This is a genomic window from Franconibacter pulveris (genome assembly GCF_056780215.1).
Genome location: NZ_CM165555.1, coordinates 3,819,392 through 3,933,043, shown reverse-complemented (window position 1 = coordinate 3,933,043; position 113,652 = coordinate 3,819,392). Strand labels below are relative to the sequence as shown.

Sequence of the window (113,652 nt, the reverse complement as noted above, 5' to 3'; positions counted from 1 at the left end):
AGCCAGCACGGGGATAAGCCCCTGCGCCTGCGGCGCGAAATCCAGAAAGGCCTCATCGACAATCAGCGTGATGCCGCGCTCACCGCAACGCTTCGCAATCGCCTTGATTAGCGCCTCATCGGGCAACAGGCCGGTGGGGTTGTTGGGCGTGCAGAGAAACAGGCAGTCGAGGTCGGGCGTCAGCGCCTCAAAAAACGCTTCGTCAATTTGCCAGCCGTTCGCTTCCGTTAGCGAATAATCGATAATGTCGCAGCCCACTTTTTCCAGGGCGCGGCGATATTCAGCAAACCCCGGCGTCACCAGCAGCGCCCGGCGAGGCGCAAGCCAGGCCGCGAGCGCGAAAATCAGCTCCGTCTCGCCGTTGCCCGCCAGCACCCAGGAGAGAGGGATGCGGTGGTGAGCCGCCAGCCGCGCATGCAGCGCCTGGTACTCCACGTCCGGGTAGCGCTCCGCCAGCGCGAGGTTATCGATAATCGCCTGTCGCAGCGAGCCGGGCATGCCGAGCGGGTTGATATTGGCGCTGAAGTCGAGCAGCTCCGCTTCGTCAACGCCGTAAAGCGCCGCCGCCTCGCGGGTGTTGCCGCCGTGCTGGCTGGAAAGTAAGGCCATAATGCGTTCCGGTAAGGGGTTTTCGTCAGTGTAGCCTTACGGGAGCGGCGCGGAAAAGTGGCTTAATTGGCGGGATGAACTACCCTCCATGCAGGGACTGCCTCTGGCGCACTGAACGGGAGAACGTATGCTTGTGCTGTGGAATACGGTTATCGTCATCACGACATTTTGCCTGATGGAGATAGTGGCGACGCTTGCCCATAAATACATTATGCACGGCTGGGGATGGGGCTGGCACCGTTCGCACCACGAGCCGCGCCACGGCTGGTTTGAGGTTAACGATCTCTACGCGGTGGTGTTCGCGCTGCTCGCCATTGTGCTGATCGCGCTGGGAACGGCGGGCTGGTGGCCGCTGCAATGGCTTGGCGCAGGCATGACGCTCTACGGGCTTTTCTATTTCCTCGTGCATGACGGCCTGGTGCACCGCCGCTGGCCGTTTAACTACATTCCGCGCCGCGGCTACCTTAAGCGGCTTTACCAGGCGCACCGGCTGCACCACGCGGTGAATGGCAAAGAGGGGTGCGTCTCCTTCGGTTTTCTCTACGCGGCGAAGCCGGAAGCGTTGCAGGCGGAGCTGCGCCGCCGTCACGGACGCAAACCTAACGCGGACGCCGCCAGAGCCCGGCGGGACGGGAAGCCTGTCGCGCAGAGCGAGAGCCGAGCGCAAGACCTGCCGCCGAAATCAGCAGAGTGAGTTTTCTGGCTTTGCTGGTGCCCTGCCGCCGGTCCCAGGCCCGCGGCCCTGCTTCCACTACGTTCACGCCAATTTCCCGGTACACGCTGCGGGCGGTGGCGATGGCCCACGCCGAGCGCAGCGGCAGCGCGCCCAGGCCCGCTTTCGCCGAGCGGTAATAAGGCTCCGCTTGCTCCACCAGACGGCGGGCAATCAAGGCAAGCCGTTCGCGATTCTCTGGCGCGGCGTAATTCTGCTGCGTCAGCCCGGCGTCGTGCAGCCAGCGGGCGGGAAGGTAGCAGCGCCCGTTCCTGGCGTCCTCCACAATATCGCGCGCGATGTTGGTAAGCTGGAACGCCAGCCCCAGGTCGCAGGCCTGGTCCAGCGCCGCCTCGTCGCGCACGCCCATTACCCGCGCCATCATCAGCCCCACCACGCCCGCCACGTGGTAGCAGTAGCGCAGCGTGTCTTCAATCGTCTCGTAACGCTCGCCGCGCACGTCCATGGCGAAGCCTTCGATGTGGTCCAGCGCCTGCCGCTCGGGAATGGCGTGGGCAAGCGCCACCTCCTGAAAGGCGGCGAAGGCCGGGTCGCTCATCCGCTCGCCCCGGTAAGCGCGATGGGTCAGGCGCTGAAGCTCCGCCAGGCGCTGTTCAATGCTCGTTTCTGCGACGGCGCCTGAGGCGAACCCCAGCGTCTGGTCGTCTATCACGTCATCGCAGTGGCGGCACCAGGTGTAGAGCATCAGCACGCTGCGGCGGGTTTCGGCGTCGAACAGCTTCGCCGCCGTGTTAAAGCTTTTTGAGCCTGCGGCCATGGTCTGGGTGGCGTGGTTTAACAGCGGTTGATTCATTTCGCCAGCGCCTCCAGCATGAGCCCCGCCGTGGCTTTCGCCGAGCCGATCACCCCAGGCACGCCCGCGCCCGGATGGGTGCCTGCGCCAACGAGGTAAAGGTTGGCGAAGTGCGCGTCGCGGTTGTGCGGGCGAAACCAGGCGCTCTGCGTCAGCAGCGGCTCGATGGAAAAGGCGGAGCCTACATGGGCGTCGAGCTGGTCGCGAAAATCAAACGGCGTAAAGATGCGGTGCGTCACCAGCTGGTCGCGCAGGCCTGGCATGTAGCGCTGCTCCAGGTAATCGAAAATACGCTCGCGCAGGCGCGGGCCTTCCACCGCCCAGTCGATGTCGGCGCAGCCCAGATGCGGCACCGGCGCCAGCACGTAGTAGCTGCCGCAGCCGGGCGGCGCGAGAGACGGGTCGGTTACGCAGGGCGCGTGCAGATAAAGCGAGAAATCATCGGCCAGCCGGTCGCTGTTAAAAATGTCATGAATCAGCGCTTTATAACGTGGGCCGAAACAGACGGTGTGGTGCGCAAGCTGGGTATGCTGTTTATTGAGGCCGAAATAGAGCACGAACAGCGAGTTGCTCATCCGCTTGCGCTTAAGCTTGTTGGCGCGCTGCGCCCCGGCGGGGTGGTGGCCGAGCAGCTTCTGGTAGGTATTGATAACGTCGGCGTTAGACGCGACGGCTGAAGCCGGGAAGGTGCGGCCATCTTCCAGCGTCACGCCGGTTACGCGCGAACCGGCGGCCTCGATGCGTTTTACCTTCGCGTTCAGCGCCAGCTCGCCGCCGAGATCTTCAAACAGCCGCACCAGCCCCTGCACCAGCGCGCCGGTGCCGCCGCGGGCGAACCAGACGCCCCATTCCCGCTCCAGCGCGTGGATAAGCGTGTAGATGGAAGAGGTGGCGAAGGGGTTGCCGCCCACCAGCAGCGAATGAAACGAGAACGCCTGGCGTAAATAGTCATCCTCGATAAACCTCGACACCACGCCGTACACGCTGCGCCAGGCCTGAAGCCGCGCTAACTGCGGGCCCGCTTTCAGCATGTCGCGAAACGAGAGAAACGGCACCGTGCCAAGCTTCAGGTAGCCCTCTTTAAACACCGCCTGCGAATAGGCGAGAAACTGGCGGTAACCTTCCACATCCTTTGGGTTAAAGCGCGTAATCTGCGCCTCAAGCTTCTGCTGGTCGTTGTCGTAATCCAGCACCTTGCCCGACTCCCAGCAGAGGCGATAAAACGGCGTGACCGGCAGCAGTTCAACATAATCGGCCATCTTTTTGCCCGCCAGGGTGAAGAGCTCTTCTATCGCGCTCGGGTCGGTGATGACCGTCGGGCCGGCGTCGAATTTGAATCCCTGGTCTTCGTAGACATAGGCGCGTCCGCCGGGCTTGTCGCGCTGCTCCAGCAGCAGCGTGGGGATGCCCGCTGCCTGCAGCCGGATGGCTAACGCCAGGCCGCCAAAACCGGCGCCTATCACAATTGTCTTTTCCATTATCGTCCTCATCGTCCTCGTTGCCGCAGCGGTTGTTTAAGTATCGCCAGCAGCGCCTCGCCGACGGGCACCGGCGGCTTGCCGCTGAGAAGGCGCGCCATATCGGCGGGCGTAAGCCGCCCGGCGTAGAAGCGGGCGATAAGCCCGTCGCTCAGGCCATAAAAGCGCGCCATCACCCGCCAGCGCTGCTCAGGTCGCCCGGCGAGAAACAGCATGCGGTTAAGCAGGCGAAAGAAGCGTTGCCGCCGCCACTGTTTCTGCGCGTGGCGGGCGATAAGCGTGTAAAGCGAGGGGTGCGAAAAATCGGTTTGCCAGGCGAGCAGGTCGGCAAGCTGCGCCGACTGCGGCAATGAATAGCCGGTGGTGGCGTGAAACAGCCCGGCGCGCAGGCCGCTGCAGGGCTGGCCCGCTTTGCTGCGCCAGAAAGCGCGGGGGTTTCCGGCAAGCGTAATGGGCAGGCAGCCGCGCTCCTCCCGTTGCAGGCTCTCCAGCCGCCAGCCCTGGGCGGCGGCATAGGCGTGAATATTGGCCCGCGCCTGCGCCTGGTTTATCTCCGGGTGGTTGGTGTAGTACGTGTCTTCAATCAACAGCGTGTCAGGCGAAAGCGGCAGGGTATAGACGAAGCGATAACCCTGCTGCTGGTCAACCGTGGCGTCCATCAAAATGGGGCGCTCAAGGCTGTGAGGTGCTGAGAGCCGCCACTGCTGGCCGATAAACGCCTGGTAGCCGCACGCGATATGCTCATTCAGCAGCGGGCCGCGGCCGTCGATGACCGCGCGGGCGGTGAGCCGCTCGCCGTTATCCAGCGCCACTTCGCCGGGCGCCACGTGCATAACCGATACGTTGCAGCGCAGCGCCGCGTTAAGCTTCTGGCGGAGCTGATGGGCGAAATGGTCGGAAGTGATAGTCAGGTAGGCGCCCGGCAGCGTGCGCTCACGGTCAGGAAAGCGCACGTCGTAACCCTGCCAGCGGTACGCCACCAGCGGCGAGAGCCAGGCGAGCTGCTCCGGCGTGAGGTCCTGTTCGTGGAAAGACCAGGTGTGGTTGCCGCCCGCCTGCGGCCCGGCTTCGAGCAGCAAGACCTTGAGGTGCGGCTGGCGCTGGTGAAGACGCCAGGCGATAAGCCCGTTCGCCAGCCCCGCGCCCACCAGAATCACATCCCATTGCGGCTTCATAGCGTCTCCTTCGTACCGCCCAGCGCCGCTTCGGTGAGCGTGGCGGCAAGCGTCACGCCGCCTGCGCGCTTCAGATCCTCGCGAACCTCGGCGAGCCGCTGACGGTAGCGCGGCTCCGTCAGCACCTTTTGCAGCTGGCGGGCAAGCGTGTCGCGGGGGGCGAAGCGGGAAACGCGCTCGCCAATGCCGCTGTAGACGACCCGCGCCGCCACGCCGGGCTGATCGAAGGCTATCGGCAGCGCGAGGATCGGTGTATTGCCCGCCACCGCATCCAGCACGGTATTAAAGCCGCCATGGGTGATAACGGCCTGCGCCTCGCGAATGATGGCGGGCTGATCGGCGAAATCGACCACCTGGCTTGCGCCGAGCGCGCGCAGCTTCTCCTCCTGGGCGGCGGTCAGCCCGCCGCAGTGGGCTATCACCAGTTCTGCGCCAAGCCGCCGACAGGCGCGGGTTATCTTTTTAAACAGCCCGAAACGGTGGCCCTGAAGCGTACCCAGCGAGGCGAAGACTAGCGGCGCGGCGGCGCGGCGCGCCTCTGAAGGTTCGCTCGCGGCGGGCGGGCGCAGCGGCCCAACGGCGTGAAAACAGGCCGGCAACCGCTGTCGGGGAAAATCGAGCGACGGCAGCGTCTGGCTGATTTGCGCCCGGGGCGAAAGCCACTCATGCAGCCCGCGCCGCGGCGCAAGGCCCAGCTCTTCGGCATGGCGCGCCAGCACCGCATTCTGGCGGCGCATCATCCAGTCGTGGATGCGTTCGCTCGCCTGATAGGTGCGGCGCGCCCGCTCGCTGGCGGCATAATCAAAAGGCATTACCGGTAGCGGCAGCCCCGGCTCGCGATTTACCGGCAGGGCGCAGGCGACCGAGACAAACGGCAGCCCGGCGGCCTCCGCCGCCAGCGCGCCCGCCGGCTCCATCTGGTCGACAATCAGTCCGTCCACCTCCAGCGTTTTTAGCGCGTCGGGCAGCTCCCGGCAGAGCATATCGGTAATGCCCGCCAGGTTGTTGATAAGGCGAAAGAGCGAGAGGCCGTTCGGCCGCGCCAGCAGGCGCAGCGATCGCGGCAGGCTGCCGGGGCCGTGCGTATGTTCGCCCACGGCGTAAAAGGCGAGACGCGGGTCGCCCAGCAGGGGGCGCGCTTCGCTCTGATGAATAAAGGTGATGCGATGGCCACGCTCCACAAGCGCGACGGCCAGCGCCTCCAGCGCCTTCACGTGGCTGTAAAAGGGCGGGGCGATAACGGCGTAATGGCTCATGCGTCCCGCGATACCGCAATCAGCGGCGCGGCGCGCAGCGCCACCAGGTCCGCGCTGCCGGTACAAAAGCAGGTTACCCGCAGCTGTTCAATCAGCACCTCGAAATGGTCGATAACGGCTTGCGCCGAAGTGTTGGCGCTGCCGAGCACCGCCGCCGCCTGGCCCACCAGATGGGCGCCGAGACGCAGCGCCTTAGCGGCCTCGATGCCGTTGGTAATACCGCCGGAGGCGATAAGCGGGGTATCGGGCAGCGCGTCGTGCAGGTCGCGCAGCGCCTGCGCAGTGGGAATGCCCCAGTCGGCAAACGCCATGGCGATGGCCCGCTGGCGCGGGGTGGCGGCGCGTTCGCCCTCCACCGCAGCCCAGCTGGTGCCGCCTGCGCCCGCAACGTCCAGCATCGCGACGCCCGCATCGACCAGCTGTTTGGCGACCGGCAGCGAAAGCCCGGCGCCGACCTCTTTCACCACCACCGGCACGCCAAGCGCGTCGACCGTCTGGCGAATGGCCGCCAGCACCCCGCGCCAGTCGCGGTCGCCGCCGTTTTGCAGGGCTTCCTGAAGCGGGTTGAGGTGAATAATCAGCGCGTCCGCTTCAATCATCTCCACCGCCCGACGCGCGTAAGCCACGCCGCCGGGGCCTGCGATTTGCGCTGCCCCGAGGTTCGCCAGCAGCGGGATATCCGGCGCGACGCGGCGCAGCTCGCCCGTCAGGCCAAAATCGTTCTGCGCTTCCAGCGCCACGCGCTGCGAGCCAACGCCCATCGCCAGCCCCAGCGTTTGCGCCGCCTGGGCCAGATGCTGGTTGATATGCTGCGCCCGCTGCGCGCCGCCGGTCATGGAGCTAATCAGCACCGGCGCCTTCAGCGTTTTGCCAAACAGCATGGTTTCAAGATTAACGCTGTCGAGATCGAGTTCCGGCAGGGCGCAGTGTTCAAAGCGCCAGCGTTCCAGGCCGGTGGTCGCTTTGTTGGTCGCCCGCAAAGGGTCAAGAACGATATCCAGATGATCGTTCTTGCGTTGGATGAGTTCTTCCTTCATGACTGCTCCGGTAGGGTTACGTCGTTATTATCATGACTGAGCGGCATAGTTTACCGCTGGCAGAGCGGAGGAGCCGTCATAAAGGCAGGGTGAACCGCCAGCTGCTGGTTGAACCAGCTGTGCATAAACTGCTGGGTCGCCGCGCCATGGCTGCAAACAAACGCCAGATGCTCGTCGGCGCGGCGCAGGTGTTCGCGCAGGCGCTGGTGCACGCGGTCGTTGCCAAGCACGGAGACCAGCGTGGATTTCCCTGCATCTTTGTTCATGTCCTTACCGGTGGTGGCGAGGCCGTCGATAAGGTCGTCAAGCAACTGAAACGCCTGGCCGAAATCAAGCGCGAAGCTGCGAAGGCGGTTGCGCGCCGCGACGGAGGCGTTGGCGGCGATGGCCGCTAACTGCAACGAGGCGCTGAACAGCACGCCGGTTTTGAGATCGTTAGTGGTGTGAATCGCCTCGGTGCTGCGCGGCTCACAGCCTTCACGCAGGTCCTGATACTGCCCTTTCACCAGCCCCTGAGTGCCGACGGCTGCGGAAAGTTCGCTCACCGCCTGGGCGCGTCCGGCGTCTGACAATCCTTCTGCCGACGAGACCACGCCGAACGCCTTGCTGAGCAGCGCGACTGCGGCGAGGATTGCCACGTTCTCGCCAAATTTGCGGTGAATAGTCGGGCGACCGCGGCGCATCGCGGCGTTATCCATACAGGGGATATCGTCAAGCGTCAGCGAGGCGGCGTGGATCATCTCTACGGCGCAGGCGAGGTCGAGCAGGCCGGGATGGGCGGGCGCGCAGCCTAAATCGCGCGCCGCCAGCAGCATCAGAAGAGGGCGGATGCGTTTGCCTGGCGCAAGCGTCGCGTCGCGCATCGCTTGCGTCACCAGATCGTTTTCTTCCGTCTGCGGCAGCAGCGAATCCAGACGGTTTTCAATAGTTTTGCGCATACTCTGCAGTTCGCAGTCATGGCGTAAGGCTTCGTCGGGGGTGCCTGTCATCGTCGCGGCTCCTGAACTGAGGCATGGCTGTGGTTATGTCCATAAACGTAGTCGCAAGCTTGTACAATTTCCATTTTCCTGGATAACTTTACTGCCCGAAGCCGCTGAACTTTAATGAGAAAGTGCCAGCTAATGTGGGGGTATCAGCCTCTGTCCGTTTGCGCAAAAGCTTTTTCTGGCAGGTGAGAACGTTACAACGCCGGGCGGCGTGGCCGCAGCGAGGACTGGCGGACAATTAATTCGCCTTCCACTTTCATGATTTTATCCAGCAGCGGTTGCCGTCGGGTCAGGGTTAACAGGGTGGTGAGCGCCATTTTTCCCATCTCCCGATAAGATAAATCCACCGTGCTGAGTTCCGGAATTAATTCTGGCGACAGGCTCTGGTTATTGTAGCCAATCACGGCAATATCATGCGGAATGCGCAATCCCTTTGAGAGGATCGCCTGATAACAGCCCAGGGCAATATAATCGCTGCTGCAGAAAATGGCTTCCGGCGGCGGTGAAAAAGCGAGTAAATCCAGCGTCTTTTGATAAGCGGATTTTGGCGAAGGGCCGGTCGCCTGAATATAGCGATCGTCCGGAAAAATATCGTGGTTAATTAACGCCTGACGGTAGCCGTAAATACGATCGTTAGCCGTTTGATCTTCCCCGGTAAGAATAGCGATGCGTTGATAACCCTGCTGGAGCAAATGGCGGGTGGCTTTATAGGCGCCGATTTTATCGGCGGGTAAAATACAGGGAAGATCGGGACGCTCCGGGCAATAGCCGTTCAGCAACACCACGGGAATAGAGAGATTGGCGAACAAGGGCGGCAGCAGCGCGGTGAAGCAGGAGGCGAATATCAGCCCCTGATAGCCGCCGTGGCGGATTTCCTCTTCCAGCGCCGCACAGTGCGCCGGCTCGTTTTTCATATCAAAAATAGCCAGTAGCTTGTTGTGCTGCCACGCCGCCTGCTGGGCGGAGTAGATGGCTTCGCTGAACGGTTCGCTGTTAATTAATCCGTTAAAGATAAACGCGATTTTGTCTATGGCGCTGACGCGGGCCAACGCTTTATGCACGTAACCCATTTCCCGGGCGATGCGCGCAACTTTCTCCCGTGTCGCTTCCGAAAGCTTTACGCTCTGCGAACCGTTTAAAATAAGGGAAACGGTAGATTGCGACACGCCGGAGCGGGCCGCAATATGGCGCATAGTGACTTTAGTTTTTTGACTCATAGTTTACGGGCGGCGACAAAAATGCATCTTTTTAATAGTAGCACCCGCTTATTACGCCTGTTTTTAAAATAGCTTCGCTATTAACCGCTTACGGTTATTTTACTGCGCCCCGGTGAAGCAGTTTCGGGACGCTTAATTTATTGAAATAACGTGCTTTAATTCAGCGCAAAAATAATGTGCTGTGGATCTGGTTTATTTACAGGAGTGCTGGTAATTTATCCAGTAGCTAATATATTAGCTAATAAGGTCTTTCTTCAGGAGGCCGGCATCATGCGTAAGTGGTCTGTAGAAAAAGCGTGGAACTGGCATGCGCAACAGGGATGGCTGCGCGGGTTCAACTACCTACCGCGCACGGCGGTGAACTGGACGGAAATGTGGCAGCGGGAGACGTTCGACCCGGCCTGTATCGCCCAGGAACTGCAGTGGGCCAAAGCCATCGGCTTCAACAGTTTGCGCACCAATCTGCCTTTCATTGTCTGGGAGCACGATCGCGACGGTCTTATCGATCGCATCGGGCAGTTCCTTGAAATTTGTCACCAGAACGACATCCGCGTGATGCTGACGCTGATGGACGACTGCGGTTTTTCCGGCGAACATCCCTTCCTCGGCCAGCAAAAGCTGCCGGTGCCCGGCGTGCACAACAGCCAGGCGGCGGCAAGCCCGGGGCGCAACATCGTGATGCAGCCTGCGCTGTGGGGGCTGGTTGAGCGCTATATCAAAGATATCGTCGGCCATTTCGGCCAGCACAAGACGCTTATCGTCTGGGACCTTTATAACGAGCCCACCAACCGCATGATCTTCACGCCGTCCGGGCAGACCACCTTCGACCCGGCGCTGGAGCGGCGCAGCCATCGCCTGATGGTGCTGGCGTTCCGCTGGGCGCGCGAGATGAAGCCGCAGCAGCCGTTAACCGTCGGCGCCTGGCATATCGCCGCGGGCCAGGACCCGGCGCTGCCGGTCTATTCGCACCCGACGGACCAGCGCGCGCTGGCGCTCTCGGACGTTATTTCGTTCCACGCCTACGTGCCGCTGGCGCAGCTTCATCAGGCCATTACTTACCTGCGGCAGTTTAAGCGCCCCTTGCTCTGTACCGAATGGATGGCGCGCCATGCGGCCTCGGTGATGCACGAACAGCTGCCGCTGTTTAAAGCGCAGGGCATCGGCTGCTGGCAGTGGGGGCTGGTAAAAGGGCGCACCCAGACCTGGCTGCCCTGGCCTGGCCTTGCTACCGTCGACGCCAGCGCGCCGCCCCGCTGGTTCCACGACCTGCTGGACGAAACCGGCGCGGCCTTTGATGAAACGGAAACGGCGCTGATTAAACAGCTGGCGGCTGAGGGCGGCTAAACGGACGCTTCGCCGCCCCGTCGTTAACGCCGTAATAGCGGGCGCCGTTAAAGCGCTCTGCGCTATGCCGTGATTCTCTGGCTCAGAAAATAAAAAGGCATCGCTGCAGGGAAAGGCGCTAAGGGAAATAATGACGGCGCGATATTAATAAGAGAGTGAACAGACACGGCGGTTTTTTTAGCGCTTAAAGCTCCTGCGGACAAATATAAAAAGGCGGCGAGGTTATATTCCTTGCGTTGCTTTCTGTTACAGGAGTTTTTAATGCGCTTCATGCATATGCGTATTGCAAGGCCGGTCGCCAACCCGGAAGCGGCCTTTCAGTGCTATTCTCGCGGGCTGGGCTTTGAGCGCCTTGGGGAATTTACCGACCATGATGGCTTTAGCGGCATTATGATGGGGCATGCCGCGCTGCCATGGCATATTGAATTAACCACCTGCCTGCGCCACCCCGTTAAACCCACGCCTACAGAAGAAGATTTACTGGTGTTCTATTACCCGGAGAGGGCCGCGTGGCAGCGCGTATGTAAACAACTCGAAGAGACCGGTTTTACGCCGGTCGCCTCCTTCAATCCATACTGGGATAAAAACGGGAAAACTTTTGTCGACCCTGACGGATACCGTCTCGTGATTCAGAACCAGCGCTGGCCGCAGGAATAGCCTGATTTTTATTTCCTTATTCCATCACCTTAGGTAGAAAGTGAGCAGAAGGGCGTTATCGTGTTGATGCCTGAAACAGCTCCATTCAGGGAAAATGGAAAGGACTGCAATGAATAAAGATAATTTAATCACCTTGTTCCGGTATAAACGTTGGGCGGACGCTGAAACGCTGGCGGCGATGAGCCGGGTTGATGAAAGTTACAAAGAAAAACGGCATTTAATGCTCAGGCTGATGAACCATATCTACGTGGTCGACAGAATTTTTACCGCCAACCTTTCTGGTCAGGCTCATGGTTATACTGCGCTGAACACGCCGGAAACGCCTGACTGCGCTACGCTGAAAGCGGCTATGGCGGCGGCAACGGCGGGGTTTATTGAATATATTACAGCCCTGCCCGAAACAGCACTGATGGATACCGTCCGCTTTCGTTTTGTTGATGGCGGCGCAGGCGAGATGAAAATTATCGACATGCTGAATCATGTGCTTTTCCACGGCACTTATCACCGCGGCGCCGTAGGCTGGCTGCTTTCAGAAGCGAAGCAAACGCCGCCGAAAGATGTAATGACGGTTTTCCTGAGAGATCACAACTAAACTTTTCCGCCTCTGCGGGGGCTTAAAAGTAAATCAACGGCTGGCTGCGCTTTTCAAAACGCGGCCCGGCCAGCAGGATAAATGTTCCTGAGAAAGATAATAAACGGGTTAGCTACGCCATGAGCAAAACGCAACTTCGGTTACTCTATTTTATTACCGTGATTATTTATGTTGTTCTTATTCCCTGGCTGATGTTTCATTTCATCCCGCCTGTTTACCTGGTGCTGCTGGGTTTTCTGGTCAGCTTTGGTCAGACGTTCGATCTAATGCTTTCGCTGCTGGTTTTTATGGCGCTCTTTTCCGCGGCGCTCGCGTGCCTGACGGTTTATATGTTTAAGCAATGGTATGCCGCTTCGCGCCCTGAGAAATAGGCGCTGGCGTCTTATCAATGCCTTTCGCCAGCCGCCCGCGACAACGAAATGCGGGCCTGTGATTAATTACTCGTAGCGGCTTTGTGCGCTGACGCGGCTATTTCGTTACACAGAGTTTTACCTGAAGAAGGGCATTGAGAGATAGCCAGCTCTTCCACGTTGAATAAATCATCTGTATCAAGCGTGGTGTTTATATGGCTTAACATCCAGTTTTTTAACAGAGGGTTTTTCGCAATGATTCTCTCAAGCTCAGGTAATGCCTCCCATTTATCTGCGAGTAATCGAATAACCGCCTCAGAACTCCCTTCCGCAATGGCCCCATCATCACACTGACGGTAATGAGTAAAATAATCGCTAACTGCCTGCCATGTGGTCAGATGGTCTACGGTGACATCTGCCGCTTCTGCGTCTTCAGGTGAGCATTCCGCTGCTGCTGCGCGAGAACCTGGCAGGGGGCCTCACCGGGGCGCAGCGGCAAGCGCTGACCGCGCCGCAGTTCTGGCACGCGGAAGGGCAGGCAAACTGAAGCGGTTTATAAAAAGCAGACAGCCCGCCAGAGGCGGGCTTAATCGTTCAGATGCGCCGACCATGCTTCGGCGCGTTTTATGGCCGCGTTATTGAAAATGGGCTGTTCATAGTTATCGGTAATATCCCGCACCCGATAAATCTTCCAGACGTTATCCTCAAGACGCAGATAAACACGCAGCTGCATGCGCTGGTTATTTTCAATGCCGAGCCAGACATCCATTACTTTGCCGCCCATAAAATCGGTCGCCGCGCCGGTTTTCAGGCGCGATATCCACTCAGGCGCATAGTCCTGCGTATAAGAGAAATAATCGGCGCCGAGAATTTCCTGCTCGTGAAGCGCGCTTATTTTATCCAGCCGCGACAGCGTTTCGGCTGAGACATAGTTCCTGTAAAGGGCATCTTCGCTGAGGGACTTACCCTCCTCTGGCGCAGAAATACGCGAAAGATGCTGTTGATAAAAAGTGGCAACCCGGCTCTGCACGTCGTTTTTGCCTGCGCTACACGCCGCCAGCATAAAAGCCAGCGCCAGCATCATTATTCTCATCATGGCATCCTGTAAATAACATGGGACGGTTTTGCCTGCCGGTAACCGGGGCCGCCCCACATGTCGCGCTGGCGGAAATCGGAGTACCACGTTGAGCCGTCGAACAGGGCGATATGCCCTGCAGGGTTGCCGCCAGGCCTGGGCTGTATCACCACGATATCACCCGTCTGCGGCGTCTCGCCAGGCTTAAGGGGGCGAAAGCCCGCGTGAATAAGTACCGGCCCATAATCTTTAGCAAAGTGGGTTATCGGCAATTCAATGCCGCCTGCCCGAATCGCCAGCCGCACATAGGTTGCACAAATGCCGTGAGAGGACGCCCTGGCATTGTGACGGGCATAAGCTGCCGCAGCAAATTTATTCCAGCCCATTTTTCTCATTCCTTTTTTAATAAAAGGGGCGTGTTGAAGAGAGTGAATAATAAGTGTGGGGAGAGGCGGTCTGGTTAGGCTAAAAATGTCATTAATAATATGTATTGTGCGGGTGAATTATATCTGTTTTTAAAATTGGAAGTTGCTGTAACGGTAAGGCGTTATGACGATCAGTATTATTGCAATGTCGTGTAACGGGTTGGCTTTATAGGGAGTCTGAAAGTTGTGGCGGGTGGTGGCTCTCAGCGGTTATTTGTATTATAAAAGTTTGGATTTAATTATTTGGCATATGATAAAGGTTCCATAATCTTATCCGGGAGAGCAGATGAAAAATAAATTCAGGCTGTTAATGTAGCTTATATACCTTTCGGGATTGCTGTTTTTATTTTTGTTTTCCGGGAATAAATACGCATGGATGGCTGAAATCGATCCGTCTGTATCCCTCGATTCGATACAAGATAACTCCGATAATAATATGTTTGCCTTTTTAATCTTATGCGCCTTAATCGGTGTTCAGGTTTTAGTATTTGTCATTGAAAAAGGAACGCGCAAGGTAATCCCGGCACTGATAGCCCTTTTTACTGTCCTTGTTTACGCATTGCTGAATTGATGCGTTTCAAATAATGAAAGAGATGAGGTTTTCAGTTAAAAGAAAATATTGAACTATCACCTGAGTCTTCCGGTATTCATGCCATGCCTCAGCTACACTTTTTTGCTTTTTTAAAGCGCGCAGCACAGCAATATGCAAAATGCCGTTACTTACCCGCATGGCAGGAGCCAGCAACAACTTGTCATCTCGGTTGAAGCAAACCGTGTCCGCTCTTATCTGATGGCAGCTTTCAATTATGGTTGAAGGCAGACAACGACCCGGCAAACCACCAGCAGAATGTTATGTTTGGGCTCCTGATGAACCCAGTCAGTGTCATTCCTAAACAGTCAGCAGTAGAAAAACCGGGTACAAACTGGCTGAAATTAGATGAGTTGCTGCAATTAATGGGGAATTTTCCCAAAGCCCCAAAAGTGGGTTTGTTGATCAGCCAATTGCTTAATTTATGTGTCTACACAGGCGGTCAGAGGCCACATGAGCTAGTTTCCAGCCGTTGGGATGCGATTAACTGAGAAGGGAAGACGTTATTGATAGTGGTGGATGTGTCGAAAAATAAAAGGGACCATCTGGTACCTTTGACTGAGTCAGCCATTGGGATACTCGAAAAGTTGAAAGCTGAGAATCTTAACCAGAGCCCCTACATTTTCCCGCAGCGTATCAAACCTGAGCAGCATCTACGCACAGACAGTTTCGCCCAAGCCATCATCTATTATCGGGAACACTTTGCGTTGAACCCGTCTTTTATCGCTCGTGATATTCGTCGTACCTGTAAGTCCCTGATGGGGGAAGCGGGTATCGCTAAAGACCTGCGTGACCGTATTCAGAACCATGCTCTACAGGACGTAAGTTCTAAGCATTATGGTCGTTACGATTACCTGGTTGAAAAGCGTAAGGTACTCGAAAGCTGGGAGTCGCGTGTGAACAAGCACCAGCAACAGCAAGAAAAAAACGGAGTCAATCTATTTCGTCAGATATGCAAGATACTTAAATCGGAACTCTGGATTTACTGGCGAGACCGACGGTTTTCGCCATTTTTCGGTTGCGTTTAAGTTGTCGCTCAATTTACTTTCTACTAACAGGTCTTTGTTTCTTAAGATCAATATGGCCTTTTAAGCCAATGCCAGCTAACGTAAAAATGCCTTGGATAATGAGCCCTATATTTTTCTCGGTAAAGAACACTGCTTTCTTCTCTGGTTCGCGCTCAGTACTTGCTTCCACTTTCCTGGTTTGCTCCCATAGAGCGTTAAGTTCTTCCAACCTTATTTGTCTACACCGATGCCTGCTTTTGGGGAGTGAGGAATCACGGGAGAAGATGACCAGTTTCGAAGAAACCGGGTACAAGAATAACAATATATCCTCACCTGACAGGTTGTTCTCCTCAATGAACTTGCAGGTATTCCTATCGATCTGCTTTAAGTTTCTTTGGGTGGGGCTGATAATATTTGTAAACATAAGGATTGATCCGCCATTGTGTTTCATATTGATGCTCTATAAATCAAAGCATGTTATGCCTGATGGGGTATAATCCTGCCACTTTTTTATGCCATTTTTTCGGGTATTACTCATGTCTAACACTAACTTCTCTCAAACGGCTGCGTTTATCTGGTCGGTTGCCGATCTGCTGCGCGGTGACTTCAAGCAATCTCAGTACGGGCGCGTGATCCTGCCCTTTACGCTGCTGCGCCGTCTTGAGTGTGTGTTGGCAGAAACCAAAGACGCGGTTGTGGCGAAATATGATGAATTAAGAACCAGCCCGCTGCCGGAAGATGCCAAAGAGAAGTTTCTGCTGTGCGCCAGCGGGCTTTCCTTCTTCAATACCTCGAAGATGGATCTGGGCAAGATGGGGCAGAACGACATCAAAGCCAACCTGGAAAGTTACGTACAGGCGTTTTCCCCGGACGCGCGTGAAATCTTCGAACACTTCAAATTCAGTGAGTTTGTCAGCCTGCTGGAAGATGCCAACCTACTGTTCAAAGTGGTGAAGAAATTTGCCACCACTGATTTGAGCCCGAAAGCGATTTCAAACTACGAAATGGGCCTGGTGTTTGAAGAACTTATCCGTCGTTTTGCGGAAAGCTCTAACGAGACCGCCGGTGAGCACTTCACCCCACGTGATATCGTGCGTTTAACCACTTCGCTGGTGTTTATAGAAGATGATGAAGCCCTGACCCAGGACGGTATCATACGCACCATTTACGACCCGACGGCCGGAACCGGCGGCTTCCTCTCTGCGGGCATGGAATATGTGCATGAGCTGAACCCTAACGCGGTGATGCGCGCTTTTGGTCAGGAGCTGAACCCGGAGTCCTACGCCATTTGTAAAGCCGACATGCTGATCAAAGGTCAGGATGTCAGCCGCATCAAGCTTGGCAACACCCTCTCTAACGACCAGCTTCCCGCCGATCACTTCGATTACATGCTGTCTAACCCGCCGTTTGGCGTGGACTGGAAAAAGATTGAGGGCGAGATTAACAACGAGCACACGCAGAAAGGCTTTAACGGTCGCTTTGGCCCGGGCCTGCCGCGTGTTTCCGACGGCTCGCTGCTGTTCCTGATGCACCTGCTCAGCAAAATGCGCGATAACCACAATGTGGATGGTTCTGTAAGCAACGGCGGGCGGATCGGGATTATCCTTAACGGTTCCCCACTGTTTACCGGTGGGGCGGGCAGCGGTGAAAGCGAAATCCGTCGCTACATTCTGGAAGCTGATTTACTGGAAGGCATCGTCGCGCTGCCAACGGACATGTTCTACAACACCGGCATTGCCACCTACGTCTGGATCCTCTCCAACAAGAAAGCGCCTGAGCGTAAAGGCAAAGTACAGCTGATTGATGGCACCAACCTGTGCGGCAAAATGCGTAAATCGCTGGGTTCCAAGCGTAACCTGATGGGCGATGACGACATCAAACTGATCACCCAGACCTTCGGTGATTTTAAGGTGGTGGATGCCACAACCCTGGAAGAACTGGGTCTGGAAAAAGCCGCCGAGCAAAAATCCAGCCGTGGCCGTCAGCCTGCCACTGCCAAAACCGAAGCGCCGAAAACCTTCGCCAGCAAAATCTTTAACAGCACCGACTTTGGCTATCGCCGCCTGACCATTGAACGTCCTCTGCGTTTATCCGCTCAGGTGACTGATGAGGCGATTGCCACTTTACGCTTTGCGCCGAAGCCGTTTAATGCGCCAATGGAACGCCTGTATGAAGAGTTCGCGTCCCAGTGGCAGGCGGATAACTACGGTGATTTCTCCGGGCTGGAAGCCGAAGCACGCGCCATCATCAAAGCCGAATTTGCCGAGCTGAAAGAGAAGCAGCTTAAAGACCTGCTCGACAGCAAACTGTGGCTGGCGCAGCGTGAGTTAATGGATAAAGCACAGCAGATTCAGACAGCTCTGGGTACGCAGGCAGGTGGCAAAACGCTGGCGAGCAATGATTTCAATCAGTTCCAGCTGACCCTGAAAGGGGCCATCAAAACGGCTGGCGTAAAGCTGGATGCGAAAGAGAACAAGCAGTTTATCGATGCCATCACCACCAAAAACCCGGATGCCGAACCGGTGGTGAAGAAGGTGCTGAAAGAAGCCGCTCAGCCGCTGTACGGTGCGTTTGAATACAAAGGCAAAGTGGTGGAGTTTGAGCAGGACGGCGAGCTGCGTGATAACGAGAACGTGCCGCTGAACCCGGCGGTATCCACCAGCGACCTGATTGAAAACTACTTCAAAGCTGAAGTGCTGCCACTGGTAGCTGATTCTTGGATTAATGCTGAAAAGCAAGATAATAAAGATAATAATGTAGGAATAGTTGGTTATGAGATCAACTTTCATTCCTGTTTCCAACGAAAACACTACAGAGATAAACTTCTTCAAGGAAAATCGGTTCGTTTAAAAGAAATAGTAAAAATAAACAATTCTGGGTCTTATGTATTGGATCAATTAACTGGAAGGATAAATGAATTTTCTTCCTTAAGTGAAAAGGGAATTGCTCTGAATCCAATTCGCTTTGATTTACACAATGAAACTCTCATTCCTGAGTTTTATAATATATTTTTACAACAGGAAGAAGGTGTGGACTGGCTTAAAAATAATTTCAAATCACCTTCCATATATTCAAGAAGTATATCATCAATGTCAGCATGGTTAAATGCGAAGTTCTTGCTTCCAACCGTAGGTAATCAGTCAGGGTTAATAGAGCTTTGGAATGAGTGTGAGGCAGTATTAGCTCGAGTCTCGTTACTTAAAAAATCTGTTTTTTCAAATTTTATCTCAGCACAAGAACAATTACTACCATATCAAAGAGTTGCGCATAGATATGAACAAGAATTCTCAGCAATGCTGCCTACTCCTTTAGCCATCCTGTGGGAGTTAGCAGAGTCAAAATTTAATAATAGAGAACGATGTGAGTCTCTTATAAAATTTTTTGAATATATTGGCTTGTATTTTGTTTCATTTGTTTTTGGGCATAAAAAACCGTCAAGAGAATACTTTTGTAAAAAGAAAAAAGACTTGCCAGATATTACAATGGCTTTTAGTCATAATAGAATTAACGACTATAAGAATCTATTTGATTTAAGTGATGGTAATGTCAGTTTGATATGTAGTGACGAAATTGTAAAGATTCTCCGTGAAGCCACTGAGCTAAGAAATGATATTTCTCATAGAGGATTACCCTCTGCCGCAGCTGTAAGTTCAACAAAAGAGGTTGTTGAGAATTTGGTTAATCGTATGCAACTTGAATGTCGAGAGTTTTTTGAATTAACCACTCTTATAAAACCAATTCAAGCAAAATTCGATGGAAGTGGATTTTTGAATGAAGTTGAGGTTCTTAAAGGGTTAGGGATTAATCCGAGTAAAACTACGCAATTCAAGACTTCTGAGCCTATGATATCCGGAGAGCTATATCTTGCACATGGTGATTTAGCAGTCAATGAAAATATAAGTGTAACCAAAATGTTTCCGTTAATGGTCATGAGAGAAATTTTACCCGAAAGTGATATAATGGGTTTTTACTTCTATAGTGACATTTTTGACGATAATATTCGTTTTGTTTGTCCTTATCCTAACGTGACAACTTACACATTTCTCGAAAAAAATATTATTACAGATAGCCTAGGGTGAATCATTTAAAATAATTATTCTTGTATAAATTCTTGGATGTCTGGGTATCCGCTGTAGTGCGTTTTGACGCCTGCAGCTAACAAGCTTATGATCCAGCTAAATTTCTTTTCCGCATAAGGGACAGGTATGGGTAACAGAATGTGGATGATTCGCGGCGATGGCGGCAAACTCTATGACGATTTTCGCGATAAAAAAATCGTAGGTATTGGTTGGTCGCAACTGGCTCCTTTGGTCAAACCCGGCCTGTCCCGACCCCAGTTACTCGCCTTATACCAGAAAGTAGATCCCTTAATGAAGCTGGGAAGTGCCCGTTCGGGCGCATCACAGGTCTGGCGTTTTGTTAATGAAATCCAAAGGGGTGATTGGGTTATTACCTATTCGCCAGCCAATCGTACTTATCTGTTAGGCAAAGTTACTTCCGACTTCCAATATCATCCAGAATGGGTGGAGGAGGGGATGGGGATTGCTCGGCAGGTTAAATGGAATACTGAAGAAATCGACCGCGATCGTTTGTCTGTTACGACCAAAAATACACTGGGCTCTACGCTGACAGTTTTCCAGCTTCCAGAGTATGCATTAGTAGAGCTTTTACAGGATAAGAAACCGACAGTAGACGTTATTACTCAGAATCCAGTTCGAATGGATGAGGATGAAGTTATTTCAGATCCGCTTCGTGATATGGAAATGCTTGCGTTTGAGGGGATTAAAGATCGTATCAACTCACTCGACTGGGATGAGATGCAGGACCTTGTTGCCGGCGTCTTACGCAGTATGGGATATAAAACTCAGGTGTCTCCCGCTGGAGCCGATCGGGGTAAAGACATTATCGCTTCACCTGATGGATTTGGCTTTGAAAATCCGCGTATTATCGTTGAGGTAAAACACCGCAGAGAACAGATGGGAAGTCAGCAAATCCGTAGCTTTATTGGCGGCCGTCATAAAGACGATCGTGGGCTTTATGTCAGTACTGGTGGCTTCACTAAGGATGCTCGATATGAAGCCGATCGTTCGACGATACCGCTGACGCTTTGGACGCTGGATGACCTTGTCAGAGCGCTTATCGAAAACTATGAGCAAGTCGATATTGATACTAAACTGCTGGTGCCTCTCAAGAAAACCTATATCCCCGCCAAAACTTAGTTTCGACAGCAGTTAAGATGCATGATTAAGTCGCCTAAGGGCGGCTTTTTTATCTGGCATTTAGCGTTTATTAGTCTCATTGAATGTAGATGGACATTAACCTGACACATCCACCGCTCTCCCCAACTGTTTTTTCACTCGCAGTATTCATTTCTTTGTCCTGTATCGTTTGCGATAGACCTCTTAGCAGGTATCATTTTGCGCAATGCATTCCAAAACTGAATTCTTGCCTCTGCATATTTGCAGTACGGCTGTGATCTCCCCGAGGGCTTCATGACTAACACTAACTTTTCTCAAACGGCTGCGTTTATCTGGTCGGTTGCCGATCTGCTGCGCGGTGACTTCAAACAGTCTCAGTACGGGCGCGTGATCCTGCCCTTTACGCTGCTGCGTCGTCTTGAGTGTGTGCTGGCGGAGACCAAAGATGCGGTGGTGGCGAAATATGATGAATTAAAAACCAGCACACTGCCGGAAGATGCCAAAGAGAAGTTTCTGCTGCGCGCCAGCGGGCTTTCCTTCTTCAATACCTCGAAGATGGACCTTGGCAAGATGGGGCAGAACGACATCAAAGCCAACCTCGAAAGCTACGTACAGGCGTTTTCCCCGGACGCGCGTGAAATCTTCGAACACTTCAAATTCAGTGAGTTTGTCGGCCTGCTGGAAGATGCCAACCTGCTGTACAAAGTCGTTAAGAAATTTGCCACCACCGATCTCAGCCCGAAAGCGATTTCAAACTACGAAATGGGCCTGGTGTTTGAAGAACTTATCCGCCGTTTCGCGGAAAGCTCCAACGAGACCGCCGGTGAGCACTTTACCCCACGCGATATCGTGCGTCTGACCACCTCACTGGTATTTATGGAAGATGATGAAGCGTTGACGCAGGACGGTATCATCCGCACCATTTATGACCCGACGGCCGGGACCGGCGGTTTCCTCTCTTCAGGCATGGAATATGTGCACGAGCTGAACCCGAAAGCGGTGATGCGCGCCTTCGGCCAGGAGCTGAACCCGGAGTCCTACGCCATTTGTAAAGCGGATATGCTGATCAAAGGGCAGGATGTCAGCCGCATCAAGCTTGGCAACACGCTCTCTAACGACCAGCTTCCCGCCGATCACTTCGATTACATGCTGTCGAACCCGCCGTTTGGCGTGGACTGGAAAAAGATCGAGGGTGAGATTAACAACGAGCACACGCAGAAAGGCTTTAACGGTCGATTTGGCCCGGGCCTGCCGCGTGTTTCCGACGGCTCGCTGCTGTTCCTGATGCACCTCATCAGCAAAATGCGGGACGTACAAAATACAGATGGTTCGCAGATTCAGGGCGGGCGAATCGGCATTATCCTTAACGGCTCTCCGCTGTTTACCGGTGGCGCTGGCAGCGGCGAAAGCGAAATCCGTCGCTACATTCTGGAAGCCGATTTGCTGGAAGGCATCGTCGCGCTGCCAACCGATATGTTTTACAACACCGGCATCGCCACCTATATCTGGGTCCTCTCCAACAAGAAAGCGTTTGAGCGTAAAGGCAAAGTACAGCTGATTGATGGCACCAACCTGTGCGGCAAAATGCGCAAATCACTGGGTTCCAAGCGTAACCTGATGGGCGATGACGACATCAAGCTGATCACCCAGACCTTCGGTGATTTTAAGGTGGTGGATGCCACAACTCTGGAAGAGCTTGGTCTGGAAAAAGCCGCTGAGCAAAAATCCAGTCGTGGCCGTCAGCCTGCCACCGCAAAAACCGAAGCGCCGAAAACCTTCGCCAGCAAAATCTTTAACATCACCGATTTTGGTTATCGCCGTCTGACCATTGAGCGCCCGCTGCGTTTATCCGCTCAGGTGACGGATGAGGCGATTGCGACGCTGCGCTTTGCGCCGAAGCCGTTTAACGCGCCGATGGAACGTCTTTATGAAGAGTTCGCATCCCAGTGGCAGGAGGATAGCTACGGTGATTTCTCCGAACTGGAGGCAGAAGCGCGCGCCATCATCAAAGCCGAATTTGCCGAGCTGAAAGAGAAGCAGATTAAAGACCTGCTCGACAGCAAACTGTGGCTGGCGCAGCGTGAGTTAATGGAAAAAGCGCAGCAGATTCAGATGGCTCTGGGGATGCAGACGGGTGGGAAAACGCAGGTTAGCAATGACTTTAACCAGTTCCAGTTGACCCTGAAAGGGGCCATCAAAACCGCTGGCGTGAAGCTGGATGCGAAAGAGAACAAGCAGTTTATCGATGCCATCATCACTAAAAACCCAGATGCCGAGCCGGTGGTGAAGAAGGTACTGAAAGAAACCGCTCAGCCGCTATACGGCGCATTTGAATACAAAGGCAAGGTGGTGGAGTTTGAGCAGGACGGCGAGCTGCGCGATAACGAAAACGTGCCGCTGAACCCGGCGGTGTCTACCAGCGACCTGATTGAAAACTATTTCGAGTCTGAAGTTCTGCCGCACGTGAATGACGCGTGGATCAACGCCGATAAGCGCGACGCGAAAGATAATGAGGTGGGGATTGTCGGTTATGAGATTCCATTTAACCGCCATTTCTATGTCTATCAGCCACCGCGTCCGTTAGAAGAGATTGATGCCGATCTGGATGCGGTCAGCGCCGAGATTATGAAGCTGCTGCAGGAGGTACATTCCTGATGGCTAAGTATAAGGCGTATCCGGAGTATAAGGAATCTGGGGTTGAGTGGTTGAAGGCGATTCCTGAGCACTGGAAAATTAGTAAACTTCGTTACCAATTTGTTTTTGGTAAAGGGCTCACAATCACGAAAGAGCATCTTCAGGATGAAGGCATTCCGTGTGTGAATTATGGGGAAGTACACTCGAAATATGGTTTCGAAGTTGATCCAGAAATTCACACTTTAAAGTGTGTTAGTGATAAATATCTCAAAGATAACTCTAACTCATTATTGGCTAAAGGTGATATTGTTTTTGCTGATACGTCAGAAGATATAGATGGATCCGGGAATTTTACGCAATTAGTGAGTGATACAGTGACGTTTGCTGGATACCACACAATTATTGCACGACCATTTGAAAGGGAGAATAGCCGATTCTATGCTTATCTCTTGGATTGCAAAGAGTTAAGATCGCAAGTACGGCATGCAGTTAAAGGGGTCAAAGTATTTAGTATCACTCAAGCAATATTACGAAATCTTTCAATATGGCTTCCATCAAAAGATGAACAAGCGCAAATTGCTGCATTCCTCGATCACGAGACCGCAAAAATCGACAACCTGATCGAGAAGCAACAGCAACTGATTGAACTGTTGAAAGAAAAACGTCAGGCAGTGATTAGCCATGCCGTCACCAAAGGGCTAAACCCTGATGTGCCGATGAAAGATTCTGGTGTTGAGTGGTTGGGGGGAGTGCCCAGCCATTGGCAAGCACTACCGACTAAACGTCTTTTCAGACTTGTTGCAGAACCAGCTGAAATAAATAACGACTACGAGCTTTTATCAGTTTATACAGCTATCGGTGTTGCCCCTAGAAAAGATTTGGAACCGAAAGGTAATAAAGCATCAACTACTGATGGATATTGGAAGGTTAGACAGGGTGATATTATCGTTAATAAATTGCTTGCCTGGATGGGAGCTGTGGGCTTTTCTAATTACGATGGGGTGACTAGCCCTGCATATGATATTTTAAGAAAAGTGAAAGACATAAACCCCAAGTTCTATCATTACCTCTTCAGATTAGAGTTGACACAGCGAGAATTCAAACGATGGTCTAGGGGCATTATGGAAATGAGACTTCGTCTGTATTTTGAAGAGTTAGGAAGGATCATCATGCCTGTACCGTCCAGACAAGAGCAGGATGTGATTGTTGAAGAGATTGAAAAAATAGAACACCAATATTCTCAACTTGAAAATATTGCTTCTCATCAAATTGATCTTCTCCAGGAACGCCGCACCGCCCTGATCTCCGCCGTCGTCACCGGAAAAATTGACGTCCGCGACTGGGTTGCCCCGGACACGCGGGATGTTGAGGAGCCACAGGAGGCCACCGCATGAGCATGGACAGCACCAAAGAGCTGATTTTCCAGAATAACATAATCGCTCAAATGGAAGCAAAAGGCTGGGTTCGTGGCAAAACGGACGGCTACGATCGCGAACGTGCGCTTTACACGCACGATGCGCTGAACTTTGTGCAAACCACGCAGCCGCAGGAGTGGGAGAAGTTTGCCAAAATTTACCCTACCGATACCGAGCGTCATTTCCTCGATGCGCTGGTGGCGCAGTTAAAAAAAGCGGATATCAACGCAACCGATATGCTTTCACGCACTTATGGCACGCTTGGCGTATTGCGTCATGGTATCAAAAGCCATAATGCGCGTTTTTCCCTGTGCCAGTTTAAGCCGGAACATAACCTCAATCCGGAAACCCTTGCGCGCTACAAACAGAATATCTGCCGCATCGTGCCGGAGCTGGTTTACAGCCCTCATGCGTCGAATGCCGCATTTGAAGAAACGGGCGCTAAGGCGAAGAAATGGCGTATCGACCTGGTGCTGTTTGTTAACGGCTTGCCGGTCGCCACGCTGGAGCTAAAGTCTGAGTTTAAGCAGACGGTCAACAGCGCCATCAATCAATACAAGAAAACGCGCCTGCCGAAAGACCCTGCGACTAACAAGCCGGAGCCGTTGCTGACCTTCAAGCGCGGCGCGCTGGTGCACTTTGCCGTCAGCCAGTATGAAGTATTTATGGCGACCAAACTTGATGGCGATAAAACCTTCTTCCTGCCGTTTAACAAAGGGACTCATGACGGCGGTGCGGGGAACGACATCCCGGAAGATGCCAACGACTACGCGACTAGCTACCTGTGGAATGAGGTGCTGCTGCCGGACAATCTGCTGAAAATTCTGGCGAGCTTCGTGCATCTGCAAATCGTCGAAAAAGAAAACGCCATTGGCCTGAAGTACAAAAGCGAGAGCCTGATTTTCCCACGCTATCACCAGTGGGACGTGGTGAACAAACTGATCACCGCCGCCACGGTAGAAGGCACCGGCAATAAATACTTGATTCAGCACAGTGCGGGGTCGGGTAAATCGAACTCTATCGCCTGGACGGCCCATCAGCTTTCCCGCCTGTACGATGAAAATGGCGAGAAGCAGTTCCACTCGGTGATTGTGGTGACGGACCGCACCGTGCTTGACGATCAGCTGCAGGACACCATCTACCAGTTTGAACACCAGGATGGCGTGGTCGGGCGCATCAATAACAAAGAAGGCGACGGTTCTAAATCGGAGAAGCTGGCCAGCGCGCTGGAAAACTCTCAGCCGATTATCATCGTCACCATTCAGACCTTCCCGTTCGTTCTGAAAGCGATTGAAAATAGCGTCAGCCTCAAGCAGCGTAAATACGCGGTGATTGCCGATGAAGCGCACTCCTCGCAGAGCGGTTCTACGGCGCGTCAGCTGAAAGAAGTGCTGATGACCGAAGAGGCAGATGACGATGTGGAGATGTCTTCAGAAGATATTCTGGATGCCACCATCGCCGCGCGTAAAGGCAGCAGCAACCTCAACTATTACGCCTTTACCGCCACGCCGAAGGCGAAAACGCTGGAGCTGTTTGGCCGTCGTCCTAATCCGAAGGAACCCGCATCGAAAACGAACAAACCGGAAGCGTTCCACGTTTACTCCATGCGTCAGGCCATTGAAGAGGGCTTTATTCTCGATGTGCTGAAGAACTACACCAACTACAAGGTGGCGTACAAGCTGCTGCAAAAGCTGGACGATCCTGACCGGGAAGTGGACAGCAAGAAAGCGAAGATCAAACTGAACCAGTGGGTCTCGCTGCACGATCATAACGTGTCGCAGAAGGTGAAGGTGATTGTTGAGCACTTCCGCAAGCATGTGATGCATTTACTGGCTGGCCAGGCCAAAGCGATGGTGGTGACCAGTTCGCGTAAAGCGGCGGTGCGCTACAAGCTGGCGTTCGATAAATACATCGCCGAGCAAAAGTACGACAAGATAAGCGCAATGGTGGCATTCTCCGGGGAAGTGGAATTCCATGAAGATGACCACAACAGCCTTGCGCTGCTTCACCAGAAGTTCACCGAAATCAATATGAACCCAGGCCTGAAAGGCCGGGATATGCGCAAAGCGTTTGATACCGACGACTATCAGGTGATGCTGGTGGCGAACAAATTCCAGACCGGGTTTGACCAGCCCAAGCTGTGCGCCATGTATGTGGATAAAAAATTGGGGGGCGTGGAGTGTGTACAGACACTGTCGCGCCTGAACCGTACCTATCCAGGAAAAGCGCAGTCCGGAACCTTTGTGCTCGATTTTTACAACGAACCCGACGAGATTTTGGGTGCTTTCCAGCCGTACTACCAGACAGCGGAACTGACGGATGTCAGTGACCCGCAACTCGTCTTTGAACTGTTTGAAAAGCTGCGTACCAGCGGCATCTTCCTGTGGAACGAAGTAGAGCAGTTCTGCGATGCGTTCTTCAGCAAAAACAAATCCAATGCGGCGATCAGCAATATTTGCAAGCCCGCGGTACAGCGCTGGAAACAACGTTACACTTCAGCGATTGATGCCTATGTGCTGGCCAAAGAGATGTTTGAACGCACCAAGAAGACCGGCGATGTTGTGCTGATTACTAATGCGGAAAACACTTTCAAAGAGTGCGAGAAAGAAAAAAGTAAGCTGGATATCTTCAAGAAAGATCTCGGCAGCTTTGTTCGTTTTTACGAGTTTATGTCGCAAATCGTCGATTACGACGACAAAAACCTGGAAAAGCTGAGCCTGTTTGCTCGCCATCTGCGTCCGTTGCTGCATGAACAGCGTATCGAAGAAGACGAGATTGATTTAAGCAACGTGGAGATGAGCCATTACCGTCTGTCGAAGCTCCATGAACAGCATCTGAAGCTACAAGAAGATGCTGAAGACTACAAAATAAAACCGGGTAATGATGTCGGTACGGCAAAGCCGAAGGACAAGAAAGAAGAGTTTCTGTCGAATATCCTGGCTCGCCTTAACGACCTGTTCGTGACCGATAATCTGACCGATAAAGACATGATCAATTACGCCTTCGCGGTGCGCGACAAGCTGTCAGAAAACCAGGCGGTGATGACCCAGATTGCTAACAATACGCGCGAACAGGCGATGCTGGGTGATTTCCCGAAAGCCATTGATGATGCCGTTATGGACAGCAATGACGCCCAGCAAGAGATGATGATGCAATACCTTTCTAACCCTGAATTGGCGAAAGGCTTTGCCCGCGTGGTGTTTGATATGTTGAAAGGGGCATAACAAGCTATAAAGGTGCCATGAGGTTACTAACTTCATGGCTTTTTTTATCCGTATTGTTACGTTTAACTTTACCAGGAGAAACTGATGGATACAGTGGAAGAGATAAACGGTACCTATTATTTTGATGGTCTTTCAAACCTGTCAGCACAGGCGTTGCTACGCTTTTCCTCGGTAACAACAGTATTGATGTACCAGGTAAACCCAGAACGGCAACACGGGGTACATCGCGCGCTTCAATCCTCTTCCGTAAGCATCTCTCGTATACTTTTAAAAAACGCATACTCCCTACTTTGACTTGTAAGTCTTTTACCATGCGCGGGCTTAAAATTTTCTGTGTTAATAATTTGGGCGCTTTTGTTGGTCGGGCAGTATCTGTATTTGGCTGGGTTATCCTTGCTAATGATGTTGCTCAAATTAGTTTCAGGATTGTTCACCAGTATAATCTGCTCGTATGTCCGGAGGATAAAACAGGGTTAACAACATCATGGATAATGAGGTCAGGCGGTTCATTAAGGATGATTTGCCTTTAGTCACGACGCTGTTCAGAAAGGTTGAAATTAATGATAGTGCTACGCTGCAAGAATTTTTTGAGGCTGATGATGTAGCTGAAATGACAGAGAAATTCTTCAGCCACTTTGATGTTGAGCCAGCCCGTTTTTCTTTAAGTAATTACTATCCCTGGAAAACGAGATCTTTCCCCTCTCGTAAGCCGCAAAGTAAAGATCAAAAACCGTTGACCATAGCGATGTATATCGAGTCTGCACGCGTCGGGAAATGGTTGTTTGATTAGTCCAACCGGCGAAGCTAAGCGAACATCCACCCAATGGCTAATGGCATCTCTGAGCGTCTGGCGCCATTTTGCTGCCAATTAAATCTGAGCCAACAAAAAAGCCACCCTTGCGAGGTGGCTTAATTACATGATTTTACAGCTAAAATTTGGTGGCCCCTGTTGGGTTTGAACCAACGACCAAGCGATTATGAGTCGCCTGCTCTAACCACTGAGCTAAGGGGCCGTGGCGCTGGATTATAAAGGAAGTGGCGATGCCAATCCAGCCTAAGCGGTAACGGGTGCTGTTTTTCTAAGCAACCTGCTTGCCAGGCTTTATACTTTAGGAATCCGTAAGTTATCAGGGCAGGAATATGATTACCGATCTCATCGCGCCAGGGCTGCGCGTGGTTTTTTGTGGAATTAACCCCGGCAAGTCGTCGGCGCACACCGGATATCACTTCGCCCATCCGGGCAACCGCTTCTGGAAGGTTATCCATCAGGCCGGGTTTACCGAACGGCAACTCAAGCCCGAAGAAGAGCATGAGCTGCTGGATACCCGTTGCGGCATTACCATGCTGGTTGAGCGCCCCACGGTGCAGGCAAGCGAGGTGGCAAAGCAGGAGTTGCACGAGGGCGGGCGTTTGCTTGTAAAAAAGATAGAGCAGTACCAGCCGCAGGCGCTGGCGGTGCTGGGCAAAAAAGCGTTTGAGCAGGCGTTCAGCCAGCGCGGCGTGAAGTGGGGAAAGCAGGCTATAACCATTGGCGAAACGGAAGTATGGGTGCTGCCGAACCCTAGCGGGTTAAACCGCGCTTCGCTGGACAAGCTGGTGGAGTCTTATCGCGAGCTGGACGAGGCGCTGGCCATGCGCGGACGATAGTAGAGGACGAAGGCGCTACGCTTTTTGTTCTGCTAAACCATGTCTCCTTCACCCCGACCTTCTCCCGAAGGGAGAGAGGGGAAAACGTCAGGGAAGGTTGTTTATGACGGCAGGCGTCGCTTAGCTGACCCGTCCTGCAACGTGGATATCGTATGAAGCAGCAATGGCGGGCAGCGCTTCGCTGACCCGTCCTGCGACGTGAGTACCCTATGAAGCCAGTCATAGCAGGCAGCGCTTTGCTGACGCGTTCTGCAGAAGTGATAAGCGATAACCGCCACGCATCCCTTAAAAAAAACCGCCTGCTAAGAGGCGGTTTTTTATGTTAGTCAGCGAGGCTGGCTGTGGCCTGGTCGACCAGCATCTGGCCGAGCGAGGTCTCAATCTTGTAGCACAGCGTCTGCATACGAGACTGGTAAGCGCTCATCACGATATCGTTGATGCGCGGGTTCAAATCCTCTTTCACTGAGAGAAACTTGCTGGTTTTCGCAGTCAGTGTCGCCATCTCGCCCGCGTAGCGGTTGTAGGTGCGCGGCCCGTAGGCCCGCAGGGCTTCAAGCTCCTTGCGGCAGGTCTCCTGCGCCATCAGGCCATTATTATCCGGCTCGGTGCGGGCAGGCGGCGCTGGCGGCTGCGGCGCTATCGCGGCAGGCTGAGCAGGCGCGGGCGTAACCAGAGAAGTGGGTTTCTGAGATTTATTTACGCAGCCTGCCAGAACGACGCAAAGCGTCACGAGCATCATTTTTTTCATTCGTATGGGGTCCCTTGCTGTGTTAAAAAACACACGAAGCCGGTTCGATTGGCTCAAACAGAGGGAAATTACATTATGAAACATAAGTCTGACAAATGATTTTTGCTTAAGTAATTAACGCGCTCACATAAGAAATGAACGTAAAGGGCAGGGCGGAGGAAAAGCAGGAATAAAAAAGCCCTCGCGAGGAGGGCTTAATCAGAGAGACGATTAATCGTCAAGGAAGCTGCGCAGCACTTCAGAGCGGCTCGGGTGACGCAGCTTGCGCAGCGCCTTCGCTTCGATCTGACGGATACGTTCGCGGGTAACGTCGAACTGTTTACCCACTTCTTCCAGCGTATGGTCGGTGTTCATGTCGATACCGAAACGCATACGCAGCACTTTCGCTTCGCGAGCGGTCAGGCCTGCCAGCACGTCGTGCGTGGCGGCGCGCAGGCTTTCCGTGGTCGCGGAGTCCAGCGGCAGCTCGAGGGTGGTATCCTCGATAAAATCGCCCAGATGCGAATCTTCATCGTCGCCAATCGGCGTTTCCATGGAGATAGGCTCTTTGGCAATTTTCAGCACCTTGCGGATTTTATCTTCCGGCATCAGCATGCGCTCGGCCAGCTCTTCCGGCGTCGGCTCGCGGCCCATCTCCTGCAGCATCTGGCGCGAAATACGGTTGAGCTTGTTGATGGTCTCAATCATATGCACCGGAATACGGATGGTACGCGCCTGGTCGGCGATAGAGCGGGTGATAGCCTGACGGATCCACCAGGTGGCGTAAGTAGAGAACTTATAGCCACGGCGGTATTCAAACTTATCCACCGCTTTCATCAGGCCGATGTTGCCTTCCTGAATCAGGTCGAGGAACTGCAGACCACGGTTGGTGTATTTCTTGGCGATAGAAATCACCAGACGCAGGTTCGCTTCCACCATCTCTTTCTTCGCACGGCGGGCTTTTGCTTCGCCGATAGACATGCGACGGTTGATGTCTTTCACCTGCTCGATGGTCAGGCCGGTCTCTTCTTCGATCTGCTGCAGCTTCTGCAGGCTGCGATGCACATCTTCCGCCACTTCATGGAGCTTCTCAGACCATGGTTTGTTCATGGCGATAGCGGCGTTGAACCAGGTTTCGCTGGTCTCGTTGCCGGTGAAGAGCGTGATGAAGTTCTTCTTCGGCATTTTGCACTGCTCAACGCACAGCTTCATGATGATGCGTTCCTGGGTACGCACGCGGTCCATCATGGCGCGCATATTATTCACCAGGTAATCGAACTGCTTCGGCACCAGACGGAACTGCTTGAACACTTCAGACAGCTTCAGGATCTCTTCCTGAGCGGCGGCATTGCTGCGGCCCTTGGCTTTAATGGTGTCGCGGGTGACCTCGTACTGGGTGCGCAGCTCTACAAACTTCTCGCGCGCCAGTTCCGGGTCGATGCTGTTGTCGTCATCACTGCTGTCATCGTCAGACTCTTCGTCTTCATCCTCGTCGTCGTCCATCTCTTCCTGAGAGAGTTCAGAGCCAACGTGGGTGGCGGTCGGCGCCATGTCTTCTTCCGCGTTCGGATCGACAAAGCCGGTGATGAGGTCGGACAGGCGCGCTTCGCCTGCTTCTACGCGATCGTACTGCTCCAGCAGATAGGTGATCGCTTCCGGGTATTCTGCAACAGAGCACTGTACCTGGTTGATGCCGTCTTCGATGCGTTTAGCGATGTCGATTTCGCCTTCACGCGTCAGAAGTTCAACGGTACCCATTTCGCGCATGTACATGCGCACCGGGTCGGTGGTACGCCCGATTTCAGATTCCACGCTGGAAAGCACCTGCGCGGCGGCTTCGGCAGCATCTTCGTCCGCTGTGTTTTCCGCCAGCATCAGATCGTCGGCGTCCGGGGCCTCTTCCATTACCTGGATGCCCATATCGTTGATCATCTGAATGATGTCTTCGATCTGGTCGGAGTCGACAATATCTTCCGGCAGATGGTCATTGACCTCAGCATAGGTCAGATAGCCTTGCTCCTTACCACGAGTGACAAGAAGCTTCAGCTGTGACTGCGGGTTTTGCTCCATAAGACGGTATCCACACTTATTTCATGAGGGTTGGTGTCGGTAGGCGTTGCCGCCAACAATAGCATTGCGGGCTAATTTCTTTTGTTGCCGCTGCCCGGCATGCGGCTTTCGGGGGTGTCCCGATATATAATCGGCAATTAAGCCGCGGAAATTTATTTTTTAGCGCGTGCTTCAGTTATCACGCGAACTTCTTCACGCTCCGCCGGCGTTAACCCATGGGTACGCGAGCGGGCGATCAATTCCGTTAATCGCAATTCCAGCGCTGAATCGAAAAGATGGTCCAGCGAGTCCGTGAACGTTTTTTCTGCAATATCCTTATCTGCTATATCGTCCCAGGTTGCGAGTTTTTCAAGGGTAGCGGCCTCTTTTGTGCCGCGATAATGCTCAAGCAACTGCCCGGTGGTCAGACCAGGCTGAGAAAGACACGTATTTACCAGCTCGGCGAAAAGCGCGAGGCCGGGTAATTTGCTCTCATCAAGCCCGGCGAGCGACGGCACCAGCGGCGCCAGCTCGGGGTTCTGCACCAGTAACCCTATCAGTATACGCATGGTTGTGCGTTTTAGCGCTGGCGCCGGGCGCGATTGGGCATTATCCGATTGTTTGGGCATCAGCCGCTCAAGCTGGCTGTCATCCAGAATGCCAAGCTTGTTGCCAAGTTCCTGGCGTAGATAAATACGCAACGTTTCGCCTGGCACCTGGCTGATTAACGGCAGCGCCAGCGTGCTGAGCTGCGCGCGGCCGTCCGGCGAGCTTAAGTCCACCTGCGGCAGCAGGCTGTTGAACAGGAAAGTGGAAAGCGGCTGCGCCTGTTCCATTCGTTGTTCAAACGCCGCTTTGCCCTCTTTGCGCACCAGCGTATCCGGGTCTTCGCCCTCGGGCAGAAACATAAAGCGTAGCTGACGGCCGTCGGTCATGTACGGCAGGGCGGTCTCCAGCGCGCGCCATGCGGCGCTGCGGCCCGCACGGTCGCCGTCATAACAGCAGATGACGTTATTGGTCACCCGGAAGAGCATCTGGATATGCTCCGCGGTCGTCGACGTGCCGAGCGAAGCTACCGCGTAGTTAATGCCATACTGGCCCAGCGCGACAACGTCCATATACCCTTCCACCACCAGCAGGCGGGGCGGGTTCTGATTGCTTTGCTGCGCTTCATAAAGGCCATACAGCTGGCGGCCTTTGTGGAAAATCTCGGTTTCCGGAGAGTTCAGATACTTCGGCAGGGCATCGCCCATTACGCGTCCGCCGAAGCCAATCACGCGGCCTCGTTTGTCGCGAATGGGGAACATCACCCGCTCGCGGAAGCGGTCGTAGCTGCGGCCCTGGTCGTTGGTCACCAGCATGCCCGCATCGATTAACGATTTGCGGTTTTCGCTGTTGCCGCCGAAGCGCTTAAGCACGTTATCCCAGCCCGGCGGCGCGTAGCCGATAGCGAAATGGCGGATCACCTCTTCGCTCAACCCGCGCTTTTGCAGATACTGCCTTGCGGGTTCGGCGCCCGGTTGCGCCAGCGCTTGCTGATAAAACGCGCTCAGGCCGTCGAGCAGCTCGTACAGCGTCTGGCGCTGATGGCGTTCAATCTGGCTTGGGCCGTTGCCTGCTTCATAAGGCACTTCGAGGTTGTGCATGGCCGCCAGTTCTTCGACGGTTTCCACGAACTCGAGCTTGTCGTAGTTCATCAGAAAGTCGATGGCGTTGCCGTGCGCGCCGCAGCCGAAGCAGTGATAAAACTGTTTTTCACCGTTTACGGTGAAAGAGGGGGTTTTCTCGTTATGGAAAGGACAGCACGCATGGTAATTCTTGCCCTGTTTTTTGAGCTTCACGCGCGCATCAATCAGGTCGACAATATCGGTGCGAGCCAACAGGTCATTGATAAAGACACGTGGGATTCGTCCAGCCATAAGCCCCGTTTTTTATCAGTCCATAAACGAAAATAAGCCGCGCATTCCTTTCGGAAGCACGGCCTCTACAACTACTACTCGGTCTGTCGCTGAGGGGAGCGTCCCCTCAGGGAATTAGTACAGACGAGTACGGCGTGCGTTTTCGCGAGCCAGTTTCTTCGCGTGACGTTTCACTGCGGAAGCTTTGGCGCGTTTACGTTCGGTAGTCGGTTTTTCATAGAACTCACGACGACGAACTTCCGCCAGAACACCTGCTTTCTCACAGGAACGCTTGAAGCGACGCAGTGCTACGTCGAACGGCTCGTTTTCACGTACTTTAATTACCGGCATGTGCCTCTCACCTTTGATTAATTCGGTTTGCTGCTGGCATCAAAACGCCAGCTTATTTCAAAATGGTGCGGAATTTTACTGCAATTGCTGCTGCTTTGTAAAGCATCAGCAGCGGCAAAACCTGCTTTTTGTGCAGGCGCTTCCAGGGGGCAAGATTATACACGAAGCGCCCGCCTGGGTTGAGCAAAGTTTTACATCGCAGGCGTACCGTCATACACTGCGCGCCATGCGAAAGAGGTAAAAAAAGCCATGCGTGTACTGGGTATTGAGACATCCTGTGATGAAACCGGCATCGCCATTTATGACGATGAGAAAGGGCTGTTAGCCAACCAATTGTATAGTCAGGTGAAACTGCACGCTGACTACGGCGGCGTGGTGCCGGAGCTCGCCTCGCGCGACCACGTGCGCAAAACCGTGCCGTTGATTCAGGCGGCGCTGAAAGAGGCGAATCTCGCGGCGCAGGAGATAGACGCGGTGGCCTACACCGCAGGCCCGGGGCTTGTCGGCGCGCTGCTGGTCGGCGCCACCGTGGGCCGCGCGCTGGCGTTCGCCTGGGATGTGCCGGCGATTCCGGTGCACCATATGGAAGGGCACCTGCTGGCCCCGATGCTGGAAGAGAACCCGCCGGACTTCCCCTTTGTGGCGCTGCTGGTTTCCGGCGGCCATACCCAGCTGATTAGCGTAACCGGCATCGGCGAATATGAACTGCTCGGCGAATCTATCGATGACGCCGCAGGCGAAGCGTTCGACAAAACCGCCAAGCTGCTGGGGCTGGATTACCCCGGCGGCCCGATGCTATCAAAACTGGCGGCGCAGGGCGTGGCGGGTCGTTTTACCTTCCCGCGTCCGATGACCGACCGCCCAGGGCTCGATTTTAGTTTCTCCGGTCTGAAAACCTTTGCCGCCAATACCATTCGCGATAACGGCAATGACGACCAGACTCGTGCTGATATCTCCCGCGCTTTCGAAGACGCCGTGGTAGACACGCTGATGATCAAATGCCGTCGCGCGCTCGATCAAACCGGCTTTAAACGTCTGGTGATGGCAGGCGGCGTGAGCGCTAACCGCACGCTGCGCGCACGCCTGGCGGAGATGATGGAGAAGCGTAAAGGCGAGGTTTTCTATGCGCGTCCCGAATTCTGCACCGACAACGGCGCGATGATAGCCTACGCCGGTATGGTGCGTCTGAAGGCGGGCGGGGCGGCGGGCCTGGGCGTGACCGTGCGCCCGCGCTGGCCGCTGGCGGAGCTGCCGCCTGCGCAGTAACCCGCTGGCAAGCCAATAAAAAAGGAGTGAATCATCACTCCTTTTTTTGCGCCTTCAGCGCGCGCTTTTTGCGAAGCTTTTCCCAGATGCGGGTTTCCTGGCCGCGCCAGAGACGCTGGATATTATCGTGATGGCGCAGAAGAATCAGGCAGGAGAGCATGGAAACCGGGAAAGTGAACTGCGGCTTGAACCACCAGACATAAAAAGGCGCCACCAGCGCGCTGACTATCGCGCCGAGCGACGAATAGCCGCTTAAAAGCACGGTCAGCAGCCAGGTGCCCGCCATCACGCCGGTTAAGTCCCAGCCAATCGGCGCAATCGCGCCAAAGGCGGTGGCGACACCTTTGCCGCCGCGAAAATGAAAGAAAACCGGCCAGATGTGGCCAAGACAGGCGGCAATGGCGATAAGCCCGAGCCAGAACGGCGTCACGCCCAGCGCATAAGCGCCCCAGACTGGCAGCATCCCTTTCAGGACGTCGAAAATCAGTACCGCTGCGGCTGCTCCCTTACCACCAATTCGCAGGACATTGGTCGCTCCGGGATTGCCGGATCCACTGTCGCGAGGGTCTGGCAGACCCGCGATGCGGCAGACCAGAATGGCGCTGGAAATTGAGCCGCAAAGATACGCGAGGAGGATCATTCCAGGCGCGATTGCACTCATGACGCTGTTCCGTTGTGAAAATGTCGTTTTATTTGCTGCATCTGTGGATAATACGCATATTTCGCCGGAAGTGGTATCCGGCTGACCCAAAAACAGGCAGGGCGTGATGGATATTGTATTTATAGAGCAGCTTTCGGTAATTACCACCATTGGCGTGTATGACTGGGAACAGACTATTCAACAAAAGCTGGTGTTCGATATCGAAATCGCCTGGGATAACCGGGCGGCGGCGGGCAGCGATGACGTTAACGACTGCCTGAGCTATGCCGACGTGACGGAAGCCGTTTTGAATCACGTTGAAAATGGCCGCTTCGCGCTGGTCGAGCGCGTGGCTGAAGAGGTGGCGCAGCTCATCCTTACGCGCTTTGGCGCGCCCTGGGTACGTCTTAAAGTCAGCAAGCCAGGCGCGGTGGCGCAGGCGGTTAACGTCGGCGTAATTATTGAGCGTGGCAATAATCCTAAATGACTCATTTGATTTAATAATAATTAAACCAAACGAGAGTATACCGGTCTTACAGCAGGACCTTTTACGGTTGTCGTAGTACGTCAGCCGTTTTTTTATGTCATTTTTGGGGTACGAGGGTTAGTTAATGAGTGATATGCATTCGCTGCTCGTGGCGGCGATACTGGGCGTTGTCGAGGGGTTAACGGAGTTTCTGCCGGTCTCCAGCACCGGTCATATGATTATTGTCGGCCACCTGTTGGGCTTTGAAGGCGAAACGGCGAAAACCTTTGAAGTGGTTATCCAGCTCGGTTCCATTCTGGCTGTGGTGGTGATGTTCTGGCGCCGCCTGTTTGGGCTCATCGGCATTCATTTCGGCCATCCTGCGCACGAAGGCGCTGGCAAAGGGCGTCTCTCTTTGATTCACATTCTGCTCGGCATGGTGCCCGCCGTCGTGCTGGGGCTGGTGTTCCACGACGCCATTAAGTCGCTGTTTAACCCAATAAACGTTATGTATGCGCTGGTTGTGGGCGGTTTGCTGCTGATTGCCGCTGAATGCCTGAAGCCGAAAGAGCCGCGCGCGCTGGGCATCGACGACATGACTTACCGTCAGGCGTTCATGATTGGCTGCTTCCAGTGTCTGGCGCTGTGGCCGGGCTTCTCCCGTTCGGGGGCGACCATTTCTGGCGGCATGCTGATGGGCGTGAGCCGTTACGCGGCTTCCGAGTTCTCGTTCCTGCTGGCGGTGCCGATGATGATGGGCGCCACCGCGCTTGACCTCTACAAGAGCATCGGCTTTCTGACGATGAACGATCTGCCGATGTTCGCGGTGGGCTTCATTACTGCGTTTATCGTGGCGCTGATAGCTATCAAAACTTTCCTGCATATCATCAAGCGCATCTCGTTTATTCCGTTCGCCATCTACCGTTTTATCGTGGCGGGCGCGGTTTACCTCGTCTTTATGTAAGGCGTTAGCCCTCAGCCTGCGGTTGGGGGCAACGTTCCGCTTTCCAGTTCGCCACGGCGCGAATGCGCCGTTTGGTTAACTCTTCGCGAATCTCCACGCCGGTAAAGCCTGCGGCCACCACCTCTTTTGGCGAAACGCTTTTCGCCACTTCCCAGGCTTCGCGCAGCAGACGCCCCTGCGGGTAATCGTTCGCTTCAAAGCCGGTGCGCCCGCGCACGTCCGCTTCGCTGGTAATGGCGATTTGCTCCACGCGCTGCGGCTTGCGCCAGGCGTCGATAGCGTCGAAAAGGTTAACGATGGTGCGCGGCTTAAGGATGGGAAAGGTATGGATAAGGTCATGAAACTCCGCCACCAGCTTTGCGAGATCGCGAATTTCATTCGGCACGCGCAGCCGCTGGCAGACTCGCTCCACCAGCCGTACGCCCGCCGGGCCGTGGCCGTGATGGCGCGGCCAGAGGTGTTTCGGCGTCAGCCCTTTGCCGAGATCATGCAAAAGCGCGGCGAAACGCACGTCTACCGCCGGGCTTAGCATTGCTGCCATCGAGAGCGTCATCAAGGTGTGAATGCCGGTGTCGATCTCCGGGTGCCATTTCTCCGGCGCAGGGACGCCAAACAGCGCGTCCAGCTCCGGGAACAGCACCTTCAACGCGTCGCATTCGCGAAGCACCATGAAGAAGACCTGCGGGTTGCGGCTGGTGAGCGCGTTTTCCGTCTCTTTCCATACGCGCTCCGGCGTCAGGTGCTCCAGCTCGCCGTTGCGCGCCATTTCGCGCATGAGTTCCTGGGTTTGCGGCGCGATGCGGAAATTAAGATGCGCGTAGCGGGCGGCGAAACGGGCGACGCGCAGCACGCGCAGCGGGTCTTCCCCGAAAGCGGGGGAGACATGGCGCAGCAGCCGCTTTTCAAGATCGGCGCGGCCATGGTAAGGGTCGATGTAATCGCCGTTTTCATCCTGGGCGATAGCGTTGATGGTGAGATCGCGGCGCAGCAAATCCTGCTCCAGCGTGACATCCGGCGCCGCATAGCAGGTGAAGCCGGTATAGCCCTGGCCCGATTTACGCTCGGTGCGCGCCAGCGCGTACTCTTCGTGGCTTTGTGGATGCAGAAAGACCGGGAAATCCCGTCCCACCTGTTGATAGCCGTTATCCAGCATCTCCTGCGGCGTGGCGCCGACAATCACCCAATCTCTGTCCTTCACCGGTAAGCCCAACAGGGCGTCCCGCACCGCACCACCCACCAGATAACTCTTCACCCAACATTCTCCAGCTTTGCAATTTGCCGACAGATAATACGTAAGTGTAGAGGAGATGGCGAAAGAAAAGGGCAGCGTAGCGCTGCCCTTGAGGGATCAACTCATCCAGCGGTCTTTGCGCTTGCGGCTTGGGATCATGTGCGGCAGCAGCAGACCCAGCAGCAGCCCCACGCCCAGTACGCCGCCGCCATACATAAACCACTGCATAATAATGGTGCGCTGTTTGTCATCCAGCTGAATATTGGCGGCGTTCACTTTCTTCTGCGCCACAATAAGCTCGTTTTTCAGCTTTTGGTTTTCTTCTTTCAGGCCGTTGATCACGCCGTCGCTCGCCGCCACCTTTTTCTGCATGTCGGCGGTGCGTTGGTTCCACGTCGCATCGATATTGTTAAGCTTCTCGGTCAGCGTATTGACCTGGTTTTCCAGGTCCGGCACCCGGGTGCGCAGGCTGGGTTCCGCTTTTAACTGCGCGAGCGGGATCCACGCGGTGCGGCCGTTGCTGTCGCGCACCTGGCCGTAATTGGTATTGTCATTGCTTTGCAGCAGGGTGACTTCCTCGCCGGCGTTCAGGGTGCCGACCAGGCGATAGTTATCTCCCGGGCCGCTGCGCACCCAGGTATTCAGCTCGTCTGAGACATAACGTTTTTCATCCGCATGGGCCGCGGCGGTAATGCCAAGAGCGAACAAAGAGAAGCAAATGAGGCGTAATTTCTGCATTATCGGGTCATTATTGTCATAAATGTGGAACGATGGTAGTGGCAACAGTCTGACGATGCAAAGCGCAAACCTGAATGAGAATCATCCTGGTCATCCTTCGCGCGCTGCCCCCGTGGCTCAAGGGTTTTGCGACGGCTTATCTGCCTGAAACATGGCAATTTGCCGCAAAATACTATCTACTGACAAATATCAGGCTATTAAGTTCGCTGGAATTTCTTCCGGTGTGACGCAACCAGAAATCAGAGACTATGGCTCAGGAAATCGAACTCAAATTTATCGTCCATCCCGCCCATGTTGATGCGCTGCGCGCGACGCTGGGCGGCCTTAGCGCCGAACACAGCGCGCCTCGCCAGCTTCTTAACATCTATTATGAAACGCCGGATAACCAGCTGCGTCGGCACGGCATGGGCCTGCGCATTCGCGGCGATAATGGCCGCTATGAGATGACGATTAAAGTCGCGGGCCGTACGGTTGGCGGCCTTCATCAGCGTCCAGAGTACAACATCGAGCTGGAAAAGCCCGAGCTCGATCTGGCCCGTTTTCCGGCGGAGATCTGGCCGGAAGGGCTGACCCCGCAGGCGATGCAGGCGGCCGCGCAGCCGCTGTTCAGCACCGATTTTCATCGCGAAAAGTGGGTGGTTACTCACGGCGAAAGCCGTATTGAGCTTGCGCTCGACCAGGGAGAGGTCAAAGCCGATGAGCACCGCGAGCCCATTTGCGAGCTGGAACTGGAGCTGCTCTCCGGCAACCCGGCTGATGTGCTGAAGCTGGCGCGCCAGCTGGTTTCGCAGCCCGGACTGCGTCAGGGCAACCTCAGCAAAGCGGCGCGGGGTTATCACCTGGCCCAGGGCAATCCGGCGCGTGAAATTAAGCCGCTGACGCTGCTTAAGGTGCCGCCGAAAGCCACGGTCGAGCAGGGAATGGAAGCGGCGCTGGAGCTGGCGCTGGACCACTGGCTCTGGCATGAAGAGCTGTGGCTGCGCGGCAATGGAAAAGCGAAATATCAGGTGCAGGAGGCCATTGGCCTGGTGCGCCATACGCTGGCGCTCTTCGGCGCTATCGTGCCAAGAAAAGCGAGCACTCGCTTACGTGACCTGCTGACCCAGTGCGAGGCCTCGCTTGCTTCGGAAGCGTCGGCGGAGACCGTGGCTTACGGCGCTGAACAAAGCACCGCCCGGCTGGCGCTCACCGACTGGCTGGTTTCGCGCGGCTGGCAGCCGTTTCTTGATGAGAAAGCGCGCCAGAAAATGGCGGACTCGTTCAAACGCTTTGCCGACATAAACCTCTCTCGCCACGCCTCAGAGCTGAAAAGCGCCTTTGCGCAACCGCTCGGCGACCGCTATGGCGACCAGCTGCCGCGTCTCGCCCGCGAGCTGCACGCGCTGCGTCTGCTGGCGGGCGTTTATGATGACACCGTCGCGCTTTTCTGGCTGGATAACTGGCAGGGGCTGCGCCACGCCATCGAAACCCGCCAGCGCATTGAAATTGAACATTTCCGCAACGAGGCTATCTCGCAGGCGCCGTTCTGGCTGCACAGCGGGAAAAAATAACCGCAGGGATAATCACCATGACGCCGCTCTCTTCTGTTTTGCAACAGCACTGGCAAACCGTAACGGAGCGGCTTCCCGCCGCCCTCGACGGCGCCGCTTTTAACGACGACATCCGCGCGGTGTTGACCTTCAGCGACTTTGTTCGCGAGGCGGTCAGCGCGCATCCGGAGTGGTTAAGCGAACTTCAGCAGTCGCCGCCGCAGGCGCAGGAGTGGCGGCACTATCCCGCCTGGCTGCAGGACGCTTTACAGGAGGTGAGCGATGAGGCGTCGCTGATGCGCGCGCTGCGTCTGTTTCGTCGTCGCATCATGGCGCGCATCGCCTGGGCGCAGACGCTTTCAACCCTTTCTACCGAAGAGACGCTGCAGCAGCTCAGCCAGCTTGCCGAAACGCTGATCGTCGCGGCGCGGGACTGGCTTTACGCCGCCTGCTGCAAAGAGTGGGGAACGCCGTGCAACGCACAGGGCGTGCCGCAGCCGCTGATGATTCTGGGCATGGGCAAGCTTGGCGGCGGCGAACTTAACTTCTCATCCGATATCGATTTGATCTTCGCCTGGCCGGAAAACGGCGTGACGCAGGGCGGGCGACGCGAGCTGGATAACGCGCAATTCTTCACGCGTCTCGGTCAGCGGCTTATCAAGGTGCTTGACCAGCCCACCCAGGACGGCTTTGTCTACCGGGTGGATATGCGTCTGCGCCCCTTCGGCGACAGCGGTCCGCTGGTGTTGAGCTTCGCCGCGCTGGAAGATTACTACCAGGAGCAGGGGCGTGACTGGGAGCGCTACGCGATGGTGAAAGCCCGCATCATGGGCGATAACGGCGACGCCTGGAGCCAGGAGCTGCGCGCGATGCTGCGCCCGTTCGTGTTCCGTCGCTATATCGACTTCAGCGTGATCCAGTCGCTGCGCAACATGAAAAGCATGATCGCCCGGGAAGTGCGTCGCCGTGGGTTGACCGATAATATCAAGCTCGGCGCGGGCGGCATTCGCGAAACCGAGTTTATCGTGCAGGTGTTTCAGTTGATTCGCGGCGGGCGGGAGCCTGCTTTGCAGTCGCGTTCGCTGCTGCCGACGCTTGCGGCTATCGAACAGCTTCATCTGTTGCCGGAAGGGGATGCCGCGCGGCTGCGTGAATCCTACCTCTTTTTACGCCGGCTCGAGAACCTGCTGCAAAGCATCAATGACGAGCAAACCCAGACGCTGCCCGTCGATGAACTCAACCGCGCCCGGCTCGCCTGGGCGATGGGGGCGGCGGAGTGGCAGAGCATGCACGCGGTGCTGGATGAGCACATGGCGGCGGTGCGGCGCGTCTTTAACGAGCTTATCGGCGACGATGAGCCGGAGGCGGAAGAGGACAAGCTAAACGAAGGCTGGCGTGAATTGTGGCACGACGCGATCGACGCCGACGACGCCACCCCGGTGCTCGGTCATCTTGGCGCAGAGTACCGGGCGCAGGTGCTTTCGCTGCTGACCGATTTTCGCCGTGAAATTGACAAACGCACCATCGGTCCGCGTGGGCGTCAGGTGCTCGACCAGCTAATGCCGCGCCTGCTGAGTGAAGTATGCGCCAGCAATAACGCGGCAGTGCCGCTTTCGCGCCTGACGCCGCTGCTCTCCGGCATCGTCACCCGCACCACTTATCTGGAGCTATTAACCGAGTTTCCCGGCGCGCTGAAGCACCTGATTCGCCTGTGCGCTGCCTCGCCGATGGTAGCGGGCCAGCTGGCGCGTTATCCGCTGCTGCTGGACGAGCTGCTCGACCCGAACACGCTCTATCAGCCGACCGCGATGAACGCCTATCGCGACGAGCTGCGTCAGTACCTGCTGCGCGTGCCGGACGATGATGAAGAGCAACAGCTGGAGGCGCTGCGCCAGTTCAAGCAGGCGCAGCTGCTGCGCGTAGCGGCGGCGGACATCGCCGGTACGCTGCCGGTCATGAAAGTAAGCGATCACTTAACCTGGCTGGCGGAAGCGATTATCGACGCCGTGGTGCAACAAGCCTGGGGGCATATGGTGGCGCGTTACGGCCAGCCGACGCATTTGCGCGAGCGGGAAGGCCGCGGTTTCGCCGTTGTCGGCTATGGCAAGCTCGGCGGCTGGGAGCTTGGCTACAGCTCTGACCTGGATTTAGTTTTCCTGCACGATTGCCCGGTGGAAGTGATGACCGACGGCCCGCGGGAAATCGACGGCCGTCAGTTTTACCTGCGCCTCGCGCAGCGCATCATGCATCTTTTCAGCACCCGCACGTCGTCAGGAATATTGTACGAGGTGGATGCCCGTCTGCGCCCCTCCGGCGCGGCGGGTATGCTGGTGACGACGACCGAGGCCTTTGCGGATTATCAGCAAAACGAAGCCTGGACGTGGGAGCATCAGGCGCTGGTGCGCGCTCGCATCGTCTACGGCGAACCGCAGCTCAAAGCCCGCTTTGACGACATTCGGCATCAGATCCTCTCAACCACGCGGGAAGGCGAAACGTTGCAAACCGAAGTGCGCGAGATGCGTGAAAAAATGCGCTCGCACCTTGGCAATAAGTATCGCGATCGCTTCGATATTAAGGCGGATGAAGGCGGTATTACCGATATTGAATTCATCACGCAGTATCTGGTGCTGCGCTATGCTGCGCAAAAGCCGAAGCTGACGCGCTGGTCTGATAATGTCCGTATTCTTGAGCTGCTGGCGCAAAACGACATTATGGAAGAAGGGGAAGCGAAGGCGTTAACGCACGCTTACGTCCGGCTTCGCGACGAGCTGCATCATCTGGCGCTGCAGGAGTTGCCAGGCCACGTGGAGCGGGAGGCGTTCAGCGCCGAGCGCGAGCAGGTGCGTGAAAGCTGGCGGCGCTGGCTGCTGCCTTAACCGTGCGATTGGGCGTAATTATGCTATCATCGCGCGCAAATTTTGGTGTCTCTCAGGAGAGTCAGGAATGAAAGTAACGCTGCCCGAATTCGAGCGCGCAGGCGTCATGGTGGTGGGCGATGTGATGCTGGACCGCTACTGGTATGGCCCCACCAGCCGCATTTCGCCGGAGGCCCCGGTGCCGGTGGTGAAAGTCGATACTATCGAAGAGCGCCCGGGTGGCGCGGCGAACGTGGCGATGAACATCGCCTCCCTCGGCGCAAACTCCCGCCTTGTGGGCCTCACTGGCATTGACGACGCGGCGCGCGCGCTGAGCCAGACGCTGGCGGGCGTGAACGTCAAATGCGACTTCGTCTCGGTGCCGACGCACCCGACCATTACCAAACTGCGCGTGCTCTCCCGCAACCAGCAGTTAATCCGCCTCGATTTCGAAGAGGGTTTTGAGGGCGTGGACCCGGAGCCGCTGCACGAGCGCATCAACCAGGCGCTGCCGCACATCGGCGCGCTGGTGCTTTCCGATTACGCTAAAGGCGCGCTCGCCAGCGTTCAGCAGATGATTACGCTTGCGCGCAACGCGGGCGTGCCGGTGCTTATCGACCCGAAAGGCACCGAGTTTGAGCGCTATCGCGGCGCCACGCTGCTGACTCCGAACCTCTCCGAGTTTGAGGCGGTGGTGGGCAAATGTAAAAACGAGCAGGAGATTGTTGAGCGCGGCATGAAGCTGATTGCCGACTACGATCTCCGCGCGCTGCTGGTGACCCGCTCCGAACAGGGTATGACGCTGCTGCAGCCGGGCAAAGCGCCGTTCCACCTGCCGACGCAGGCGCAGGAAGTTTATGACGTGACCGGCGCGGGCGACACCGTCATCGGCGTGCTGGCGGCGACGCTTGCCGCCGGCAACACGCTGGAAGAGTCCTGCTATTTCGCCAACGCGGCGGCGGGCGTGGTGGTCGGCAAGCTCGGCACCTCGACCGTTTCGCCCATCGAGCTGGAAAACGCGGTGCGCGGACGTTCAGAAACCGGTTTTGGCGTGATGACCGAGCAGGGGCTGAAAGAGGCGGTCCTGGCGGCGCGCAAGCGCGGCGAGAAAGTGGTGATGACCAATGGCGTGTTCGACATTCTGCACGCAGGCCACGTCTCTTATCTGGCCAACGCGCGCAAGCTGGGCGACCGCCTGATTGTCGCGGTGAACAGCGATGCTTCAACGAAACGCCTGAAAGGCGAAACCCGTCCGGTTAACCCGCTCGAGCAGCGTATGATTGTACTGGGCGCGCTGGAAGCGGTGGACTGGGTAGTCTCGTTTGAAGAGGACACGCCGCAGCGTCTGATAGGCGAAATCCTGCCGGATCTGCTGGTAAAAGGCGGCGACTATAAGCCGGAAGAGATCGCGGGCAGCAAAGAAGTGTGGGCGAACGGCGGCGAAGTGCTGGTGCTCAACTTTGAAGATGGTTGTTCCACCACCAACATCATCAAGAAAATCCAAAAAAACAGCTAAGTTTATCGCAAAAGCCCCTGCCTGAGCGGGGGCCTGAGCGGCGACGGTTAGTCCTGCTTTTCGATATTATCAACAGGCGGAATAGCTGGCGGCGGCGTTACCGGCTCTGCGGTAACGGGCGTTGCGGAAGCAGGCGTAGCGGTTGCGGCGGGAGTCGCGGCAGGCGCGCTGGCGCCGCGGCTTTCCAGCTCGGTCAGGCGCTGCTCCAGGGCGGTCAGCTTTTCACGGGTGCGCAATAGCACCTGCGTCTGCACATCAAATTCCTCACGGCTCACCAGGTCAAGGCGCGACAGCTGGGATTGCAGAACCTGGCGGATCTTCTTCTCGACATCTTCCCCGAACTCGCGGATCCCTTTTGGCATCGATTCATGGACCTGACGGGCGATCTGTTCAATTTTCTTCGGGTCAATCATAGCGGTTTCCCTGATCTTCAACGGTGTGAACTCTAATTGTAATGCCTGATCCGAAGGGGATAAACCGGAAATGTTTGAATCGAATACATTGCCGACAATAATCATTGGCGTTATAGTTAACCCGCTTATTCTCAGGGCGGGGCGAAATTCCCCACCGGCGGTAAATCAGTTTTTCTGTCCATACTATTTCGCGTTGCGGCAAAGCGGCGTGAAAGACGAAGGACAAACTGAAAGCCCGCGAGCGCTTCAGAGTATCTCTGAAGGTCAGCAGATCCGGTGAAATTCCGGGGCCGACGGTTAAAGTCCGGATGGGAGAGAGTAACGATCAAGCGACGGCAATCCGTCCGCTCACGTTATTTTTTTGGCCGCTTTTCGGCACTCCTAAGACCGCCCTGGTTCTGGTAATCCATAATTTTAATGAGGTTTATTTACCATGAATCAGACGCTTCTTTCCTCTTTTGGCACTCCGTTCGAACGCGTGGAAAACGCGCTGGCTGCGCTGCGTGAAGGTCGCGGCGTGATGGTGCTTGACGATGAAGATCGTGAAAATGAAGGCGACATGATTTTCGCCGCCGAAACCATGACCGTTGAACAGATGGCGCTGACCATTCGTCACGGCAGCGGTATCGTCTGCCTTTGCCTGACTGACGAACGCCGCCAGCAGCTCGACCTGCCGATGATGGTGGAAAACAACACCAGCGCTTACGGCACCGGCTTTACGGTGACGATTGAAGCGGCGCGCGGCGTGACGACCGGCGTTTCCGCTGCCGACCGCATCACCACGCTCCGCGCGGCGATTGCCGATGACGCTAAGCCGTCCGACCTCAACCGTCCGGGCCACGTTTTCCCGCTGCGCGCGCAACCGGGCGGCGTACTGACTCGCGGCGGCCACACCGAAGCGACTATCGATCTGGTTACGCTGGCGGGCTTTAAACCAGCGGGCGTACTGTGCGAACTGACTAACGACGACGGCTCGATGGCGCGTGCGCCAGAGTGCATTGAATTCGCGAAGCAGCACAACATGGCTGTCGTCACCATTGAAGATCTGGTGGCTTACCGCCAGGCGCATGCGCGTAAAGCCAGCTAAGGCATAGCGCGAACAGAAAAAAGCCCGGTCAATACCGGGCTTTTTTGTTAGCCGATGCCGCTGGTTTGCAACAGCGTCAGGCTGAACCCCATCACTGACATGCCGCACAGCACGCCATAGCTCGGGTTATTGTGCGGGTCTATCTCTTTGGCGAGCGGCATTAGCTCATCCACCGACAGCGCCACCATAATCCCTGCGACCGCCGCCATGATGGAAGCCATTATGACGGGCGAAACCATCGATCCCAGGATAAGCCACGCCAGCACGCCGCCGACGATTTCCGCAAGACCGGAAACGCCCGCCCAGAGCACCGCTTTGCGTTTAGAGCCCGTTGCGGCGTAAACCGGCCCGGCCACCGCCAACCCTTCGGGAATGTTGTGCAGCGCGACGGCCAGCGCAATGCCGAAGCCCAGCTCCAGGTTATTGCTGGCGGTAACGAACGTCGCCACGCCCTCCGGGAAGTTATGCAGGCTGATGCCAAGCGTCAGCAGCAGGGCGGTGCGCCGCAGGTTCCGCACGCCGTGCGCTTCGCCGTGGCCTTTATCCAGCAAATCCTGCGGGTGCGCGTGCGGCAGCATCCGATCCAGCGCGAAGTAGCCAAGCAGGCCAATAATAAACATGCCATAGCCCAGCACTGGCGACATTCCCTCTTCATGCAGCGCGGCGGGCAGCATTTCCATCAGCGAAATAAGCAGCATAATGCCCGCCGCAAAGCCGAGAGAGAAAGCCAACAGGCGGTTAGACGGCCGCTGGCCGAGCACCCCTAAAAAGGCGCCGATAAACGTGGCGCCGCCCGCCAGCAACGTCAGGATCAGAGGCACAGACATTGAACGCTCCTTATGATAATGATTCTCATTAATGTAAAGGTCCGAGCGATAAAGGTCGAGTAACCGCAGGGGCTTTTACACATTCCTTACATTCAAAATTTCTGATGATGATCATCACGCTTATCTGAGTTCTTCCCGCCAGCAAACAGCGTAAGGTTAACGCAACAAAACGCTCAATCTTGTTAAGGATATCATCATGACTTCCTCCCGCATGCCCGCACTGTTTCTCGGCCACGGCAGCCCCATGAACGTGCTGGAAGACAACCACTATACCCGGACCTGGCGCGCGCTGGGGGAAACGCTGCCGCGTCCGAAGGCGATTGTCGTGGTTTCCGCTCACTGGTATACGCGCGGTACGGGCGTGACGGCGATGGAGCAGCCGCAAACCATCCACGATTTCGGCGGTTTTCCGCAGGCGCTGTATGACACGCATTATCCCGCTCCCGGCTCGCCTGAGCTGGCGCAGCGCGTGGCGGATCTGCTTGCGCCGGTGCCCGTGACGCTCGACCGCGAAGCCTGGGGATTCGACCATGGCTCCTGGGGCGTGCTGATTAAAATGTACCCCGACGCCGACATTCCCATGGTGCAACTGAGTATAGACAGCACCAAACCTCCCGTCTGGCATTACGAGCAGGGGCGTAAGCTTGCGAAACTGCGTGATGAAGGCATTATGCTGGTGGCGAGCGGCAACGTGGTGCATAACCTGCGCACGGCGCGCTGGCATGGCGAAAGCACCCCTTATCCGTGGGCGGAATCATTCAATAACTTTGTTAAACAAAACCTGCGCTGGCGGGGCGAGGCGCAGTCGCACCCGCTGGTAAACTACCTTGAGCATGAAGGCGGCAGCTTATCTAACCCAACGCCGGAGCATTTCCTGCCGCTGCTTTATGTGCTTGGCGCCTGGAATGGCGAAGAGCCGCTAAGCGTGCCGCTGGAAGGGATGGAGATGGGATCGATAAGCATGCTTTCGGTGCAGGTGGGTTAAAAATAACGGCGCATGTTTCGCGCCGTTTTTTTATTCCACAAAGATATGCGGATAGAAGCGGGAGAGATCCTGCGTAATCAACTCGCGATCTTCGCGGATCCCGATGCCCGCCGCCTGGTCGTTAATCAGCCAGCTGCCGATAAGCGTATAGCTTTCGCCAAACTTCGGCAGCGGGTGGAACTGCTGGACGATCATTCCCTCTTCGCCGTAAGGCCCTTCCACTTTAGCGATCGGCTGGCCATTTTCCACGATGGAAACATTAGCGCCTTCGCGAGAGAAAATGGGCTTCATAACATATTTCGCCAGCTCCGGATGATTGTCTTCGGCGAAGTAAGCGGGAAGCAGGTTGGGGTGATCGGGAAACATTTCCCAGAGCATCGGCAACAGCGCCTTGTTAGAGATAATGCTCTTCCATGCGGGCTCCAGCCAGCGCACGCCTGCATCTTCAAGCTTGGTGGAGAACATTTCGCGCAGCATATGCTCCCACGGATAGAGCTTGAACAGATTGCCGATAACCTGATCCTGAAGATCGGTAAACTGACCTTTTTCGCCAAGGCCGATATCTTCAATAAACAGGAACTCGCTTGGCAATTGCGCTTCAGCAGCGCAATCCTGCAGATACTGCACCGTGCCGCGATCTTCTACCGTATCGCGGCAGCAGGCAAAATGCAGCAGGTTAAAGCCATGCTGTTCTTTAAGCTCGGCAAAGCGCGCAATCAGTTTTTCCTGCAGACTGTTGAACTGATCGCTGCCAGCCGGGAGCTTGCCGGCATTGAGCTGATCTTCAAGCCAGATCCACTGAAAAAAAGCGGCTTCATACAAGGAGGTCGGCGTATCGGCGTTGTTTTCCAGCAGCTTTGGTTCACCCACACCGTCCCAGGCGAGATCGAGACGCGAATAGAGCGAAGGCTGCTGCGTGCGCCACGACTGGCGAACAAATTCCCAGGTATGCTTCGGGATACGGAATTTGGCCATCAGCGTATCGCTGGCGACCACTTTTTCCACCACCTGCAAACACATCTGATGCAGCTCTTCGGTTACCGCTTCAAGGCGTTCAACCTGCGCCAGCGTCAGTTTGTAATAAGCCTCTTCACACCAATACGGCTCGCCGTACATGGTGTGAAAGTTAAAACCGTATTCGGTCGCTTTATCGCGCCAGTCCGGGCGCTCGCTGATAGCAATTCTTTCCATTGCGCTTAACCACCCATTGAACGGGAGCCGGTGCCGGTGCCCATGGCGCTGCGCTGCATGGCGCTTTGTTTCGCCACGGTTTCGCCAAATCCGCCGCGCGTGACGGTGGTTGTGGTAGCCGGTTTCGGCGTCATTGCGGTTTTAGGAACCGTTGCGGTGCGGCCCGGCTGCGCGGCGCCGTAGCTCTTGCCGCTGGCGTCAGTGTACTGGCCGTAAGCAGGGCTTGCCGGGTTGCGCGAACTGAAGAGCGGCTGTTGCGCGAAGCCCATGCCGCCGCCCATCAGGCGGCCCATCATGTAGCCTGCCATCAGCGGCATCCAGAAGCTGCCGCTGCTTTGCGCCTGCGCCTGGTTTTCCGTCGAGCCGCTGCCCGCGGCCCCTGCCTGAGCGGGCGTCTGCTGGCACTGGCCTTCGCCAAACTCCGCCACGCAATCTTCGCGGGTGGCGTATTTCGGCGCGGTGCGTTCGGCTTCCTTCAGCGCATTGTTGTAGGCGGCGGTACACTCGGCGCTTTTGCCTGGGTTCGCCTGCGAGCAGTCATCCGCGTTTTGGAACATCTGCACGGTTTCATCGCTTTTCTCGCAACCGGCAAGCATGAAGACCGCCGTGACCGCGAAGGCCACAGGGGTGAGATGACGAGCGTTCCAGCTTTTGCGGAACATGGCGTGATTTATCTGTTTTGTCCGTTTCATTATTTTCTTCCTGGCCCCAAAGATATTGCACAGTTATGGTGCTCAGGATAGTGGATGAGTGGTTGAAATTAAAGCAGAGGGCCGCGAGGGCAGGGGATCTTTACGTTGCCTTACGTAAAGGCGTGATGCGCCAGCGCGCACCACGCCTGAAGCGCGATTACTGACGGAACGGGTTGGCGCCAGAGCTGCGGGATGATGCGGCTGGCTGCACCGAAGCGGCAGGCTGCGCTGCCGGCATCGCGGCATCGTTACCGTTAGCGGCGGCATTAGCGTTAGCCGTGAAGCTATCTACGGCCGCGTCCTGTTGCGGATTCTCCGGCGCTACGCTTTCCGGCGACGTCGGGATTGGCTTGCCAAGCGTCGTGTTCAGCGCAACCAGATCCTGCTCGTTCAGCGTACCGAGCGCAGCTTTAATATTAAGCTGGTTAATCAGGTAGTTATAACGCGCGCTGGAAAGCTGCTGTTTCGCGTTATAGAGCGTGGTGGTGGCATCCAGCACGTCGACGATGGTGCGCGTACCCACAGCGTAACCCGCTTCAGAGGCATCCAGAGAGCTTTGCGCGGAAACCACGGCCTGCTCGTAAGCTCTAATGCTGCTGATGGAGGCGTTGACGTTGTTCCAGGAGGAACGCACGGTCTGGATCACGCTGCGGTGCGCGCTTTCTAACTGCTCGCTGGCGCTCACGAAGTTATACTGCGCTTGCTTGACCTGCGAGGTGACCGAGCCGCCGCTGTAGATAGGCAGATTGAAGCTCAGCCCTACCGAGTTCTGGCCGATATTGCGATCTGCGTAACTTGAGCTGCTGAGGCTATTGCCGCGTGTCGCGCTGCCGCTGTAAGAGGTGTCGGAAATGCTGCTGGAGGCGGTTAAGCCCAGCGTCGGCAGGTGGCCGGTTTCCGCATAGCGAATCTGCTCACGCGCCAAATCCTGGCTCAGACGCGCCTGCAGTAAGGACAGGTTGCGGTTTTCCGCTTCCTTCAGCAGCGCATTGACGTTGTCTGGCTTGTTAGTTTTAAAGCTGTCGATGTTCAGCGATGCGAGCTGCGGATAGTAGTTGCCGCTCACCTGGCGCAGCTGTTCTACTGCGTTATCAAGGTTGTTGCGCGCGGTGACTTCGTTCGCCAGCACGGTGTCGTACTGTGAACGGGCGTTCTGCACGTCGGTGATGGCCACCAGGCCTACGTTAAAGCGCTGGGTGGTCTGATCCAACTGGCGGTAGACCGCCTGTTTTTGCGCTTCCGTGTAAGAAAGGGCGTCAATGGCGCTCAGTACGTTAAAATAGGCGGTAGCGGTATTGAGGATCAGCGTCTGCTGGTCCGTCTGATAAGTGACGTCCTGAACGCCGGCGGTTTTTTCCTGCAGCGTCAGCGCGCGCCATCTCGACATATCGAAAATGGTCTGGGTCAGCTGCAATGAGCCGCTGGTAACATTGGAGTTAACGCCGTCGTTGTCGCGAAAACCGTTATTGTAGGTGTAATCGGCGCCAAGACCTAACTGCGGCAGCAAGGGGCTGCGTGCTTCGTTAATTTTTTCGAATGCGGCGTCACGGTTAGCAGCGGATCGACGTAAATCCGGGTTACTTAAACGTGCCTGCTGATAAACCTGCAACAGGTTCTCTGCCTGGCTCATGGCGCTGAAACCCGTCAGGCTCAGACCGATAAGGATGGGGAGCAGTTTCTTCATTTGCATTCCTTGTTGTGAAGCAAAAATATTGTTAGCGCTGACAGAAGTCGAAAAATGATCGCCGATTCTAACAGAGTCAGCCCGCCGTGCGGCTTGGCGTAACGTGCCATCTGCCTTTAAATTTCATCAATCTATCACATACCCGTACAGGCAGCAGGTAAACTGGCTTGAAATTACCAGATTCGCCACTATAAAGGAGTGGAAAACGTCATGAGTAAACCCACCAAATCAGCCGTTACGTTCGCCAAAAACGATGTAGAAATTATTGCACGAGAAACGCTCTATCGCGGCTTTTTTTCACTTGATCTTTACCGCTTCCGCCATCGCCTTTTCAACGGCGAAATGAGTGGCGAAATTAAACGTGAAATTTTTGAGCGCGGCCATGCCGCAGTCCTGCTACCCTTTGACCCGGTGCGCGACGAGGTGGTGTTGATCGAACAGATCCGCATCGCCGCGTATGATACAAGCGAAACTCCGTGGCTGCTGGAGCTGGTGGCTGGCATGATAGAGCCTGGCGAAAGCGTCGAAGAGGTAGCTCGCCGCGAAGCGGTGGAAGAGGCGGGGCTCTCCGTTGGTCGGTTGAAAAAATTCATGAGTTATCTGGCAAGCCCCGGGGGCACCAGCGAGCGCCTTTCCTTACTGGTAGGCGAAGTGGACGCCACGACCGCGAAAGGGATTCACGGTCTGGCTGATGAAAACGAAGATATTCGGGTTCATGTGGTAAGTCGGGAGCAGGCATACCTTTGGGTTGAAGAGGGGAAAATCGATAACGCAGCCTCGGTCATCGCTTTGCAATGGCTGCAATTACATCATGAAGCATTGAGACAAGAGTGGAACACCTGAAAATGAAGCGCTATACGCCTGACTTTCCTGAAATGATGCGCCTGTGCGAAACCAACTTCGCTCAGTTGCGCCGCCTGCTGCCTCGCAACGACGCGGTGGGCGAAACCGTGAGCTATCAGGTCAATAGCGCGCAATACCGATTAACTATCCTGGAATCTACCCGTTACACTACCCTCGTGGAAATCGAGCAAACGGCGCCGAAGGTAAGCTACTGGAGCCTGCCTTCCATGTCCGTGCGTCTTTATCATGACGCCATGGTGGCGGAAGTGTGTTCAAGCCAGCAGATATTTCGTTTTAAAGCGCGTTATGATTATCCGAATAAAAAGTTGCATCAGCGCGATGAAAAGCATCAAATTAACCAGTTTCTTGCTGACTGGTTGCGCTATTGTTTAGCGCATGGAGCGATGGCGATTCCGGTTTGTTAGCGTCGTGAAACCTAAGGACACCATTTGGAAAGCCTGTTAAACCTTCCTGTTGCTGGTGGGGCCAGCGTCAGGATCTTACAAATAACCGATACCCACCTGTTCGCCGGAAAAGACGAAACGCTGCTCGGCATTAAAACCTGGGAGAGCTATCAGGCGGTACTGGCGGCTATCCATGAACAGCAGCGTCAATGCGACCTTATCGTCGCGACCGGCGACCTGGCGCAGGATCATTCGCCCGAGGCCTATCAGCATTTCGCTTCAGGCATCTCGTCGATTGCTGCGCCCTGCGTCTGGCTACCCGGTAACCACGACTTTCAGCCTGCCATGTATAGCGCGCTGCAGGAAGCGGGGATTTCTCCGGCAAAGCGGGTAATGGTGGGTGAGCAGTGGCAGATAGTGCTGCTTGACACTCAGGTGTTCGGCGTCCCTCATGGTGAACTTAGCGAATATCAACTGGAATGGCTGGAGCGTAAGCTTGGCGAATGCCCCGAGCGCCATACGCTGCTGCTGTTGCATCATCATCCCTTACCCGCAGGCTGCAGCTGGCTCGATCAGCATAGCCTGCGCAATGCGCCTGCGCTTGATGACGTCCTGAGCCGTTTTCCGCGGGTGAAAAACCTGCTGTGCGGCCACATTCACCAGGAGCTGGATCTCGACTGGAACGGTCGCCGTATTTTAGCCACGCCGTCTACCTGCGTGCAGTTTAAGCCGCATTGCGCCAATTTTACGCTTGATACTATCGCGCCCGGCTGGCGCTGGCTGGACCTGCATCCGGACGGCACGTTGACGACGGAAGTCTGCCGTCTGGCGGGCGCGCAGTTTCGCCCCGATATCGCTTCCGAAGGCTACTGATGCCAACGCTTCTCTATTTGCACGGCTTTAATAGCTCGCCGCGCTCCGCCAAGGCCACCAGTCTGCAAGGCTGGCTTAAGCAAGCGCACCCGGAAATCGAGATGATTGTGCCGCAGCTGCCCGCCTACCCGGCAGAAGCGGCGGAGTTGCTTGAGTCGCTGGTCATGGAGCATGGCGGGGATGAGCTTGGCGTTGTCGGTTCTTCTCTTGGCGGTTATTACGCCACCTGGCTTTCGCAATGTTTTATGCTGCCTGCTGTCGTGGTGAATCCGGCGGTGCGTCCTTACGAATTGCTGATAGATTTTCTGGGCGCCAATGAGAACCCCTACACCGGGCAGCAATATGTGCTAGAGTCTCGCCATATTTACGATCTTAAAGTCATGCAGATAGACCCGCTGGAAGCGCCGGATCTTATCTGGTTGCTACAGCAAACAGGCGACGAAGTGCTGGATTATCGCCAGGCGGTGGCCTATTACGCCTCCTGTCGTCAGACTGTGGAGACCGGCGGTAACCACGCTTTTGTAGGCTTCGAAGATTATTTCACCCAGATTATCGATTTTCTCGGGCTGCGCTAAGCCTGAAAGATCGGTACCGTTTTGTTATCTGACGATTAAATCATGACGCAATCCTATAATGCCGATGCCATCGAGGTACTCACCGGGCTTGAGCCGGTTCGCCGCCGTCCGGGGATGTACACCGATACCACCCGTCCCAACCATCTGGGTCAGGAAGTAATTGATAACAGCGTGGATGAAGCGCTGGCGGGACACGCGAAGCGCGTGGACGTTATCCTGCACGCTGACCAGTCGCTCGAGGTGATCGACGACGGGCGCGGCATGCCGGTGGACATCCATCCCGAAGAGGGCGTTCCTGCGGTTGAGCTGATCCTCTGCCGTCTGCACGCCGGCGGTAAATTTTCTAACAAGAACTACCAGTTCTCCGGCGGCCTGCACGGCGTTGGCATCTCGGTGGTAAACGCCCTCTCCACGCGGGTTGAAGTTAACGTGCGCCGCGACGGCCAGGTTTACAACATCGCTTTCGCCAATGGCGAAAAGGTTAAAGAGCTGAGCGTGGTCGGCACCTGCGGCAAGCGCAACACCGGCACCAGCGTCCATTTCTGGCCGGATGAAAAATTCTTCGACAGCCCGCGCTTTTCCGTTTCGCGCCTCACGCATTTGTTGAAAGCGAAGGCGGTGCTCTGCCCGGGCGTAGAAATCACGTTTAAAGACGAAGTGAATAAGACGGAGCAGCGCTGGTGTTATCAGGATGGTCTGAACGACTACCTCACCGAGGCGGTAAACGGCCTGATTACGCTGCCGGAAAAACCGTTTATCGGTAATTTCTCGGGTGATACCGAGGCGGTGGACTGGGCACTGCTGTGGCTGCCGGAAGGCGGCGAACTGCTGACGGAAAGCTACGTTAACCTTATCCCTACTATGCAGGGCGGCACGCATGTGAACGGCCTGCGCCAGGGGTTGCTGGACGCGATGCGCGAGTTTTGCGAATACCGCAATATTTTGCCGCGCGGCGTGAAGCTTTCCGCTGAGGATATCTGGGAGCGCTGCGCCTATGTGCTTTCGGTGAAAATGCAGGATCCGCAGTTCGCCGGACAGACCAAAGAGCGCCTCTCGTCGCGCCAGTGCGCGGCGTTTGTCTCAGGCGTGGTAAAAGACGCTTTCTCGCTGTGGCTGAACCAGAACGTTCAGGCGGCGGAGATGCTGGCGGAGATGGCTATCTCCAGCGCCCAGCGCCGCATGCGCGCAGCCAAAAAAGTGGTGCGTAAAAAGCTCACCAGCGGCCCGGCGCTGCCTGGCAAGCTTGCGGACTGCACCGCGCAGGATCTGGCGCGTACCGAGCTCTTCCTGGTGGAAGGGGACTCGGCAGGCGGCTCCGCCAAGCAGGCGCGCGACCGTGAATATCAGGCGATCATGCCCCTTAAGGGCAAGATCCTCAACACCTGGGAAGTCTCTTCCGATGAGGTGCTGGCGTCGCAGGAGGTGCATGATATCTCTGTGGCTATTGGCATCGATCCGGACAGCGACGATTTGTCCCAGCTGCGCTACGGCAAAATCTGTATTCTCGCGGATGCGGATTCCGACGGTTTGCACATCGCCACGCTGCTTTGCGCGCTGTTTGTGAAACATTTCCGTTCGCTGGTGAAAGGCGGGCATGTTTATGTCGCCATGCCGCCGCTCTACCGTATCGATCTCGGTAAAGAGGTCTATTACGCGCTGGATGAAGAAGAGAAAGCGGGCGTGCTGGAGCAGCTTAAGCGCAAGAAGGGCAAACCGAACGTGCAGCGCTTTAAGGGGCTTGGCGAGATGAACCCGATGCAGCTGCGTGAAACCACGCTTGACCCGAATACCCGCCGCCTCGTGCAACTGACCATCAGCGATGATGACGATGCGCGTACGCTTGCGGTGATGGATATGCTGCTGGCCAAGAAGCGCTCTGAAGATCGTCGCAACTGGTTGCAGGAGAAGGGCGACCTCGCGGATATCGAGGTATAACATTTCCGCCTTTGCCTTACGCAGGCACGCTCGCGGGTAATAAAAAAGGCGATGATTCTCATCGCCTTTCTTTTTTAGCTATAACGCTTATTTCACGCCTTCTTCCAGGATACGGATGTGAGTATCGAGCACATCGCTCTTTACCGCCTCGCTCCAGGCTTTCATGTGAGGCGTCTGCAGGTGCGCCTGCAAATGCTGCACGCTTTCCCATTTTTCCAGCATAACGATGGAATCTGGCGCGCTGGTCTGGAAATCGACCCCAGCGGCATGATCGATAAGCGGCGCATAGCCGTGACAACCTTCTTCCGCCAGCACCGTCGGAATGATTTTCCGAAAGGCGTCCAGCACCGCCTGGCGATGATGCGCGCCAGGACGGGTACGAATTTCTGCAATCACTGTCAGCATGGTTAACTCCTTTTGTAAAACCGCCTTTCAGTTAAGCAAAAATTTTCGCCAGATGCTCGCGATATTCTGCAACATAGCGCGGCACGTCCGGCATTTTAATTACGTCGTTGGCGATAAAGGTCGGCAGGCCGCTCAGGCCGATAAACTCGTTGGCCTTGTGGAACGGCAAGTAAACGCCATCCACGCCTACGCCGTGGAAGAACTGCGCTTCGTCGTTAAAAGCTTCCAGCGGCGCGTTCCAGGTCAGCGAAAGCATATATTTTTTGCCCTGCAGCAGGCCGCCGGAACCATATTTTTTGGACGCGTCGGAACGGGTGCGGCCATCGCTTGCATACAGCGAACCGTGACCTTCGGTAAACACATCATCAATGTACTTTTTAACGGTCCACGGCGCGCCCATCCACCAGCCCGGCATCTGATAAATAATCACATCGGCCCAAAGGTATTTCTGCACTTCCGCTTTCACATCGTAATCGCTGTCGGCGCGGGTGACCTGAACATCGTGTCCGGCGTCGCGCAGAAAGCCTTCCGCGACCTCGGTCAGGGTGTCGTTAAGCTGACCATTGGAATGGGCGAATTTTTTCGCACCGTTGATGATAAGTACGTTGCTCATTATTTATCCTCTAACTATTACGTTTGGCATTAATTTTACCGCACCAGACGATGCGGCAGAATTAGCAAATTGAGCAAAGACTTTTGCCAAATCAGCAATAATTAAAGAAAAAGAGGGGGCTTGCCTGATGAGTTTGTCCAATAAGCAAACCGGTAAAAGCGCTATAATAACGCCAGTCATGCTGACAGCGAGGCCTGTCATGCCAGCCCCTGCCTTACAGGCAGAAAAGCCTGATCGTATATACAATACTGTGACAGTAAGCCCCTGGATAAGGTACTATCGCGAGCAAAGATCTGCCCGGCGGGCAGGCATTGACGCGTGTAAAGCCACACCACGGTCTGAGGAAAAGAATTAATGAGTGATATTACTCACGACGGTGCAGAGCGCCTGGCGCTGCATGAGTTTACCGAAAACGCCTATCTCAACTACTCCATGTACGTCATCATGGACCGCGCGCTGCCGTTTATCGGCGACGGGCTTAAGCCTGTTCAGCGTCGTATTGTCTATGCGATGTCGGAACTGGGGCTGAACGCCAGCGCGAAATTCAAAAAGTCGGCGCGCACCGTGGGCGACGTATTGGGTAAATATCACCCGCATGGCGACAGCGCCTGTTATGAAGCGATGGTGCTGATGGCACAGCCGTTCTCCTATCGCTACCCGCTGGTAGACGGGCAGGGCAACTGGGGCGCGCCGGACGATCCGAAATCCTTTGCGGCGATGCGTTATACCGAATCGCGTTTGTCGAAGTATGCCGAAGTGCTGCTGGGCGAGTTAGGCCAGGGGACGGTGGAGTGGATCCCGAACTTCGACGGTACACTGCAGGAGCCGAAAATGCTGCCGGCGCGCCTGCCGAACATTCTGCTGAACGGCACTACCGGCATTGCGGTGGGCATGGCGACCGACATTCCGCCGCACAACCTGCGTGAAGTGGCGAAAGCGGCCATTAGCCTGATTGAGCACCCGAAGAGCACGCTCGAAAACCTGCTCGACATCGTGCAGGGGCCGGATTACCCGACCGAGGCGGAAATTATCACGCCGCGTGATGAGATTCGTAAGATTTACCAGAGCGGCCGCGGCTCTGTGCGCATGCGCGCCGTGTGGAAGAAAGAAGATGGCGCGGTGGTGATTAGCGCGCTGCCGCACCAGGTTTCCGGCGCGCGCGTGCTGGAGCAAATCGCAAGCCAGATGCGCGCTAAAAAGCTGCCGATGGTAGACGACCTGCGCGATGAGTCCGACCACGAAAACCCGACTCGCCTGGTGATTGTGCCGCGTTCCAACCGTGTGGATATGGAGCAGGTGATGAACCACCTCTTCGCCACCACGGATCTGGAAAAAAGCTACCGCATCAACCTGAACATGATTGGCCTTGACGGTCGTCCGGCGGTGAAAAACCTGCTGGAGATCCTCACCGAATGGCTGGCTTTCCGCCGCGATACGGTGCGCCGTCGTCTTAACTATCGTCTGGAGAAAGTCCTTAAACGCCTGCATATCCTCGAAGGTTTGCTGGTGGCGTTTCTCAATATCGACGAAGTGATTCACATCATTCGCAGCGAAGATGAGCCGAAGCCGGTGCTGGTCAGCCGTTTCGGCATCAGCGAAACGCAGGCGGAAGCGATTCTGGAGCTTAAGCTGCGTCATCTCGCGAAGCTGGAAGAGATGAAAATTCGCGGCGAGCAGAGCGATCTTGAAAAAGAGCGCGACCAGATCCAGGGCATTCTCGCTTCTGAGCGCAAGATGAACACCCTGCTGAAAAAAGAGATCCAGGCGGATGCCGACGCCTACGGCGACGATCGCCGTTCGCCGCTGCACGAGCGCGAAGAGGCGAAGGCGATGAGCGAGCACGATATGCTGCCTTCTGAGCCGGTGACCATCGTGCTTTCGCAGATGGGCTGGGTTCGCAGCGCCAAAGGACACGACATAGACGCGCAGGGGCTTAGCTATAAAGCGGGCGACAGCTGGAAAGCGTCCGCCAAAGGCAAGAGCAACCAGCCCGTTGTGTTCGTTGATTCGACCGGGCGCAGCTATGCGCTTGACCCAATCACGCTGCCTTCCGCACGTGGTCAGGGGGAGCCGGTCACCGGCAAGCTAACGCTGCCGCCGGGTGCTGTCGTCGAACATATGCTGATGGCGCCGGAGGAGCAGAAGCTGCTGATGGCTTCCGATGCGGGCTACGGTTTCGTCTGCACCTTTAACGACCTGATAGCGCGCAACCGCGTAGGTAAAGCGCTTATCACGCTGCCTGAGAACGCCAGCGTGCTGCCGCCGCTGGAGATTACTCATGACGACGATATGCTGCTCGCCATTACTCAGGCGGGACGCATGCTGATGTTCCCGGTAGCGGACCTGCCGCAGCTCTCGAAAGGCAAGGGCAACAAGATTATCTCTATCCCGTCTGCGGACGCGGCGAAGGGCGACGATAAGCTCGCTTATCTCAACATCCTGCCGCCGCAGAGCACCGTGACGCTGCATGTCGGCAAACGTAAGATCAAACTGCGTCCGGAAGAGTTGCAAAAAGTGCATGGCGAGCGCGGACGTCGCGGTACGCTGATGCGCGGCCTGCAGCGCATCGACCGCGTGGAGATTGACTCTCCGGCGCGCCCGACGGTAGGCAGCAGCGAAGAATAAGCCGGACGCGTTAAAAGCGAGCGGGTTAACGCCTGCGTCGTCATAAAAGGTGACGGGCGACAGCGAAGGCCCGGCGCTGACCGGGTTCCTCTCCCCGCCAGGGAGAGGATTCGGGTAAGGGGCTGCGCTTAGCCTGCTCCTGAACTGGCGTTCTCCCGTCAGCGTTGCGTAAACTGTTCCCATCGAACCCATTGTTTGTTAGCGCGTTGCGCATAAAAATAACTGTTTTGGGATCCTCAACATGATGGGCCGACAGCGGCGCCTGATCATGCCCCGAACGATTCGGGTATACTGACCGGCGGCTGCGGCTTCAGAGGTATTTATGCTATTTATTGTTCGTCTGACTATTGTTGTGCTTTATTGCATTGTGGTGTGCATCCTCGGCTCTATCTGGTGCCTTTTCAGTCCACGTAATCCTCGACATGTTGCAACATTCGGTCACCTGTTTGGTCGGCTGGCGCCCGTTTTTGGTCTGAAGGTGGAAACCCGCAAGCCGGAAGGCGCAGAGAAATATGGCAACGCCATTTATATTGGCAACCATCAGAACAACTACGACATGGTGACGGCGTCGAATATTGTTCAGCCTCCCACCGTTACCGTCGGCAAAAAGAGCCTTGTCTGGATCCCCTTCTTCGGCCAGCTTTACTGGCTTACCGGCAATATCCTGATCGATCGCGACAATCGCGCTAAAGCCCATACCACCATCGCCACCGTGGTTTCGCAAATCCGCAAGCGCAATATTTCCGTCTGGATGTTCCCTGAAGGCACGCGCAGCCGCGGCCGCGGACTGCTGCCTTTTAAAACCGGTGCGTTCCACGCCGCTATCGCCGCAGGCGTGCCGATTGTGCCGGTGTGCGTCTCCAACACCAGCAATAAAATTAACCTTAACCGTTGGAATAACGGTCTGGTGATTGTCGAGATGCTGCCGCCCATCGACACCCGCGACTGGGGTAAAGAACAGGTCCGCGACCTGGCCGCGCACTGCCGTCAGGTCATGGAAGCGAAAATTGACGAATTGAATAAAGAAGTCGCCGAGCGCGAAGCCGCGGATAAGCGATAATCCGCACCTGTAGCGGGGCCAGGCGGCCCCTTCCGGCTGGCATATTGCGCCAGTCGTTAGTCCTTATTCATGGAGCAAGTATGTCACTCAGCCGGCGTCAATTTATTCAGGCATCGGGTATGGCCCTCTGCGCAGGCGCGGTGCCGCTAAAGGCCAGCGCGGCGGGTCAGCAGCCGGCGCTGCCTGTGCCTCCGCTGCTGGAATCCCGTCGCGGTCAGCCGCTCTTTTTAACCCTGCAACGCGCGCACTGGTCTTTTGCAACCGGCACCCGCGCGCAAGTATGGGGCTTTAACGGGCGCTATATGGGGCCGACCATTCGCGTCTGGAGCGGCGATGACGTCAAGATGATTTACAGCAACCGCCTGCAGGAAAACGTCGCCATGACGATAAGCGGGCTTCAGGTGCCAGGGCCGCTGATTGGCGGCGCGGCGCGGATGATGAGCCCGAACGCCGACTGGGCGCCGGTGCTGCCCATTCGCCAGTCCGCCGCCACGCTCTGGTATCACGCTGATACGCCAAACCGCAGCGCCCAGCAGGTCTATAACGGACTGGCGGGCATGTGGCTTGTGGAAGACGACGTCAGTAAATCGCTGCCCGTGCCGAACCATTACGGCGTTGACGACTTTCCCGTCATCATTCAGGACAAACGGCTGGATAACTTCGGTTCGCCGGAGTATAGCGAGCCGGGGAGTGGCGGATTTCTTGGCGATACGCTGCTGGTCAACGGCGCGCAAAGTCCTTATGTGGAAGTCTCCCGCGGCTGGGTGCGCCTGCGTCTGCTGAACGCGTCGAACGCCCGTCGCTATCAACTGCAGATGAGCGATGGCCGACCGCTGCACGTGATCGCAGGCGACCAGGGCTTCCTGCCCGCGCCGGTGTCGGTAAAACAGCTTTCGCTGGCGCCAGGCGAGCGGCGAGAAGTGCTGGTGGATATGACGAATGGCGATGAAGTGTCCATTACCTGCGGCGAAGCGGCTTCCATCGTGGATCGCATTCGCGGCTTCTTTGAACCTTCACGCATCCTTATCTCCACGCTGGTGCTGACGCTGCGCCCAACCGGGCTGCTGCCGCTGGTGACCGACAATCTGCCGATGCGCCTGCTGCCGGATGAAATCATCAACGGCAGCCCGGTGAATAACCGCACCATTAACCTGGGCGACGACCCCGGCATCAATGGTCAGCTCTGGGATATGAAGCGTATCGACGCGCAGGCGCAGCAGGGTACCTGGGAGCGCTGGACGGTGCGGGCGGATATGCCGCAGTCTTTCCATATCGAAGGGGTAAGTTTCCTGGTGCGTAACGTTAACGGCGCGGCGCCTTTCCCGGAAGATCGCGGCTGGAAGGACACGGTATGGGTGGATGGACAGGTAGAACTGCTGGTCTGGTTCGGCCAGCCCTCCTGGAGCCACTTCCCGTTCCTCTACCGCAGCCAGACGCTGGAGATGGCCGACCGCGGTTCGGTAGGACAGTTGCTGGTCAACCCGTCGCCTTAACGGCGAACAGAGAAAAGGCCGCTGTGAAGCGGCCTTTTTTGTGCGTAGCGTTTGCCCCTCATCCTAACCCTCTCCCTTCCAGGGAGAGGGTAAAAGATGTTCAAGCTCCGCCAGTAAAGTCAGCAAAACTCTTTCCTGATTATTTAATCGTTCATTATTCCAAAAGCGTAACACCATCCAACCGTGAGCCTGCAACCATGCCGTACGCCTCGCGTTGTATGCCTGATGCTCTGCCTGCTGACCGCCATCCAACTCAACAGCCAGCTTTGCCTGGCAACAGGCAAAATCAAGAATGAAAAGGCCGACGGATGCTGGCGGCGAAATTTATGCGCTGCAAAGCGGCGGTCGCGTAAGAGACGCCATAAGAGGCGTTGCTGCGCAGTTAACTGCCGCCTGAGCTGGCGGGCATGAGTGGGGGCATATCGCATCGCTCCACTCTGCCAGCCGTAAACGGAGCTGTCAGCGCGGAGCGATAAATGTGGAATCTGCCTTCAGAATCTATTCCGCCAGGAACAACTCCAGCAGTGAATTGAGAAACAGCTTGCCGTGGTCGGTTATCTGCCAGCTTTCCGGCGTTTCAATCAGGTATCCCTGCGCTATCGCTTCGTCAATCTGTGGGCGAATCACGCGCTCATCGAGACCGGTGTAACGCGCAAACTCCTCACGCGGCGCGGCTTCCAGTAAACGGAAGCGGTTCATAAAGAACTCAAATGGCTTATCTGTCGCCTCCACCTCATGCTGGCGGTCGAGGTATTTTCCCTGCATATAGCCGCGCGGATGGCGGGTTTTCGCTGTGCGCAGAATACGTCCGTCCGGGAACGTCACCTTGCCATGCGCGCCGCAGCCGATGCCGAGGTAATCGCCAAATCGCCAGTAGTTGAGGTTGTGCTGGCACTGATAACCGGGCTTCGCGTAGGCCGACGTCTCGTATTGCTGATAGCCCGCCTGGGTGAGCAACTGATGGCCTTGCTCGAAGATATCCCACAGCGCGTCATCATCCGGAAGCGTTGGCGGGCGCGAGCCAAACAGGGTGTTAGGCTCAATCGTCAACTGATACCAGGAAAGGTGCGGCGGGTTGAGCGCAATGGCCTGGCGCAAATCGTCCAGCGCCTCGTCCAGCGACTGGTCCGGCAGGCCGTGCATCAGGTCGAGGTTAAAGCTGCGAAGCCCCAGCCCGCTTGCAAGGTTTGCTGCGCGCTTCGCTTCATCCGGCCCGTGAATGCGGCCAAGGCGCTTGAGCTTCGGCTCGCTGAAACTCTGCACGCCGATGGAAATACGGTTCACGCCGGCGCGCTGGTACTCCACAAAGCGGTCGGCTTCCACGGTGCCGGGATTGGCCTCCATGGTAATCTCCGCATCGTCGGCCAGGTTCAGACGCGCGCGTACGCCGTCGAGCAGTTGTTGCATCGCCGGGCCTGAAAGCAGGCTCGGCGTGCCGCCGCCGATAAAAATGGTTTTCACCTCGCGTCCCTGGGCATAAGAGGCGTCGTTATCAAGGTCGGTTAACAGATGCTGGACGTAATCATCGTGCGGCACCTCGCCCTTAAGCGCGTGCGAGTTGAAGTCGCAGTAAGGGCACTTCTGCACGCACCAGGGAATATGAATATAAAGACTTAAGGGTGGCAAATTAGCCATTACGCATTGCTTCCAGTAACAGTTTCAACGCCTGCCCGCGGTGGGAAATGGCGCTTTTTTCTTCCCGCGTCAGCTCCGCCGCGGTTTTGCCCTCGGAAGGGACAAAGAAAATCGGATCGTAGCCAAAGCCGCCTTCACCGGCAGGCTTGCGGGTAATAACGCCTTCCCAGCTGCCGTGGCACACCAGCGGCGTCGGGTCGTCGGCATGACGCATATAAACCAGAACGCAGTGAAATTGCGCCTGACGTTTGCCTTCAGGCACATCTTCAAGCGCCGTCAGCAGCTTTTCCAGGTTTTGTTGATCGGTTGCCTCAACGCCTGCGTAGCGTGCGGAATAGATGCCCGGCGCGCCGCCCAGAATGTCGACCGCAAGCCCGGAGTCATCGGCAATCGCCGGCAGGCCGGTTACCTGCGCCGCGTGGCGCGCTTTCAGGATGGCGTTCTCAATAAAGGTCAGCCCGGTCTCTTCGGCGGACTCAACCCCCAGTTCGGTCTGCGCCACCACCTCTAAGCCAAAGTCTTGCAGCAGCGAGGCCAGCTCGCGCACTTTACCGGCGTTGCCGGTAGCGAGAACAACTTTTTGCATAACGAAATCCTGTGATTAATCGATAATCGCCGCGACTTGCGCCGGGATTTGTTGAGGGTTAATGATTCTGACTTGCTTATGGCGGCCCAGTTCGCCTTTTTCAATGAAAACCTGGCTTTTGGCGACGCGAAACTGCTTTGCCAGAAACTTCAGCAGATGCGCGTTGGCCTGGCCGTCCACCGGCGGGGCGGTAATGGCGACTTTCAGTTCGTCGCCATGCGCGCCCACGATGGCGTCCCGGCTGGCTTTCGGCTGAATATAAAGCCGTAAAACCAGCCCGTCCGCGCTGCGGCTTACTGCGCTCACAGCAAATACCACAGCCCCGGGAAGAGATCCATGCCGAGGTAGTTCAGCAGATAAAGGATAATAATGACGCCCATCGCGGAAAAATCGATACCGCCCATCGCCGGAATAATGCGGCGGATCGGCGCCATCATCGGCTCGGTCATCTGCATCAGCACATACTCAACAGGGCTGCGACCCTGACTCACCCAGCTCATCAGCGAGCGAATGATGATGACCCAGAAGACCAGCGTACCCGCGGATTTCAGCAGCGAGAGCGCGCCTACCAGCAGGTTCATCGGATCCAGCGACAGCACGCCCGCCTGGATAAGCAGCAGCAACGGATATTTCAGCGTCGTCAGAATAAACGCCACCAGCAGCGAAGCGGTGTCTATCGGCCCGAGGGACGGGATGATGCGGCGCAGCGGCCCGATAACCGGCTGCGTTACTTTCACAATAAACTGCGCGAAGGGGTTATAAAAATCGCAGCGCGACCACTGCATCCAGATGCGCAGCAGCAGCACCATTACATACAGCTCAATCAGGGTCTTGACCAGAAAAGTCAACGTCAGCATGGCGTTCCTCAGTAGTTATTGTTCAGTGTGGCGCGTGTAATCCCGCGCGCCAAAAATGGCGGTTCCAATGCGCACCATGGTGCTGCCCGCCGCTATCGCGGCTTCCATGTCGTCGGTCATGCCCAGAGATAGCGTATCGACAGTCGGATAGCGGTTTTTCAGCTCGTTAAATGCTACCGCCATTTGACGTGCGACGGCAAACTGGCGCTCGTAATCGGGTTCCGGCGCGGGAATGGCCATCAGCCCGCGAAGCTGAACGCGCGGCAATTGCGATACCTGCGCCGCCAGCGCATCCAGCTCGCTTAAGGGAATGCCTGATTTGCTTTGTTCATCGCTGATATTTATTTGGATCAGCACATTGAGCGGCGGCAGATTATCGGGACGCTGGTCGCTTAAGCGGCTGGCGATGCGCAGGCGGTCGACGGTATGGCACCAGTCGAAATGCTCCGCCACCAGGCGGCTTTTGTTGGACTGCAGCGGACCGATAAAGTGCCACTGCAACCCTTCCACGCCGCGTTGCCGGAAATGAAGGATCTTCTCCACCCCTTCCTGCACGTAATTTTCCCCAAAGGCGCGCTGCCCGGCGGCGATAGCTTCTGCGAGGGCGCTCGCAGGTTTGGTTTTGCTTACTGCAAGCAAAGTAACTTCTTCTGAAGACCTGCCGCAGCGTTGGGCCGCCGCTGAGATCTTCTGCTGCACTTGCGCTAAGTTGCGCTCTATCTCACTCATGATTTATCGGGAAGCGGTATGGATATGGATGAACTGGTGGCGCTTAGTGTAAAGCATAACGTTTCGGATCTACACCTGTGCAGCGCGTTGCCTGCGCGATGGCGTCGGCGCGGCAGGCTGGAGCCGGTGCCGCACCCGCTGCCTGAACCTGAAACTTTGCTCGGCGAGTGGCTTAATGAAACCCAGCGCAGCGAGCTTGCCTTTAACGGGCAACTTGATTTCGCCGTCTCGCTGCCTGGCGGGGCGCGGCTGCGCGTCAACGCCTTCCGCCAGCAGAACGGGCTTTCGCTCGCGCTGCGTTTGCTGCCGACGCGCTGTCCGCAGCTGTCGGCGCTCGATCCGCCAGCGGCGTTAACCGGGCTGCTGCAGGCGCCGGATGGCCTGATTCTGGTGACCGGGGCGACGGGCAGCGGAAAATCGACCACGCTGGCGGCGATGGTCGACTACCTCAACCAGACGCTGGATGGGCATATCCTTACGCTGGAAGACCCGGTGGAGTTTCAGCACGCCAGCGCGCGTTGCCTGATTCAACAACGGGAGGTGGGCATTCATTGCCGCAGTTTCAGCGACGGTTTGCGCGGCGCGCTGCGGGAAGATCCGGATGTGATTTTACTGGGCGAACTGCGGGACAGCGAAACTATCCGGCTCGCCCTGAGCGCGGCTGAAACGGGCCACCTGGTACTGGCGACGCTGCACACGCGCGGCGCGGCGCAGGCGGTGGAGCGGCTGGTGGATGTCTTCCCGGCGGAGGAGAAAACCTGGGTGCGCAGTCAGCTTGCGGGGAGCCTGCGGGCGGTGCTGGCGCAAAAACTGGCGGAGTCGAGCGATGGTGGGCGGGTGGCGCTGTATGAGCTGCTTATCAACACCACGGCGGTGGCGAACCTTATTCGCGAAGGCAAAAGCCATCAGTTGCCCGGCCAACTGGAAACCGGAAGACAGCAGGGGATGCAGAGCTTCGCGCACAGCCTGGCTTCGCGCATCTGTGAAGGAAGAATCGCCGCCGCGCAGCCGCCGCAGGCGGCGAAGTGGGGATAGTCATCGCACGTTGAGCGAGTAAAGCACGGGCAAAGCGCCAGCGGTGGCGAGTATCTCGAGCTTTACTTCACTGACATGCAGCGGCGCGCTGAGCCGGTGTTCTTGCACAGAATGGCGGTTATCAGTCACCTCCGCCACCAGGATTTCATCTGCCCAGAGCCGGTAATGCGTAACGCAGTGCGGCGTCACCGCGAAATGATGGCCCATTTGCACCGTTTCCATCGCGTTGTCGAAATCGTTGTCAAACACCAGCGTCAGGGTCTGGATAGTGTGCGGTTCGGCCCAACGCCAGAGCACGGCGGGCTGCTTATCTTCAGGCGAGGGCGCCCAGCCGTTGAAGTGCTGTTCCGGGCGAAGCCGACCGTTCAGCAGGTTTTGCGCTTCAAAACAGCGTAGCGGTTCGCTCAGGCGCAGAGCGGGCAGTACGTTATGCGGACGGCGGCGCGGCAGCCAGAAGTCGAACTCCTCCACGCCGAAGTCGCCGTCGGCAATCTGGCGCGCGTGTTTCGCCACGCGGGGGTTCTGGCTGTTGAATACCGTGATGATGCCAGGCGCGTCTGCCGCGCTCAGCGCTATTTCAGTCTCATCATTGCGATCGAAGGCAATAAACAGGTATTCGTCGCGCGGGCTGGAATAATCGAATTGCAGCGTGTAATCGCCCGCTTGCGCTACCGTCAGCGTGCGCTCCGCCAGGACCCTCTCCGGCGTAAAGTTGCCCGCCTTTTCGCTGGTCAGCAGGCTGACGTTCAGGCGTTGCGGGCTTGCGGCGCGCAGGGTAAACGTGAGGGCAGGCAGCGGCCCCGCAGCCTTTAACGGCAGCAGCAGCGCCATGCGCGCCTGCAGCGGCAACCATTCGCCGCTGGCGGGCAGGGCGTGAAGCTGATATTCGCTGGTGGCGGTTACAACCGCGCCGCTCGCCGGGTTGCTAAGCGCCTGGCGCGGAATGTAGCAGCCACTGGCTTGTAAACGCTGTTGCAAAAGCGTGATGCGTTCGCGCTGCGCCAGCTCGCGCGGGGCGAGCCGTTGCTCACGGCAGAGCGCTGCGGCGCGGCCCACCACTTCGCCCAGCAAACCGCAGGTGCACATCACCCGCGCGCTGCCAAAAGCGACATGGGACGCGGAGATAAGCCGTCCGGTTAAAAAGAGGTTCTCCAGCGAACGGCTGTAGAGACAGCGAAAGGGGATAGTATAGGTGCCCTTGCTGTGGAACTGTCGGCAACCGTCGTGCGTGCTGTAGACGCCATCCGCCGGGTGCAGGTCAATGGACCAGCCGCCGTAGCCGACGGCGTCATAATGGTCGCGCTGCTCGATAATATCTTGCTGGCAGAGCAGGTGATCGCCCATAAAACGGCGGCTTTCCCGCTTGCCGGGAATGGCGCCGACCCATTCAATGGTCATCTTTTCCGCCTCGGGAAAGTTGCCGGAGTTTTTGATGTAGTTCCAGACGCCCCAGACGATTTTCCAGAGTTCCCATTTTATGGCTTCGCTGTCGTGCACCGTATCAAGCCGGCCGCCCCATTCCAGCCACCAGAGGTCACAACCGTTGAGGGTGGAGGTCAGGCGGGTATAGCGCGGGATATCGCTTATCTCGCTCAGAGCGAAGGAGGGGGGCGTGAACGCTACCGCTTCCTCTGTGCGTTTGGTGTAGAAATAAATGGAGTGGCCCAGCTTGTGCCCGAAGCTGTCGCCTGGCGCCATCTTCTCGCCAAGCTCATCGGCGGCTTCTGCTCCGATGCGATATTCCGCGCCAGCAAGGTGGCCGAGCACGCCGTCGCCGGTGGCGTCGCAAAACTGCTCCGCCGTGATGTGATAAAAGGTTTCGTTGATAGCGTTGAAGCCTTTAACGCCCGTAATGCGTTTACCCTGCGTGTAAACCTCAAACAGCGCGGTGTTAAGCAGCAGCGTCAGGTTGGGTTCGCGCTGCGCCATATCAAGCAGCACCAGATCGAACATCACCGGATTGCCCTCTTTGTTGCGATAGAGGTTCTCTTCCAGGATTTCACCCATAATGCCGCCTTCTCTCGCCCAGCGGTTATTGTTGCCCATATGCGAGGTGGCGCCGTTGGCCCAGAGCCGCACTTCGCTGGAGGCGTTGCCGCCGAGCACGGGCCTGTCCTGCACCAGGACAACCTGCAACCCCTCGCGCGCCGCCGCCAGGGCCGCGCACAGGCCGGAAAGCCCGCCGCCCGCCACCAGCAGGTCGGCGTGCAACTGCGCCTGCGGAAAAGCGCGGGCATCGCTTTGGTGAAAGATCTGCATAATGTTTGTATCCTTCTTAAAGAGCACGACTCAATTCACGCAACCCAGGGCAGCTATGTCATCACAACCCAATCAAAGTCTGATCGACGGCATCCGTTGCCTGCAGTATCTGGTTTCCAGCGACCGCGCCATTGGCTGTCGCGAGCTGGCGCGCCTGATGAATATCAACACCACCCGCGTTAACCGCCTGCTGATGACCATGGCCTCGATTGGCCTCACCATGCAGGACGAACAGCGCCGCTATCTTCCCGGACCCGGCATCCATGCGCTGGCGGCGCAGGCGATCCGCGGTTCTGCGCTTTTTTCGCAGGCGTTGCCGCAGCTTGAACGCCATGCGCCAAAAGAGATTGTGGTAGCGCTTGGCGTACTGTGGGAAGACCAGGTTATTTACATCTACCACGCCTCCCCAGGTTCGCAGCCGGGTCAGGCGCTGGCCGGGTTTCACATGTTGCCCGCCTGGCAGTCGGTCATCGGCATGTCGCTGTTGGCGTCGGAGAGCGACGACGCACTGGCGCCGCGTTTCACCCCTGAGCAGTGGACGGCGCTTTCCCCTCATCTGACCCAGCAGCGCGAGCAGGGCTATGTGCTGTGGCGTCATGATGATGGCGAAATCTCCATGGCGAAGCCGCTGGGCATGCATAACGCGTCGTTGGCGCTGGCGGGGATGTGGCATATCTCCGAAGCGGAGATTGGCGCGCGCCTTCAGCAGCTCCATGAACTGGCGGCGCTACTGGTTAAACCTGTTTAATCGCCTGATGGTGGCGTACCCGGCATACAGTGACTATCTTGTCTCTTTAATAGAAACACAAAGTTTTTGCCAACACGGCGCCGGGAAATGTGATGTGGCTCGAAGGGAAAGGGCGGGGCGGGCAGCCCCGGCACTATCAGAAACGCGGTCAGGGGTGCTGTTCGAAGTAGCTTTCCAGAATGATGACCGCAGAAGCGGAGTCCACGCTGCCCTTATCCAGCGCGCGAAAGCCACCGCGTGAGAAAAGCCCTGCGCGCGCTTCCACCGTACTGAGGCGCTCGTCGTGCAGCTCCATCGCCACGCCGAAGCGGCCATGCAGCCGGTTAGCGAAGTTACGCGCGCGCGCTGTGAGCGGCTGCTCGGTGCCATCCATATTCAGCGGCAGCCCGACGACCACTTTTTCCGGCTGCCACTCTTTTATCAGGCGTTCGATAAGCGTCCAGTCCGGCGTGCCGTTCTGCGCTTTCAGCGCCGTCAGCGGACGGGCGGTGCCGGTGATGCGCTGGCCTACGGCCACGCCGATGCTGCGGGTGCCAAAGTCAAAGGCAAGTAAGGTGCCGCTCATCAGGCGTGCCCCGCCACGCCGGGCATGGTATGGATATCAATGCCGATAAGCTTCGCAGCCTCGCGCCAGCGGTCGGCAATCGGCGTGCGAAACAGAATATTGAGATCGGCAGGCGCGGTGAGCCAGGCGTTTTCCAGCAGCTCTTGCTCCAGCTGACCCTTCTCCCATGACGAATAGCCCAGCGCCACGATAATGTCGGAAGGTTGCTCAGCGGTGCCCATGGTTTCCAGCACGTCGCGGGAGGTGGTGATAATGGTGTTATCGGAAATCCGGATGCTCGAAGCAAACTTATCCGGCGGAGTATGCAGGATAAAACCGCGATCTTCCGCCAGCGGTCCGCCGAGAAAGACCGGCTTATCCAGGCGAATAGCCGGGTCGCGCGGTTCCGGGTTAATTTTCAGCTTCTGCAAAACCCCTTCGACCTGCAGGTTCTCCAGCGGCTTGTTGATGACGATTCCCATGGCGCCTTCGTCGTTATATTCGCAGATGTAAACCACGGAACGCCGGAAGAGAGGATCCTGCAAGGCCGGCATGGCAATCAGAAAGTGATGCTGTAAATTCATTGTCAAAGGTTCTGTAGTCCTGGTTGAAAAAGCGACAAGGCCAAGTATGGGGGCAAAGTGGCGGACTGTCACCAGGTGGGAGGAAAAGGCGGGCCTGCGCCCGCCGTAAAGATTATTTTGCCAGGCGTTTCTCAATGGCGTCCATCAGCATGCCGGTGATGGAGATGGGGAATTCCGCTTCGATTTCACGCACGCAGGTGGGGCTTGTGACGTTAATCTCCGTCAGACGGTCGCCGATGATATCCAGGCCCACAAAAATCAGCCCTTTCTCTTTCAGCGTCGGCGCTACGCGGCGGGCAATCGCCCAGTCGCTGTCGCTCAGCGGACGCGGTTCGCCACGGCCGCCCGCCGCCAGGTTGCCGCGCGTTTCGCCGCCCTGCGGAATACGCGCCAGGCAGTAAGGCACCGGCTCGCCATCCACCACCAGCACGCGCTTGTCGCCATCTTTAATAGCCGGCAGGTAATTCTGCGCCATGCAGTAGCGGCTGCCGAGCAGCGTCAGGGTTTCTGCAATTACCGAAAGGTTCGGGTCGCCTTCTTTGACGCGGAAAATAGAGGTGCCGCCCATGCCGTCCAGCGGTTTGAGGATGATATCGCCATGCTTTTGCCAGAACGCTTTCAACTGCGCTTTATTGCGGGTCACCAGCGTTTCCGGGGTCAGGTCCGGGAACCAGGCGGTGAACAGCTTTTCGTTGCAGTCGCGCAGGCTCTGCGGCTTGTTGACGATAAGGGTGCCTTTCTCTTCGGCACGCTCAAGAATATAGGTCGCGTAAATGAATTCGGTATCAAACGGCGGGTCTTTGCGCATCAGGATGACGTCGAGGTCGGCGAGTTCGATATCCTGCTCGTTGCCGAATTCATACCACTTGTCGTAGTTCTGTTCCACGCTGACGCGACGGGTGCGGGCGCGCGCTTCGCCGTTAATCAGGTAAAGATCCGCCATCTCCATATAGTGCAGCTCATATCCGCGGCGCTGCGCTTCCAGCAGCATAGCGAAGCTGGTGTCTTTTTTAATGTTGATGGTTGCGATGGGGTCCATCACGATGCCGAGCTTAATCATTCTCTTTCTCCTTTAGCCCAGATCGCCAAAACGCACCTGTAGCGCGGTGATGGCGGTGAGCGCGGTAGTCTCAGTGCGCAGAACGCGAGGTCCCAACAGAATATCAGTAAAATGGTAGCGCGCCGTCATGGCGATTTCATCCGCCGACAGGCCTCCTTCCGGGCCGATCAGCAACCGCACGCGCTCAACCGGCAGCGGCAGCGTGTTGATGCTGTGCGCCGCGCGCGGATGAAGGTTGAGTTTTAAGCCCTCATCCTGCTCGGCGCACCAGGCTTCCAGGTCCATCGCCGGGCGAATCTCCGGCACGCGGTTGCGGCCGCACTGCTCGCAGGCGGCGATAGCGATTTTCTGCCACTGCTGGATTTTTTTATTCAGCCGTTCGGCATCAAGCTTAACGCCGCAGCGCTCAGAAAACAGCGGCGTAATGGTATTCACGCCCAGCTCTATCGATTTCTGGATAGTGAATTCCATTTTTTCGCCGCGCGACATCACCTGGCCCAGATGCAGATGCAGCGGCGACTCGCGGTCCGCCACTTCGCCTTTCAGCACCGTCACCCGCACGCTCTTTTTATAGGCGTGAGTGATTTCAGCATCAAAGACCTGATTGCTGCCGTCGAATAAGTGTAATGCCTGACCCGGCCCCATGCGCAGTACGCGGCCAACATGGTTAGCGGCGTCTTCGCTAAGCGCAAGCTCATGGCCCAGGACAATCGGTTCGGGATGGTAAATGCGGGGAATTCGCATAAGGTTATTATCTGCCAGCAAGGGCGCGCCCGGCTTTCAACGGAGCGCGCGATAAACAATGCTCGCTAGTGTAGGTTAGCGCTTTTGCGCCTGGCAAGCCTGCTGAACATAAGGGTTGTGGTTGCCCTGCACGCGAGCGATGCGCTCGTCGCGGGTACATTCCCACGCCGTCACCGGGTAGAGCTTATTCCAGGCTTCAAACAGCTGCGTCTGCTGGCGTGAAAGGGAAAGTTTGTACTGGTCGCGCATGTAGAAATAGGTGCGGGCGATGGCGCCGCGGGCGCGGGCAGGCGGCTCAGCGGATTTATCTTTGAAATCGACCTTCATTTCACACTGTCCATACTGGCCCTCGCCCCCTTTCCACTGGTTGTAAAGGAAATTTCCACGGTCGCCGTTCACTTCGCCAACCGCAGGTTGCAGGTTGTGCAGGTCGATTTCCATCTGGCGGTAGATCGGGTCTTTATCGCAGTTTTTACGCCCGCCATCCTGCCAGCACTGACGCTGGTGGCCGAACTGCCAGGCTGGCACGACGTGCTCCCACTCGATGCGCGAAGCGCGGTTCTCGTTTTTACGCACTTTGTAGCCGCAAGACGCCAGATCCGGAATGCCCTTTTTCCCCTGCCAGGTAATCTTACAGCCGCAGTAAAAATCACCCGGCGCGTCAGCGTTTACTTTCACGCTGGCAGCCTTGGCCTGAGAAAAACTATGAATGCCTGCGGCGAACGAACCGCCGGAAAGCAGGGCGGCGGTTAGCGCCACCGTAAGGGAAATTTTGCGAGACATCTTCCAACTCCATGTGACAAGTGCTCGCACCGTAGCGAAGGAAAGCGCCAGAAGCAATTCAAAGGCGCCTAAAATTTCCGGTTCAGGATAAAGGCGGGGTTTCCGGGCGCAATTTTTCGCCGCAGCGCACGCAGCGGTACTCTGTTTCACCGCGCAGCACGCGGTTGTGACGCCGTACGGTAAGCTGATGCTGTTGGCAGCTGCAGCGGTAGGGATAGGTGTTGCGGCGAACGGAGTCCAGTTCAAACTGGTGCGTACGGCGCGCCGGCACGCCAAGCACCGCTTCCATCATCCATTTCCACTCTTTGCCGTGCGGCGCGACGCGTCCGAAATGTTTCCAGACCAACAGATGCGCCAGCTCATGCGGCACCACTTCTTCATAAAACGCCTGCTGGTTTTCCAGCAGCAACACCGGGTTGAGGCGAATTTCGTAGCTCTCGAGCCAGGCGGTGCCTGCCGCCGTGCCGCGCTGCTGATAAACGATTTTCGGCTCGGGATAGTTACGCCCAAGATGAAGGTTTGCGCGCTGCAGGTTTTCGCGCAGGCTGCGCATGACGGCCTGTTGAACGGCGATAGGGAGACGTGGGGTTTTCATAACGGCAGAGCATAGAGAATGGCGGGAAGGAGGGCAAGCGGCGGAAATAAGCCTCCCCCCGCGAGGGGAGAGGCCTGAAAGGTTAGTCGTGGGCGCCAATTTCGCGCAGGCGACGGCCTTTCATCAGGTTACGTTCAATATGCTCAAGCGAAACGTGCTTGGTTTCCGGCACCAGCCAGACGGTCAACACGATAAAGAAGAGGTTCAGCGCCGCGTATACCCAGAAGGTGTTGGCGTTGCCCAGCGTGTTGAGCATGGTCAGGAAGGTGGCGCCGACAATCATGTTGGCTATCCAGTTGGTCGCGGTGGAGAGCGTGATGCCGAAATCGCGGCCTTTCAGCGGCTGGATTTCAGAACACAGCACCCAAATCAGCGGACCGGCGCTCATCGCGAAGCCGATAATAAACATCAGCAGCATCGCCACGGCAAAGTACTGCGCCGTCGGGGTGTGAATACCCAGATGCAGCATGGTGCCGAGAATGCCCATGCCGGCCGCCATCACGATAAAGCCCAGGATAAGCGTCGGCTTGCGGCCCCAGCGGTCCACAAGGCCGATAGCGATAAAGGTCGCCAGCACGTTAGTCAGGCCAACAATAACGGTGCCCCACATCTGCTCGTTGGTATTGGAATAGCCCGCCAGTTCAAAAATTTTCGGCGCGTAGTACATGATGACGTTCATGCCGGTGAACTGCTGCATCACCTGAAGCAGCACGCCCAGGAAGACGGCGCGGCGGAAGTTGCTATTCTCCTTGAACAGTGCCCAGCCGCTCTGTTTTACCTTCAGGCTTTCACGGATCTCTTCAAGCTCATTGCGCGCCTCGGCGCTGGAGTCGCGCAGACGCATCAGCACGCGTTCCGCATCATGGAAGCGGCGTTTGGCGGCGAACCAGCGCGGGCTGTCCGGCAGGAAGAAAACGCCAATCAGCAGCAGTACCGCCGGAATGGTGATAACGCCCAGCATCCAGCGCCAGTTGCCGGTATAGCTGAAGGCGGTGTCCGAAAGGTACGCGCCCAGGATCCCGATGGTAATCATCAGCTGATACATGGAGATCATGCTGCCGCGGATTTTTTCCGGCGCAATCTCAGAGAGATAGAGCGGGGCGGTGTAGGAAGCGATACCTACCGCCAGGCCCAGCAGTACGCGGGAAACAATCAGGACTTCTACGTTCGGCGCAAAAGCGGAGCAGAGCGAGCCTGCCACGAACAGCACCGAGCCAATCATCAGACTCTTTTTACGCCCGAGGCTGGATGAGAGCCAGCCGCTGCCCACCGCGCCAACCGCCGCGCCGAACATCATCGAGCTGACCACCCACTCCTGCTGGTGTGAAGTAATCTGGAAATCATCGGCAATAAAGGGCAACGCGCCCGCAATCACGCCAATGTCGAGGCCAAAAAGCAGTCCCGCCAGGGCCGCGAGAAAACAGACAAAGAACGTCATGGCCTTGTTTGAACGCCCCTGTTTTTTATTGTCAGGCATACTGCCCTCCAGTTGGTATTGGTTTTATCGATGTGAATCGTAGGTTAGCGTACCGTAAAAAGATGTGATACGAATCACATGAGTGTAATCGGTTACATGAATGTCAAGCTATGTAATTCGCTAAAACCTTTAATTATCAGTTTATTAGTTTAACAGGCAGCGAAGCGGCCGGATAAATTTCAGAGTAAACCGAAGCGGCATGTAACAGAATGCGTTTTTTTACCATGCCTCAGGAATAATCTGAAAGTTTATGTAGCAGAATCACTATGTAATCGCTTTCAGAACGATACGGAAAGACAAACTGCGAGGAAGTATAGCTGGCGGAAAAGAAAGCGCAGAAAAGGCCGCCAGAAATGCAAAAGGCCAGCAGGAGGCTGGCCTTTACGGGAAATGCGGCGGAGACTTATTTCAGACCGGCAGCGTCACGCAGCAGCTGCGCTTTGTCGGTTTTCTCCCACGGGAAGTTTTCACGACCGAAGTGGCCGTACGCCGCCGTCTCTTTGTAGATCGGGTGCAGCAGATCCAGCATCTGGATCAGGCCGTACGGACGCAGGTCGAAGAACTCGCGCACCAGCAACGTCAGCTGTTCGGTAGAGACTTTCTCGGTGCCGAAGGTTTCCACCATGATAGAGGTCGGCTCCGCCACGCCGATGGCGTAGGAAACCTGAATCTCACAGCGGTCCGCCAGGCCTGCGGCAACGATGTTTTTCGCAACGTAGCGCGCAGCGTAAGCGGCGGAGCGGTCAACTTTCGACGGATCTTTACCGGAGAACGCGCCGCCGCCGTGACGGGCCATGCCGCCGTAGGTATCAACAATGATCTTACGACCGGTCAGGCCGCAGTCGCCCATCGGGCCGCCGATAACAAAACGGCCGGTCGGGTTGATGAAGTATTTGGTGGATTCACTCAGCCATTCAGCAGGCAGAACCGGCTTGATTATTTCTTCCATCACCGCTTCCTGCAGCGCTTTCTGTTCGATCTCTTCCGCGTGCTGAGTGGAAAGCACTACCGCGTCGATGCCGACGATTTTACCGGCGTCGTACTGGAAGGTGACCTGGCTTTTCGCATCCGGGCGCAGCCACGGCAGGGTGCCGTTTTTACGCACTTCAGCCTGACGCTGCACCAGACGGTGCGCGTAAGTGACAGGTGCCGGCATCAGCACGTCGGTTTCGTTGGTGGCGTAGCCAAACATCAGGCCCTGGTCGCCCGCGCCCTGCTCAAGCGGGTCGGTGCGGTCAACGCCCTGGTTGATGTCCGGGGACTGCTTGCCAATCGCGCTCAGCACCGCGCAGGAGTTGGCGTCAAAGCCCATATCGGAATGCACGTAGCCGATTTCACGCACCGTGTTGCGAGTGATCTCTTCGATATCTACCCATGCGCTGGTGGTGATTTCACCGCCAACCAGCACCATGCCGGTTTTGACATACGTTTCACACGCTACGCGCGCTTTTGGATCCTGTTCAAGGATAGCGTCCAGCACGGCATCGGAAATCTGGTCAGCGATTTTATCGGGATGCCCTTCTGATACAGACTCGGACGTAAAAAGGTGTTTTGCCATATTCTCTTTACCCTGGAGTAATTCGGTTAGTTCAGACTGCTGTGTAAAGGCGTCAGTCCAGTGCGATATTCTGAACGGAAAAATGCCCCCGCGTTTAGCGGAACGGGCTGTCTGAATGTTAATCAGTATAGATGGATTAACTTCTGGATGGCTATTCTAGGTGAAATCTTAACCTCATTTCCAGCGATTTTTACGCGCCGGCGCGCAGGGTAAAGAAAGGCAGAGCGGAGATTTCTGATAAGGACAGCAAAGCGGGCATTTTTATTTTGCTTTTTAACCCTGTTGTCGGTATAAAACGGCGCGCGCGGCTTATGCATTCAAGCGCACGATGGTTCCCCTCGTGTCGCCCACTTCCAGCCGGGTTAAGCAGTGATTTTTAAGGCTTTGGCTTGTCGCATACCCTAACGTATGCGTGGAGGTGATACGAAATAATGAACCATTGTTATCCGCTTATTCTGGCACACCGTTCTGGTGCCTTTTCATCCCCTGCATTCTGCATATCTTCTTTGCAAACCTGCCGATGTTCCACCCATCTCGGCGCTTCTCAGGATTCGCGGGCCGGTTACGCCTGGTGATAACTGAACAAGGGCGCTCCTGAACGTTCAGGAGTTTTCTCGTGGTTTCGCCGACCCGTCATACGGAGTTCGGTTACGTGTTTTACAATGATATGGAAAAGAAACCAGTCGCTCAGCCGGGCGATCAGCGCTATCTGCTGGTGAACCCGTCTGTTTATGGGTTGTTATCGCACTGTAACACTGCGATAGTAGTTAACTGTTTTACACTTTTACTAAAACATGAGGTTCGCTATGTCTGACGACATGTCTTCGGTTTCCCCTTCGTCAGCAGGCGAACAGGGTGTACTACGTTCTATGCAGGAGGTGGCAATGAGCTCCCAGGAAGCCAGCAAGATGCTGCGTACTTACAATATTGCCTGGTGGGGCAATAACTATTACGACGTCAACGAGCTGGGCCATATCAGCGTTTGCCCCGATCCGGACGTCCCCGAAGCGCGCGTCGACCTCGCCAAACTGGTGAAGTCCCGTGAAGCTCAGGGCCAGCGCCTGCCTGCGCTGTTCTGCTTCCCGCAGATCCTGCAACACCGTCTGCGCTCTATTAACGCGGCGTTTAAACGCGCCCGCGAGTCTTACGGTTATAACGGCGATTACTTCCTGGTTTATCCCATCAAGGTGAACCAGCATCGCCGCGTTATCGAATCGCTTATCCATTCCGGCGAGCCGCTGGGCCTGGAGGCAGGCTCCAAAGCGGAGCTGATGGCCGTGCTGGCGCACGCCGGGATGACGCGCTCCGTTATCGTCTGCAACGGCTACAAAGACCGTGAATATATCCGCCTGGCGCTCATTGGCGAGAAGATGGGCCATAAGGTCTATCTCGTTATCGAGAAAATGTCGGAAATCAAAATCGTGCTGGAAGAGGCGGAGCGTCTGAACGTGGTGCCGCGCCTCGGCGTGCGTGCGCGTCTGGCTTCCCAGGGCTCCGGCAAATGGCAATCGTCCGGCGGCGAAAAATCGAAATTCGGCCTCGCGGCGACGCAGGTGCTGCAACTGGTGGAGACGCTGCGTGAAGCAGGCCGTCTTGAAAGCCTGCAGCTTCTGCACTTCCATCTGGGTTCGCAGATGGCGAACATTCGCGATATCGCGACCGGCGTGCGCGAGTCGGCGCGTTTTTATGTTGAGCTGCATAAGCTTGGCGTGCAGATCCAGTGCTTCGACGTGGGCGGCGGCCTCGGCGTGGACTACGAGGGCACCCGCTCTCAGTCTGACTGCTCGGTAAACTACGGGCTTAACGAATACGCTAACAACATTATCTGGGCTATCGGCGACGCTTGCGAAGAGAATGGGCTGCCGCACCCGACGGTGATTACCGAGTCGGGCCGTGCGGTCACTGCGCACCATACGGTGCTGGTCTCCAATATCATCGGCGTGGAGCGTAACGAGTTCACCGACCCGACGGCGCCGGCTGAAGACGCGGCGCGCCCGCTGCAAAGCATGTGGGAAACCTGGCAGGAGATGCATGAGCCGGGTACTCGCCGCTCGCTGCGCGAATGGCTGCACGACAGCCAGATGGACCTGCACGACATCCATATCGGCTACTCCTCCGGCACGTTTAGCCTGCAGGAGCGCGCCTGGGCGGAGCAGCTTTACCTGAGCCTGTGTCACGAAGTGCAAAAGCAGCTCGACCCGCAGAACCGCGCGCACCGTCCGATTATCGACGAACTGCAGGAGCGTATGGCGGATAAGATTTACGTCAACTTCTCGCTGTTCCAGTCGATGCCGGATGCGTGGGGCATCGATCAGCTGTTCCCGGTGCTGCCGCTTGAAGGGCTGGACCAGGCGCCAAGTCGCCGCGGCGTGCTGCTGGACATTACCTGCGATTCCGACGGCACTATCGATCACTATGTCGATGGCGACGGCATCGCCTCGACCATGCCGCTGCCGGACTACGATCCGGATAACGCGCCGCCGCTGGGCTTCTTTATGGTGGGCGCCTATCAGGAAATTTTGGGCAACATGCACAACCTGTTCGGCGATACCGAAGCGGTGGACGTCTTTGTCTTCCCGGACGGCAGTGTGGAAGTGGAGCTTTCCGACGAAGGCGACACCGTGGCGGACATGCTGCAATACGTGCAGTTGGATCCGAACACCCTGCTGACGCACTTCCGCGATCAGGTGAAGCAGACCGGGCTTGACGAGGCGCTGCAGCAGCAGTTCCTGGAAGAGTTCGAAGCGGGACTCTACGGCTACACTTATCTGGAAGACGAGTAAGCGTCGTTTCGCTGGAATCACGGGGCAGGGAGGCGTTATTCGCCGCCTGCCCAATCCGCCGGGTTATCCGTCAGCGGAGGCAGAGCGTGAGCGTCACAGGCTTGAACCTGACTGAATTACCAGCGATAATCCGCCGCAATAAGCTGTATACCCATCAATCCCTTCCTCGTCGGGTTTAACGACGCGGAAGGGATTTTTTTTATCTCTTTTTTCACGTAACCAAGAGGTCATGTTCATGAACACCTTAGGCCATCAGTACGACAACTCCCTGGTATCCAACGCCTTTGGTTTTTTGCGTCTGCCGGTAAATTTCCAGCCGTACGACAGCGACGCGGAGTGGGTCATCACCGGCGTGCCGTTTGATATGGCGACTTCCGGCCGTGCGGGCAGCCGCTTCGGACCGGCGGCTATTCGTCAGGTTTCCACTAATCTCGCCTGGGAAGGCAACCGCTTCCCGTGGGATTTCGACATGCGCCAGCGCCTGAACGTGGTGGACTGCGGCGACCTGGTTTACGCCTTCGGCGACGCGCGTGAAATGAGTGAAAATCTGCAGGCGCATGCGGAAAAACTGCTGGCGGCAGGCAAACGCATGCTCTCTTTCGGCGGCGACCATTTTGTTACGCTGCCGCTGCTTCGCGCCCACGCCAAACACTTCGGCAAAATGGCGCTGGTGCATTTTGACGCGCACACCGACACCTACTCTAACGGCTGCGAATTCGACCACGGCACCATGTTCTACACTGCGCCGAACGAAGGGCTGATTGACCCGACCCGTTCCGTACAGATTGGTATCCGCACCGAGTTCGACAAAGACAACGGCTTTACCGTGCTGGACGCGCCGCAGGTTAACGACCGCTCCGTGGCGGACGTTGTGGCGCAGGTTAAGCAGATTGTGGGCGATATGCCGGTCTACCTGACCTTTGATATCGACTGTCTGGATCCGGCGTTCGCACCGGGCACCGGCACGCCGGTGATTGGCGGGTTGACCTCCGATCGCGCGCTTAAGCTGCTGCGCGGCATTCAGGATCTGAACATCGTCGGGATGGACATTGTAGAAGTGGCGCCGGCTTACGATCAGTCTGACATTACCGCGCTTGCCGCGGCGACGCTGGCGCTGGAAATGCTCTACATCCAGGCGGCGAAAAAAGGCGCGTAAAACACGACAAAAAAGCCGGCGTTAACCGGCTTTTTCAACAGGGCGGGGGGCGTTAAGCCACCCCGCCTTTTTATTTGATGCCGTCGGCGGCCATGCGCTCGCGAATATGTTCGGCGCGGGCGGCGGAAGCCGGGTGGTCGTCAAACATCGAGCTCTGGCGACCCGCTTCCTGTTGCGCGAGCTTCTCAAAGCTGGTGGCGAGACCGAGAGGGTTGATGCCGCGCTTACGCAACAGATCGTAGGAGTAATCATCCGCTTCGGACTCCTGGCGCTGCGAGAACTGCGCATTGACCAGCTGTTCGCCCAGCGCGCCAAGCTGCGACTGCGACAGGCTGCCGACGATGCCCCCTGCGGAAGCGGCGGCGGCGCGTACGGCGTTAGTGCTGAGCGCCACCTGCATGCCGCGCTTCACATGGCCCAGCGCGACGTGACCCATTTCATGGCCGATTACCGCTTCCACTTCGTTGTCGGTCATCATATCCATCAGCCCGCTGTAGACGCGGATGCAGCCGTTCGCCATGGCGAAGGCGTTCACATCTTTCTGGATATAGACCTTGTAGTTCACCGGTTGGCCGTTGATGTTGTCGCCAAGCGCCGCGGCGATAGTATTCAGGCGCTGGGCATACTGGCTGCTGGCCGGGGCGATAGTCGCCTTGCTGTCCAGCTCTTTACAGGACTCATCGCTTAATGCTTTTACCTGCGCATCGCTTAACGTGTAAGCCTGAAACGCCTCGGCGCCGGAGGTAAGCAGGCCGTTGGAATCCATGTTCTGACAACCGCTCAGCAGGGCCGCCGCGCCCATCGCGAGCAGGATCGCGCGCATCTTCATGTGTGTGCTTCCGCAAAAGTGAATAAAAAGGGTATAGCCTCGCCAGCGGAGTTTACCGGCATGATGAGCAGTATAAAGAAGTCAGTGCGCAGTGAGCGAGGCCGTAGCGCTTCCTGCGAGCATGATCCAGAGATTTCTTAGGCAACAAAAGGATGCTCCATGTACATGCCCATCCGCTTGGGTTACATTGTTTGCCACTTTTTCCGGGCGTAGCCCATAACGCGTGGTAGTCAAGTCGTTACTAAGGCGTGGCCTTTAACTATCCGATCTGGAGTCAAAATGTCCTCTCGTAAAGAGCTTGCCAATGCTATTCGTGCGCTCAGCATGGACGCAGTACAGAAAGCCAAATCCGGTCATCCGGGTGCCCCGATGGGTATGGCTGACATTGCCGAAGTCCTGTGGCGTGATTTCCTGAACCATAACCCGCAAAACCCGAGCTGGGCCGACCGCGACCGTTTCGTGCTCTCTAACGGCCACGGATCGATGCTGATTTACAGCCTGCTGCACCTCACCGGCTACGACCTGCCGATCGAAGAGCTGAAAAACTTCCGTCAGCTGCATTCCAAAACCCCAGGCCACCCGGAAGTGGGTTACACCGCAGGCGTTGAAACTACCACCGGTCCGCTGGGGCAGGGCATCGCCAACGCCGTAGGCATGGCGATCGCGGAGAAAACGCTGGCGGCGCAATTTAACCGTCCGGGCCACGACATTGTTAACCACTACACCTACGCCTTCCTGGGCGACGGCTGCATGATGGAAGGCATCTCCCACGAAGTGTGCTCGCTGGCGGGCACGCTGGGCCTTGGCAAGCTGGTGGCGTTCTACGACGACAACGGTATTTCCATCGACGGCCACATTGAAGGCTGGTTCACCGATGACACCGCTAAGCGTTTTGAAGCTTACGGCTGGCACGTCGTGCGCGACGTGGATGGTCACGATGCGGACGCCATCAAGCGCGCCATCGAAGAAGCGCGTGCGGTAACGGACAAACCGTCCCTGCTGATGTGCAAAACCATCATCGGCTTCGGCTCGCCGAACAAAGCGGGCACGCACGACTCCCACGGCGCGCCGCTGGGCGACGCGGAAGTGGCGGCGACCCGCGAACAGCTGGGCTGGAAACACGAGCCGTTCGTGATCCCGCAAGAGATCTACGCGCAGTGGGACGCCAAAGAGATGGGCACCGCGAAAGAGCGCGCATGGAACGAGAAGTTCGCCGCTTACGCCAAAGCCTTCCCGCAGGAAGCCGAAGAGTTTACCCGCCGCATGAAAGGCGAAATGCCGGCGGACTTCGCGCAGAAAGCGCAGGATTTCATTGCGAAACTGCAGGCGAACCCGGCGAAAATCGCCAGCCGTAAAGCCTCTCAGAACGCTATCGAAGCGTTTGGCCCGTGGCTGCCGGAGTTCCTCGGCGGCTCAGCGGACCTCGCGCCTTCTAACCTGACGCTGTGGTCTGGTTCCAAAGCGATTAACGAAGACGCTGCAGGCAACTACATTCACTACGGCGTGCGCGAGTTCGGCATGACCGCTATCGCCAACGGCATCGGCCTGCACGGCGGTTTCCTGCCGTACACCTCCACCTTCCTGATGTTTGTGGAATATGCCCGTAATGCGGTGCGCATGGCGGCGCTGATGAAGCAGCGTCACGTGATGGTCTATACCCACGACTCTATCGGTCTGGGCGAAGATGGCCCGACTCACCAGCCGGTTGAACAACTGGCGGCGCTGCGCGTAACGCCGAACATGAGCACATGGCGTCCGTGCGACCAGGTGGAGTCTGCGGTCGCGTGGAAATACGCGGTTGAACGCCACGATGGTCCGACTGCGCTTATCTTCTCTCGCCAGAACCTGGCGCAGCAGGAGCGCAGCGAGCAGCAGCTGGCGGATATCGCCCGCGGCGCTTATGTGCTGAAAGATTGCGACGGACAGCCGCAGCTTATCTTCATCGCAACCGGTTCTGAAGTGGAGCTGGCGGTAGCGGCATGGGAAAAACTGTCTGCCGAAGGCGTGAAGGCGCGCGTGGTTTCTATGCCGTCTACCGACGCGTTCGACAAGCAGGATGCGGCCTACCGCGAAGCGGTGCTGCCGAAAGCGGTTAGCGCGCGCGTGGCTATCGAAGCGGGCATCGCGGACTACTGGTTCAAATATGTCGGCCTGAACGGCGCGGTGGTAGGCATGACTACCTTCGGCGAATCCGCGCCGGCGGAGCAGCTGTTCACCGAGTTCGGCTTCACCGTGGATAACGTGGTAAGCCAGGCGAAATCGCTGCTGTAATCGCATTCGTTAAAGCGAAACCAAACGGGAGGCCAGGCGCCTCCCGTTTTTTATGCGTCTTTTTAGTCGCCCGGGTATTTTTCAAGCAGCGCCTGAGTAAACGGCGTGAGGCTATAGTCTGATATTTCCCACGCGTTATGCTCCAGTAGATCGTCCGCTATCTCCTGTATCACGCTGTTGAGCTCCAGGTTTTCCAGCCACGCCGTCCGGATAGCCGAGACGCCATACATCGCGCCCAGAAGATTGCCTGCAATGGCGCCCGTAGAGTCGGAATCCCCGCTATGATTCACCGCCATCAGCACGCCATGTTCAAACGAGCGGGCCGCCAGCGCGCAATAAACCGCAATGGCCAGCGCCTCTTCCGCTACCCAGCCTTCGCCAAGTTTCGCTATCGCCTCGTGGGACGGCGTTGGCGTCTGGGCTAGCTGTTGCGCAAGCTCAATAGCATGAAGCGTTTCTTCGTGCGCGGGCTGCGTTTTCAATAGCGCAATGGTGCTGTCAGTCGCTGCGTGCAGCGTCTCTCCTTGTGCAAGATGGAAAACCAACGCGGCAAGTACCCCGCCCGTAAGCCAGCCGGTAGGGTGCCCGTGGGTAAGCGCGGCCAGTCTGCACCCCATATCGAAAGCCTGCCGGACGGCGTCCTTCTCCTGATGGCGGGCATAAAACAGCCCTACCGGCGCTACGCGCATTACGCCGCCGCAGCCTTTGCTGTTATTACTGGCGGGTTCGCCAAAGCGTTTCATCTCGCGTAGCGCGCTCAGGCAGGTAACGCCCGGCGCACGGGCGCTGTAGAGGGCTTGTTGCTGGATAAGCCAGCCGGAAAGCGAAAAGCCGTTCAGCAGGCCATGACGATTATGTTCTCCCTGCGTCAGCAGCCAGCGCTGGTAGGCGTGAGCGGTAGTGCCGGTAAAAGCAGGGGCAATGCCGCGCATCGCGCCGCGCACCCAGCCGCGCAGCAACCCTTCCGCAGTGAACAGCGTCATCTGCGTATCGTCGGTTATCTTCCCTTTGCCGCCCCAGGCTGCTTCGTAATCCGTAATACCCTGCGCGCCGAAACGCGCCGTAATCTCCGGGAGGCTCAAAAATTCCACCGGACCGCCTAACGCGTCGCCAACCGCCCCTCCAAGCAGGCATCCGCGAAAACGCAGGCGCAGCGTGTTGAGATCGGGCGAATTTTCGGAAAACGGGGCAGTTAACATGGCGGTTTACCAGGGTAAATCAGGCGGTTTCTTATTGTAAGGCGGCAACGTTTATAACGTAACCTCCCGTTTCTGGTGAAAGCTGTCGCTCTGATGACCAATCCCGGGCGCAGTAATGCTGGGGTAATGGAATTTATTCCATTAAAAATGTGACGCAGGTCAGAACTTAAGGCGCTTTCCCCGGCCGATCGTTCCTTTTATTCCGGCTTTCGATTATTCTGGCTGAACCGTTTCAGTCGATTAAATGTTCGACAAATAATCAAACAGATGCAGTTTGTGACAGGCGAGGATTCCCCTCAGAGGATGGCTGCATTACTCTGTCAGCCAACTCAATCCGGGAATGCTTTGCAGGAGACCTATGACCCTACGCATAGCGATTAATGGTTTCGGTCGTATCGGGCGTAACGTGGTTCGCGCATTATACGAATCAGGGCGTCGGGCTGAAATCACCGTGGTGGCTATCAACGAGCTGGCGGATGCCACGGGCATGGCGCACCTGTTGAAATATGACACCAGCCACGGCCGCTTCGCCTGGGATGTGCGCCAGGAGGCGGAGCTGATGTGGATCGGCAACGACACCATTCGCCTGCTGCATGAGCGCAATATAGAAGCGCTGCCCTGGCGTGAACTGGGCGTAGATATCGTGCTCGATTGCACCGGCGTGTACGGTTCCCGCGCGGATGGCATGGCGCACCTGGAAGCGGGCGCGAAGAAAGTGCTTTTCTCCCATCCCGGCGGCAACGATCTTGACGCAACGGTGGTTTACGGCGTCAACCAGGCGCTGCTCGAAGCGGAGCATCGCATCGTCTCTAACGCCTCCTGCACCACCAACTGCATTATTCCTGTGATAAAGCTGCTCGACGACGCTTTCGGCATTGAGTCCGGCACGGTGACGACAATCCATTCGGCCATGCACGATCAGCAGGTTATCGACGCTTATCACCCCGACTTGCGCCGTACGCGCGCCGCCAGTCAATCGATCATTCCGGTGGACACGCGTCTTGCGGCAGGCATCAGCCGAATTTTCCCTAAATTTCATGACCATTTTGAAGCCATCGCCGTGCGCGTACCGACCATTAACGTGACGGCGATTGACCTGAGCGTCACGGTTCGTCAGCCGGTAAAAGCGTGCGATGTCAACCTGTTGCTGCAAAAAGCGGCACAGGGTGCATTTCATGGTATAGTTGACTATACGGAATTACCGTTGGTCTCAACTGATTTTAACCACGATCCGCACAGTGCCATTGTGGACGGCACGCAGACACGGGTGAGTGGGGCGCACCTCATCAAAACGCTGGTGTGGTGTGATAATGAATGGGGCTTTGCTAACCGGATGCTCGACACCACGTTAGCCATGGCAGCTATTGGTTTCAGGTAAGACGCGATTTGCGTCTGCAAAACTTTAGAATCAACGAGAGGATTCACCATGTCTGTAATTAAGATGACCGATCTGGATCTGGCAGGTAAACGCGTACTGATCCGTGCCGACCTGAACGTACCGGTTAAAGAAGGGAAAGTTACTTCCGACGCGCGTATTCGCGCTTCTCTGCCGACCATCGAACTGGCGCTGAAACAGGGCGCGAAAGTGATGGTAACGTCCCACCTGGGTCGTCCGACCGAAGGCGAATACAACGAAGAATTCTCTCTGCTGCCGGTAGTGAACTACCTTAAAGACAAGCTGAATGCCCCGGTGCGCCTGGCAAAAGATTACCTCGACGGCGTTGAAGTCGCGCAAGGCGAACTGGTTGTTCTGGAAAACGTCCGTTTCAACAAGGGCGAGAAGAAAGACGACGAAACCTTGGCTAAGAAATACGCCGCGCTGTGCGACGTGTTCGTTATGGACGCATTCGGCACCGCGCACCGCGCTCAGGCTTCCACTCACGGCGTAGGCAAATTCGCCGACGTAGCGTGCGCAGGCCCGCTGCTGGCGGAAGAGCTGGACGCGCTGGGTAAAGCGCTGAAAGAGCCGGCTCGTCCGATGGTCGCCATCGTTGGCGGTTCTAAAGTTTCCACCAAGCTGACCGTACTGGATTCCCTGTCCAAAATCGCTGACCAGCTGATCGTCGGCGGCGGTATCGCTAACACCTTCGTTGCCGCTCAGGGCCACAACGTAGGTAAATCCCTGTACGAAGCGGACCTGGTTGATGAAGCCAAACGTCTGCTGGGCACCTGCGATATCCCGGTTCCGACCGACGTTCGCGTTGCGACTGAATTCTCTGAAACCGCGCCGGCTACCCTGAAGTCTGTTTCTGAAATCAAAGATGAAGAGCAGATTCTGGATATGGGCGACGTTTCCGCTGAGAAACTGGCTGAAATCCTGAAAAACGCTAAAACCATTCTGTGGAATGGTCCGGTTGGCGTATTCGAATTCCCGAACTTCCGCAAAGGCACCGAGATCGTCGCTCGCGCTATCGCTGAAAGTGATGCGTTCTCTATCGCAGGCGGCGGCGACACCCTGGCGGCTATCGATATGTTCGGCATCGCGGACAAAATTTCCTACATCTCTACCGGCGGCGGCGCGTTCCTCGAATTCGTGGAAGGTAAAGTACTGCCGGCAGTAGCCATGCTCGAAGAGCGCGCTAAGCAGTAATTGATACGGGCGAGGCTTCCTCGCCCGTTGTTTTCAGCGTGCTTTGACTGTCAGGGCTCGCACTTTTTTCTAACGGCCGAAGATACAGGACTACGTAAATGTCTAAAATTTTTGATTTCGTAAAACCGGGCGTCATCACGGGTGACGACGTACAGAAAGTGTTCCAGGTAGCTAAAGAAAACCACTTCGCGCTGCCAGCGGTAAACTGCGTGGGTACTGACTCCATCAACGCCGTTCTGGAAGCCGCTGCCAAAGTAAAAGCGCCGGTTATCGTTCAGTTCTCTAACGGCGGCGCTGCGTTCATCGCGGGTAAAGGCTTCAAAGGCGAAGGCCAGCAGGCGGCAATCCTGGGCGCTATCTCTGGCGCGCATCACGTGCATCAGATGGCTGAGCACTACGGCGTTCCGGTGATTCTGCATACCGACCACTGCGCGAAGAAACTGCTGCCGTGGATCGACGGCCTGCTGGACGCGGGTGAAAAACACTTCGCCGCTACCGGCAAACCGCTGTTCTCTTCTCACATGATCGACCTGTCTGAAGAGTCCCTGGAAGAGAACATCGAGATCTGTTCCAAGTACCTGGAGCGCATGTCCAAAATGGGCATGACCCTGGAGATCGAACTGGGCTGCACCGGCGGTGAAGAAGATGGCGTGGACAACAGCCATATGGACGCTTCCGCTCTGTACACCCAGCCGGAAGACGTTGATTACGCGTACACCAAACTGAACGCGATCAGCCACCGCTTCACCATCGCGGCCTCCTTCGGCAACGTACACGGCGTTTACAAGCCAGGTAACGTGAAGCTGACCCCGACCATCCTGCGCGACTCTCAGGAATATGTTTCTAAGAAACACAACCTGCCGCACAACAGCCTGAACTTCGTGTTCCACGGCGGTTCCGGCTCTTCCGCTCAGGAAATCAAAGACTCCGTAAGCTACGGCGTTATCAAAATGAACATCGATACCGACACCCAGTGGGCAACCTGGGAAGGTATCCTGAAGTACTACAAAGAGAACGAAGCTTACCTGCAGGGTCAGCTCGGCAACCCGAAAGGGGAAGATCAGCCGAACAAGAAATACTACGACCCGCGTGTTTGGCTGCGCGCAGCGCAGGCCAGCATGGTGACGCGTCTGGAGCAGGCATTCAAAGAACTGAACGCTATTGACGTTCTGTAACAATTGCCTTAACTCTTTCTCAGGCCCGCTTCTGGCGGGCCTTTCTTTTTGTTAAATCAACCTACTGCGCCCGCCGCCCTCTGCCTGCCGCCTGGCGTAATCCCGCCGTTTTGTTTACCCTTAAATCACTTCGCTGCCGTCCTTCAGGCAGTTAATTTTTAACCCGGCCGGGGACACTACGAGGAGTGCCGAATGGAAGATTTAAATGTGGTAGACAGCATCAATAATGCGGGAGGCTGGCTGGTGCGCAACCAGGCGCTGCTGCTGAGCTATGCCGTCAACATTGTGGCGGCGATAGCCATTATTATCGTCGGGATGATTGTGGCTCGCGCCATCTCCAATACCCTTAACCGTGTGATGGTGGCGCGTCATGTGGATGCGACCGTTGCGGACTTCCTCTCCGCGCTGGTGCGCTACGGCATTATTGCCTTTACGCTGATTGCCGCGCTGGGCCGCGTGGGCGTGCAGACTGCTTCTGTCATCGCCGTACTCGGCGCCGCAGGTCTGGCCGTGGGTCTGGCGTTGCAGGGTTCGCTGTCCAACCTGGCGGCCGGGGTGCTGCTGGTCACTTTCCGGCCTTTCCGCGCCGGTGAATATGTCGACCTCGGCGGCATTGCGGGTACGGTGCAACACGTACAGATTTTCTCCACCACGCTTATCACCGCCGACGGTAAGTATGTGGTCGTGCCGAACGGGAAAATCATCGCCGGCAACATTATTAACTATTCCCGTGAACCGGTTCGCCGCAACGAACTGATTATCGGCGTCTCTTACGATGCGGATATCGATCGCGTGCGTCAGATCCTCACCGACATTGTTATGTCGGAAGAACGTATTCTGAAAGACCGTGAAAGAACGGTGCGCATGAACGAACTGGGCGCCTCTTCCATCAACTTTGTTATTCGCGCCTGGAGCAAGAGCAGCGACCTGCAGGAAGTCTACTGGGATATTCTGGAGCGCGCCAAGAAGGCGCTGGACGCGGAAGGCATCAGCATTCCTTATCCGCAGATGGACGTTAATGTGAAGCAGCTTGCTCAGCCTAAGCAGGAGCGGGCGCCTGAGCAGGAGCCGAAACCGTCCGCTATTATTACGGAGCCGACCGCCCAGGAGGCCAAACCGGCCCCGCAGGATAAGCTCTCCGGCGCCCAGTAAAGATTAAGCCAGCGTAACGCTGGCTTTTTTATGACTATCGCTATTAGCTCTACTTATTGGTGATTAAAATTTTGCGTTTGGGCTAATGGGAAAGGCGCATTACACTTGTTTTCCAATTCATGAAATTCAGGGAAAAAGAGTGTTAAGTTATTATTTTCAAGGGCTTGCTTTAGGCGCGGCGATGATATTGCCCCTTGGCCCGCAAAACGCCTTCGTGCTCAACCAGGGCATCCGTCGCCAGTATCATTTGATGATCGCTTCGCTGTGCGCGTTAAGCGATATCGTGCTGATTTGCGCAGGCGTCTTTGGCGGCAGCGCCATCCTGATGCAGTCGCCCTGGTTGCTGGCGCTGGTGACATGGGGCGGCGTGGCGTTCCTGTTGTGGTACGGCTTTGGCGCGCTTAAAACGGCGTTTAGCCGGCACGTTGCGCTGGCGAATGCTCAGGCGATGAATCAAGGCAGGCTGCGGATCATCGCCACGATGCTGGCGGTAACCTGGCTTAACCCTCACGTTTACCTGGATACCTTCGTGGTGCTGGGCAGTCTCGGCGGGCAATTGGCGGAAACGCCGAAGCGGGCTTTCGCGCTGGGCACCATTAGCGCCTCCATCCTCTGGTTCTTCGGCCTGGCGCTGCTGGCGGCCTGGCTTGCGCCGCGTCTTCGCACCGAAAAAGCCCAGCGCATCATCAACGGCATTGTGGGGCTGGTGATGTGGTTCATCGCTTTTCAGCTTGGCCGCGAAGGTGTTGCGCATATAAACGCGCTGCTCTAAACCTTCTCTGATGGACATTTGTTTTAAGAAAGCTAAGCTTGCAGCCAGACGCCCGCACGCGCAGGACGGGCCACTTCAGTGAAACGCAACACGGAGGAGAAACAGTGAAGTTTAAAGTGATGGCGCTGGCGGCTCTGGTCGCACTTAGCACGGCGAATATTCAGGCGAATGAATTGCCGGACGGCCCGCATATCGTGACGTCAGGGACGGCGAGCGTGGATGCGGTTCCGGATATCGCGACGCTGGCTATTGAGGTCAACGTAACGGCAAAAGACGCCGCTTCCGCCAAAAAGCAGGCGGACGATCGCGTTGCGCAATACCTCGGTTTCTTGCAGCAAAACAACGTGGAGAAAAAAGATATCAACTCCGCGAACTTACGCACCCAGCCGGAATATGAGTATCTGAAAGATGGCAAAGCCCAGCTTAAAGGATATCGCGCGGTACGTACCGTCGAGGTGACGCTGCGCCAGCTCGACAAGCTTAACGATCTGCTGGACGGCGCGCTGAAAGCGGGGCTTAACGAAATTCGCTCCGTATCGCTCGGCGTTGCGCATCCGGAAGAGTATAAAGACAAGGCGCGCAAAGCCGCTATCGATGACGCCGTACGCCAGGCGCAGCAGCTGGCCAGCGGCTTTAAGCGTAACCTGGGGCCGGTTTACAGCGTGCGTTATCACGTGTCGAACTACCAGCCGGGCCCGATGGTGCGGATGATGAAAGCCGAAGCCGCCGCGCCGGTGAGCGCTCAGGATACTTACGATCAGCAGACCATTCAGTTTGACGATCAGGTCGACGTGGTGTTTGAACTGCAGCCGGAGCAGGCGCAGCGCGAATCCGCTCCAGCTTCGCTTAATAGCGCGCCGGGGCAGAACGCCGCGCCAGCCGCGAACGGCGCTACCGCGAAGTAAAGAAAAACCCGCCAGCCGGCGGGTTTTTTTATTCCTGTCTTAATACCTTATGACCATATTCCAGCAGCGCGTCGGTGACGTTGCGCATCATGCGGCTTTCCGGCGCAAAGCGGTGCCAGTAAAGCATCCGGCGCTGGCAAAGGCCTGGCGTGAGGTCGATTAGCTCGCCGCTTTGCAGCTCTTTTTCAATCTGCAAATGCGGGATCATGCAGCAGGTGGTGCCCTGGCGGGCGAGCTGTACAAAGGCTTCCGATGAGTTGACGATATGGCATGGCACGCTGCCCGGCGGCAGGTCGAAGTTTTGCTGCAGGAAGGCCTGATGCATATCGTCGAGATGGTCGAACGCCACCGCAGGCGCTTTTAACAGCGAAGCGCGGGTGACGCCGTTGGGAAAGTAGCGTTCGGCAAACGCCTTCGAGGCGACAAACAGGTAGTCGAGCGCGCCGAGCTTATCCACGAGACAGCTTGGCAGCGCCTGCGGCTGGATACTTACCGCGCCCACCACTTCGCCCCGGCGTAAACGCTCCTGCGTGCGGGTTTCATCCTCCACTTGCAGGTTAAGACGAATAGGGGAATCGACCAGTACCGGCGCAAGCGCAGGCAGCAGCCAGGTAGCCAGACTGTCGGCGTTGACCGCCAGCGACAGCAGAAGCGGAGTCGCGCCCGTCTGTTCGTCGCCGAGCCATTCATCCTCCAGCAACTCCACCTGACGCAGCAACGCCAGCAGCTTCTGGCCCTGTTCGGTAGGGCGCGGCGGCACGGTGCGAACCAGCAAAGGCTGGCCAAACATGTTTTCCAGTTGCTTGATGCGTTGCGACACGGCGGACTGGGTGATACACAGCTTTTGCGCGGCGCGCTCAAACCCGCGTTCACGAATGACCGCATCCAGCGCCTGTAGTGTCCTGTAGTCCGGGCGTTTCATCTTTTTGGCATGCTCCTGAATCGTAATGTTTCGCACTATGACATAAATTTTTGCCAGGCACAGGCAGAAACCGCAATCATCGGAGCAGTATGCCTGACGGAAGGAGTCTTTTTCAGCGAGCCTGTTCTATAATGCGCCACAGTTTTCACACACAGGCAAAAGATCATGACGCAGGATGAACTGAAAAAAGCAGTGGGCTGGGCCGCGCTTCAGTATGTGCAGCCGGGAACGATTGTCGGCGTGGGCACCGGCTCCACGGCGGCGCATTTTATCGACGCGCTCGGCACCATCAAAAATCAGATTGATGGCGCGGTATCAAGCTCGGACGCTTCCACCGCCAAACTGAAAAGTCTCGGCATTCACGTTTACGATCTCAACGAGGTGGATTCGCTCGGCATTTATGTCGACGGCGCGGATGAGATAAACGGCCAGATGCAAATGATTAAAGGCGGCGGCGCGGCGCTGACGCGTGAAAAAATCATCGCCTCGGTGGCGGAAAAGTTCATCTGCATCGCCGATGCGTCAAAGCAGGTCGATATCCTCGGCAACTTCCCGCTGCCGGTTGAGGTTATTCCGATGGCGCGAAGCGCAGTAGCCCGTCAGCTGGTGAAGCTGGGCGGCCGTCCGGAATACCGCCAGGGCGTAGTGACCGATAACGGCAACGTCATTCTGGATGTCCACGGCCTTTCCATCATGGAACCCATTGCGCTGGAAAATGCGATTAACGCGATTCCCGGCGTCGTCACCGTGGGGCTTTTTGCTAACCGCGGCGCGGACGTTGCGCTTATCGGCACGTCGGAAGGCGTCAAGACCATCGTGAAATGATCTGACCGGGGCGCCCGCGCGCCCCGCCAGGGTAAAAAAATCTTAACCGCGAAATTTGGTGACATATGTCACATTTGTCGTCTCCGCTTTTCCATTTCTGCCGTCATATTTCTGCCACACAATATTTTCTTCTGCCTTTCAGCGCTGCGTGACTTTTCTTCAGGACGCCGACGCAAACGTTCATATTGCCGGACCCGCAAATTTTGATATGTTGGCAGAAGGCTGACTTATTGCTCAGTACACAATCTGATAAGACAAGACAGGGTCGGGAAATGGCAAAAGTATCACTGGAGAAAGACAAAATTAAATTCTTGCTGGTGGAAGGCGTGCACCAGAAAGCCATCGATAGCCTGCGTGCAGCGGGTTATACCAATATCGAATACCACAAAGGCGCGCTGGACAGCGATGCGCTGAAAGAGTCGATCCGTGACGCTCACTTTATTGGCCTGCGATCCCGTACCCATCTGACCGAAGAGATTTTCGCCGCAGCGGAAAAACTGGTGGCGGTAGGTTGCTTCTGCATCGGCACCAACCAGGTTGACCTGAACGCGGCGGCGAAACGCGGCATTCCGGTCTTTAACGCGCCGTTCTCCAATACCCGTTCCGTAGCGGAACTGGTGATCGGCGAGCTGCTGCTGCTGCTGCGCGGCATTCCGGAAGCGAACGCCAAAGCGCACCGCGGCATCTGGAGCAAACAGGCGGCGGGCTCTTATGAAGCGCGCGGCAAAAAGCTCGGCATCATCGGCTACGGCCACATCGGCACCCAGTTGGGCATCCTGGCGGAAGCGCTGGGCATGCATGTTTATTTCTACGACATAGAAAGCAAACTGCCGCTTGGCAACGCCACGCAGGTTCAGCATCTTTCCGATCTGCTGAACATGAGCGATGTGGTCAGCCTGCACGTGCCGGAAAACGCCTCAACGAAAAATATGATTGGCGCCGAACAGCTCTCGTTGATGAAGCCGGGCGCGCTGCTGATCAACGCCGCGCGCGGCACCGTGGTTGATATCCCGGCGCTCTGTGACGCGCTGTCGCGCAAACACCTCGCGGGCGCGGCGATTGATGTCTTCCCGACGGAGCCTGCCACTAACAGCGATCCGTTCAACTCTCCTCTGTGCGAATTCGATAACGTTATTCTGACGCCGCACATCGGCGGCTCCACGCAAGAAGCGCAGGAGAACATCGGTCTCGAAGTCGCGGGCAAGCTGGTGAAATACTCCGACAATGGTTCGACGCTCTCTGCCGTTAACTTCCCGGAAGTTTCGCTGCCGCTGCACGGCGGCACGGTAAGCCGCCTGCTGCATATTCACGAAAACCGTCCTGGCGTGCTGACCGCTATCAACCAGATCTTCGCCGAGCAGGGCATTAACATTGCCGCGCAGTTCCTGCAAACCACGCCGCAGATGGGTTATGTGGTTATCGACATTGATGCCGAAGAAGATGTGGCGAACAAAGCGCTGCAAAGCATGAAGGCGATTGCAGGCACCATTCGCGCTCGTCTGCTGTACTGATAAAAGAGCCATAAAAAAGCCCGCTTCAGCGGGCTTTTTGTTGGGCGCTTACCACGTCCAGATCTTTTCAGGCGTGACGACGGCGGGCAGCGGGATATCCCATTCTTCAACGGGAAGCGAGGCCACCTGCTGGCAATCATGGGCGTAACCCACCGGCCACAGCTCATGGCTGCGCCAGTTTTGCAATGTACGGTCGTAAAAGCCGCCGCCCATGCCAAGACGTTGCCCCTGAGCGTCAAAAGCCACCAGCGGCGTGACCAGCACATCCAGTTCGCTTAGCGGCAACACGTGGCGGACATCAAGCGGCGGCTCGTAAATTTTCAGACGATTCAGCATCAGTTCGCTGTGTGGGAAGTAGCGCAGAAAAAGCAGATTGCCGGGACTGAAGGGGTGAAGCACAGGCAGGTAAACCTGTTTACCGGCGCGCCAGAGTCCTTCTATCAGCGGGCGGGTATCGAGTTCGCCATCAAAAGAGAGAAATACTGCTACGGTTTTCGCTTCCACCACGGGCGCATAAGCCATCATTCGGGCGGCGGCCTGTTGGGCAAATCGCGTTTGCTGTTCGGGCGTAATAGTACGACGTAACTGACGGATTTCTTTGCGGATTTGCTGTCTGAGTTCGGGAGTAACTGGCCGTTGCGTCATGGTAGTAAAAGTGGGGAATCTCCGAGATGCCGCCGTAGGCTGTAACCCTTGAACCCGCGGTTCAAGGTGAATGCGTCGTCACGGTTTTCAGGCTTCTCGGACGAACCGAGCATGCTCACCAACCGTGGAGCGTCACATTCTGTTTTTTTGAAATATCGGCTCAGGGGACTGGCCCACTTGCGAACATCTCAGAGAAATTTTTTTCTTCACGGTCACTCTACCATAGTAGACCATAAAGCATTATTCAAACTTTGGTCCCGTTCTCTCACTTATGCGACCTTGCTCAAGCAATGCTTGCTCAATGGTCTGCTGGAGCATCCGAATACGCTGTTCCATGCTGGCTGCGTAATCACGGGTTTTGGTCTTTTCCTGAGCCAGCTCATAACAGACGTTCAACGCCGCGATGAAAACCAATTGCTCAGTATTGGTGACTCTAGTGCGAACTTTCAGATCTTGCAACCGTTGATTCAGATCTTCCGCCGCCTGATTTAGTGCATCCCGCTGCTCTGGCGGACAATTCACCCGCAGTGAACGACCAAAAATTTGGATATCGACTGGTTGTGCAGACATTCCACCTTCCTGCTGTTGATTCACCTGCCGTTCGCGCCTTCCGGGGCGGCGAAGGGGCGACACTATAGCTACCCTGATAGGGAGATACAAGCCCTTTTCTGGTATCACCAGGGTCCAGAGTGGTAGCATACCATGAATATCCCCTCAACGACGATGAATGCGCATGTCTATACAGAACCAAATGCCTCGCTACGGCGAGCTCGGCCAGTTGCTTAACCAACAAGGCGTGGGGCTGACCCCTGCGGAAATGCACGGTCTCATCAGCGGAATGCTGTGCGGCGGCAACCAGGACAGCAGCTGGCAGCCGCTGCTGCATGACCTCACTAACGAGGGGTTGGCGTTTGGGCAGCAACTTGCACAGGCGCTGCGCGAGATGCACGCCGCGACCAGCGACAACCTGGAGGATGACGGTTTTCTGTTTCAGCTTTATCTGCCGGAAGGCGACGACGTCAGCGTCTTCGACCGCGCCGACGCGCTGGCGGGCTGGGTGAACCATTTCCTGCTGGGGCTTGGCGTCACGCAGCCTAAGCTTGATAAGGTCGCCGGCGAAACGGGCGAAGCTATCGACGATCTGCGCAACATCGCGCAACTGGGCTACGACGAAGACGAAGACCAGGAAGAGCTGGAGATGTCGCTGGAGGAGATAATCGAATACGTGCGCGTAGCGGCGCTGCTGTGCCATGACACGTTTACGCGCAACGCGCCGACCGCGCCGGAAGTCCGCAAGCCCACGCTACACTAAAATAAAAACGCAGCAGGAGGTGCAATGACACAGGTAGAGTTTCTCCGCCGTCGCCAGGCATTGCTGGCGAAGATGGCGCCCGCCAGCGCCGCGCTGATTTTCGCCGCGCCTGAGACGACGCGCAGCGCTGACAGCGAGTATCCGTATCGCCAGAACAGCGATTTTTGGTATTTCACCGGCTTTAACGAGCCGGAAGCGGTGCTGGTGCTTATCAAAAGCGATGACACCCATAACCACAGCGTGTTGTTTAACCGCGTGCGCGATAAAACCGCTGAAATCTGGTTTGGCCGCCGCCTGGGGCAGGAAGCGGCGCCGGAAAAACTCGCCGTGGACCGCGCGCTGGCGTTTGATGAGATTAACGAGCAACTCTATCAGCTGTTAAATGGCCTCGATGTGGTTTACCACGCCCAGGGACAGTACGACTGGGCTGATAACATCGTGTTCGCCGCGCTGGAGAAACTGCGTCGCGGCTCGCGCCAGAACCTGGCGGCGCCCGCCACGCTTACCGACTGGCGTCCCTGGGTGCATGAAATGCGCCTGTTCAAATCGCCGGAAGAGATAGCAATCCTGCGCCGGGCAGGCGAAATTAGCGCGCTCGCGCATACGCGGGCGATGCAGGTCTGCCGCCCGGGCATGTTTGAATATCAGCTGGAAGGGGAAATTCATCATGAATTTAACCGCCACGGCGCGCGGTTTCCCTCCTACAACACCATCGTCGGCGGCGGCGAGAACGGCTGCATCCTGCACTACACCGAAAACGAAAGCGAACTGCGCGACGGCGATCTGGTGCTTATCGACGCGGGTTGCGAATATCAGGGCTACGCAGGCGATATCACCCGCACCTTCCCGGTGAACGGCAAATTTACCCCTGCCCAGCGCGCCATTTACGACATTGTGCTGGAATCGCTCGACACTTCGCTGCGCCTGTTCCGCCCGGGAACGTCCATTCAGGAAGTGACCGGCGAAGTGGCGCGCATTATGGTCAGCGGGCTGGTGAAGCTGGATATCCTGAAAGGCGAGGTGGATCAGCTGATTGCCGATAACGCCCATCGCGCTTTCTTCATGCATGGCCTGAGCCACTGGCTGGGGCTGGATGTGCATGATGTGGGCCACTACGGTCCGGACCGCTCGCGCACGCTGGAACCTGGCATGGTGCTGACCGTCGAACCAGGGCTTTATATCGCGCCGGACGCCGACGTGCCGCCAGAGTACCGCGGCATCGGCATTCGCATCGAAGATGACATTCTCATTACTGAAAACGGTAATGAGAACCTTACCCACAGCGTCGTGAAATCCGCAGACGATATCGAAGCGCTGATGGCGGCGGCGCGTCAGGCATGAGCGTTATCATCATCGGCGGCGGCATGACCGGCGCGACGCTGGCGCTGGCGCTTTCGCACTTCACCCGCGGCGCGCTGCCGGTGCACCTGGTCGAGGCCAGCGCGCCGGAATCCGCCGCGCATCCGGGGTTTGACGCGCGCGCTATCGCCCTGGCGCACGGCACCTGCCAGCAGCTGGCGCGGTTTGGCGTCTGGCAGGCGATTGCCGATAAAGCGACGCCCATCAGCACTGTGCACGTCAGCGACCGCGGCCATGCGGGCTTTGTAACGCTGGAAGCGAAAGCGTATGACATCGCCGCGCTGGGGCAAGTGGTGGAGTTGCACGATGTCGGGCAGCGGTTGTTCAGCATGCTGCGTAAGGCGCCTGGCGTGCAGCTGCATTGCCCTGACCGTGTGGCAAGCTTCACGCGAAGCGAAGAGGGCGTAAGCGTGCAGCTTGAGAGCGGCGCAACGCTTTCGGGCAGTCTGCTGGTGGCCGCGGACGGTACGCGTTCGCCGCTGGGCGCGCAGTGCGGCATCACCTGGCGCCAGCAGCCTTACCATCAACTGGCGGTTATTGCTAACGTGACCACCTCGCAGCCGCACGACGGTCGCGCCTTTGAGCGTTTTACTGAATATGGTCCGCTCGCGATGCTGCCGATGTCGCAGGGGCGCAGCTCGCTGGTGTGGTGTCATCCGCTGGAAAAAGAGGCGGAAGTCATGGCCTGGGATGACGCCCGTTTTTGCCATGAATTGCAAAAAGCGTTTGGCTGGCGGCTCGGGCGCATTACCCATGCCGGCGCGCGCAGCGCTTATCCGCTCTCGCTTACCCGCTCCTCGCAGGCTATCTCCCATCGCGCCGTGCTGGTCGGCAACGCCGCTCAGACGCTGCATCCCATCGCCGGGCAGGGGTTTAACCTCGGTTTGCGCGATGTGATGACGCTTGCCGAAACGCTTGCCCAGGCGCATGACCGCCAGCAGGATATCGGCGATTATCCCGTGCTGGCGGCTTATCAACACCGCCGTCGACAGGACAGAGCCGCCACCATCGGCGTCACCGATGGGCTGGTGCATGTTTTTGCCAACCGTTGGGCGCCGCTGGTCGTGGGGCGTAATCTGGGCCTGATGGCGATGGAACTATTTACCCCGGCGCGTGATGCGCTGGCGCAACGCACCCTTGGCTGGGTTGCGCGTTAAAGGAGAAGAATGTGCAAAGCGTAGATGTGGCGATTGTAGGCGGCGGCATGGTGGGGCTGGCGGTAGCCTGCGGACTGGAAGGCTGCGGCCTGCGCGTGGCGGTGCTGGAGCATCAGCCGCCGCAGCCCGTGACCGCCGATGCGCCGCCTTCGCTGCGCGTCTCTGCCATCAATGCCGCCAGTGAAAAGTTACTGGAGAAGCTGGGCGTATGGCGCGATATCCTGCAAATGCGTGCCAGCGCCTATCACGGCATGGAAGTGTGGGAGAAAGACAGCTTCGGGCGCATCGCCTTTGACGATAAGGGGTACGGTTATACGCACCTCGGTCATATCATCGAAAACAACGTCATTCATCAGGCGCTGTGGAACAAGGCGCAGCAGGGCAAAGACATTACCCTGATGGCCCCTGCCGAACTGCAGCAGGTGGCGTGGGGCGAGAACGAGGCGTTTCTGACGCTGAAAGACGGCAATATGCTCACCGCAAGGCTGGTGGTGGGCGCCGACGGTGCCAACTCCTGGCTGCGCGATAAAGCGGACATTCCGCTGACGTTCTGGGATTACGAACACTCCGCGCTGGTGGCGACCATCCGCACCGAGGAGCCGCACGGCGCAGTCGCGCGCCAGGCGTTCCATGGCGACGGCATTCTCGCCTTTCTGCCGCTTAGCGATCCGCACCTGTGCTCCATCGTCTGGTCGCTGCCGCCGCTTGAAGCGCAGCGCATGCAGCAGGCCAGTGAAGACGAGTTTAACCGGGCGCTGTGCGTGGCCTTTGATAACCGCCTGGGGCTGACGAAGGTGGAAGGCGAGCGGCAGGTGTTCCCGCTGACCGGCCGTTACGCACGGCAGTTCGCTGCGCACCGCCTGGCGCTGGTGGGCGACGCCGCGCATACCATTCACCCGCTTGCCGGCCAGGGCGTTAACCTTGGTTTTATGGATGCGGCGGAGTTGATAGCCGAATTGCGTCGCCTGTTCGCGCAGGGCAAAGATATCGGTCAGCACCTTTATCTTCGTCGCTACGAGCGTAGCCGCAAGCACAGCGCGGCGGTCATGCTCGCCAGCATGCAGGGCTTTCGCGAACTGTTTGCCGGCAACAATCCGGCGAAAAAGCTGCTGCGCGATGTGGGTTTGAAACTCGCCGATTCGCTCCCCGGCGTTAAACCGCAACTGCTGCGCCAGGCGATGGGTCTCCACGACCTGCCGGATTGGTTACGTTAACTGCGTCACACTTCTCTTTTCACTGGACGAAAAGAGGAGTGTTCACTCATTTGAAATATTCTAATTTCACCGCTTTTTTCGGATTAGTTTTTCTCATCCCGTGTTTTTTCTCTTAAGGCAATTCTTACGCTGATTTGGTTGTTATTACTGGTTAATAACGAAAGGTTCAGCATTTAAATCTGCTTTATCCGCTCTGATCCGTTAGTAAATAGTTAAAAGCGCTGTGGCGCATCTTTCCCATTTTGGTCATAAGCTAATGTGATGACTTAACTCACCTTATGGTTTACGCGCCATTTCGGTGATAACGTCAGGCGAAAGGTAACGTTTGCGTCGACGCCGGGATCGGTGTCGGCGACAGATGGCGGGCGCGGCAGTCAGAGGCCCAAAACCATCACCGACCCGGCAGAAAAACGAGGAAAAGATGGCCCAACAGACCCCTTTGTATGAGCAGCATGTTCAGTGTGGCGCACGTATGGTGGATTTTCACGGCTGGATGATGCCGCTGCACTACGGCTCGCAGATTGATGAGCACCACGCCGTGCGTAACGACGCGGGCATGTTTGATGTCTCGCACATGACCATCGTCGACCTGCGCGGCGAGCGCACCCGGGAATTTTTGCGCTACCTGCTGGCGAACGACGTCGCCAAACTCACTCAGCCTGGCAAGGCGCTTTACACCGCCATGCTTACCGCCTCCGCAGGCGTCATTGACGACCTGATTGTCTATTTCCTCGCTGAAGACTATTTCCGCCTCGTGGTTAACTCCGCCACCCGTGAAAAGGATCTTGCGTGGATTAACGAGCATGCGGAGCCGTTCGCCGTTTCCGTTACGGTGCGCGACGACCTGTCGCTTATCGCGGTGCAGGGCCCGAACGCCCAGCAGAAAGCCGGCGCGCTCTTTAACGAAGCGCAGCGCAAAGCGGTCGCGGGCATGAAACCGTTTTTTGGCGTTCAGGCGGACGAGCTGTTTATCGCCACCACCGGTTATACCGGCGAAGCGGGTTATGAAATCGCCATGCCGAACGAGAACGCCGCAGGCTTCTGGGCGCAGCTGGTGGAAGCGGGCGTAAAACCCTGCGGTCTGGGCGCGCGCGACACGCTGCGTCTGGAAGCGGGCATGAATTTATATGGTCAGGAGATGGACGAGGGCGTATCGCCGCTCGCCGCCAATATGGGTTGGACCATCGCCTGGCAGCCGCAGGAGCGTGACTTCATCGGTCGCGAAGCGCTTGAAGCGCAGCGGGAGCAGGGGACCGAACAACTGGTTGGCCTCGTCATGACCGAAAAAGGCGTATTGCGCGGCGGGCAGCCGGTTCACTTTACCGATGAGCTGGGCCGCGTGCGTGAAGGCGTCATCACCAGCGGTTCTTTCTCCCCAACGCTTGGCTACAGCATCGCGCTGGCGCGCGTGCCTGCGGGGATTGGCGACACCGCTATTGTGCAGATCCGCAACCGCGAAATGCCTGTCCACGTCACTAAACCGATTTTTGTCCGCGCCGGTAAGCCGGTCGCCCAATAAGTTTTGCTATCTGGAGAATAAGCATGAGCAATGTGCCGAATGAACTGAAGTACAGCAAAGAACACGAATGGCTGCGTAAGGAAGCGGATGGCACTTACACCGTCGGCATTACCGAACACGCGCAGGAACTGCTTGGCGACATGGTGTTTGTGGACCTGCCGGAAGTGGGCGCGACCGTGGCGGCGGGCGATGATTGCGCCGTCGCGGAGTCGGTTAAAGCGGCTTCTGACATCTACGCCCCGGTGAGCGGCGAAATCGTTGCGGTGAACGATGCGCTGAGCGACTCCCCGGAGCTGGTGAACAGCGCGCCGTACGGCGAAGGCTGGATCTTTAAGATCAAAGCCAGCGACGAAAACGAAGTAGCGGCGCTGCTGGACGCGGCGGCTTATGACGCGCTGCTGGAAGACGAATAATTTCAGCTCTCCTCGCCTGTATGAGAAGAGAAAGGGGTAAGCGCTGGCTTATCCCGCTCCTTCAGGGAGCGACAAGCACACCCATCGCATTAATTTGCTTCACTGCACGTTTCAGGAAATATCGCCCATGACCCAGACCCTGAGCCAGCTGGAAAACCGCGAAGCCTTTATCGAACGCCACATCGGTCCCTCTGCTTCGCAACAGCAGGAGATGCTGCGCACCGTTGGCGCGGACTCGCTGAATGCGCTGACCGCGCAAATCGTTCCCGCCGACATCCAACTGGCCGCGCCGCCGTTTATCGGCGAAGCCGCCACCGAGTTCGCCGCGCTGGCGGAGCTGAAAGCCATCGCCAGCCGCAACAAGCGTTTTAAAAGCTATATCGGGATGGGCTATACCGCCGTTCATACGCCGCCGGTCATCCTGCGCAATATGCTGGAAAACCCGGGCTGGTACACGGCCTACACCCCTTACCAGCCGGAAGTGTCGCAGGGACGTCTTGAAGCGCTGCTGAACTTCCAGCAGGTGACGCTGGATCTCACCGGGCTTGATATCGCTTCCGCCTCCCTGCTCGACGAAGCGACCGCCGCCGCCGAAGCGATGGCGATGGCTAAGCGCGTCAGCAAGCTTAAAGGCGCGAACCGCTTCTTCGTGGCCCAGGATATTCATCCGCAGACGCTGGACGTGGTGCGCACCCGCGCGGAAACGTTCGGCTTTGAAGTTATCGTCGATGAGCCGGGCAAAGCGCTCGATCATCAGGATATTTTCGGCGTGCTGCTGCAACAGGTGGGCACTACCGGTGAAGTGCATGATTACGGCCCGCTGATTGAAAAACTGAAAGCGCGCAATGTGATTGTGAGCGTGGCGGCGGATTTTATGGCGCTGGTGCTGCTGACGGCGCCGGGCAAGCAGGGCGCGGATATTGTGTTCGGCTCCGCCCAGCGTTTCGGCGTGCCGATGGGATACGGCGGCCCGCACGCGGCGTTCTTCGCGGCGAAAGATGAATTTAAGCGTTCTATGCCAGGCCGCATTATCGGCGTTTCCAAAGACGCGGCGGGCAACACCGCGCTGCGCATGGCGATGCAGACCCGCGAGCAGCATATCCGCCGCGAAAAAGCGAACTCCAACATCTGTACTTCACAGGTGCTGCTTGCCAACATCGCGAGCCTTTACGCCGTTTTCCACGGACCGAAGGGCCTCAAGCGCATCGCCAGCCGCATTCACCGCTTCACCGATATTCTGGCGGCAGGTCTGCAGCATAAAGGGCTGAAGCTGCGTCATAGCGCCTGGTTCGACACGCTGTGCGTGGAAGTGGCCGATAAAGCCGCCGTGCTGGCGCGCGCGCAGGGCGCCGAGGTTAACCTTCGCAGCGACATTCTGAACGCCGTGGGCGTTACGCTTGATGAAACCACCACTCGCGAAGATGTGCTGCGTCTGTTCAGCGTCCTGCTTGGCGACAACCACGGTCTGGATATCGACGCGCTGGATAAAGACGTGGCGCTCGACAGCCGCTCCATCCCGCAGGCGATGCTGCGCGAAGACGACATCCTTACCCATCCGGTCTTTAATCGCTACCACAGCGAAACCGAGATGATGCGCTACATGCATTCGCTCGAGCGTAAAGACCTGGCGCTGAATCAGGCGATGATCCCGCTGGGTTCCTGCACCATGAAGCTGAACGCTGCGGCGGAAATGATCCCCATCACCTGGCCGGAGTTTGCCGAACTGCATCCGTTCTGCCCGGCGGAGCAGGCCGAAGGCTACCATATGATGATTGGCCAGCTTTCCGAGTGGCTGGTGAAGCTGACGGGCTACGACGCGCTGTGCATGCAGCCGAACTCAGGCGCGCAGGGGGAATACGCCGGCCTGCTGGCGATTCGCCATTACCATGAAAGCCGCAACGAAGGCGCACGCGATATTTGTCTTATCCCGAGCTCCGCGCACGGCACCAACCCGGCCTCCGCGCAGATGGCGGGGATGGAGGTGGTGGTCGTGGCTTGCGACAAGCAGGGCAATATCGATCTTGCCGATCTGCGCGAGAAGGCGGAGCAGGCGGGCGATAAACTCTCCTGCATCATGGTCACTTACCCGTCCACGCACGGCGTGTATGAAGAGACTATCCGTGAAGTATGCGAAATCGTTCATCAGTATGGCGGCCAGGTTTATCTCGACGGCGCCAACATGAACGCCCAGGTGGGTATCACCTCGCCGGGCCATATCGGCGCGGACGTTTCCCACCTCAACCTGCATAAAACCTTCTGCATTCCGCACGGCGGCGGCGGGCCGGGCATGGGGCCGATTGGCGTGAAAGCGCACCTGGCGCCGTTCGTGCCGGGCCACAGCGTGGTACAGATTGAAGGAATGCTGACCCGCCAGGGCGCGGTTTCCGCCGCGCCTTTCGGCAGCGCCTCAATCCTGCCTATCAGCTGGATGTATATTCGCATGATGGGGTCTGAAGGGCTGAAGCAGGCAAGCCAGGTGGCTATTCTGAACGCCAACTACATCGCCACGCGCCTGAAATCGGCCTATCCGGTGCTTTATACCGGGCGCGAGGGGCATGTGGCGCACGAGTGTATTCTCGACATCCGTCCGCTAAAAGAAGAGACCGGCATCAGCGAGCTGGATATCGCCAAACGTCTTATCGACTACGGCTTCCACGCGCCGACGATGTCTTTCCCGGTGGCGGGCACGCTGATGGTGGAGCCGACGGAATCAGAAAGCAAAGCCGAGCTGGACCGCTTTATCGACGCGATGCTGGCTATCCGCATGGAGATTGACCGCGTGGCGAAAGGAGAGTGGCCGGCGGAAGATAACCCGCTGGTTAACGCGCCGCACGTTCAGCACGAGCTGGTGGAAGAGTGGACGCATCCCTATAGCCGTGAACGGGCGGCTTTCCCGGCAGGCTTTGGCAACAAGTACTGGCCGACGGTTAAACGTCTGGACGATGTTTACGGCGACCGCAACCTGTTCTGCTCCTGCGTGCCGATGAGCGAATACCAGTAATTCCGGCAAGAGGATGACGAAGGGCGCTGCGGCGCCCTTTTTTATTCAAAAGCGATAAATTCAGCGGGCACCGCGCGGGTCAGCCAGACGCCGTTATCCGCCTGATGAAACGCGTAGCCTTGCTGATGCATATCGCTGGCGTTGATTTTCAGCACAACCGGTTTGCCGTGGCGCACGCCAACGGCGACGGCAGTCGCCTCATCGCCTGAAAGGTGCACGTAATGACGCGAACCGGCCACCAGCCCCTGCTGGCGAATGCTCTCAAGAAAACGGGTGGCGGTGCCGTGGTAAAGTATCCCTGGAGGCGTTTTTTCCTCCCACTGAATAGCTACCTGTTTTGTAGAGTGGCCCTGCACGGCGCGAATGCGTAGTTTGTCTGCAGTTAACGCAAAGCGTTTTTTGTCGTTATCCTGCACCACCGCCTCAATCAGCCCGGGCGTAAGATGCTTGCCCGCTTTAGCGGCGCGCGTTATCAGTTCATCCACTGAGGCCCAGCCTTCGGTATCCAGTTGCAAACCGATAGACTCGGGCTGGTGGCGCAAAACGTAGCTTAAAAATTTGCTGATGTCGGCGTGTGATCTCATTTTCTGCCTTTCTGTTTGTTCTTGCCTGAGCGTGACGAGAGAGCAATAACCTGAATGCTGATTAAAAATCATCGCCGATACGTCCCCGAATAAAAAGGAGAAAAGCATGTCTGTTGCACTTATCACCGGCGCCAGCCGCGGCATTGGTCGGGCCACGGCGCTATTGCTGGCCGCGCAGGGCTATAAGGTTGTGGTGAATTACCATAAAAACGCGCAGGCGGCGCAGGAGGTGGTAGAAGCCATCCGCGCGAAAGGCGGCGAAGCGCTGGCGGTGCAGGCGGATATTGCGGACGAGGCGCAGGTTATGGCGATGTTTGCACAGATAGATGCGCTTAATCAGCCGCTCGGCGCGCTGGTGAATAACGCGGGCATTCTTTTCACGCAGTGCCGCGTCGAGGAGCTTACCGCTGAGCGGATTAATAACGTGCTGGTGACCAACGTCACCGGCTACTTTCTCTGCTGTCGCGAAGCGGTAAAGCGCATGGCGCATCACCACGGCGGCAAAGGCGGGGCTATTGTTAACGTTTCGTCGGCGGCCTCAAGGCTTGGCGCGCCCGGCGAATATGTTGATTACGCAGCATCTAAAGGCGCGGTAGATACGCTTACCACCGGACTTGCGCTGGAGGTCGCGGGGCAGGGCATTCGCGTAAACTGCGTGCGGCCGGGGCTCATTTATACCGAAATGCACGCTTGCGGCGGCGAGCCGGGACGAGTGGACAGAGTAAAATCAAGCCTGCCTATGCAGCGCGGCGGCCAACCGGAGGAGGTAGCGGAGGCGATTGCCTGGTTGCTTAGCGAGAAAGCCTCTTACGTGACGGGAAGCTTTATCGAACTGGCGGGCGGGAAGTAGGTAGGGTTGAGCGTTTCATTCACTCGTTTTACCGGATATAAACGCCAGGCGGGGTAAACGTTGTATCGCTGTCCAGCATACTGAATAAGCGACAGTCGTCTCTCTCCCGATGGGGAGAGAGACGCGCGGAAGTCAGAGTTTTTCGCCGTTGCTGGCGATGACTTCTTTGTACCAGTTGAAGCTTTTTTTACGCGAGCGTGACATGTCGCCCGTGCCGTCATCGTGTTTGTTCACGTAGATAAAGCCGTAGCGCTTGCTGTACTGGCCGGTGGTGAACGACACGCAGTCGATGCAGCCCCACGGGGTATAGCCCATCAGATCCACGCCGTCGTAAGTCACCGCTTTTACCATCTCGGCAATGTGGGCGCGCAGGTAATCGATACGGTAATCGTCATTGATACTGCCGTCCGCTTCCACTTTATCGTAAGCGCCAAAGCCGTTCTCAACGATAAACAGCGGCTTCTGGTAGCGCTCGTAGAGCTCACACAGCGCATAGCGCAGGCCCACCGGGTCAATCTGCCAGCCCCAGTCGGAGGCCTTCACGTGCGGGTTCGGCACGCTGCCCTGGAAACCGGTCAGCGCGTCGCCGCTGCCGCCTTCTGCTTTTACCGCGTTGGTCATGTAATAGCTAAAGCCCAGGTAGTCGCAGCAGCCTTCGCGCAGGATCTGCTCGTCGCCTGCTTCCATTTTGATGTTGAAGCCGCGGCGCTCCCATTCGTTCAGCACGTAGGAAGGGTAATAACCGCGCAACTGCACGTCAGTAAAGACATAGCGCTCGCGCATGGACTCCTGAGCATACATCACATCTTCCGGCTTACAGGAGAAGGGATAGAGCGGCACCATCGCCAGCATGCAGCCGATCTGCATCTGCGGGTTAATGCGATGGCCGATTTTCACCGCCATGGCGCTGGCCACGAACTGGTGGTGCAGCACCTGATACATCGTCTCTTCGGGGTTGTCGTGTTCGGTATAGACCACGCCGGAGCAGCAGTAGCCGAACAGCGGCGCTCGCCAGTTACGCTGGTTGTTGATTTCGTTAAAGGTCATCCAGTATTTGACCTTATTCTTGTAGCGCTCAAACACCACTTCGGCGAAGCGAACAAAGAAATCGACGACTTTACGGTTGGTCCAGCCGCCGTACTGCTGCACCAGATGCAGCGGCATTTCGAAGTGAGAAAGGGTGATGACGGGTTCAATGTTATATTTCAGCAGTTCATCAAACACCGCATCATAAAATTTCAGCCCCTCTTCGTTCGGCTCGGCTTCGTCGCCTTTCGGGAAGATACGTGTCCAGGCGATGGAGGTGCGGAAACATTTAAAGCCCATCTCGGCGAAAAGCCTGATGTCTTCTTTGTAATGGCTGTAGAAGTCGACCGCTTCATGGTTCGGGTAGTATTTGCCCGGCACGACGGACTCGGTAATTTCACGCGGGACGCCGTGCGCGCCGCCGGTCAGCACGTCGCAAATGCTGGGGCCTTTGCCGCCCTGGTTCCAGCCGCCTTCAACCTGGTGCGCGGCGACCGCGCCGCCCCAAAGGAACTCTTTCGGAAGTGTCAGTTGCTTCATTTCATTCATCTCTTCGTTATTCGATAAACCGATCAAAGACAATAAATCGCGCAGAGCCAATTAACGTTTAACGCGAGTCTAACAAAGGGAATTTTAAAGTCACGATATAACAAATAGTGGATAACGTGACTTGTTACAAATGAAAAACAGCCTGTTTTTTTTATGCCAGTTTTTTCGCCATTTTACGGCCCAGCGTCTCAAGAATATAAATTACCGGCACCTGCGTCGTAATATCATACACGCCGGCAATGCGGGTTTGCGGCACGTGCCAGGAGAGGTTGAAATCGGCAAGCTTTGCCAGTGACGAGTTGTCGTGACTGGTAATAGAGAGCACCTTGCAGCGGTGAAGGCTGAACTGGCTGGCGAAACGCAGGATCTCCGCGGTTTCACCGGAAACAGAAAGGACGATAGCCAGCGCATTTTTGGCCATATCGTTGGTGACAGGAAAATAAGGGTCGTCAATATGGTTGCTGAATTTCCCGACGTTGGAGAAAAAGCGCGCACCATATTTCGCTAAAGCGCCAGAGGTTCCCGCGCCGACAAAAATAATGCGCTCAGAGGAGAGAATAATATCGACCGCGCGGTCGAGCAGATTATCAAATTCCTCATTATTAACGCTTCTGAAAAAACTGATGATTTCGCTGGCGCCGAAATTAGCCTGCTGAGGTTCGTTCTGTTCTAAATATAATTTAAAGCGTACGCGGAATTCGGAATAGCCTTCGCAGTTAAGCTTGCGGCAAAAGCGCAGCACCGTGGTTGTGGAGACGCCAGCCGCGTCCGCCAGCTCGCGAATGGTCATATACATCACTTTGTCGCGGTTTTTGATGACAAAGTTATAAACCATCATCTCCAGATTATTGAGGCTGGCGATAGCGGAGTGGGTAAACATCGTCACGGGCGGGGCTTCCTTCGCGTAATGGCTGACAGCAGCGTCTGCTCAACATATATCTTATGCTGCCATAAATCCCAACCGGGCGCGTCATTCTTTCGTTTGCGGATGCATAACCCGCGGCTGACGCTTATGATGCTTTTTTGCTTTTTGCCTGAGGAGAGACCGTTGCAAAACGACATTACCTTTTTCGCCCGCTTTGAGCCGGATATCCTGGCCGGGCGTAAAACCATTACGATCCGCGATGCAGCCGAATCGCATTTCCAGCCAGGCCAGCGCCTGCGCACCGGACGCTATGAAGATAATGGCTATTTTTGCACGCTTGAAGTTATCAGCACCACGCCAGTCGCGCTTAACGAGCTGAGCGACGAGCATGCGCGCCAGGAAAATATGACGCTCGCTGAACTCCGGCAGGTGATAGCAGAGATATACCCGGGTCTGGATAAGCTTTATGTAATTGCTTTTAAGCGGATTTCATAGCACAGCTGTAAGCTTTGCGCCTGCTTTAAAGGCGTGATGCATAAAGCGAAGCGGCGCGGTCACGACAGGTAACAGATTTATTTTAGCTAACAGGTGTTCACTGAAATCATTCTCAGTTAGGCTATGCATGTCGTCTGTTTTTTGACACCTCTGTCGGAGCTTCACTATGGTTCGCAAGCCGCTCATTGCTCAGGGATATTCGCTGGCTGAGGAAATAGCCAACAGCATCAGCCACGGCATTGGGCTGGTATTTGGCATCGTCGGTCTGGTATTGCTGCTGGTGCAGGCGGCGGACACCAACGCCAGCGCCATGGCCATTACCAGCTATAGCCTTTATGGCGGCAGCATGATCCTGCTGTTTCTCGCCTCCACGCTTTACCATGCTATTCCTCATGCCAGGGCCAAGGTCTGGCTGAAGAAATTCGACCACTGCGCTATTTATCTGTTGATAGCAGGCACGTATACGCCGTTTTTGCTGGTAGGGCTTAACTCGCCGCTGGCGAGGGGGCTCATGATTGTTATCTGGAGCCTGGCGCTGCTGGGAATTCTTTTTAAGCTCACTATCGCGCACCGCTTTAAGGTGCTGTCGCTGGCGACCTATCTGACGATGGGCTGGCTTTCCTTAGTGGTGATTTATCAGATGGCGGTAAAACTGGCGGCGGGCAGCGTGACGCTGCTGGCGGTGGGCGGCGTGGTTTATACGCTCGGCGTGATTTTCTACGTTTGTAAACGCATCCCTTATAACCACGCCATCTGGCACGGCTTTGTACTGGGCGGCAGCGTCTGCCACTTCCTCGCTATTTATCTCTATATCAAATAACGCTAACCCCCTCGCGCAGGCGAGGGGGCTTCAGGCTCAGGCTTCTTCCAGCGAATAAGGCAACGGTTCGATAGCCAGCGTATGGCTGCTTTCGTCGCGAACGCGGAATACGCTGCCGCTTTCCATGTCGTTATTCATCACCGCCTGTACCAGCAAACGGCCGTCGTCGAGTTGCACCGCCGCCAGCACGGTCCCGGTGCGACGCCAGTTTTCGCCCATCTGCAGCTCCAGGTCTTCGCCGGCCTGCGGCACGCGGCTCGCTTTGCCCGCCAGATACCACAGCGCGCGCTTGTTAGCGCCGCGGAATTTCGCCCGTGCGACCATCTCCTGACCGGTATAGCAGCCTTTCTTAAAGCTGATGCCGCCCAGCGCCTGGATATTGGTCGCTTGCGGAATAAACTGCGCGCTGTTGGCGTCGTCAATCACCGGATACCCGGCTTCAATATCCAGCGCCAGCCATTGTTGACTGGCGTTGAGCTGCGCTTCGCCGCGCAACTTTTCCGTGATATCGCCAGCGGTGGCTTTATCCGTTACCAGCAGAAAACGCTCGGCCGGCAGGTTGAACCACAGCAGCGTGGTTGCCCCTTCGCGCACCACCTGATTTTGTTCATCCGGCAGGGCGCTAAAAAGGTTAGCCAGCGCTGCGCGCGCCTGAAAACCCGCCACGCCCAACAGCACTGCTTCCTTATCTTCGGCGATAGCCACTTTGGAGAACACCGCATATTTTTTCAGCTGCGCCAGCTGATTATCCTGCACGCTGCGGCGAACAATCCAGGCGAACCCTTCGCCATGGCGAAACAGGCGCAGGTTGCTCCACATTTTGCCTTTGGCGTCGCAGTGCGCCGCCAGCAGGTGTTGGTTTTCAGCCAGTTGGGCCACGTCCGCCGTCACCTGGCCTTGCAGATACTTTTCGCTGTCGGCGCCAGTGAGGGTTGAGAGCGCCCAGTCATCCAGAGAGATAAGCGTCAGCGGCAGGCGCGCTGCGGCGGCGGGCTGACGCGGAGGAAATGGAGTGAATGCCATAACAATAAAGTCCCAGGTTGCTTACGCGAAATTACGTTCACGCTAAAGGTGCGATAACCACATATTGTTAAAGAGGCTGCGGACAATGCAAGTCTTTTGATATCCCCTTTCGTGCGCTTAAAGAAGAAGGGGCGTTGCCTCGCAGCAAAAGGAAATTGTT

Annotated in this window: 104 protein-coding genes, 1 tRNA gene, 1 other RNA gene, 4 pseudogenes and 1 riboswitch (1 of these 111 running past the window's edge); of the genes and pseudogenes, 56 read left to right on the top strand and 54 right to left on the bottom strand. The window is 56.7% G+C overall.

The genetic code is table 11. The annotated features are described in order from the left end of the window. Positions 1-609: the 5' portion of a threonine-phosphate decarboxylase CobD gene (cobD, locus tag ACU4F7_RS18525; protein ID WP_481637517.1), read on the bottom strand. The gene continues 471 nt to the left of window position 1, outside the view; 609 of the gene's 1,080 nt are visible here — the first part of the coding sequence; it begins with the start codon at positions 607-609; its stop codon lies beyond the left edge, outside the window. A gap of 127 nt (positions 610-736) precedes the next feature. On the opposite strand from cobD, the gene ACU4F7_RS18520 reads away from it, so the two are divergent. Then, a complete protein-coding gene (locus ACU4F7_RS18520; RefSeq protein WP_481637516.1) occupies positions 737-1,303 on the top strand; it encodes a sterol desaturase family protein in 567 nt (188 codons plus the stop codon). Here the strand turns inward: ACU4F7_RS18520 and crtB are convergent. The 7 genes from crtB to ACU4F7_RS18485 all read right to left on the bottom strand — a co-directional run bounded on the left by crtB (position 1,209) and on the right by ACU4F7_RS18485 (position 9,284). After that, positions 1,209-2,135 (bottom strand): 15-cis-phytoene synthase CrtB, encoded by a 927-nt coding sequence (gene crtB / locus ACU4F7_RS18515; RefSeq protein ID WP_481637515.1) that lies wholly within the window; start codon positions 2,133-2,135, stop codon positions 1,209-1,211. The genes ACU4F7_RS18520 and crtB overlap by 95 nt on opposite strands. Beyond that, the gene (locus tag ACU4F7_RS18510) at positions 2,132-3,613 is read right to left on the bottom strand and encodes a phytoene desaturase (protein ID WP_481637514.1); all 1,482 of its coding nucleotides are present in this window, start codon (positions 3,611-3,613) and stop codon (positions 2,132-2,134) included. Before ACU4F7_RS18510 ends, crtB begins: the two co-directional genes overlap by 4 nt. A gap of 8 nt (positions 3,614-3,621) precedes the next feature. Next, positions 3,622-4,788: a lycopene beta-cyclase CrtY gene (crtY, locus tag ACU4F7_RS18505; protein ID WP_481637513.1), complete on the bottom strand. Its 1,167-nt coding sequence runs from the start codon at positions 4,786-4,788 to the stop codon at positions 3,622-3,624. Continuing rightward, the gene (locus tag ACU4F7_RS18500) at positions 4,785-6,044 is read right to left on the bottom strand and encodes a glycosyltransferase (RefSeq protein ID WP_481637512.1); all 1,260 of its coding nucleotides are present in this window, start codon (positions 6,042-6,044) and stop codon (positions 4,785-4,787) included. Before ACU4F7_RS18500 ends, crtY begins: the two co-directional genes overlap by 4 nt. Beyond that, the gene (gene fni / locus ACU4F7_RS18495; RefSeq protein WP_188723819.1) at positions 6,041-7,081 is read right to left on the bottom strand and encodes a type 2 isopentenyl-diphosphate Delta-isomerase; all 1,041 of its coding nucleotides are present in this window, start codon (positions 7,079-7,081) and stop codon (positions 6,041-6,043) included. The genes ACU4F7_RS18500 and fni overlap by 4 nt, the downstream gene beginning before the upstream one ends. Positions 7,082-7,131: 50 nt before the next feature. Beyond that, positions 7,132-8,070, bottom strand: a complete 939-nt coding sequence (locus tag ACU4F7_RS18490) for a polyprenyl synthetase family protein (protein ID WP_024558884.1) — start codon at positions 8,068-8,070, stop codon at positions 7,132-7,134. 191 nt (positions 8,071-8,261) lie between these two features. Then, positions 8,262-9,284 (bottom strand): LacI family DNA-binding transcriptional regulator, encoded by a 1,023-nt coding sequence (locus ACU4F7_RS18485; protein WP_481637511.1) that lies wholly within the window; start codon positions 9,282-9,284, stop codon positions 8,262-8,264. Between the two features lie 270 nt (positions 9,285-9,554). Between ACU4F7_RS18485 and ACU4F7_RS18480 the strand changes: the two genes are divergently transcribed. From ACU4F7_RS18480 to ACU4F7_RS18465, 4 genes are all read left to right on the top strand, one after another. Continuing rightward, entirely contained in the window at positions 9,555-10,628 is a 1,074-nt protein-coding gene (locus ACU4F7_RS18480) for a cellulase family glycosylhydrolase (RefSeq protein ID WP_029590466.1), read from the top strand. Between the two features lie 261 nt (positions 10,629-10,889). After that, entirely contained in the window at positions 10,890-11,285 is a 396-nt protein-coding gene (locus ACU4F7_RS18475; protein ID WP_481637510.1) for a VOC family protein, read from the top strand. A gap of 109 nt (positions 11,286-11,394) precedes the next feature. Then, a complete protein-coding gene (locus ACU4F7_RS18470; RefSeq protein WP_481637509.1) occupies positions 11,395-11,877 on the top strand; it encodes a DinB family protein in 483 nt (160 codons plus the stop codon). Between the two features lie 119 nt (positions 11,878-11,996). Continuing rightward, positions 11,997-12,248, top strand: a complete 252-nt coding sequence (locus ACU4F7_RS18465; RefSeq protein ID WP_029590471.1) for a hypothetical protein — start codon at positions 11,997-11,999, stop codon at positions 12,246-12,248. A 565-nt stretch (positions 12,249-12,813) separates the two neighbouring features. On the opposite strand, the gene ACU4F7_RS18460 is transcribed toward ACU4F7_RS18465, so the two are convergent. Further along, on the bottom strand, positions 12,814-13,323 hold the full coding sequence (locus tag ACU4F7_RS18460) for a YqhG/Tai3 family protein (RefSeq protein ID WP_481637508.1): 510 nt from the start codon (positions 13,321-13,323) through the stop codon (positions 12,814-12,816). Next, positions 13,320-13,688, bottom strand: coding sequence for a hypothetical protein (locus ACU4F7_RS18455; protein WP_029590473.1), 369 nt, complete (start codon positions 13,686-13,688; stop codon positions 13,320-13,322). The genes ACU4F7_RS18460 and ACU4F7_RS18455 overlap by 4 nt, the downstream gene beginning before the upstream one ends. Positions 13,689-14,103: 415 nt before the next feature. On the opposite strand from ACU4F7_RS18455, the gene ACU4F7_RS18450 reads away from it, so the two are divergent. Next, entirely contained in the window at positions 14,104-14,298 is a 195-nt protein-coding gene (locus tag ACU4F7_RS18450) for a hypothetical protein (protein WP_481637507.1), read from the top strand. A 189-nt stretch (positions 14,299-14,487) separates the two neighbouring features. Further along, positions 14,488-15,344, top strand: a pseudogene (locus tag ACU4F7_RS18445) (site-specific integrase); the annotation flags it as partial. Between the two features lie 13 nt (positions 15,345-15,357). Here ACU4F7_RS18445 and ACU4F7_RS18440 read toward each other — a convergent pair. After that, complete coding sequence (locus tag ACU4F7_RS18440) at positions 15,358-15,747, bottom strand: hypothetical protein (protein ID WP_481637506.1); 390 nt, start codon at positions 15,745-15,747, stop codon at positions 15,358-15,360. A 112-nt stretch (positions 15,748-15,859) separates the two neighbouring features. Here ACU4F7_RS18440 and ACU4F7_RS18435 point away from each other — a divergent pair. The 7 genes and pseudogenes from ACU4F7_RS18435 to ACU4F7_RS18405 form a co-directional block, all read left to right on the top strand. Continuing rightward, a pseudogene (locus tag ACU4F7_RS18435) lies at positions 15,860-18,121 on the top strand (type I restriction-modification system subunit M); the annotation flags it as partial. Between the two features lie 1,407 nt (positions 18,122-19,528). Further along, complete coding sequence (locus tag ACU4F7_RS18430; protein WP_481637505.1) at positions 19,529-20,542, top strand: restriction endonuclease; 1,014 nt, start codon at positions 19,529-19,531, stop codon at positions 20,540-20,542. A gap of 273 nt (positions 20,543-20,815) precedes the next feature. Further along, positions 20,816-23,176, top strand: coding sequence for a type I restriction-modification system subunit M (locus ACU4F7_RS18425; RefSeq protein ID WP_481637504.1), 2,361 nt, complete (start codon positions 20,816-20,818; stop codon positions 23,174-23,176). Continuing rightward, the gene (locus tag ACU4F7_RS18420; RefSeq protein ID WP_481637503.1) at positions 23,176-24,549 is read left to right on the top strand and encodes a restriction endonuclease subunit S; all 1,374 of its coding nucleotides are present in this window, start codon (positions 23,176-23,178) and stop codon (positions 24,547-24,549) included. The genes ACU4F7_RS18425 and ACU4F7_RS18420 overlap by 1 nt, the downstream gene beginning before the upstream one ends. Then, the gene (locus tag ACU4F7_RS18415; RefSeq protein WP_481637502.1) at positions 24,546-27,794 is read left to right on the top strand and encodes a type I restriction endonuclease subunit R; all 3,249 of its coding nucleotides are present in this window, start codon (positions 24,546-24,548) and stop codon (positions 27,792-27,794) included. Before ACU4F7_RS18420 ends, ACU4F7_RS18415 begins: the two co-directional genes overlap by 4 nt. 84 nt (positions 27,795-27,878) lie before the next feature. Next, a pseudogene (locus ACU4F7_RS18410) lies at positions 27,879-28,324 on the top strand (STM2901 family protein). Next, entirely contained in the window at positions 28,279-28,584 is a 306-nt protein-coding gene (locus ACU4F7_RS18405; RefSeq protein WP_481637501.1) for a DUF1493 family protein, read from the top strand. The pseudogene ACU4F7_RS18410 and the gene ACU4F7_RS18405 overlap by 46 nt, the downstream one beginning before the upstream one ends. Before the next feature lie 147 nt (positions 28,585-28,731). Here the strand turns inward: ACU4F7_RS18405 and ACU4F7_RS18400 are convergent. Beyond that, positions 28,732-28,807: transfer RNA gene (locus tag ACU4F7_RS18400), tRNA-Ile, on the bottom strand. A 127-nt stretch (positions 28,808-28,934) separates the two neighbouring features. On the opposite strand from ACU4F7_RS18400, the gene mug reads away from it, so the two are divergent. Beyond that, positions 28,935-29,441 carry a G/U mismatch-specific DNA glycosylase gene (gene mug, locus ACU4F7_RS18395; protein ID WP_481637500.1) on the top strand — a complete coding sequence of 169 codons (507 nt, stop codon included), beginning with the start codon at positions 28,935-28,937 and terminating at the stop codon, positions 29,439-29,441. A 322-nt stretch (positions 29,442-29,763) separates the two neighbouring features. On the opposite strand, the gene ACU4F7_RS18390 is transcribed toward mug, so the two are convergent. From ACU4F7_RS18390 to ACU4F7_RS18370, 5 genes are all read right to left on the bottom strand, one after another. Continuing rightward, positions 29,764-30,189 carry a hypothetical protein gene (locus ACU4F7_RS18390; protein ID WP_029591111.1) on the bottom strand — a complete coding sequence of 142 codons (426 nt, stop codon included), beginning with the start codon at positions 30,187-30,189 and terminating at the stop codon, positions 29,764-29,766. 210 nt (positions 30,190-30,399) lie between these two features. After that, entirely contained in the window at positions 30,400-32,238 is a 1,839-nt protein-coding gene (rpoD, locus tag ACU4F7_RS18385) for an RNA polymerase sigma factor RpoD (RefSeq protein ID WP_029591110.1), read from the bottom strand. Positions 32,239-32,390: 152 nt separating this feature from the next. Next, entirely contained in the window at positions 32,391-34,136 is a 1,746-nt protein-coding gene (dnaG, locus tag ACU4F7_RS18380; RefSeq protein WP_029591109.1) for a DNA primase, read from the bottom strand. Between the two features lie 114 nt (positions 34,137-34,250). Continuing rightward, a complete protein-coding gene (gene rpsU, locus ACU4F7_RS18375; RefSeq protein WP_001144069.1) occupies positions 34,251-34,466 on the bottom strand; it encodes a 30S ribosomal protein S21 in 216 nt (71 codons plus the stop codon). A 52-nt stretch (positions 34,467-34,518) separates the two neighbouring features. After that, positions 34,519-34,680 (bottom strand): hypothetical protein, encoded by a 162-nt coding sequence (locus ACU4F7_RS18370; RefSeq protein ID WP_161808630.1) that lies wholly within the window; start codon positions 34,678-34,680, stop codon positions 34,519-34,521. 35 nt (positions 34,681-34,715) lie between these two features. Here ACU4F7_RS18370 and tsaD point away from each other — a divergent pair, with 35 nt between their 5' ends. Continuing rightward, a complete protein-coding gene (gene tsaD, locus ACU4F7_RS18365) occupies positions 34,716-35,732 on the top strand; it encodes a tRNA (adenosine(37)-N6)-threonylcarbamoyltransferase complex transferase subunit TsaD (RefSeq protein WP_029591108.1) in 1,017 nt (338 codons plus the stop codon). A 34-nt stretch (positions 35,733-35,766) separates the two neighbouring features. Here the strand turns inward: tsaD and plsY are convergent, their stop codons facing one another. Next, positions 35,767-36,393: a glycerol-3-phosphate 1-O-acyltransferase PlsY gene (gene plsY / locus ACU4F7_RS18360; RefSeq protein WP_029591106.1), complete on the bottom strand. Its 627-nt coding sequence runs from the start codon at positions 36,391-36,393 to the stop codon at positions 35,767-35,769. Between the two features lie 106 nt (positions 36,394-36,499). Between plsY and folB the strand changes: the two genes are divergently transcribed. Both folB and bacA read left to right on the top strand, forming a co-directional pair. Next, positions 36,500-36,859, top strand: a complete 360-nt coding sequence (gene folB / locus ACU4F7_RS18355; protein WP_029591105.1) for a bifunctional dihydroneopterin aldolase/7,8-dihydroneopterin epimerase — start codon at positions 36,500-36,502, stop codon at positions 36,857-36,859. Positions 36,860-36,983: 124 nt separating this feature from the next. Next, positions 36,984-37,802 (top strand): undecaprenyl-diphosphate phosphatase, encoded by an 819-nt coding sequence (bacA, locus tag ACU4F7_RS18350; protein ID WP_029591104.1) that lies wholly within the window; start codon positions 36,984-36,986, stop codon positions 37,800-37,802. Positions 37,803-37,806: 4 nt separating this feature from the next. Here the strand turns inward: bacA and ACU4F7_RS18345 are convergent, their stop codons facing one another. After that, positions 37,807-39,054: a multifunctional CCA addition/repair protein gene (locus ACU4F7_RS18345; RefSeq protein ID WP_481637499.1), complete on the bottom strand. Its 1,248-nt coding sequence runs from the start codon at positions 39,052-39,054 to the stop codon at positions 37,807-37,809. 96 nt (positions 39,055-39,150) lie between these two features. Beyond that, positions 39,151-39,771: a TIGR04211 family SH3 domain-containing protein gene (locus tag ACU4F7_RS18340; protein ID WP_024558913.1), complete on the bottom strand. Its 621-nt coding sequence runs from the start codon at positions 39,769-39,771 to the stop codon at positions 39,151-39,153. 248 nt (positions 39,772-40,019) lie between these two features. Between ACU4F7_RS18340 and ACU4F7_RS18335 the strand changes: the two genes are divergently transcribed. From ACU4F7_RS18335 to hldE, 3 genes are all read left to right on the top strand, one after another. Further along, on the top strand, positions 40,020-41,321 hold the full coding sequence (locus ACU4F7_RS18335) for a CYTH domain-containing protein (protein WP_029591102.1): 1,302 nt from the start codon (positions 40,020-40,022) through the stop codon (positions 41,319-41,321). Positions 41,322-41,338: 17 nt separating this feature from the next. Next, positions 41,339-44,176 carry a bifunctional [glutamate--ammonia ligase]-adenylyl-L-tyrosine phosphorylase/[glutamate--ammonia-ligase] adenylyltransferase gene (gene glnE / locus ACU4F7_RS18330; RefSeq protein ID WP_481637498.1) on the top strand — a complete coding sequence of 946 codons (2,838 nt, stop codon included), beginning with the start codon at positions 41,339-41,341 and terminating at the stop codon, positions 44,174-44,176. A gap of 67 nt (positions 44,177-44,243) precedes the next feature. Beyond that, entirely contained in the window at positions 44,244-45,671 is a 1,428-nt protein-coding gene (gene hldE / locus ACU4F7_RS18325) for a bifunctional D-glycero-beta-D-manno-heptose-7-phosphate kinase/D-glycero-beta-D-manno-heptose 1-phosphate adenylyltransferase HldE (protein WP_481637497.1), read from the top strand. A 47-nt stretch (positions 45,672-45,718) separates the two neighbouring features. On the opposite strand, the gene ubiK is transcribed toward hldE, so the two are convergent. Next, entirely contained in the window at positions 45,719-46,084 is a 366-nt protein-coding gene (gene ubiK, locus ACU4F7_RS18320; RefSeq protein ID WP_029591097.1) for a ubiquinone biosynthesis accessory factor UbiK, read from the bottom strand. A gap of 123 nt (positions 46,085-46,207) precedes the next feature. Continuing rightward, a riboswitch (FMN riboswitch) is annotated at positions 46,208-46,408 on the top strand. A gap of 109 nt (positions 46,409-46,517) precedes the next feature. Here ubiK and ribB point away from each other — a divergent pair. After that, entirely contained in the window at positions 46,518-47,171 is a 654-nt protein-coding gene (ribB, locus tag ACU4F7_RS18315; RefSeq protein ID WP_481637496.1) for a 3,4-dihydroxy-2-butanone-4-phosphate synthase, read from the top strand. 47 nt (positions 47,172-47,218) lie between these two features. Here the strand turns inward: ribB and zupT are convergent, their stop codons facing one another. Further along, positions 47,219-47,998, bottom strand: coding sequence for a zinc transporter ZupT (gene zupT / locus ACU4F7_RS18310; RefSeq protein ID WP_481637495.1), 780 nt, complete (start codon positions 47,996-47,998; stop codon positions 47,219-47,221). Between the two features lie 196 nt (positions 47,999-48,194). Between zupT and ygiD the strand changes: the two genes are divergently transcribed. Next, positions 48,195-48,983, top strand: a complete 789-nt coding sequence (ygiD, locus tag ACU4F7_RS18305; RefSeq protein WP_481637494.1) for a 4,5-DOPA-extradiol-dioxygenase — start codon at positions 48,195-48,197, stop codon at positions 48,981-48,983. A gap of 30 nt (positions 48,984-49,013) precedes the next feature. On the opposite strand, the gene ACU4F7_RS18300 is transcribed toward ygiD, so the two are convergent. The 3 genes from ACU4F7_RS18300 to tolC all read right to left on the bottom strand — a co-directional run bounded on the left by ACU4F7_RS18300 (position 49,014) and on the right by tolC (position 52,550). Continuing rightward, positions 49,014-50,174, bottom strand: a complete 1,161-nt coding sequence (locus ACU4F7_RS18300; protein WP_029591090.1) for a glutathionylspermidine synthase family protein — start codon at positions 50,172-50,174, stop codon at positions 49,014-49,016. Positions 50,175-50,179: 5 nt separating this feature from the next. Next, complete coding sequence (locus ACU4F7_RS18295; RefSeq protein ID WP_029591089.1) at positions 50,180-50,866, bottom strand: DUF1190 family protein; 687 nt, start codon at positions 50,864-50,866, stop codon at positions 50,180-50,182. 157 nt (positions 50,867-51,023) lie between these two features. Further along, the gene (gene tolC, locus ACU4F7_RS18290) at positions 51,024-52,550 is read right to left on the bottom strand and encodes an outer membrane channel protein TolC (RefSeq protein WP_029591088.1); all 1,527 of its coding nucleotides are present in this window, start codon (positions 52,548-52,550) and stop codon (positions 51,024-51,026) included. 210 nt (positions 52,551-52,760) lie between these two features. On the opposite strand from tolC, the gene nudF reads away from it, so the two are divergent. From nudF to parE, 5 genes are read left to right on the top strand one after another with little or no spacing between them, the layout of a single operon-like run. Continuing rightward, positions 52,761-53,393 (top strand): ADP-ribose diphosphatase, encoded by a 633-nt coding sequence (gene nudF, locus ACU4F7_RS18285; RefSeq protein ID WP_029591087.1) that lies wholly within the window; start codon positions 52,761-52,763, stop codon positions 53,391-53,393. Between the two features lie 2 nt (positions 53,394-53,395). Continuing rightward, on the top strand, positions 53,396-53,818 hold the full coding sequence (locus tag ACU4F7_RS18280; protein ID WP_024555580.1) for a DUF1249 family protein: 423 nt from the start codon (positions 53,396-53,398) through the stop codon (positions 53,816-53,818). Between the two features lie 24 nt (positions 53,819-53,842). Continuing rightward, on the top strand, positions 53,843-54,670 hold the full coding sequence (gene cpdA, locus ACU4F7_RS18275) for a 3',5'-cyclic-AMP phosphodiesterase (RefSeq protein ID WP_029591086.1): 828 nt from the start codon (positions 53,843-53,845) through the stop codon (positions 54,668-54,670). Beyond that, positions 54,670-55,245, top strand: coding sequence for an esterase YqiA (gene yqiA, locus ACU4F7_RS18270; RefSeq protein ID WP_029591085.1), 576 nt, complete (start codon positions 54,670-54,672; stop codon positions 55,243-55,245). The genes cpdA and yqiA overlap by 1 nt, the downstream gene beginning before the upstream one ends. A gap of 42 nt (positions 55,246-55,287) precedes the next feature. After that, entirely contained in the window at positions 55,288-57,180 is a 1,893-nt protein-coding gene (gene parE / locus ACU4F7_RS18265; RefSeq protein WP_029591084.1) for a DNA topoisomerase IV subunit B, read from the top strand. Positions 57,181-57,267: 87 nt separating this feature from the next. Here the strand turns inward: parE and ACU4F7_RS18260 are convergent, their stop codons facing one another. The 3 genes from ACU4F7_RS18260 to ACU4F7_RS18250 are packed head-to-tail and all read right to left on the bottom strand — an operon-like array spanning position 57,268 to position 58,399. Beyond that, positions 57,268-57,585, bottom strand: a complete 318-nt coding sequence (locus tag ACU4F7_RS18260; protein WP_024555576.1) for a putative quinol monooxygenase — start codon at positions 57,583-57,585, stop codon at positions 57,268-57,270. A 31-nt stretch (positions 57,586-57,616) separates the two neighbouring features. Next, positions 57,617-58,198, bottom strand: a complete 582-nt coding sequence (locus ACU4F7_RS18255) for an NAD(P)H-dependent oxidoreductase (protein WP_024561059.1) — start codon at positions 58,196-58,198, stop codon at positions 57,617-57,619. A 3-nt stretch (positions 58,199-58,201) separates the two neighbouring features. Beyond that, entirely contained in the window at positions 58,202-58,399 is a 198-nt protein-coding gene (locus ACU4F7_RS18250) for a hypothetical protein (RefSeq protein ID WP_152977091.1), read from the bottom strand. 153 nt (positions 58,400-58,552) lie between these two features. Here ACU4F7_RS18250 and parC point away from each other — a divergent pair, with 153 nt between their 5' ends. The 3 genes from parC to ftsP all read left to right on the top strand — a co-directional run bounded on the left by parC (position 58,553) and on the right by ftsP (position 63,376). Next, positions 58,553-60,823: a DNA topoisomerase IV subunit A gene (gene parC, locus ACU4F7_RS18245; RefSeq protein ID WP_481637493.1), complete on the top strand. Its 2,271-nt coding sequence runs from the start codon at positions 58,553-58,555 to the stop codon at positions 60,821-60,823. Between the two features lie 322 nt (positions 60,824-61,145). Further along, entirely contained in the window at positions 61,146-61,883 is a 738-nt protein-coding gene (locus tag ACU4F7_RS18240; RefSeq protein WP_029591082.1) for a 1-acylglycerol-3-phosphate O-acyltransferase, read from the top strand. 80 nt (positions 61,884-61,963) lie between these two features. Next, positions 61,964-63,376, top strand: a complete 1,413-nt coding sequence (gene ftsP / locus ACU4F7_RS18235; RefSeq protein ID WP_024555572.1) for a cell division protein FtsP — start codon at positions 61,964-61,966, stop codon at positions 63,374-63,376. Between the two features lie 63 nt (positions 63,377-63,439). On the opposite strand, the pseudogene ACU4F7_RS18230 reads toward ftsP, so the two are convergent. From ACU4F7_RS18230 to ACU4F7_RS18205, 6 genes and pseudogenes are all read right to left on the bottom strand, one after another. Beyond that, positions 63,440-63,804, bottom strand: a pseudogene (locus ACU4F7_RS18230) (DUF559 domain-containing protein). A 70-nt stretch (positions 63,805-63,874) separates the two neighbouring features. Then, positions 63,875-65,011, bottom strand: a complete 1,137-nt coding sequence (hemW, locus tag ACU4F7_RS18225; protein WP_481637492.1) for a radical SAM family heme chaperone HemW — start codon at positions 65,009-65,011, stop codon at positions 63,875-63,877. Next, positions 65,004-65,597, bottom strand: a complete 594-nt coding sequence (locus ACU4F7_RS18220) for an XTP/dITP diphosphatase (RefSeq protein ID WP_029591078.1) — start codon at positions 65,595-65,597, stop codon at positions 65,004-65,006. Before ACU4F7_RS18220 ends, hemW begins: the two co-directional genes overlap by 8 nt. Positions 65,598-65,612: 15 nt before the next feature. Beyond that, on the bottom strand, positions 65,613-65,903 hold the full coding sequence (gene yggU, locus ACU4F7_RS18215; protein WP_024555569.1) for a DUF167 family protein YggU: 291 nt from the start codon (positions 65,901-65,903) through the stop codon (positions 65,613-65,615). Then, a complete protein-coding gene (locus ACU4F7_RS18210) occupies positions 65,900-66,454 on the bottom strand; it encodes a YggT family protein (protein WP_024555568.1) in 555 nt (184 codons plus the stop codon). The genes yggU and ACU4F7_RS18210 overlap by 4 nt, the downstream gene beginning before the upstream one ends. A 15-nt stretch (positions 66,455-66,469) precedes the next feature. Continuing rightward, positions 66,470-67,183, bottom strand: a complete 714-nt coding sequence (locus ACU4F7_RS18205) for a YggS family pyridoxal phosphate-dependent enzyme (RefSeq protein ID WP_481637491.1) — start codon at positions 67,181-67,183, stop codon at positions 66,470-66,472. A gap of 18 nt (positions 67,184-67,201) precedes the next feature. On the opposite strand from ACU4F7_RS18205, the gene ACU4F7_RS18200 reads away from it, so the two are divergent. Beyond that, positions 67,202-68,218, top strand: coding sequence for a type IV pilus twitching motility protein PilT (locus ACU4F7_RS18200; RefSeq protein ID WP_481637490.1), 1,017 nt, complete (start codon positions 67,202-67,204; stop codon positions 68,216-68,218). On the opposite strand, the gene ACU4F7_RS18195 is transcribed toward ACU4F7_RS18200, so the two are convergent. Further along, entirely contained in the window at positions 68,219-70,477 is a 2,259-nt protein-coding gene (locus ACU4F7_RS18195; protein ID WP_481637489.1) for an FAD-dependent oxidoreductase, read from the bottom strand. Positions 70,478-70,532: 55 nt separating this feature from the next. Here ACU4F7_RS18195 and ACU4F7_RS18190 point away from each other — a divergent pair, with 55 nt between their 5' ends. After that, positions 70,533-71,225, top strand: a complete 693-nt coding sequence (locus tag ACU4F7_RS18190; protein ID WP_481637488.1) for an IclR family transcriptional regulator — start codon at positions 70,533-70,535, stop codon at positions 71,223-71,225. 148 nt (positions 71,226-71,373) lie between these two features. Here ACU4F7_RS18190 and ruvX read toward each other — a convergent pair whose 3' ends face one another. The 8 genes from ruvX to metK form a co-directional block, all read right to left on the bottom strand. Beyond that, positions 71,374-71,790, bottom strand: a complete 417-nt coding sequence (gene ruvX, locus ACU4F7_RS18185; protein WP_481637487.1) for a Holliday junction resolvase RuvX — start codon at positions 71,788-71,790, stop codon at positions 71,374-71,376. Then, the gene (locus ACU4F7_RS18180) at positions 71,790-72,353 is read right to left on the bottom strand and encodes a YqgE/AlgH family protein (RefSeq protein ID WP_024551335.1); all 564 of its coding nucleotides are present in this window, start codon (positions 72,351-72,353) and stop codon (positions 71,790-71,792) included. Before ACU4F7_RS18180 ends, ruvX begins: the two co-directional genes overlap by 1 nt. A gap of 112 nt (positions 72,354-72,465) precedes the next feature. Then, positions 72,466-73,413: a glutathione synthase gene (gene gshB / locus ACU4F7_RS18175; protein ID WP_024555562.1), complete on the bottom strand. Its 948-nt coding sequence runs from the start codon at positions 73,411-73,413 to the stop codon at positions 72,466-72,468. 12 nt (positions 73,414-73,425) lie between these two features. Beyond that, positions 73,426-74,157 (bottom strand): 16S rRNA (uracil(1498)-N(3))-methyltransferase, encoded by a 732-nt coding sequence (gene rsmE, locus ACU4F7_RS18170; RefSeq protein ID WP_481637486.1) that lies wholly within the window; start codon positions 74,155-74,157, stop codon positions 73,426-73,428. A gap of 75 nt (positions 74,158-74,232) precedes the next feature. After that, positions 74,233-74,940, bottom strand: a complete 708-nt coding sequence (endA, locus tag ACU4F7_RS18165) for a deoxyribonuclease I (RefSeq protein ID WP_481637485.1) — start codon at positions 74,938-74,940, stop codon at positions 74,233-74,235. Positions 74,941-75,022: 82 nt separating this feature from the next. Then, entirely contained in the window at positions 75,023-75,535 is a 513-nt protein-coding gene (locus ACU4F7_RS18160) for a SprT family zinc-dependent metalloprotease (RefSeq protein ID WP_071788405.1), read from the bottom strand. Between the two features lie 82 nt (positions 75,536-75,617). Continuing rightward, a complete protein-coding gene (locus ACU4F7_RS18155; RefSeq protein WP_029591070.1) occupies positions 75,618-77,012 on the bottom strand; it encodes a sugar porter family MFS transporter in 1,395 nt (464 codons plus the stop codon). A 403-nt stretch (positions 77,013-77,415) separates the two neighbouring features. After that, a complete protein-coding gene (metK, locus tag ACU4F7_RS18150) occupies positions 77,416-78,570 on the bottom strand; it encodes a methionine adenosyltransferase (RefSeq protein ID WP_029591069.1) in 1,155 nt (384 codons plus the stop codon). A gap of 431 nt (positions 78,571-79,001) precedes the next feature. Here metK and ACU4F7_RS18145 point away from each other — a divergent pair, with 431 nt between their 5' ends. From ACU4F7_RS18145 to speA, 3 genes are all read left to right on the top strand, one after another. Next, positions 79,002-79,145, top strand: coding sequence for a hypothetical protein (locus tag ACU4F7_RS18145; protein ID WP_419144539.1), 144 nt, complete (start codon positions 79,002-79,004; stop codon positions 79,143-79,145). A 92-nt stretch (positions 79,146-79,237) separates the two neighbouring features. After that, complete coding sequence (yqgB, locus tag ACU4F7_RS18140; RefSeq protein ID WP_139025656.1) at positions 79,238-79,384, top strand: acid stress response protein YqgB; 147 nt, start codon at positions 79,238-79,240, stop codon at positions 79,382-79,384. Next, positions 79,377-81,353: a biosynthetic arginine decarboxylase gene (gene speA / locus ACU4F7_RS18135; RefSeq protein ID WP_035887661.1), complete on the top strand. Its 1,977-nt coding sequence runs from the start codon at positions 79,377-79,379 to the stop codon at positions 81,351-81,353. Before yqgB ends, speA begins: the two co-directional genes overlap by 8 nt. Before the next feature lie 93 nt (positions 81,354-81,446). On the opposite strand, the gene ACU4F7_RS18130 is transcribed toward speA, so the two are convergent. Beyond that, entirely contained in the window at positions 81,447-81,590 is a 144-nt protein-coding gene (locus ACU4F7_RS18130) for a hypothetical protein (protein ID WP_481637484.1), read from the bottom strand. Here ACU4F7_RS18130 and speB point away from each other — a divergent pair. Next, positions 81,589-82,509 carry an agmatinase gene (speB, locus tag ACU4F7_RS18125; protein WP_024560373.1) on the top strand — a complete coding sequence of 307 codons (921 nt, stop codon included), beginning with the start codon at positions 81,589-81,591 and terminating at the stop codon, positions 82,507-82,509. The two genes, ACU4F7_RS18130 and speB, sit on opposite strands and share 2 nt — an antisense overlap. A gap of 70 nt (positions 82,510-82,579) precedes the next feature. Here speB and loiP read toward each other — a convergent pair whose 3' ends face one another. Next, the gene (loiP, locus tag ACU4F7_RS18120) at positions 82,580-83,338 is read right to left on the bottom strand and encodes a metalloprotease LoiP (RefSeq protein ID WP_029591061.1); all 759 of its coding nucleotides are present in this window, start codon (positions 83,336-83,338) and stop codon (positions 82,580-82,582) included. Positions 83,339-83,617: 279 nt separating this feature from the next. Between loiP and tkt the strand changes: the two genes are divergently transcribed. After that, complete coding sequence (tkt, locus tag ACU4F7_RS18115; RefSeq protein WP_481637483.1) at positions 83,618-85,609, top strand: transketolase; 1,992 nt, start codon at positions 83,618-83,620, stop codon at positions 85,607-85,609. A gap of 62 nt (positions 85,610-85,671) precedes the next feature. Here tkt and ACU4F7_RS18110 read toward each other — a convergent pair whose 3' ends face one another. Continuing rightward, a complete protein-coding gene (locus tag ACU4F7_RS18110; protein WP_481637482.1) occupies positions 85,672-86,808 on the bottom strand; it encodes an ADP-ribosylglycohydrolase family protein in 1,137 nt (378 codons plus the stop codon). A 358-nt stretch (positions 86,809-87,166) separates the two neighbouring features. On the opposite strand from ACU4F7_RS18110, the gene epd reads away from it, so the two are divergent. The 6 genes from epd to ACU4F7_RS18080 all read left to right on the top strand — a co-directional run bounded on the left by epd (position 87,167) and on the right by ACU4F7_RS18080 (position 93,402). Continuing rightward, entirely contained in the window at positions 87,167-88,186 is a 1,020-nt protein-coding gene (gene epd / locus ACU4F7_RS18105; protein WP_029591057.1) for an erythrose-4-phosphate dehydrogenase, read from the top strand. Positions 88,187-88,234: 48 nt separating this feature from the next. Continuing rightward, a complete protein-coding gene (gene pgk, locus ACU4F7_RS18100) occupies positions 88,235-89,398 on the top strand; it encodes a phosphoglycerate kinase (RefSeq protein WP_024555548.1) in 1,164 nt (387 codons plus the stop codon). 98 nt (positions 89,399-89,496) lie between these two features. Continuing rightward, positions 89,497-90,573 carry a class II fructose-bisphosphate aldolase gene (fbaA, locus tag ACU4F7_RS18095; protein WP_024560371.1) on the top strand — a complete coding sequence of 359 codons (1,077 nt, stop codon included), beginning with the start codon at positions 89,497-89,499 and terminating at the stop codon, positions 90,571-90,573. 192 nt (positions 90,574-90,765) lie between these two features. Beyond that, positions 90,766-91,725, top strand: coding sequence for a small-conductance mechanosensitive channel MscS (mscS, locus tag ACU4F7_RS18090; RefSeq protein WP_029591055.1), 960 nt, complete (start codon positions 90,766-90,768; stop codon positions 91,723-91,725). 139 nt (positions 91,726-91,864) lie between these two features. Next, the gene (gene argO / locus ACU4F7_RS18085; protein WP_024560370.1) at positions 91,865-92,497 is read left to right on the top strand and encodes an arginine exporter ArgO; all 633 of its coding nucleotides are present in this window, start codon (positions 91,865-91,867) and stop codon (positions 92,495-92,497) included. Positions 92,498-92,601: 104 nt separating this feature from the next. Beyond that, positions 92,602-93,402 (top strand): oxidative stress defense protein, encoded by an 801-nt coding sequence (locus ACU4F7_RS18080; protein WP_029591053.1) that lies wholly within the window; start codon positions 92,602-92,604, stop codon positions 93,400-93,402. 28 nt (positions 93,403-93,430) lie between these two features. Here ACU4F7_RS18080 and argP read toward each other — a convergent pair whose 3' ends face one another. Further along, positions 93,431-94,324 carry a DNA-binding transcriptional regulator ArgP gene (gene argP, locus ACU4F7_RS18075; protein WP_024555543.1) on the bottom strand — a complete coding sequence of 298 codons (894 nt, stop codon included), beginning with the start codon at positions 94,322-94,324 and terminating at the stop codon, positions 93,431-93,433. A gap of 165 nt (positions 94,325-94,489) precedes the next feature. On the opposite strand from argP, the gene rpiA reads away from it, so the two are divergent. Both rpiA and serA read left to right on the top strand, forming a co-directional pair. Then, positions 94,490-95,149 (top strand): ribose-5-phosphate isomerase RpiA, encoded by a 660-nt coding sequence (rpiA, locus tag ACU4F7_RS18070; protein ID WP_029591052.1) that lies wholly within the window; start codon positions 94,490-94,492, stop codon positions 95,147-95,149. A gap of 272 nt (positions 95,150-95,421) precedes the next feature. After that, a complete protein-coding gene (serA, locus tag ACU4F7_RS18065; RefSeq protein ID WP_481637481.1) occupies positions 95,422-96,660 on the top strand; it encodes a phosphoglycerate dehydrogenase in 1,239 nt (412 codons plus the stop codon). Positions 96,661-96,708: 48 nt separating this feature from the next. Here serA and ACU4F7_RS18060 read toward each other — a convergent pair whose 3' ends face one another. The 3 genes from ACU4F7_RS18060 to zapA form a co-directional block, all read right to left on the bottom strand. Then, entirely contained in the window at positions 96,709-97,305 is a 597-nt protein-coding gene (locus ACU4F7_RS18060; protein WP_029591051.1) for a 5-formyltetrahydrofolate cyclo-ligase, read from the bottom strand. 14 nt (positions 97,306-97,319) lie between these two features. Then, a non-coding RNA gene (gene ssrS, locus ACU4F7_RS18055) (6S RNA) lies at positions 97,320-97,503 on the bottom strand. A 42-nt stretch (positions 97,504-97,545) separates the two neighbouring features. Next, positions 97,546-97,875, bottom strand: a complete 330-nt coding sequence (gene zapA / locus ACU4F7_RS18050; RefSeq protein WP_024551313.1) for a cell division protein ZapA — start codon at positions 97,873-97,875, stop codon at positions 97,546-97,548. A 163-nt stretch (positions 97,876-98,038) separates the two neighbouring features. Between zapA and ACU4F7_RS18045 the strand changes: the two genes are divergently transcribed. The 7 genes from ACU4F7_RS18045 to gcvP all read left to right on the top strand — a co-directional run bounded on the left by ACU4F7_RS18045 (position 98,039) and on the right by gcvP (position 107,280). Then, positions 98,039-98,617: a YecA/YgfB family protein gene (locus ACU4F7_RS18045; protein WP_029591050.1), complete on the top strand. Its 579-nt coding sequence runs from the start codon at positions 98,039-98,041 to the stop codon at positions 98,615-98,617. Positions 98,618-98,641: 24 nt separating this feature from the next. After that, on the top strand, positions 98,642-99,958 hold the full coding sequence (gene pepP / locus ACU4F7_RS18040) for a Xaa-Pro aminopeptidase (RefSeq protein WP_481637480.1): 1,317 nt from the start codon (positions 98,642-98,644) through the stop codon (positions 99,956-99,958). Next, on the top strand, positions 99,955-101,133 hold the full coding sequence (gene ubiH / locus ACU4F7_RS18035) for a 2-octaprenyl-6-methoxyphenyl hydroxylase (protein WP_029591048.1): 1,179 nt from the start codon (positions 99,955-99,957) through the stop codon (positions 101,131-101,133). Before pepP ends, ubiH begins: the two co-directional genes overlap by 4 nt. Before the next feature lie 11 nt (positions 101,134-101,144). Continuing rightward, the gene (gene ubiI, locus ACU4F7_RS18030; protein ID WP_481637479.1) at positions 101,145-102,347 is read left to right on the top strand and encodes an FAD-dependent 2-octaprenylphenol hydroxylase; all 1,203 of its coding nucleotides are present in this window, start codon (positions 101,145-101,147) and stop codon (positions 102,345-102,347) included. A gap of 421 nt (positions 102,348-102,768) precedes the next feature. Further along, complete coding sequence (gene gcvT, locus ACU4F7_RS18025; RefSeq protein ID WP_481637478.1) at positions 102,769-103,866, top strand: glycine cleavage system aminomethyltransferase GcvT; 1,098 nt, start codon at positions 102,769-102,771, stop codon at positions 103,864-103,866. 23 nt (positions 103,867-103,889) lie between these two features. Next, positions 103,890-104,279 carry a glycine cleavage system protein GcvH gene (gcvH, locus tag ACU4F7_RS18020; protein WP_029591045.1) on the top strand — a complete coding sequence of 130 codons (390 nt, stop codon included), beginning with the start codon at positions 103,890-103,892 and terminating at the stop codon, positions 104,277-104,279. Between the two features lie 127 nt (positions 104,280-104,406). Then, complete coding sequence (gene gcvP, locus ACU4F7_RS18015) at positions 104,407-107,280, top strand: aminomethyl-transferring glycine dehydrogenase (protein ID WP_481637477.1); 2,874 nt, start codon at positions 104,407-104,409, stop codon at positions 107,278-107,280. 41 nt (positions 107,281-107,321) lie between these two features. Here gcvP and ACU4F7_RS18010 read toward each other — a convergent pair whose 3' ends face one another. Then, positions 107,322-107,864, bottom strand: coding sequence for an RNA 2'-phosphotransferase (locus tag ACU4F7_RS18010; RefSeq protein ID WP_481637476.1), 543 nt, complete (start codon positions 107,862-107,864; stop codon positions 107,322-107,324). A 106-nt stretch (positions 107,865-107,970) separates the two neighbouring features. Here ACU4F7_RS18010 and ACU4F7_RS18005 point away from each other — a divergent pair, with 106 nt between their 5' ends. Then, positions 107,971-108,714 carry an SDR family oxidoreductase gene (locus ACU4F7_RS18005; RefSeq protein ID WP_325938798.1) on the top strand — a complete coding sequence of 248 codons (744 nt, stop codon included), beginning with the start codon at positions 107,971-107,973 and terminating at the stop codon, positions 108,712-108,714. Positions 108,715-108,846: 132 nt separating this feature from the next. Here the strand turns inward: ACU4F7_RS18005 and ACU4F7_RS18000 are convergent, their stop codons facing one another. Then, positions 108,847-110,280: a 6-phospho-beta-glucosidase gene (locus tag ACU4F7_RS18000; RefSeq protein ID WP_024555530.1), complete on the bottom strand. Its 1,434-nt coding sequence runs from the start codon at positions 110,278-110,280 to the stop codon at positions 108,847-108,849. Positions 110,281-110,440: 160 nt separating this feature from the next. Beyond that, positions 110,441-111,169 carry a MurR/RpiR family transcriptional regulator gene (locus ACU4F7_RS17995; protein ID WP_029591041.1) on the bottom strand — a complete coding sequence of 243 codons (729 nt, stop codon included), beginning with the start codon at positions 111,167-111,169 and terminating at the stop codon, positions 110,441-110,443. A 168-nt stretch (positions 111,170-111,337) separates the two neighbouring features. Here ACU4F7_RS17995 and yqfB point away from each other — a divergent pair, with 168 nt between their 5' ends. Together yqfB and trhA are read left to right on the top strand one after the other, a co-directional pair. After that, positions 111,338-111,649, top strand: coding sequence for a N(4)-acetylcytidine aminohydrolase (gene yqfB, locus ACU4F7_RS17990; RefSeq protein ID WP_029591040.1), 312 nt, complete (start codon positions 111,338-111,340; stop codon positions 111,647-111,649). A 166-nt stretch (positions 111,650-111,815) separates the two neighbouring features. After that, complete coding sequence (gene trhA, locus ACU4F7_RS17985) at positions 111,816-112,469, top strand: PAQR family membrane homeostasis protein TrhA (RefSeq protein ID WP_481637475.1); 654 nt, start codon at positions 111,816-111,818, stop codon at positions 112,467-112,469. 36 nt (positions 112,470-112,505) lie between these two features. Here trhA and ygfZ read toward each other — a convergent pair whose 3' ends face one another. Further along, complete coding sequence (ygfZ, locus tag ACU4F7_RS17980) at positions 112,506-113,492, bottom strand: tRNA-modifying protein YgfZ (RefSeq protein ID WP_481637474.1); 987 nt, start codon at positions 113,490-113,492, stop codon at positions 112,506-112,508. Positions 113,493-113,652: the final 160 nt, after the last annotated feature.

Coding starts and splice junctions, on each gene's coding strand:
- ACU4F7_RS18520 (WP_481637516.1), top strand. CDS start 737: ATGCTTGTGCTGTGGAATACGGTTATCGTCATCACGACATTTTGCCTG.
- crtB (WP_481637515.1), bottom strand. CDS start 2,135: ATGAATCAACCGCTGTTAAACCACGCCACCCAGACCATGGCCGCAGGC.
- ACU4F7_RS18510 (WP_481637514.1), bottom strand. CDS start 3,613: ATGGAAAAGACAATTGTGATAGGCGCCGGTTTTGGCGGCCTGGCGTTA.
- crtY (WP_481637513.1), bottom strand. CDS start 4,788: ATGAAGCCGCAATGGGATGTGATTCTGGTGGGCGCGGGGCTGGCGAAC.
- ACU4F7_RS18500 (WP_481637512.1), bottom strand. CDS start 6,044: ATGAGCCATTACGCCGTTATCGCCCCGCCCTTTTACAGCCACGTGAAG.
- fni (WP_188723819.1), bottom strand. CDS start 7,081: ATGAAGGAAGAACTCATCCAACGCAAGAACGATCATCTGGATATCGTT.
- ACU4F7_RS18490 (WP_024558884.1), bottom strand. CDS start 8,070: ATGACAGGCACCCCCGACGAAGCCTTACGCCATGACTGCGAACTGCAG.
- ACU4F7_RS18485 (WP_481637511.1), bottom strand. CDS start 9,284: ATGAGTCAAAAAACTAAAGTCACTATGCGCCATATTGCGGCCCGCTCC.
- ACU4F7_RS18480 (WP_029590466.1), top strand. CDS start 9,555: ATGCGTAAGTGGTCTGTAGAAAAAGCGTGGAACTGGCATGCGCAACAG.
- ACU4F7_RS18475 (WP_481637510.1), top strand. CDS start 10,890: ATGCGCTTCATGCATATGCGTATTGCAAGGCCGGTCGCCAACCCGGAA.
- ACU4F7_RS18470 (WP_481637509.1), top strand. CDS start 11,395: ATGAATAAAGATAATTTAATCACCTTGTTCCGGTATAAACGTTGGGCG.
- ACU4F7_RS18465 (WP_029590471.1), top strand. CDS start 11,997: ATGAGCAAAACGCAACTTCGGTTACTCTATTTTATTACCGTGATTATT.
- ACU4F7_RS18460 (WP_481637508.1), bottom strand. CDS start 13,323: ATGATGAGAATAATGATGCTGGCGCTGGCTTTTATGCTGGCGGCGTGT.
- ACU4F7_RS18455 (WP_029590473.1), bottom strand. CDS start 13,688: ATGGGCTGGAATAAATTTGCTGCGGCAGCTTATGCCCGTCACAATGCC.
- ACU4F7_RS18450 (WP_481637507.1), top strand. CDS start 14,104: ATGGCTGAAATCGATCCGTCTGTATCCCTCGATTCGATACAAGATAAC.
- ACU4F7_RS18440 (WP_481637506.1), bottom strand. CDS start 15,747: ATGTTTACAAATATTATCAGCCCCACCCAAAGAAACTTAAAGCAGATC.
- ACU4F7_RS18430 (WP_481637505.1), top strand. CDS start 19,529: ATGGGTAACAGAATGTGGATGATTCGCGGCGATGGCGGCAAACTCTAT.
- ACU4F7_RS18425 (WP_481637504.1), top strand. CDS start 20,816: ATGACTAACACTAACTTTTCTCAAACGGCTGCGTTTATCTGGTCGGTT.
- ACU4F7_RS18420 (WP_481637503.1), top strand. CDS start 23,176: ATGGCTAAGTATAAGGCGTATCCGGAGTATAAGGAATCTGGGGTTGAG.
- ACU4F7_RS18415 (WP_481637502.1), top strand. CDS start 24,546: ATGAGCATGGACAGCACCAAAGAGCTGATTTTCCAGAATAACATAATC.
- ACU4F7_RS18405 (WP_481637501.1), top strand. CDS start 28,279: ATGGATAATGAGGTCAGGCGGTTCATTAAGGATGATTTGCCTTTAGTC.
- mug (WP_481637500.1), top strand. CDS start 28,935: ATGATTACCGATCTCATCGCGCCAGGGCTGCGCGTGGTTTTTTGTGGA.
- ACU4F7_RS18390 (WP_029591111.1), bottom strand. CDS start 30,189: ATGAAAAAAATGATGCTCGTGACGCTTTGCGTCGTTCTGGCAGGCTGC.
- rpoD (WP_029591110.1), bottom strand. CDS start 32,238: ATGGAGCAAAACCCGCAGTCACAGCTGAAGCTTCTTGTCACTCGTGGT.
- dnaG (WP_029591109.1), bottom strand. CDS start 34,136: ATGGCTGGACGAATCCCACGTGTCTTTATCAATGACCTGTTGGCTCGC.
- rpsU (WP_001144069.1), bottom strand. CDS start 34,466: ATGCCGGTAATTAAAGTACGTGAAAACGAGCCGTTCGACGTAGCACTG.
- ACU4F7_RS18370 (WP_161808630.1), bottom strand. CDS start 34,680: ATGACGGTACGCCTGCGATGTAAAACTTTGCTCAACCCAGGCGGGCGC.
- tsaD (WP_029591108.1), top strand. CDS start 34,716: ATGCGTGTACTGGGTATTGAGACATCCTGTGATGAAACCGGCATCGCC.
- plsY (WP_029591106.1), bottom strand. CDS start 36,393: ATGAGTGCAATCGCGCCTGGAATGATCCTCCTCGCGTATCTTTGCGGC.
- folB (WP_029591105.1), top strand. CDS start 36,500: ATGGATATTGTATTTATAGAGCAGCTTTCGGTAATTACCACCATTGGC.
- bacA (WP_029591104.1), top strand. CDS start 36,984: ATGAGTGATATGCATTCGCTGCTCGTGGCGGCGATACTGGGCGTTGTC.
- ACU4F7_RS18340 (WP_024558913.1), bottom strand. CDS start 39,771: ATGCAGAAATTACGCCTCATTTGCTTCTCTTTGTTCGCTCTTGGCATT.
- ACU4F7_RS18335 (WP_029591102.1), top strand. CDS start 40,020: ATGGCTCAGGAAATCGAACTCAAATTTATCGTCCATCCCGCCCATGTT.
- glnE (WP_481637498.1), top strand. CDS start 41,339: ATGACGCCGCTCTCTTCTGTTTTGCAACAGCACTGGCAAACCGTAACG.
- hldE (WP_481637497.1), top strand. CDS start 44,244: ATGAAAGTAACGCTGCCCGAATTCGAGCGCGCAGGCGTCATGGTGGTG.
- ubiK (WP_029591097.1), bottom strand. CDS start 46,084: ATGATTGACCCGAAGAAAATTGAACAGATCGCCCGTCAGGTCCATGAA.
- ribB (WP_481637496.1), top strand. CDS start 46,518: ATGAATCAGACGCTTCTTTCCTCTTTTGGCACTCCGTTCGAACGCGTG.
- zupT (WP_481637495.1), bottom strand. CDS start 47,998: ATGTCTGTGCCTCTGATCCTGACGTTGCTGGCGGGCGGCGCCACGTTT.
- ygiD (WP_481637494.1), top strand. CDS start 48,195: ATGACTTCCTCCCGCATGCCCGCACTGTTTCTCGGCCACGGCAGCCCC.
- ACU4F7_RS18300 (WP_029591090.1), bottom strand. CDS start 50,174: ATGGAAAGAATTGCTATCAGCGAGCGCCCGGACTGGCGCGATAAAGCG.
- ACU4F7_RS18295 (WP_029591089.1), bottom strand. CDS start 50,866: ATGAAACGGACAAAACAGATAAATCACGCCATGTTCCGCAAAAGCTGG.
- tolC (WP_029591088.1), bottom strand. CDS start 52,550: ATGAAGAAACTGCTCCCCATCCTTATCGGTCTGAGCCTGACGGGTTTC.
- nudF (WP_029591087.1), top strand. CDS start 52,761: ATGAGTAAACCCACCAAATCAGCCGTTACGTTCGCCAAAAACGATGTA.
- ACU4F7_RS18280 (WP_024555580.1), top strand. CDS start 53,396: ATGAAGCGCTATACGCCTGACTTTCCTGAAATGATGCGCCTGTGCGAA.
- yqiA (WP_029591085.1), top strand. CDS start 54,670: ATGCCAACGCTTCTCTATTTGCACGGCTTTAATAGCTCGCCGCGCTCC.
- parE (WP_029591084.1), top strand. CDS start 55,288: ATGACGCAATCCTATAATGCCGATGCCATCGAGGTACTCACCGGGCTT.
- ACU4F7_RS18260 (WP_024555576.1), bottom strand. CDS start 57,585: ATGCTGACAGTGATTGCAGAAATTCGTACCCGTCCTGGCGCGCATCAT.
- ACU4F7_RS18255 (WP_024561059.1), bottom strand. CDS start 58,198: ATGAGCAACGTACTTATCATCAACGGTGCGAAAAAATTCGCCCATTCC.
- ACU4F7_RS18250 (WP_152977091.1), bottom strand. CDS start 58,399: ATGACAGGCCTCGCTGTCAGCATGACTGGCGTTATTATAGCGCTTTTA.
- parC (WP_481637493.1), top strand. CDS start 58,553: ATGAGTGATATTACTCACGACGGTGCAGAGCGCCTGGCGCTGCATGAG.
- ACU4F7_RS18240 (WP_029591082.1), top strand. CDS start 61,146: ATGCTATTTATTGTTCGTCTGACTATTGTTGTGCTTTATTGCATTGTG.
- ftsP (WP_024555572.1), top strand. CDS start 61,964: ATGTCACTCAGCCGGCGTCAATTTATTCAGGCATCGGGTATGGCCCTC.
- hemW (WP_481637492.1), bottom strand. CDS start 65,011: ATGGCTAATTTGCCACCCTTAAGTCTTTATATTCATATTCCCTGGTGC.
- ACU4F7_RS18220 (WP_029591078.1), bottom strand. CDS start 65,597: ATGCAAAAAGTTGTTCTCGCTACCGGCAACGCCGGTAAAGTGCGCGAG.
- ACU4F7_RS18210 (WP_024555568.1), bottom strand. CDS start 66,454: ATGCTGACGTTGACTTTTCTGGTCAAGACCCTGATTGAGCTGTATGTA.
- ACU4F7_RS18205 (WP_481637491.1), bottom strand. CDS start 67,183: ATGAGTGAGATAGAGCGCAACTTAGCGCAAGTGCAGCAGAAGATCTCA.
- ACU4F7_RS18200 (WP_481637490.1), top strand. CDS start 67,202: ATGGATATGGATGAACTGGTGGCGCTTAGTGTAAAGCATAACGTTTCG.
- ACU4F7_RS18195 (WP_481637489.1), bottom strand. CDS start 70,477: ATGCAGATCTTTCACCAAAGCGATGCCCGCGCTTTTCCGCAGGCGCAG.
- ACU4F7_RS18190 (WP_481637488.1), top strand. CDS start 70,533: ATGTCATCACAACCCAATCAAAGTCTGATCGACGGCATCCGTTGCCTG.
- ruvX (WP_481637487.1), bottom strand. CDS start 71,790: ATGAGCGGCACCTTACTTGCCTTTGACTTTGGCACCCGCAGCATCGGC.
- ACU4F7_RS18180 (WP_024551335.1), bottom strand. CDS start 72,353: ATGAATTTACAGCATCACTTTCTGATTGCCATGCCGGCCTTGCAGGAT.
- gshB (WP_024555562.1), bottom strand. CDS start 73,413: ATGATTAAGCTCGGCATCGTGATGGACCCCATCGCAACCATCAACATT.
- rsmE (WP_481637486.1), bottom strand. CDS start 74,157: ATGCGAATTCCCCGCATTTACCATCCCGAACCGATTGTCCTGGGCCAT.
- endA (WP_481637485.1), bottom strand. CDS start 74,940: ATGTCTCGCAAAATTTCCCTTACGGTGGCGCTAACCGCCGCCCTGCTT.
- ACU4F7_RS18160 (WP_071788405.1), bottom strand. CDS start 75,535: ATGAAAACCCCACGTCTCCCTATCGCCGTTCAACAGGCCGTCATGCGC.
- ACU4F7_RS18155 (WP_029591070.1), bottom strand. CDS start 77,012: ATGCCTGACAATAAAAAACAGGGGCGTTCAAACAAGGCCATGACGTTC.
- metK (WP_029591069.1), bottom strand. CDS start 78,570: ATGGCAAAACACCTTTTTACGTCCGAGTCTGTATCAGAAGGGCATCCC.
- ACU4F7_RS18145 (WP_419144539.1), top strand. CDS start 79,002: ATGAACCATTGTTATCCGCTTATTCTGGCACACCGTTCTGGTGCCTTT.
- yqgB (WP_139025656.1), top strand. CDS start 79,238: ATGGAAAAGAAACCAGTCGCTCAGCCGGGCGATCAGCGCTATCTGCTG.
- speA (WP_035887661.1), top strand. CDS start 79,377: ATGTCTGACGACATGTCTTCGGTTTCCCCTTCGTCAGCAGGCGAACAG.
- speB (WP_024560373.1), top strand. CDS start 81,589: ATGAACACCTTAGGCCATCAGTACGACAACTCCCTGGTATCCAACGCC.
- ACU4F7_RS18130 (WP_481637484.1), bottom strand. CDS start 81,590: ATGAACATGACCTCTTGGTTACGTGAAAAAAGAGATAAAAAAAATCCC.
- loiP (WP_029591061.1), bottom strand. CDS start 83,338: ATGAAGATGCGCGCGATCCTGCTCGCGATGGGCGCGGCGGCCCTGCTG.
- tkt (WP_481637483.1), top strand. CDS start 83,618: ATGTCCTCTCGTAAAGAGCTTGCCAATGCTATTCGTGCGCTCAGCATG.
- ACU4F7_RS18110 (WP_481637482.1), bottom strand. CDS start 86,808: ATGTTAACTGCCCCGTTTTCCGAAAATTCGCCCGATCTCAACACGCTG.
- epd (WP_029591057.1), top strand. CDS start 87,167: ATGACCCTACGCATAGCGATTAATGGTTTCGGTCGTATCGGGCGTAAC.
- pgk (WP_024555548.1), top strand. CDS start 88,235: ATGTCTGTAATTAAGATGACCGATCTGGATCTGGCAGGTAAACGCGTA.
- fbaA (WP_024560371.1), top strand. CDS start 89,497: ATGTCTAAAATTTTTGATTTCGTAAAACCGGGCGTCATCACGGGTGAC.
- mscS (WP_029591055.1), top strand. CDS start 90,766: ATGGAAGATTTAAATGTGGTAGACAGCATCAATAATGCGGGAGGCTGG.
- argP (WP_024555543.1), bottom strand. CDS start 94,324: ATGAAACGCCCGGACTACAGGACACTACAGGCGCTGGATGCGGTCATT.
- rpiA (WP_029591052.1), top strand. CDS start 94,490: ATGACGCAGGATGAACTGAAAAAAGCAGTGGGCTGGGCCGCGCTTCAG.
- serA (WP_481637481.1), top strand. CDS start 95,422: ATGGCAAAAGTATCACTGGAGAAAGACAAAATTAAATTCTTGCTGGTG.
- ACU4F7_RS18060 (WP_029591051.1), bottom strand. CDS start 97,305: ATGACGCAACGGCCAGTTACTCCCGAACTCAGACAGCAAATCCGCAAA.
- zapA (WP_024551313.1), bottom strand. CDS start 97,875: ATGTCTGCACAACCAGTCGATATCCAAATTTTTGGTCGTTCACTGCGG.
- ACU4F7_RS18045 (WP_029591050.1), top strand. CDS start 98,039: ATGTCTATACAGAACCAAATGCCTCGCTACGGCGAGCTCGGCCAGTTG.
- pepP (WP_481637480.1), top strand. CDS start 98,642: ATGACACAGGTAGAGTTTCTCCGCCGTCGCCAGGCATTGCTGGCGAAG.
- ubiH (WP_029591048.1), top strand. CDS start 99,955: ATGAGCGTTATCATCATCGGCGGCGGCATGACCGGCGCGACGCTGGCG.
- gcvT (WP_481637478.1), top strand. CDS start 102,769: ATGGCCCAACAGACCCCTTTGTATGAGCAGCATGTTCAGTGTGGCGCA.
- gcvH (WP_029591045.1), top strand. CDS start 103,890: ATGAGCAATGTGCCGAATGAACTGAAGTACAGCAAAGAACACGAATGG.
- gcvP (WP_481637477.1), top strand. CDS start 104,407: ATGACCCAGACCCTGAGCCAGCTGGAAAACCGCGAAGCCTTTATCGAA.
- ACU4F7_RS18010 (WP_481637476.1), bottom strand. CDS start 107,864: ATGAGATCACACGCCGACATCAGCAAATTTTTAAGCTACGTTTTGCGC.
- ACU4F7_RS18005 (WP_325938798.1), top strand. CDS start 107,971: ATGTCTGTTGCACTTATCACCGGCGCCAGCCGCGGCATTGGTCGGGCC.
- ACU4F7_RS18000 (WP_024555530.1), bottom strand. CDS start 110,280: ATGAAGCAACTGACACTTCCGAAAGAGTTCCTTTGGGGCGGCGCGGTC.
- ACU4F7_RS17995 (WP_029591041.1), bottom strand. CDS start 111,169: ATGTTTACCCACTCCGCTATCGCCAGCCTCAATAATCTGGAGATGATG.
- trhA (WP_481637475.1), top strand. CDS start 111,816: ATGGTTCGCAAGCCGCTCATTGCTCAGGGATATTCGCTGGCTGAGGAA.
- ygfZ (WP_481637474.1), bottom strand. CDS start 113,492: ATGGCATTCACTCCATTTCCTCCGCGTCAGCCCGCCGCCGCAGCGCGC.